This is a genomic window from Collinsella sp. HCP28S3_E12 (assembly GCF_052065595.1).
GTDB lineage: Bacteria > Actinomycetota > Coriobacteriia > Coriobacteriales > Coriobacteriaceae > Collinsella.
Window position 1 is genome coordinate 1 of sequence record NZ_JBQHTS010000003.1, and the last position, 115,343, is coordinate 115,343.

Here is a 115,343-nt window from a genome sequence, read left to right on the forward strand (position 1 = left end):
TCTCGAGCAAACCCTCGGCAACGCGCTCCCCGCGTGGTACTCCTACTACGTGCGAGGTGAGTGCTCCCCGTACATCCACGACAGCCTCGACTACTCGGCCGTGTTCGACGCTCAGTACTACCTGAAGAGGAATCCCGACGTCGCCGCAGCCTACGGCAACGACCCCGCAAAGGCATTCGAACATTTCGTAAGCTTCGGAATGTCGGAAGGACGGCGCGGTTCGGCGGCATTCGATGCGTTCGCCTACCGCTCCTCTCACCCCGATCTCGAGCAAACCCTCGGCAACGCGCTCCCCGCGTGGTACTCCTACTACGTGCGAGGTGAGTGCTCCCCGTACATCCACGACAGCCTCGACTACTCGGCCGTGTTCGACGCATCCTATTACCTAGGCACGTACTCCGACGTCGCGACCACATACGGCAATGAACCCGCCCGTGCGTTTGAACACTTCATAATCTTCGGCATGGCCGAGGGCAGAATCGGATCCCCCAGTTTTAACGCCCACATCTACCGAACCGCTCACCCAGACTTCGAGAGCAAGCTCGGCGGAGACCTGTCTGCATGGTACAAAAGCTATGTAGAGGACGCGCAATGTTGATATACTGCGTCTTCTTCACTTAAAGCGCTTCAGCTTACCGGCCAAGATATTACTAATGAGTGATTTCTCATATTCGTTCATAACGAACGTCCTAAGAACCAGAAGGTATCCGATCACAAATGCTGCGCCGGCAATAATAAAAGTCGTCCAAGACCCATGCGCGATAGGAAGCAACCAATACACTACGCCAAATAGAACAAAATAAATGAATTCAGGCGCCATGACGCTCGCCATCGATTTCCAGAAGCGAGTAATATCAAGACCTATCTTCGCTTTGTAATACCAATTCATGATCAATCCGTTCCCGACAAACATCGCAATGGCCGTCGAAAATGCGGCACCGATAAGGCCAAAAACTTGCAGGAGAACGATTGTCAAGACCACATTAAAAAGAGCAAGGCACAAGTACACGACCCCCCTAAACTGGTAGCGGTTCATCACCTGCAGGATGGTGAGACCGAGGTTCTGAATGAGGTCGATGGTAAACGGAACCATGATCACAAGCGCAACAACATAGGCCTCGAAGAAGCCCTGGCCTGCCCAAAGCGCCATGAAATCAACACCGAGAATCGCAAACCCACCAAGGATAACAAGACAAAGCATGAGAGACATTCGCCCGACCTTGATGAAAAGTACCGAAATCGCTCCCATGTCGTGATCATGATGAAACAGTTCGGAGACATGCGGGAAGAAAACTGATGAAATTGACGTTCCCACAGCCATGTAAGCGGTATAAATCTGTGAGCCAATAGCGTAGACGGCAACAGGCCCTGCGCCGAAGAAATAACCAATTAGCAGCTGATCGGTCTTCCAGAATATCTGATCAGCAAGCGTCACCAAAACGATTATCGCGCTGAATCCGAGCAAACCGTGCGCAAGAGCCTTATTCCAACCATGATAAGTGTAGCTCGCCTTCAAAATATTTGCGGCGTAGAAACGCTGCACCAACGCGCAAAGCGCGTTCATTGCGAGCACGACGCAAGTGACTGCGAGCGCAGAGGGAAACAAGCTCGTAAGCAATAGAACAAGCAAAGGCTGCAAAATCAGTGTAGCAATCTGCGACCCCCTAAGGAAAAGGAATCGCTCGTTAGCGGTGATGACGGAAACGTTGATGGCGTTGTTCATAGTCACGACGCAGTTGACACCCAGGACCACGAGCATTAGGGAGCATTCATCAATCTGCGAAGGCGAGAAGGAGGCCTGGTACACGAACCTGAACGCCACGGCAATGCCGCACATAACGACCATGGTAACTGCAGACATGACCCAGTACAGGCGCTTTGCGATGGCAAGAGTGTTTTCCATGTTTATCCGGTCGTTATTAGCCTTGTACATACAGTAGAACCTGCCGACCCCAGCAGCAAGGATGCCATTAATGGATACGATATATGAAACGACCGACCCGATAAGTTGGTACAGTCCATATTCCTCTTGCCCAATCGAAGAGAGAAGCAAAGGGACGTAGATGAGCTGCACGAGTATATTGCATATCGTATATACGAAAGTGACGACAGCCCCGCTGCGCCTGTTTGATGAACTGCTCATTAATACTTTTCCAATCTTAGAGATCAAGGTTTAGGGATTAAAAACAAAAAAGTCGCATAGGTGAATCATCCCCGCTAATCACGTGTTAACATGAGACCATGAATCCAAAAGCTCACTTCTTGACAATCGATGGAGCAACGGGTTCAAGATGCCCTCAATCCACATAATAAAAGTAGAAGTTGTTCCACAATTAACGCAAAAGTCTAAAATCTTCCACTCGCTGCATCATGATGCAGAAGCAAGATGTCTGTCCTCATAACCTAGAAGACAGATTGAATAATCACCCAAGCGCATCAAGTAGTTTGCATACACAAGCAGCCAAGAAATAGTAATCTCTTTCAAGCAGTTTGATTCGCAGGCGAATATCGACCCTAATCCCTTCAAGGCAAGGCCGAGAAAGGCAAGCCTCAAACCAGGGAAGAGAAGACAATCTTTCCATTTCTTTAGCCAAACAGCGAATGGTTCGCCCCGCAGCAAGCCTTCTCATGTCGTGAGAGATAACCAACAGACTGTTTCGGTTGAGCGTTTTCAACAAGTCTTGTCGCTTTTCCATGCTATCCAGAAAAACCGAAACAACGTTTTCTACAAGCGCTTGTTGCCTACAATATTCAAAAGAAAAAAAGCCATGTGTCGTCGAAATGCAGTTGGGTCGATAATAATATAAAGCTTTGTCATAAAGATAAAACTTCTCAGCAGACCCAAGGACGCCAACCATCTCAAGCCTGTCTTCGCACATGCGTAAACCTTTAGAAAACTGACAGTTGCCAATGCCAAGACATTGACGACGTATAGCCTTTGAAGCAAGATTGTTTAGCTGATAACCCGACGAAAAAGCCGCAATGACTTTCTCTTTCGAAACGGGGCCTGCACCATTCGCATCTAAACATGAGTAATCAACTAGAAAATGTTCTTCATTTTTTTGATCCGTCATATTAAACAATAAAACGTCACAGGAACTTCGACAAATCGCTTCATGAATTTCATAAAGCGACACTTTGCTATTGAGCTCGTCATCAGAATCAAGACATATTACATACCTGCCTTGTGCCTGAGCAAACGCGCGTCTTCTAGCCAAAAAAGGACCTGAATTTTCATCCATCCTTATAAGCGTAAACCGTCCCGCAAGCGCGGGCTCACTCTCCACAAAGCGTTTTACGACATCCAGAGTCGAATCCGTAGAGCAATCATCGCAGACAATTAACTCCCAATCCTCGAACGTCTGCGACACAACACTTGCCAAGCAATCCAAAACGTATCCGCACGCATTGAAAGTTGGGATGCATATTGAAAAAAAAGGGCCAGAGCTCATAATCCTCCCATAACTAAAAAACTGACTAATCCATCGAAAATAGAACAAAAAATTCAACGAAATGTTTTGGTATCGACAAAATTTACTCGTATCTAGAAGAGTTGATTTGCGAAAACATAAGGGACCACTTCATTATTCAAACAGACAAAATAATAGTCATAAGAAAACGCGGCACAGACAATAACGATGGCAATGACATTGGCCCAACGTTCCGCCTTTCCGTAGATACAGCTCACAATTTTTGGAAGAAGCAGGATTGAAAAATAGATGAAGTACAATCCAAACCTATAGAGCCAAAGAGATATTATGGAAAGCGCAAAAGCAAGCACGCCAAACAATACGAGAAGGGCAAGTTGCATCAGCTCAATCGAGTCAGATTCTCCCCCACCACGAGACATAAACACTGAGGCGGCAAACCCAAGCGTTACATAAATGGCAATAAATTCAATAATGGTTCTCAGGCTTGATCCTTCTACCAGCTTTGATCCAGAGAGATAATCTGAATAAAACCCAAAAGAAGCTAGAAGGTTCATCATAGGCTGAGCAAGCAAAAGCAAGACAACCATAGCTATCACCAGAAAACATAACTTTATTCCAAGAGAAAAACTCCTGCCATTTGCCAATTCGCAGATCGGATAAATTAAAAAGGCAAAAACCGAAGAACTATGAAATAAACACGCAATGATACCCATTAAGAAAAACCAAAATATCGTTTTTTTTCGAGACATTAGAGCCCAGCCAAGCAAAAGAAACCCCATTGCCATCATCTGTCGCATGGCATTAAAGGTCATCGGGTAGAACACAAGCGCAAAAACAACCATAGCAATCGGCATGTTCTCTTTGCAAGAAATGTAGACAGAAAGAATGACCGGAATAACCGTTATCAATTCAATTGTAAAAAAATACCAAAATGGCGTTGAGCCGATTTGTGATGCGGGCCACATTATGGCCTTGGCCAAAGGCGCCCACGGTGCAAATTGACCAAAGAAGAAAAAATGATTAAATGAGCTAGTTCTAGCAACATTATAAGCCTCGATACCATAACCCCCGGTATCGGTACCTACGGTATAGCCGCGAGCACCTGCAAAAAAGGAGAAAATAAACGCGACCCCCATAAGAAGCAACAGGCGGGGTATACCCTTGCCTCGATTAAAATTTACGGCGATCATCGACAAAACAGAAGTTACAGCGGCGATAAAATAATATGTGCTCATTGTGTCAAATGCCCCCGTTCGTTTTCTTTCTTCTGCTTAGCGCTCTTCGCAACAACTATAAGCTGACCTAGTTTACGCGCACCCTTTTTCCAACAGCCACTCCTGAATAGATAGATAAGCGCGCACAAAAGGGATCTCGTGTTTCCGGCTGAAATATAGAAATCCAAGCTGCGTTTGTCTTCGGGGCTGATTTCATCCCCAAAAATCTCTCGAAAAGCCACAGCTTGATCAATGGTTGACCTAAAACGCTCGAGCATAAAGGTCGTATCTTTAGCTCTTTTAATCGGAGCGTATTCGCCGGCGCCCAGCTCATTGTTGTCGTGTTGTCGATAAAGTGATAGCGCTGTATCAACGTACCCGATTGACCCGAAAGCGGACACAATAAGAATCATCCACCAATCATGCATCTCGATTGATGAGCAGTCATCAATAACCAGATTAGTGACGATTGCTGCTCTATTAAGCAATATGGAACAACCAGCCGCAACGTTCTGAGCAAGCAGATATTTAAAAGCAACTCTGCGCGTATCATAATTACAGTTGTCCTCAAAAGAAGCGTGGATTATGTTGAGATTGCTGTCGACAACTTTCATGTCACAAAACACTAGCAAAGGAACGTCTCCAGCATGTCTCATTTCCAAGCAGCTCATAGCTTCCAGGCAATCCTTAATTTTATCCGGTAACCAAACATCATCCTGGTCACAAAACATGCAGTAAGGAGCATCTGAAAAGGTCATGAGTGAGAAAAAATTCTCCTTAGCCCCTCCGTGCTTAACACCCTCGGAGACTATTCGAATGCGCCCATCCTCAGCCGCATAACGGCGCACAACATCAAGAGTGCCGTCGGTAGAGCAGTCATCTGAGACTAACAGGCACCAGTTCTTGTAAGTCTGTCGCTGGATGGATTCTATCTGTTCCGCAATGAAGCGCTCACCATTGTAGGTGGCCATAAGTATGTCGATAAGGGGTTCAGTCAAATTAAACCTCCGAGGTTTGCTCAATAAACTCCTGAAGATATTCGCCCAGCTCTTCCTCCCAGTCGGGCATGTGGAACCCGACCGACTCGAGCCTGGACAGGTCGAGCGCGGAGTGGACCGGGCGCGGGGCTACGGGACCCTCGGCGCCGGCGTAGTAGTCGTCGGTCGATACCGGCACGACCCTGTAGCCGTTGCCGTTGGCGGCCTCGAAGACGGCGCGGGCGATGTCCGCCCAGCTCCTCACGGCGCCGGAGCCGGTGCAGTCGTAGGTTCCGTAGGGGGCGTTCGTCCCCAGCACGTGGAAGATGGCCTCGGCCATGTCGCGCGTGAAGGTCAGGCGGCCCAGCTGGTCGTCCACGACGGTGACCTGCGCGAGCCCGTCCTCGGGGTCGGCGACGCGGTCGGAGAGCGCCTTCATGGTCTTGACGAAGTTGTGGCCCTCGCCGATGACCCAGCTGGAGCGCATGATGTAGTGGCGCGGGCACCCGGCCACGGCGATGTCGCCGGCGGCCTTGGTCTGGCCGTAGACGGACAGCGGACTGAACGGCTCGTCCTCGGTATGGACCTCGGCCGTACCGTCGAAGACGTAGTCGGAGGAAACGTGGACGAGGGTGATCCCGTGCTCGGCGCAGGTGCGGGCGAGGAGCGCCGGCCCGGTGGCGTTGGCCTTCCAGGCGGCGACGCGGCCCTCGGGGGTCTCGGCCCTGTCGACCGCCGTGTAGGCGCCGCAGTTGATCACGGTGCCGTAGAGCGACCAGTCGTATTGTGAATAGGCGTCCGAGTCGGACATGTCGAAGGTGTCGATGTCGCAGAAGTCGAAGTCCTTGGCGACGCCGCGCTCCTCGGCCAGCGCGCGGACCGCACGGCCCAGCTGGCCGTTGCAGCCGGTGACGAGGGTGCGCTTCGGCGCCATGGGGACGACGTCCTTGAGGTACGGGTGGTTCAGGTCCGCCTCGGATACGGTGGCCTCATCGAGCGGGATCGGCCACCCGATGGCGAGCTCCGGGTCGGCGAGGTTCACGAACGTGTAGGTCCTCTTCAGCTCCAGCGACCAGTGGGCGTCCACCAGGTAGGTGTAGGCGGTGCCGTCCTCGAGCGCCTGGAAGGAGTTTCCCACGCCGCGCGGGACGTAGATGGCCTTGGAGGGGTCCAGCACGGTCGTGTAGACCTTGCCGAAGGTGGCGCTGCCCTCACGAAGGTCCACCCAGGCGCCGAAGACCGAGCCGCGGGCCACGGAGATGAACTTGTCCCAGGGCTCGGCGTGGATGCCGCGGGTGACGCCGCGGCTGTCGTTGTAGGAGATGTTGTTCTGGACGACGCGGAGGTCGGGGATGCCCAGGGCGGTCATCTTGGCGCGCTGCCAGTTCTCCTTGAACCAGCCGCGCGAGTCGCCGTGGACGGCCAGGTCGACGACCTTGAGGCCCTCGATGCCGGTCTCGGTGACGGAGAGGTCCTTCTCGAAAGCGATGTCTACCATGTGGGAAAAGCTCCTGTCGACGATACGGTGGTTGCGGGCGCCCCGGGCGAGCCGCAGGATCATCCCCATGCCCTGCGGTCCGCCCGGGGCGCCCCGTAAGGGCACTCGGGCGGCCTACTGCCCCTGGGCGCGGTAGCGGGCCTCGGTGGCCTCCTTGGCCGGTCGCCACCAAGACTCATTCTCGACGTACCAGTCGATGGTGGCCTTCAGCCCCTCGGCGAAGTCGGTGTGGGCCGGCCTCCAGCCGAGCTCGCGCTGGAGCTTCGTGGAGTCGATGGCGTAGCGGCGGTCGTGGCCGGGGCGGTCGGCGACCCAGTCGAAGTCCTCGGGGTCCTTTCCCATCGCCTCCAGGATCATGCGCAGGACGGTGATGTTGTCCTTCTCGCCATTTGCGCCGATGAGGTAGGTCTCCCCCGTGCGGCCCTTGGTCAGGATGTCCCAGACGGCCGAGGAGTGGTCCTCGGTGTGGATCCAGTCGCGGACGTTCTCGCCCTTACCGTAGAGCTTGGGGCGCACGCCGTCGACGATGTTCGTGATCTGCCTGGGGATGAACTTCTCCACGTGCTGGTAGGGGCCGTAGTTGTTGGAGCAGTTGGAGATCGTGGCGCGAAGGCCGTAGGTGCGCGTCCAGGCGCGGACCAGCATGTCGGAGGACGCCTTGGTCGAGCTATAGGGAGAGGACGGCCTGTAGGGCGTCTCCTCGGTGAACTTGGCCGGGTCGTCGAGCGCAAGGTCGCCGTAGACCTCGTCGGTGGAGACGTGGTGGTAGCGGACGCCATATTTGCGGACGGCCTCCAGCAGGCGGAAGGTGCCCTCGACGTTGGTGCGCAGGAACGGCTCCGGGTCCGCGATGGAGTTGTCGTTGTGGCTCTCTGCGGCGTAGTGCACGATGGCGTCGTGGCCCGGCACCAGCCTGTCCAGTAGCTCCGCGTCGCAGATGTCGCCCACGACGAGCTCCACGCGGCCCGCGGGCAGCCCTGCGATGTTCTCGGGGTTGCCGGCGTAGGTCAGCTTGTCCAGGACGGTGACGTGCACCTCGGGGTGGTTGTTCACGACGTAGTGCACGAAGTTGCTGCCGATGAAGCCGCAGCCGCCCGTGACGATGATATTCTTGGGTTCGAAGATCTCAGACATGAGGGTTATCTCCTAGTACTCGCGCGGGCTGTTGACGATCTCGCCGGCGGCGACCTTCTTCAGGTGCTGCCCGTAGACCGACTTGCCGTAGGCCTTCGCGGCCTCCTCCAGTTCGGCGGTGGTGATCCAGCCGTTCTCCCAGGCGATCTCCTCGGGCACGGACACGGGAAGGTCCTGGGAGTGCTCGACGGCGCGGACGAACTCCGCGGCCTCGTGCAGGCTCTCCATGGTGCCGGTGTCCAGCCACGCGTATCCGCGGCCCAGGGTGACGACGGACAGCGTCCCCTCCTCCAGGTACATCTGGTTGAGCGTGGTGATCTCCAGCTCCCCGCGGGCGGAGGGCCTCACCTCGTGGGCCTTGGCTGCCACGTCGCCCGGGTAGAAGTACAGGCCGGTGACGGCGTAGGAGCTCTTGGGGCACTCGGGCTTCTCCTCGATGGAGACGGCACGGCCCTGCGCATCGAATTCCACGACGCCGAAGCGCTCGGGGTCGTCCACGTGGTAGCCGAAGACCGTGGCGCGGCCCGACTCGGCGTTCTGGACGGCGCGCGTCAGGTGGCGCGACAGGCCGTTGCCGTAGAAGATGTTGTCGCCGAGCACGAGGGCGCACGGCTCGCCGGCGATGAAGTCCTCGCCGATGGTGAATGCCTGCGCCAGGCCGTCGGGGCTCGGCTGCTCGGCGTAGGAGAGGTTCACGCCGTAGCGCGAGCCGTCCCCGAGCAGGCGCTCGAAGTTGGGGAGGTCCGTCGGCGTGGAGATGACCAGGATGTCCCGGATGCCCGCCAGCATGAGGGTGGACAGCGGGTAGTAGATCATGGGCTTGTCGTAGACCGGCAGCAGCTGCTTGGAGGTCACGAGCGTGAGCGGGTACAGGCGCGTGCCGGACCCGCCGGCGAGGATGATGCCTTTCGTCATTTAAAATCTCCTTCATTTTTAAAAAGAATTGTTGATGAGAGGTAAATTAATGTTCAGAAAACAACTCCTCAACCCTCTTGCGCCTTCCCAGTAATTCCCATGCGATAATCATGCAACGCCTTCTTGACGGAGTTACTCTTGTATTTGCCGATCAAAAGACCAGCTGCGATTTCGCAATAGGCAAGAAATTTCGATAGAGGCTTATTCGTCGAATACCGATCAATAAAGTATTGACGGTTTCTAATCTTGTAATAATTCATAAGGGCAGATGCATCTCCAGTAGATGCACTAACACAATGATAAATAACCGAGTCAGAGTTATATCTAAGCCTATAACCTGCATCCATAGCCCGAAAACAGTAGTCAGTGTCTTCCAGGTAAAGAAAGTAGCTCTCGTCTAGAAAGCCAACATCAATAAGCGCTTTAGACGGAATGAGCATGCAGCATCCGCTAATAAATCCGACCTCTCGAGACCCTTTGTCGTTATAATTTTCTTCTAACTTTCTAAACCCATTGTGCCAAGATCTACAGATAGTTCTGGACGAACCACCACCCGCATACCAGATCAGATTTTTGTCTGACCAGTAATAAATCTTAGAACCGACCAAAGCTCTATCATCGGCACTTTCAAGTAGTTTAGACAAGAAATCGGGAGTCACGACAGTATCGTTATTCAATAACAGAACGAAGTCGTAATCAGCGTCTAGCTTTTTCAGAGCAAAATTGTTTCCGCCAGAAAACCCAAGGTTTTCATTCGATCGTAGATAGTGGACGCGAGCATAAGTAGATGCAACTGCTTGCAACTTGGTGCTACAATTTCCGCCGTTATCTACGAGATAGACATCATAATTGCCATAATCGATAGCATTAACGCTTTCCAAGCAGCAGGTTGTCTCCGCGACCCCGTTATAATCGACTATGACAATGGCTACAGAAGGCGAGCATTTCGCATCGGATGCCAAAGAATAGATACTTGTTATATTCGAGCAGCTAGATACATTCGTTTTGGTTGAACAAGTCACGCTAACTCCTAGCTTTACCATTTAGTGCAAATTCGAGACATCTTCCCAAATTCTCAATACTGGTATTCCAATCATGGCAGCGACGCACATACGCCTTGCCGGCGAGACCGACAGCGCGGCATTGCTCGGGATTGCCAAGAAGGTTTGCGCATATGCTACTTAACTCCTTGGCGGTCTCAGCGATCTCGACCTCTATACCCGGTTCACACGTCATACCTTCAATACCAATAGAATTAGTGACGACGGGTACACCCATGCCCATAGCCTCCAATACCTTAGTTTTGATACCCGTGCCATAAGCAAAAGGAGCCAACAAGATCTTGCATTTCATCAACTCGGAAACAATCGAATCAACTTTCCCGGAAAAGCTAACCTTCGGATTCGACTTATAACGCTCACTAACATCATCCGGACATACGCCAATGACCCGCAAAGTTGAGACAGGAAGCAACGGCAGCACCTCATTACAAATGTAATCAAGAGATGCTTGATTAGCAGCAGTATGCATATTGCCAACAAAACCAAGGTCGTAAATAACATCAGGCAACGATTCCCCAAGGTCCACGATTTCAGCACCGAGAGTTGCGTCGAAGCACTTCTTAAACCCAAGTCTCTCGTTTAGCTCAGATGCTTCGATTGGAGAAACGAAAAGTACAGCATCCGCTCGGCGTGCATAACTGTCCTCAGCACGCTCAACCCTCTTCGACTCTAAATGCAGCACAAGGTTCTTCAGCCAAGGATTGGAGACGGCTGTACGCATAAGGCCACACGCCTGAGTCCCGTACTTTCCGAGAACGTTTCCTCCAGATTTGCCAATCTGCCTTTCATAACGCTTGGAGAGCAAATCATCATAATCCAATACGACAGGCAGCTTGAGCCCATCAAGCGAATCCATATAGGGAGCCAACCTCACCATATCGATGATGACGACATCAGGATTAATCTCTTCACAATACTCGCGTATGGCGCCACTATTCTCCTTGCTCCAATAAAGTGCGCACTGAAGGGGCATAGACGGCTTTAAAAGCGCCGTTGCGAGATTCTTTAATTTGCGACCTACAACCACGGGTTTCGATACGCGCACATCAGTGATGAAACTCGGATGCTCAGAAGCATCCTCACGCGTCTGATCACCCTCAAGAAATGAATAGATGTACACATCGTAGCCCAGCCGCTCATGAAGGCCCTTACAGTAGTGGTACAAAGATACCTTTCGCCCGCTATCAGCGGGCCAGAAGAGTCTTGTGGTTATGAAAACGAGCTTCTTGCTCATAGAATACCTCTCAGATGAAAGTCTATCCAACGGAAGCGCCTTCACGGCATCTGACTATCTTCGCAGGCACACCTGCCACGGTGCAGCCAGCGGGAACAGACCTGGTCACAACAGCATTGGCGCCAATCACCGCGCCGTCACCTATCTCGATATCGCCCAACAGCACACACCCACAACCCAACAGCACATCATTTCCAATCCTCGGGACGCACTCACCGGGAGCATCCCCCCCCCCGCCATGCTGAGCCAATGGTCACGTGCTGGAAAAATCTGCAATTCCTGCCCACAATGGCGTCAGAGTGAATGACGCATCCCAAGCCCGAATGATGGAAGATGCACGACGGATCTATTTGTGCACCGATACCAATGTCGCAGCAGAAAAGCACCCGGTTAACCTGTCTCAAGAAGTAAGCCGCAGCATACCCAACCTTGCCAAAGCGGCTAAGCCTATTGGCAAGCAGAGAAATCTTTAAGTTAGCTTTATTCGCCATGATTGAACCCTTCACAGGTGAACTTGAACTTAACCCCCGCCGCCTTTGCCGCCGCCTGGTCACTAGGCATGTCTCCGTACATGACGCACGACGCAGAGGCAGCATCAAAATCACGAATCGCAGCCAACAACATCCCCGGAGCCGGCTTACGACATTCGCAGGGACCCGTGAAATCGGGATGATGCGGGCAGAAGTACCATGCGTCCACATGAACGCCAAGCTTCTCCAGTTCGTTTTCCATATAGCGATGGAGGCGACGCATGTCGGCCTCGGTGTAGAGACCCTTGGCGATTCCGGCCTGGTTGGTCACGACGACGACCTTGAAGTCGGGGTCGTCGGAGTATCCGCGCATGATATCGACCGTGGAGGGAATCAGCTCCAGCTTCTCCGGCTCGTGCAGGTGCCCCGTGTCCACGTTGATCGTTCCGTCGCGGTCGAACATGGCGAGCTTCCACGACCTGGCGAGCGGCGCGAGCATAGTCTGCGCGAGCTCGTAGTCCTCGGGAACGCCGATGTCGATGAAGCCACCGGAGCACTCCACCGCACGCAGCCCCCCGTCGCCGACGACGCGCTCGAAGTAGTCGCTCTCCAGGGAGAACTTCTCGGGCATCCCATCGAGGGCGTCCCTGCGCAGCAGGTAGACGCCGGCGTTGATGAGGCCCTCCTCGCACGGGCGCTTCTCGTGGAAGGCCGTCAGGGCGCCGCCGGCGTCGACATCGACCGTGCCGTAGCGCTCGAAGCCGCGCATGCGCTTGACGGCGATGACGGCCGAGACGCTATCTGAGGCATCGGCCGCGGCCGCCTCCATAGCGGCGAAGTCCACGTCGAGCCAGGTATCACCGTTCAGGACGAAGACCCAGTCCAACTGGCACCTGCCGAGTGCCCTCTTCACGGCACCGCCGGTGAACAACGGCGTGTCTTCGGGGCTGTACTCGACCGCCATGCCGCGGTAGGAGCCGCCGAAGAAGCCCTCGATCTGCTCTCGGCGGTAGCCGTCGGCGACGACCGCGCGGTCGAAGCCGGCTGCCGCCAGCTGGTCCATTATGAAGCGCAGGAACGGCCTGCCGGCGACGGGCGCCATGGGCTTGCAGACGTCGGGCACGACGTGGGCGAGCCTGGTGCCGAAACCGCCCGCCAGCACGATGGCCTCGCGAAAGGGGCGCATCTACTCGGTACCCCCGAACATGTCGGCCTCGACGGCTGCGCAGAGGACATGGTAGGTGGGAAGGTGCAGCTCCTGGACGCGGAAGACCTCGTCGCGCGGCACGCGTACGCACACGTCGGAGATGCCGGTGAGCTTGGATTCTCTGGCGCCGGTGAGCGAGACCACGCGCACGCCCTTGGCGCGGGCGACCTTCGCGGCCTCGACTACGTTGGCGGAGTTGCCCGAGGTGGAGATGGCGAGCAGGACGTCGCCGGGCTCTCCGTAGCCGTAGACCTGCTGGGCGAAGACGCCGACGGCCGCCTCGTCGTTGCCGAACGCTGTGGAGAGCGCCGTCTGGGAGACGAGCGAGATGGCGGGCAGCGACCCCTCGAGCCACGCGGGGGCCTCGGCGCCGTTGGCCTCGCGGTACGCCTCGGAGAACGCGCCGTCGACGGGGCGCTTGAAGCGGAAGCTCTTCATGAGCTCGCCGACCGTGTGCTCGGAGTCGGCCGCGGAGCCGCCGTTGCCGCAGACGAGCAGCTTATTTCCCGAGCGGAAGGACCCGGCGATCAGGTCGCGCGCGGCGCGGACCTCGGCCTCGCATGCCAGCATCTCGGGGTAGTTCTCGAAGAAAGTGGACAGGCACTCGTCGCCCGTCTGGGGGCACTCGGTATCCATTAGCGGGATCCCTCCAGGTCGTAGTCCTCGGGCCCGTAGTAGGCGACGGAGGTACCGCCGTCCTCGAACTCGAACGGAATGTAGAGCAGGTCGGACATGGCGTTTCGCACGGACTCCTGCGCGTCGGGCTCCACGTAGAAGACGAGGAACCCTCCCCCGCCGGCGCCCAGCAGCTTGCCGCCGAGGGCTCCCGCGTTCACACCGCGCTCGTAGAGAGAGTCGATGGAGCCGGTGGAGACCTGCGAGCCGGTACCGCGCTTGAGGCGCCAGGTGGTATCGAGCAGGCGGCCGAACTCTGAGAGGTCCGCCGACTTGTCGGTGAGCACACCCTCGGCCACGTCGACCAGCGCCAGCATCTCCTTGAGCTGGGCGGTCTTGTCGACCACGCGGTTGGCCTTCTGCATGTCCGAGGAGAAGCGGGTGAAGCCGGTGAAGAACATCATCAGGTTGGAGTTGAGCTCGCGCTTGCGCTCGGGCGAGATGACGATGGGGCGCACCGAGAAGTCGCCGTCGGCGAAGTCGATGCGGTTGAGGCCGCCGAACGCCGCGGCGATCTGGTCCTGCCAGCCGCCGGCCTCGGCGCACAGATCGCGCTCGAGCCTGATGGCCTCCCTGGCCAGGCGGTCCTTGGAGGCATAGGTGCCCTTCATGCAGTGGAAGGCGTTGAGCATGCCCACGGCGAAGGACGACGAGGTGCCCAGGCCCGACCGGGCGGGCAGGTCGGCCTCGTAGGCGATGCGCACCTCGCGCATGTCGAGCATCTGCATGGCGTTGCGGACCGCGGGGTGCTCAAGCTCTGAGGGGTCGGAGACCCGCTCGATCCTGGAGTAGACGAGCTCCGTGGAGTAGTCGAAGAAGCGCGGCAGGTGGCGCGCCGTGACGTAGCAGTACTTGTCGAACGTGGTCGAGATGACCGAGCCGCCGTGCTCGTTGAAGAACTCGGGCATGTCTGTGCCGCCGCCGAAGAACGACATACGGAAGGGTGTGCGAGTGATAATCATTTCTCAAGAACCTATCTTCAATAACTAAAGGGAATTAACTAGCGCCGCCACCGGTAATGACCTCGACCACCGTGAGCAGCACAATCTTGATATCGGTCAGAACGCCCCTCTTAGCGATGTACTCCAAATCGCGGCGAACCATGCCGTCGAAGTCGGTATCGTTGCGGTCAGTCACCTGCCACCAGCCGGTAATACCTGGCTTCACCGCCAGGCGCTGCAGGTCGTACTCGGTGTACTGGGCCACCTCATTCGGCAGCGGCGGGCGCGGGCCCACCACGGACATCTGGCCCAGGAACACGTTCAGGAACTGCGGGAACTCGTCGATGGAGTGCTTGCGGATGAACCTGCCGATCTTGGTGACGCGCGGGTCATCCTTCATCTTGAACATTGCACCGGCGATCTCGTTTTGCTCCTTGAGCTCATCGAGGCGTTCGTCGGCGTCCTTGTACATGGAGCGGAACTTCCACATGCGAAAGGTGGTCAGGCTGCCGTCGGGACGGGTCTGACCAACGCGGATCTGGCTGTAGAAGGGGCTGCCCTCGCTCTCCAGGCGGATGGCGGCGGCCAAAATCAAGCTCGGAATAGCGATGACAGCCAGCGCGCAGGCGCTGAACACGATGTCGAACGTGCGCTTCACAGCCCTATAGACAAGGCGCGAGCGATCCCAGTCCATGATGGATTGCATGGCCTTGTAGCGACCGGCACCCTCACGCCGGTCCATGGCCTGAGCAATCAGCGCCGCCCCCACGGGCGCATTGCTCTCTGTTACTTCTTTAGCAGTCACGGTCAAACTTACGTCCCTGTCCCCCAGGGATCCCCCAATCGGTAAATTCAAAAATTACGAACGAATAGCTGGTGCAACGTCTCCCTTACGTTTTGATGGGAACGTCGAGCGGAAGCACTTCCCTAAAGCTGGAATCGCCTTCGCCTACGTCCACTAGGCACCAGCGCTTGCGACGGTCGATCTTGTGCACGCGGGCCTCTTGCCCCACCAAGGGCCCCTGCTCTATGTGCAGCACGCCGTCTTCTATGCGCGCTACGCTGTTGCGTACCACGCCGTCGTCGTCGAGCACGCTGCGGTACCAGTCCTGCGCATCGTCCGGCATGGGCGCATACGCCCGATCCCTGCTGCCGACAATGCGACAGCCAAAGCTCAACTGGGCCAAAGTCTTGTCGAGCGCGGCGGCATCGCGCGTGGCGACGAAGAAGTATTCCTTGTACATAGGTTTGGTTTGGAGCGACCAGGCGCCGTCCCGCTTAAACCAGAACTCCTTTTGCATCACAAAAGCGTCCTGCATAAGGTTGTGCGGGATAATGCGGCGAACCTTTTCGCAGGTCTCGCGCTCTTTTCCATTGGGGGTGTGGACCAGATACCAGCGGACGCGGCCGTGCTGGCTGTTGGTGGTGGCGCCGTTAAATGCGCCGGGCAGCTGCTCTTGGCGCCTTGCTGTCTGCTCCATGTTCTCGCCCCCTCTTTTGGCTTTGCGATGCACGCAAATGCAGGGGCGTTTAGAACAGGCTTCTCGCTCGCAGCTAGGCGCAGTCGCAAAAGTACAGGTTTTTGTAGAGGGGTATGGAGATGTGTCTGCTTGCGCAGCAATTTGCGTAATCTGGGAAAACGGCCTGAATTAACTCGTATAATGACCTGTGTCGAAAGATACGAAAACCTGTACCTTTTTGTGCAAAAAACCGCTCATCCAGCGGCTTTTTTGTTTGGGCATTAAAAAAGGCGACCGCCCTTTGTGGACGGTCGCCTTATACGTATTGTTGTTTTGTTCGCCTTAGGCGCGAGTCTTGATCTCCTCGGTCACCTTGGCCACAAACTCATCGACACTCATCTGAACGGTCTCGTTGGAGCGATCGCGGACGGAGATGTTGCCGGCCTCGACCTCCTTCTCGCCCAGGATGAGCATATAGGGCACGCGGTCGATGCTGCGGGCCTCGCGGATCTTGTAGCCGATCTTCTCGTCGCGGTCGTCGCAGACCACGCGAATGCCGGCCTCTTCCAGCTTGGCGCACACCTCGTGGGCATAGTCGCGGCTCTTCTCGGAGACCGGAAGCGCCTTGACCTGCACGGGAGCCAGCCAGGTGGGGAACTTGCCCGCAAAGTGCTCAATCAGAATGCCAATAAAGCGCTCGATGGAGCCAAAGCACACGCGGTGCAGCATAATGGGGCGCTTCTTGGTACCGTCGGCGTCCACGTACTCCAGGTCAAAGTTGAGCGGCATCTGGAAGTCGAGCTGCACGGTACCGCACTGCCAGGTACGGCCGAGCGAGTCCTCCAGATGGAAGTCGATCTTGGGGCCGTAGAAGGCGCCGTCGCCCTCGTTGACCTCGTAGTCCATGCCCAGCTTCTCCAGAGCGGTTCGCAGGCCCTCCTCGGCGCGAGCCCAGTCCTCGTCAGAACCCATGGAGTCCTCGGGGCGGGTGGAAAGCTCAACGTGGTACTTAAAGCCAAACTTCTGGTATACGGAGTCGATAAGGTTGACCACGCCCACAATCTCGTCGGTCAGCTGGTCGGGGCGCACAAACAGGTGGGCGTCGTCCTGGTTAAAGCAGCGCACGCGGAACAGGCCGTGCAGAGCTCCGCGCAGCTCGTGGCGGTGCACCAAGCCAATCTCGCCGGCGCGGATGGGCAGCTCGCGGTAGGAGTGCGGCTTGGAGGCGTACACCAGCACGCCGCCCGGGCAGTTCATGGGCTTAATGCAGTACTCTTCGTCGTCGATGACGGTGGAGTACATGTTGTCCTTGTAGTGGTCCCAATGGCCCGAGGTCTTCCACAGCTGCTTGTTCATGATGAGCGGCGTGGAGATCTCCACGTAGCCGGCCTTGTGGTGAATCTCGCGCCAGTAGTCCAGCAGCGTGTTCTTAAGGATCATGCCGTTGGGCAGGAAGAACGGGAAGCCAGGGGCCTCGTCGCGCATCATAAAGAGGTCCATCTCGCGGCCGATCTTGCGGTGGTCGCGCTTCTTGGCCTCCTCCAGCATGCGCATGTGCTCGTCGAGCTCTTCCTTGGTGGCAAAGGCGACGCCGTTGATGCGGGTGAGCATCTTGTTGTCCTTGTCGCCCTTCCAGTAGGCGCCCGAGACACCGGTGAGCTTAAAGGCCTTGAGGGCCTTGGTGTAGCAGATATGGGGGCCGACGCACATGTCGATGTAGTCGCCCTGCTGGTAGAAGGTGATGCGGGCGTCGTCGTCCAGATCGCCGATGTGCTCGACCTTGTACTTCTCGCCGCGCTCCTCCATAAGGGCGATGGCCTCGGCGCGGGGCTTCTCGTACACGGTGAACTTGAGGTTCTCCTTGCAAATCTTCTTCATCTCGGCCTCGATCGCGGGGAAGTCGTCCTCGCTGATCTTGACGCCCTCGGGCAGGTCGACGTCGTAGTAAAAACCGTTGTCGGTCGCGGGACCGTAGGCAAAGTCGGCCTGGGGGTACAGGCGCTTGATGGCCTGCGCCATGATGTGCGCGGCGGAGTGGCGGATGACGTGCGTGACCTCGTCCTGCGGGAGCTCGGCCACCGAACCGTCATTGTAGAGTGCCTTCATGGGTATGTTTTCTCCTCTCGGATGCCTGGTGCAAGTGCTGCTTGGCGCCGTGCGGTGTGCATTGCGCTTGCCGGCGCGTGCGTTTTGACTTGCATCATTATAGGCAGGTTACCTAGGTATACAAGCGCCCGCCGCACCTGAATGGCACGGCGGGCGATTTTCTACGCATGCTTCATCGTGTGGGGGCGGGGCTGCGTGCGGCTTGCGCGCGGCGCGCGGGGCCCGTGGCTTGCGGCCGGCCCGGCGATGGATGCGCTACTGGATGCGAGTTCGGCAGTAGGGGCAGACCTTCCAGTGCGCGTCGAGCGGGCGATGGCAGCTGGGGCACACGTTGCGAACCTGGGTATCGCACACCGGGCAGACCACAAAGTCCTTCTCGATGGGCGCACCGCACTGCGGGCAGGTGCCGTACTGGGCAAGCTGGCGCTCGCGCAAGGCCATGTCCAGCTCCTGCTCCTCGCGGTCGGCCGCATAGGAGTGCGGGCGCAGGACCAGGTAGGCGATGAGGCCTACAAACGGGATGAGGGCAATGATGCCCCATGCCACGTAAGCGCTAGCGCCGCGGCGGCGGGCGTCAATAAACACATAGACGACCGACAGCACGTACAGGGCGATGATAAAGCCAACAAAGGCATAGATGACGCCCATAAGCTGCGGCGACATGAGCTCAGAGATGTACTTGGACATAAGGTGGGCCTTTCGGGATAGTTACAACTCGAGTTAGTGTAACACGGGGGTTAACGATTTGGCAGGTCGCAGGCATGGGCGGATAGAAACATCTCAATCTGTAACAGGTGAGAGCGGAATCCTGGTCCAGATGTTACAGAATTAGACAAACCGTTCTCTCCCAGACTTAAATCTCAATCTGTAACATCTTGGCTCCAGGATCAGTCCCTACTGTTACAGATCAAGATGAACGGTGAGCCCTCCGTTAAATATCTCAATCTGCAACAACTAGGGGCCAGAAACCCTTCTATCTGTTACAGATCAAGACAAAGGAAAATGTCCAATCTCAATATCCCAATCTGTAACAACAACTCGGCAAAAACAGGTCTAACTGTTACAGATTTAGACATTCGAAACCGACTGATGGGTTCATCTAAATCTGTAACATCTAGACCCCAAATCGATCCCAAGATGTTACAGATCGAGACAGATGACCTCTCCCTGACTTTAAATCTCAATCTGTAACACATAGGACCGATTTTCTACTCTTACTGTTACAAATTAAGACAAACAGAGGGCCCGCCTGGCAAACGTCTCGATCTGTAACATCTGGAACCCAACTCTTCTGCTTACCGTTACAGAACGAGACAAACCTTTGACAACAGGGGTGCCAGACGAGGTCACCGATTGACCTGAGTCTCCCCTCGCCTGCCGTTGGCGGATGCAGCGGGGCTGTTCGCCGCATTGCCGCTGCGCGGGGGATGCGCACACCGTAGGATAGCCTTATTGACAGCCTGTCAACTCGTCTTGGAGGCACTGTGGCAGAAACGTTTGATATCGCGATTGTGGGCGCGGGCATCACCGGATGCGCCATCGCGCGGCAGCTCGCACGCTATGACCTGTCCATCTGCGTGGTCGAGGCGGCCAACGACATTGCCCTGGGCGCGTCGAAGGCCAACGGTGGCCTGGTGCACGCCGGCTACGATCCGGCGCCGGGCACGGTTAAGGCCCAGGTCAACGCCCGCGGCTGCGAGCTATATGGCACGTGGGCCCAGGAGCTGGGCTTTTTGTTTTGTCGCACCGGGTCCATGGTACTGGGATTTAGCGACCAAGACCGCGCGCAGCTGGAGCAGCTGCAAAGCAACGGGCTGGCAAACGGCGTACCCGAGTTGGCGATCATCGGGGCCGAGCGCATCCACGAGCTGGAGCCGCGCGCCAGCGCCCAGGCCACGTGCGCGCTGTGGTGTCCCTCGACCGGCTATGCCGATCCGTTTGAGGTCGCCATCGCCGCGATGGAGAACGCCGTAGCCAACGGCGTGACGTTTGTGCGCTCCGCACCGGTGGAGACGATCGAGGTAGCTCCCGGCGCTGGCGACAGGAGCGGTGACGGGACCGCTCGTTTTACGCTGGTGACACCGGCCGGTGATGTGCGCTGCCGCTATTTGATTAACGCGGCGGGCAACGGCGCCGCAGACATCTCGCATATGGCGGGCGCCGAGGAGTTCCAGATGGTCTGGCGCCAGGGCAACATTGTGGTGCTGGACAAGGAGCCGCGTGCACTCATGCCGCTCTACCCCGTTCCCACGCCGGTTTCCAAGGGCGTCATCGTTACGGGCACCGTCCACGGCAACACGGTGATCACCGCGACGGCCGCTGTGCGCGAGGCGGGCGACACGCAGACCTATGCGAGCGATGTCGACGCGCTGCTGAGCGGCGCGCGCAAGCTGGTGCCCGATCTGGACACGCGCCGCGTGGTGCGAGCGTTTGCCGGCGGGCGTCCGGTCATTCAGGGAACGAACGACTTTTTTATTGGACAGTCTGCCGTGGTGCCGGGGCTGTTCCAGGCGGCGGGCATTCAGTCGCCAGGCGTGGCGAGCGCTCCGGCCATTGCCGAGCGCATGGAGCAGGTGCTGCGCGAGGCGGGCGTTGCTTTGCGCGAGCGGGCCGATTGGGATCCGATTCGCCGTGCGCCGGACGACTTTGACCGCGCGCCGCTTGCGCGCAAGGAAGAGCTCATTGAGTCCGACCCTGCATGGGGGCAGATCGCCTGCCGCTGCGAGACGGTGCCCGAGGCCGAGATCGTGGCCGCGATTCGACGCCGCCCGGGTGCGGTCTCGGTCGAGGGCGTCAAACGCCGCTGCCGTGCCGGCATGGGTCGGTGCCAGAGCGGCTTTTGCCAGAGCCGCGTGGTGCGGATTCTGGCCCGCGAGCTGGGCTGCGATCCCAGCGAGGTGCTGCTGGAGGACACTGGCTCGTGGCTCGTTGAGGGACCTTTGAAGGGGGTGCGCTAGGATGGCGACGAGTATCGATATGGGTGCGGTATCGGGCGTCGAGTGCACTTGCGCAGATGCCGACAGGGCATCAATTGCTGCCGGCGCCGTGCAGACGCAGGCGTTCGACGTAGTCGTTATCGGCGGCGGACCTGCCGGCATGGCGGCCTCACTTGCCGCACACAAGGCCGGAGCGCGCGTGGCCATCGTGGAGCGCGAGCAGCACCTGGGCGGCATCCTGCGCCAGTGCATCCACCCGGGCTTTGGCCTCTCACACTTTAAGCAGGAACTGACCGGTCCCGAGTACGCACAGCGCTTTATCGACCAGGTGCGCGAAACCGATATCGCACTGTTCCTGGACAGTATGGTGATTGGGATCGACTCAAGCGAGGACAAAGTCGCAGGCGCGGGCGCAAGTGGCGCGGCGAGCGAAGCCTCGGCACACACCGTCACGCTCATGAGCCCCGCCGGCATGTTGCAGCTCACCGGGCGCGCCGTCGTCCTTGCCATGGGGTGTCGCGAGCGCACGCGCAGCGAGATCAAGATTCCCGGCAGCCGCCCCGCCGGCGTGTTTACCGCCGGCCTGGCGCAGCGATACATCAACATCGACAACCTCAAGCCCGGCTCGCGCGCCGTCATTTTAGGCTCGGGCGACATTGGGCTCATCATGGCGCGTCGCTGCACGCTCGAGGGGATTTCGGTCGAGGGCGTGTACGAGCTTATGCCATACGCCAACGGCCTGCGCCGCAATGTAAAGAATTGCCTGGACGATTTTGGCATTCCGCTGCACCTGTCCACCACCGTCACACGCGTGATTGGGCACGACCGCGTGGAGGCCGTCGAGGTGAGCCAGGTCGACGAAAATCTGGCGCCCATTCCGGGGACCGAGCGCATCGTTCCGTGCGACACACTGCTGCTTTCGGTAGGTTTGATTCCCGAGAACGAGCTTTCGGTAGGCGCGGGTGTTGAGCTTGACCCGCGCACGCGCGGCGCCGTGGTGGACCAGAGCCTGCAGACGGGCGTGCCGGGCATCTTTGCCTGCGGCAACGTGCTGCACGTGCACGACCTGGCCGACAACGTGACGACCGAGTCCGAGCGTGCCGGCGCAGCCGCGGCGACGTACGCGCTGGGGACCGGCGCGGATGTCGAGACGGGCGCTGGCTGCCAGCTCACGGTCTCCCCTGCCGACATTGCCGGCTACGCGCTGCCGGGACGCATTACGGCCGTGGCACTCACCAGGCTCAACTTCCGCGTGCGCCGGCCGGTCGATGCCGCCCGCGTGCGCATTCTGGCGGGCGACGAGGAACTGCTTACGGGCAAGGTCCGCGCGTTTAAACCGAGCGTTATGGAAAGCTTCCCGCTGCCGGCAAAGGTGATACAGCGAGCGCTCGACCTGGGTGCCAGCGAGATTATCCTTTCCGTCGAGCCCGTCGAGGAGGCATAGCCATGAGCACAAATGCGATCGAGACGCTACAGTTCAACTGCACCACCTGCCCATCCGAGTGCCTCCTTACGGTGGAAGTGGAGCGCGGGGCCGACGACCGCGTGGCGACGGTGCGCGCCGTGACCGGCAACAGCTGCCCGCGCGGCGATAAGTTCGCGCATCAGGAGCTCACCTGCCCCATGCGCGTCCTCACTACCACCGTGGCGGTATCAGGCGGCGACGAGGCGCTGCTGCCCGTCCGCACGGCCGAAGCCATCCCGCTCGAGCTCCATGCCCAGACCATGGACCTCATCCGCGGCCTAGTGGTCAAAGTCCCCATCCGCATGGGCGATGTAGTCCTCCCCAACCTCCTAGACACCGGTACCGACCTCATCGCCAGCATGGACATCGACCCGGCCTAAGCAGCCCGTTTGGGACGGTGCTCTTTTAGCTACCCCGCATCCGCCCCGCCCCCTAAATTGCGGCGAAATAGTTCCCAATTTCCGCCAAAACCCCGGCATCAAGGAGCTATTCCACCGCAACTTGCCTTGGGATCGGTATTTAGCTTGTGCCTACTTTAGTGCCATTTCAAAACTATGCCGGATTACGGGGCTGATTCGGAGACCCCCACCCATACTGGCAATTTTCGATTTTTGATAAGCCTTCTACCTGCGGTTTTAATTTCGCTATTTTTCCCATGGTCAAGTAATACAGGTCCAGCCCCGTAATCCGCCATAGTTTTGAAACCAGCCCATTTGGGACGGGACCATATTGACTACTTTTACCTATCAGCTCGCATATTTGACGCAGCTAAAATAGCCCCGTCCCAAATTGACTGCCCTGGCATTGGGGATACCATGGTGGCAACCTAACGAAAGGACGATGTATGGCACATGTCGATGACCAGCGCGTGGCACGCGTGCTCGATGCGCTCGAGGCTCAGCACCCCGGCGCGCAGCTGCTCGTAAACGACCCGTGGTCGATTTATTACCTGACCGACTTTTATGCCGATATGTTCGAGCGTTTTTGCGGCGTACTACTCGCACGCGGTAGCGAGCCCGTGATCTTGGTCAACGCGCTGCATCAGCTGCCCGAGTATGACAATGCCCGCGTCGCGTACCACACCGATACCGACGTCGTGGCCGACGCCATCGCTCGCGAGGTTGATCCGACCAAACCGCTCGGCATCGACACCGTCATGCGCTCCGGCTTCTTGATGCCCCTCATGGAGCGCCATGCCGCGAGCGAATTCTTCCTAGGCGATTTTGCCGTGACCGCCGCGCGAACCTACAAAGACGCCGGCGAGCAGGAGCTTATGCGCGTGTCCTCGGCCGCTAACGACGCCGTGATGGCCGACGCGATCGAGCTCGTCCACGAAGACGTGACAGAGCGCGAGATCGCCGACCAGATGCTTGGCCTGTATCGCAAGCACGATTGCGAGGGCTTTAGCTTTCCGCCCATCGTGAGCTTTGGCGCCAACGCCGGCGACCCGCACCACGAGCCAGACGATACGGTACTCAAGCGTGGCGACGTGGTGCTGTTCGACATTGGCGGGCGTCGCCGCAACTATTGCTCGGACATGACGCGCACGTTCTTTTGGGGCGAGCCGGACGAGGAGACGGCACGCATCTACGACATCGTGCGCCGCGCCAACGAGGCCGCTGAGGCGCTCATCGCACCGGGCGTGCGTATGTGCGATCTGGACCGTGCCGCGCGCGACGTGATTGAGGACGCGGGTTATGGCAAGTACTTTACGCACCGTCTGGGACACTCGATCGGCCTGCAAGACCACGAGCCGGGCGACGTCTCGCTCGTCAATGAGCAGGTCGTGGAGCCGGGCATGACGTTTTCCATCGAGCCGGGCATCTACCTCCCCGGCCGCACCGGCGTCCGCATCGAGGACCTTGCCCTGGTCACCGAGAGCGGCGTCGAGATCCTCAACGCCTACCCCCACGATCCGGTCCGCCTAGACTAGGCAATGCGGCAAAGGGACAGCCCCTTTGCCGCATCACATGAATGCCGCCACGAAATGGGCCTATCTACTACGTTTAACCCGCATGGGGCGACCATGCGGGTATTTTTTGAAAATTTACAAGCCTTCTACCTGCGGTTTTGATTTTGCGATTCTCGGCATGGTTGAGGGTAGCCGGTCAAACGTAGTAGATAGGCCCATTTCGTGGCGAGCAGGCAAACTAGCTACCCTGCGGAAGGGATCTAGCGGAGCAGACCGGCAACTTCGCCGGCCAGGGTGATGGTGCCTGCTGCTATGAAGGGCTCGCCTGCGGCCTCAAAGGCTGCGAGGGCCTCGGACACGCTGGGGTACACGCCTGCGAGCTTATCGGAGTCCACCAGGGCAGCAAGCTCCTCCGCCGGCAGGGCGCGATCGGAATCGGTCTGTGTGACGACCACGCGCGGGAAGGCCGGGATCAGCACGTCGACGATACCCGCCACGTCCTTGTCTGCCAGCGCGGCGCACAGCAACGTGGGGCGATTCTCTACGCACGGATCGATCTCGTCCAAGGCGCTCACAAAGTTCTCGCAGCTCTGGGGGTTATGGCAGGCGTCGATCAGCTTGAGCGGGTCGGTTCCCAACACATCAAAACGGCCCGGCGTGGGGCAGCCCATAAGCGAAGCATCAAGCGCCTCGTGGTCGAGCTCGCGACCCAGATACCCCTCGCAGAGCATAATCGCGCACGCGGCATTCTGCGGCTGATACGCCGGCTTAACCATGCTCGACACATAAATCGCACGCGGCGTGGTACAGCTAAACTCAACCGTATCGCCCACATGCGCCGGCACCTTGGTCGTGGTGTGGCTCACCACCAGCGGCACCACACCACACTCGCGACAACGGGCATCCATAACGCGCTGAACGCTCGGCTCATGCGTGCCCTCGCCCAGCACAACCAGGCGTCCGGGCTTAATGACGGCGGCCTTCTCCCCCGCAATGGCCTCGAGCGTATCGCCCAGAATGCGCGTGTGATCGAGTCCGATGCCCGTGATGGCAACGGCGACAGGATCGGTCGCGCTCGTGGCGTCCCAGCGACCGCCCATGCCGACCTCGAGCACGGCGACATCCACGCGAGCCTCGGCAAACACCACAAGCGCGGCGGCCGTCAGCAGGTCAAACGGCGTGATGGTATAGGCACGCTCCCCCGCCACCACGCGGCGCGCATTCACTCGATGCCCCGCCTCAGCAGCAGCAGAAACGCCACGGGCAAACGCCTCATCGCTCACGACGTGCCCATCGACCTCCATGCGCTCGGGATAGCGAACAAGCTGCGGCGACGTATAAAGCGCAGCCTTGAGCCCCTCGCCGCGAAGGATAGCAGCCGAAAAACGCGTGGTCGAAGTCTTGCCATTGGTACCGGCAACCTGAACGCAATCAAAGTACTCGTCCGGCCGCCCCAGCTCATCGAGCATATCGACAACCGTCTCGAGCAGAGGACCAGCATCCCCAGAAATCCGCCCCGTATCGGCAGCAAGCCCCACAGCCTCACCAAACGAAAGCAAATCAAACGAGAAAGGAACGACATACGACCCAGAACGCTTAGCCATAACCCAAAGTCCCCTCAACATAAAAAGAGGCCCGAATCAACAACGAGCCCCTCCCATTCGAAATATCAGCCAAACACCGCTTTGCAGCAGAATCAAGGCCACAGCCAAGTGGCCTAACCCACCAGTTGCAAACAACCACGTAAACGACCTGGGAGCGGTTTGGGGCTTTGCTCGATACAAGTTCCGCACGAGCCGAAGGCCACTTAATGTGGCCTTCGTGCGAGCAGGACTGTCCGCAGTAGCGAGCAATGCCCCAAACCGCGTCCCCCAGTAACGCTTACGAGAAGTCAGCAACCTGAGCAGTCAGCGCCTCCAGGATCTCCTTGAGCTCAGCTGCACGGTCCCTCTTCTTCTGGACCACCGCGGGCGCGGCCTTGGCCACAAAGCCCTCGTTGGCGAGCGTCTTCTCGCAGCCGGCGAGCTCCTTCTGGGCCGCGGCAATCTCCTTCTCCAGACGTGCCTTCTCGGCCGAAAGGTCAACCTTGCCCTCGAGCACCACAAAGACCTCGACGCCGCTGTCGACCACGGCGATGCTCGCGGCCGGCTTCTCAACATCGGTACCCATGACCAGCGAGGCGGTATTGGCCAGCGGCTCGATGGTCGAGCGCAGGCTCTCGAGCTTCTCGATGTCCTCGGCACCGGCACGCACGACCACGTCGAGCTCGGCCTTGGGGCTCAAGCGATAACGCGAACGCGTGGCACGGGCGGCAGAAACGACGGTGCGACACAGCTCAAACGCGCGCTCGGCGTCCTCGTCGACATACTTGACATAGTCGGCAGGCTCGGGCCACTTGGCGATCATGAGCGCCTCGGCGCGGTCCACGTTGCCCTCGGCGTCCAGGTCGAGCACGCTCGCCGGCATGTTGTCCCAGATCTCCTCGGTGACAAACGGCATGAGCGGGTGCATCAGGCGAATAGAGGTATCGAGCACAAAGATCAGGTTTCGCTGCGCCTGCAGACGGCCCTCGCCCTTCAGGCGCGCCTTGGTGACTTCGACGTACCAGTCGCAGACCTCGTTCCAGAAGAACTGCTGAACGCCGCGGGCCATGTCGCCAAAGGTGTAGTTCTCGATGCCCTCGGTAACCATCTTGACGGCCTTGGCCAGACGGCTGAACATCCAGGCGTCGGCCGGCGTCTCTACGACGGGCTCGCCGGGCGTGTAGCCCTCCATGTTCATAAGCAGGAAGCGGCTGGCGTTCCAAATCTTGGTCACAAACGACTTGGCCTGCTCGGTACGCGGGCTGTCGATAAGCTTCTTGGTCTTCTTATCGATGTTCGCGTCAAATTTGACGTCCTGGTTGTTGGTGCAGAGCGTCAGCAGGTTGTAACGCATGGCGTCGGCGCCGTACATGCCAATGAGGTCCATGGGGTCAACGCCGTTGCCCTTGGACTTGGACATGCGGCTGCCGTCCTTGGCAAGAATCGTCGGGTAGATGACGACGTCCTTAAACGGCACCTCGTCCAGGAAGTACAGCGAGCTCATGACCATGCGGGCGACCCACAGCGCGATGATGTCGCGCGCGGTGACGAGTGCCGTCGTGGGGTGATGTCCCTCGAGCAGCTCCGGCTTTTGGGGCCAGCCCTGCGTGGCGAAAGTCCACAGCTGCGAGCTGAACCAGGTATCCAGCACGTTCTCGTCCTGATGCACGTGATGACCGCCGCACTTAGGGCACACGTCGGTGTCCTCGGTAAGGGCATCCTCCCAGCCGCAGTCCTCGCAGTAGAACACGGGAATACGGTGGCCCCACCACAGCTGGCGGCTGATGCACCAGTCCTTGAGGTTCTCCATCCAGGTGGTATAGGTCTGCGTCCAACGCGCGGGGTGGAAGGTCACCTTGCCGGAGTTGACGGCATCGAGCGCCGGCCCCTTGAGCTTGTCGACGGCCACAAACCACTGCTCGGACAGCCACGGCTCCAGTGCGGAGTCGCAACGGTAGCAGTGCATGACGGAGTGATCGTGATCCTCGACGTGATCGAGCAGGTCGTGCTCCTCAAACCACTTGATGACGGCCTCGCGGCACTCCTCGCGGGTCATGCCGGTAAACTCGCCGTAGCCCTCGACGACCACCGCATGCTCGTCAAAGATGTTGATCTGCGGCAGGTCGTGGGCCTGACCCATGGCGTAGTCGTTGGGGTCGTGGGCCGGGGTGACCTTGACAAAGCCGGAGCCAAAGTTGGCGTCGACATGCCAATCCTCAAAGATGGGGATCTCACGGTCGACGATGGGGAGCTTGACGGTCTTACCCACAAAGGCGGCCTTCTCGGGGTCCTTCGGGGAGACAGCCACGCCCGTGTCGCCGAGCATGGTCTCGGGGCGCGTAGTGGCGACGACGATGTAGTCCTGGCCGTTGACCGGCTCGGTCAGCGGGTAGCGCAGGTGCCACAGGTGACCCTTCTCGTCCTTGTACTCGGCCTCGTCGTCCGAGATGGCGGTGGTGCAGTTGGGGCACCAGTTGACGATGCGCTTGCCGCGGTAGATCAGGCCGTCGTGGTACCAGTCGCAGAACACCTTGCGCACGGCCTGGGCGTAGTCCTCGTCCATGGTAAAGCGCTCGTTATCAAAGTCGACGGAGCAGCCCATACGCTTGATCTGCTCGACGATGATGCCGCCGTACTCGTGGGTCCAATCCCAGCAGGCGTCGACAAACTTATCGCGGCCGATCTCCAGGCGGCTGATGCCCTCGCTCTTGAGCTTCTTGTCGACCTTGGTCTGCGTGGCGATACCGGCGTGGTCGGTACCGAGCACCCAGCGGGTGGACCTGCCGCGCATGCGGGCCATGCGGATGATGGCATCCTGGATGGAGTCGTCGGTGGCGTGACCCATGTGGAGCTTGCCGGTCACGTTGGGAGGCGGAATGGTGACAGTGCAGTCGCCCACGCCCTCACGGCGCTTGTAGTAGCCGCCGTCGAGCCACTTTTGCAGGATCGCCGGCTCGTTGGTCGACGGATCGTAGTTTTTGGGCATTTCTTCCATATATCTCTCCCGTCCCACCGGGGAGGAATGGAGGCCCACCAGGGTCTGTATTCCTCCCCTTAGGTATCGATTACTTCAGTCTGATACGACTTCGCTGAGGCTTAAACAAACACACAGAATAACACAGGTAGTTGGGGTTATTGCGTATATATAAAATAGCCTCCGACCGCGGGTGGTCGGAGGCTATTCAAATTCACATTTGCGAAACCTACCATTTAGGGACAGGTTTATTTTGGTCGGTTTTATATGGGAAAACGTCATTCTCCCTGATAAAACCTGCCAAAATAAACCTGTCCCTTTTTGGCAGGTTAGCCGTAGATGCGCTGGGGCTGTTCGGTGCCCTTTACGGAGGCTTCGGTCACGATGACCTTGGCGACTCCTTCCTCGCTCGGCAGGTCGAACATCGTCTGCTGCAGCACGTCCTCGCAGATGGAGCGCAGGCCGCGGGCGCCGGTCTTGCGGGCAAGCGCCATGCGGGCAATCTCGTGCAGGGCGGCGTCCTCAAACTCAAGTTCAACGTCCTCGAGCTGGAACATCTTGCGGTACTGACGCACAACGGCGTTCTTTGGCTCGGTCAGGATCGACACCAGGTCGTCCTCGTCGAGCGCCTGTGTCTGGGTGACGACGGGCGTACGTCCCACAAACTCGGGAATCATACCAAAGGCGTTGAGGTCCTGCGGGAGCACCTGACGCAGCAGGTCGTTCTCGTCGACCGAGATGGGGCCGGCGATCTCGGAGTTAAAGCCCACGCCCTTGTTGCCCACGCGATCGGCGATAATCTTGTCCAGACCCACAAAGGCACCGCCGCAGATAAACAAGATATTGGTCGTGTCGATCTGCAGCAGCTCCTGCTGGGGGTGCTTGCGGCCGCCGGTGGGCGGAACGCTTGCCACCGTGCCCTCAAGGATCTTAAGCAGCGCCTGCTGAACGCCCTCGCCCGAAACGTCGCGGGTGATGGAGAGGTTCTCGGCCTTGCGGGCGATCTTGTCGATCTCGTCCACGTAGATGATGCCGACCTGCGCACGCTCGATATCGCCATCGGCAGCATTGATGAGCTTGAGCAGGATGTTCTCCACGTCCTCGCCCACGTAACCGGCCTCGGTGAGTGCGGTGGCGTCGGCGATGGCAAACGGCACCTCGAGGATGCGCGCGAGCGTCTGGGCGAGCAAGGTCTTACCGGTACCGGTGGGACCGAGCAGCAAGATGTTGGACTTGGCGAGCTCCACCTCGTCCATATCGTCGTCGAGCCGCGAACCCGCACCCGAGGCCTCGTCAAAGGCCGAAAGCGCGGCGCCGCCCTCGATCACGCGACGGTAGTGGTTGTACACGGCAACCGACATGGCGCGCTTGGCGTCTTCCTGACCCATGACATAGGCCGAAAGCTCGTCATAGATCTCGTGCGGGGTCGGCACGTGCGTGATGACCTGACGTACGTCGTCCTCGAGCTCAAAGCCCTCGGGCTCGGGATCCATGGCAGGCTGCCCGGCAGCCTGACCGTGGTCGTTGAGGAAGCCCGGCAGCTTGCCGTTGCAGGCGGCATCCATAAAGTCCGAAGCCAGCGACTCCTCCAAGATCTCGGAGCAGGCGGCAACGCACTCGTCGCAGATAAAGATGTTGGTAGGGCCCTTTACAAGGCGGCGCACCTGACCCTGCTCTTTTCCGCAGAAGGAGCAGCGGATGGGGTTGCCGTTCTCGTCAAAGTTGTCCTGCATGTTACCGGCCATTCTAGGCGTCCTTCGCGGCAAGATCGCGCGAGGTAACGATACGGTCGATCAGGCCGTAGTCAAGGGCCTCGGCAGCGGTCAGGTAGTTGTCGCGCTCGGTATCGGCCTGGACCTTCTCGATCGGCTGGCCCGAGGCGTCGGACAGGATCTGGTTGAGCTCGCGACGGGTCTTCTTGATCTCCTCGGCCACGATCTCGATCTCGGTCTGCTGACCCTGGGCACCGCCACTGGGCTGGTGAATCATGACCTTGGAGTGCGGCAGGCAGAAGCGCTTGCCCTTGGCGCCGGCCGAAAGCAGCACGGCGGCCATAGACGCAGCCATACCGACGCAAATGGTGGAGACCTGCGGCTTGATAAAGTTCATGGTGTCCAGAATCGCCAGGCCGGAGTAGACCTCGCCACCGGGCGAATTGATGTAGAGCGAGATATCCTTCTCGGCATCCTGGCTCTCAAGATGCAGCAGCTGGGCAACGACCAGGTTGGCGCTGACGGAGTTGATCTCCTCGCCCAAGAAGATGATGCGGTCGTTGAGCAGGCGCGAATAGATATCGTAGCTGCGCTCGCCGCGCGGCGTCTGCTCGATAACGTATGGCACGAGGGCGGAATCGAACTTAGCGATCATACGCATCTCCATTTCTCTCTTGCGGACCAAATTGGTTCTAGATAAACGTACGGTGCCCGCATGCTATGCATTGGCTGGCACCGTACGAAGCAACCGAATGACCGGTTTATAACTTTACCCCATCACGGGCGCCTGCATGCGCTCGCGGGAAAGGTGGCGAGAATTACTCGGCGTCCTTGGCGGTCTCGTCGACCTCGGTCACCTTGGCGTTCTCGACCAGGTGGTCGACGGCCTTGGAGCGACGGATGGACTCGCGGACGGCAGGCATGCGTCCATCGGCGATGAACTCGGCCTTGGAAGCCTCGACGTCCTTGACGCCGGCCTTCTCGAACTCGGCGTTGACGTCGTCCTCGGTGACCTCGATCTTGAGCTCACGGGCGAGGGCGTCGAGCGCCAGGGACTCGCGGGCAACGTCGTTGGCCTGCTTGTGCAGGTCGCCGATGAACTGCTCCATGGTCAGGCCGGAAGCGGGCAGCCAGGTGTCCAGCGTCATGCCGCGGGCAGCGAGGTTGGACAGGAAGTTCTGGCCAAGCTCCTCAAAGACAGACTGCTCGTAGTCGGCGTCCATCTCCTCGAGCTGCAGACGCTCGGCGAGAGCGGCGACGCAACGGTTCTCCTTCTCGGCCGGAAGGCGGGAAGCCTTGTCCTGCTCGATCTCGAGCTTGATGGCGTCGCGCATAGCGTCGATGCTGTCGAAGCCAAAGTCGGACTTGACGAGCTCGTCGGTGAGCTCGGGGGTGTTGCGGACCTTGATGCCCTTGACGGTGACCTCGACGGTGTGGGTCTCGGCCTCCTCGCCCTCCTCGACCTCGTCGGTCCAGGTGACGGTCTTGACGTCGTCGACGTTAGCACCGATCAGAGCCTCGTTGAACTCCTTGGGGTTGCTGTCGCTACCGGCGATGAGCATGCGGCCCTCGGCAGCGAAGTTGTCGGCGTTCTCGACGGCCTTGAGGTCGACGGTAACGTAGTCCTCGGCCTCGACGCCGCGACCCTCGACGTCCTCGAAGGTGGCACGGTAGTTGAGGAGCATCTCGACCTGGTTGTTGATCTCGGACTCGGTGACCTCCGCGGGAGGCATCTCGATCTCGACAGCGTCGTAGGAGGAGAGCTCGGCGGCAGGACGCAGAGAGAACTCGACGGTGTAGGTGTAGTCCTCGTGATCCTTGGCGAGGTCGAGCTCCTTGTAGTCACCGTTCTTGGTGGGGACGATGTCCAGCTCGTTGAGGACGGCGGGCTCGTTGGCGGCGATCAGATCGTTGGTGGCCTGAGCGAGGGTGGCCTCGGCGCCAAGAGCAGCGTCGATGACCGGACGGGGAGCCTTGCCGGCACGGAAGCCCGGGAAGCGGTACTTCTTGGCGGTGTCCTTGTAGGCCTTCTTGATCGCGGCGTCGACGTCGGCGGCCGGGATGGTGACCGTAGCGGTGAGCTTGGCGTCCTTGACGTCAGAAGCGGTGATGTTCAACACGTTCCTCCTCATACTGCCCAGCTTATCTGAGGTGCTGGTACCTTTATGCAACAAAGTGTCGCGACGGCCGAGGCCGACGCAGGTGCGTTGGTGCGGGCGAAAGGACTCGAACCTTCACGGGAATCCCACCAGAACCTAAATCTGGCGCGTCTACCAATTCCGCCACGCCCGCATGAGCGCACAGACTAGGAATGATAGCAGATACGAACGGCAAGCGCACGCACACCTTTTTAGGCCCACGACCTCACCACGAGTTACAGCGGAACAGGGCAGCTAATTTGGGACGGGGCTTTTTTAGCTACCCCGCTTGTGGGGGTAGCTAAAAAAGCCCCGTCCCAAATTAGCTACCCCCATCGGCTATCTCCCGCAGCCCACAATTCGGTTGAAAAGTGGGCTGCAGTTTCCTCGGGCTTGCCAAAGAGCGGCGGCTGCCGCGCCTCGCCTACTCCCCCAGCAGGGCCTTCTCGGGCGTGATCGGCAGCGAGCGAACCTGGTGGCCGGTGGCGTGCGCCACGGCCGAGGCAACGGCGGCGAGCGGTGTGTTGATGACGACCTCGCCGATCGACTTGGCGCCAAACGGGCCCGTCGGCTCGTAGCTCGGCTCAAAGGCCACGCGAATGCTGCCGATATCCAGGCGCGTGGGCAGCTTGTAGCTCATAAAGTTACCGGTGCGCAGGCGGCCGCGGTCGTCGTGCTCGACAATCTCGTAGAGCGCGTGACCGATGCCCTGGGCAATGCCGCCCTCGGCCTGGACGCGCGCGAGCGCCTCGTTGATCACGGTGCCGCAGTCCACAGCCGCCGCATAGTCCACCACAGTCACCTTGCCGGTGGCCTTGTCGACCTCGACCTCGGCAATGCCGGCCATAAACGGCGGAGGCGAAACTGGCAGGCAGGCAGAAGCATGCGAGGTGAGCGCGTCGCCGCCCGCGATGTTCTTGACGCACAGGTTGGCAAAGTCACGCAGCGTGAGGTAGCGGCCGCACTCGCGAGCGGCGCGCTCGTCAGACAGACGCACGTACTGGCCGTCGAAGACCACGTCGGCGGCGTCCACGTCCCACATCTGGGCGGCCTTGGCGCAGATCTTCTCGCGCAGCTCGGTCGCGGCATTCTTGGCTGCCAGGCCCGTCACGTACGTGCCCGAGCTCGCGTACGAGCCGGCATCGAACGGCGAGACGTCGGTATCCACGCCGCGCACCACGATAAGCGAGCTCTCCACGCCCAGCTCCTCGGCGGCAATCTGCGCCAGGATCGTGTCGACACCCATGCCGTTATCGGTGGCGCCGGTGCCGATGGTAATGAAGCCGTCCTCCTCCAGGCGCATGTCGATGCCGCCGATATCCACGTTGGAGATGCCCGAGCCCTGCATGGTGAGCGCGCAGCCCAGAGCACGCACGCGGTCGCCCAGGTCCACGGCCAGCGGCTTGTCGCGCCAGCCGATCATGTCCATCGCACGCAGCAGGCAGCGGTCGAGCGCGCAGGCGTTGAGCTTCTCGTTGTAGTACTGCGGCATAATCTCGCCCTCGCGCACGATGTTCTTAAGACGCAGGTCGGCGGGATCCATGTGCAGCATGTCGGCGAGCTCGTTGACGGCGCTCTCCACGGCAAACTGGCCCTGGGTGGCGCCGTAGCCGCGATACGCACCGCCGCGGTTGGTGTTGGTGTAGACGGCGTCCCACCTAAAGCGGCTCGCCTTCACGTGGTTGTAGATGGGCAGGCTCTTGTGGCCCGAGAGGCCGATCGTCGTGGTGGCATGTTCGCCATACGCGCCGGCGTTGGACAACGTGTGCAGGTCGATGGCCGTGATGGTGCCGTCGTTCATGGCGCCCAGCTTGACGGTCATCTGCATCTGGTGACGCGAGTTGCCCGCAGTGATGGTCTCCTCGCGGGTGTAGCAGCAATAGCTCGGACGGCCAGTCTGCTGCGTCACGAACGCCACGAAGATCTCGCAGCAGCCCGTCTGCTTGGAGCCAAAGCCGCCGCCGATGCGCGGCTTAATAACCTGCACCTGCGACTGCGGAATGTCGAGCGACTGCGCGACCATGCGGCGCACATGAAAGGGCACCTGCGTGGAGGTGGTCACCGAGATGCGGCCGAACGCGTCGGTCGTCGCGAAGGCACGGAAGGTCTCCATGGGCGCGGTCTGCGTGGCCTGGCTGGTGTAAGTGCGCTCAAAGACGATGTCGCTCTGGGCGAAGGCCTCGTCCAGGTCGCCAAAATCGCTGGTACCGCTACACACCAGGTTGCGAGCAACGTCGCCGCCCTGCGGGAACATAAAGGTCACGTCGCCCTCGGGGTGGACCACGATGTCGTTATCGAGCGCCTGGGTAAAGTCGAGCAGGGGCTCGAGCACCTCGTAGTCGACCTTGATGAGCTTGAGCGCCTTGTCGGCGGCCTCCTCGGTCTCGGCGGCGACGATCGCCACCTCCTCGTTTTGGTAGCGCACCAGGTTCTCGAGGATCAGGCGGTCGTAGGGGCTCGGCTGCGGATAGCTCTGGCCGGCGATAGTAAAGCGGCGCTTGGGCACGTCCTCGTAGGTGTAGACGCCCACGACGCCGGGCACCTTCAGGGCGCGCGACGTATCGATGGAGCGGATCTTGGCACGGGCATACGGGCTGCGCTTGAGCTTGACGATAAGGGCGCCGGCGGGCACCAGGTCTCCTGTGTAGACGGGACGCCCCTCGAGCAGGGCCTTCGAGTCCTTCTTGGGCTGCTTATGGGTGATCTGCTTGTACGAGACGCCATCGCAGCTGGTGTCGTTGACCGGAAGCTCGGGCATCTCAAAGCCCACCTGCACGCCGGACTCGTTAAGGAAGCGGACGATGGCGCGCAGCTGGCTCTCGTAGCCGCTGCAGCGGCAGAGGTTGCCGGCGAGCTGGCGCGAGAGCTCTTCGCGCGTGGCGACGAGGCTCGGGTCCTCCTTGGCGGCGCGGGCAAGCGCCAGCACGTTCATGATGAGGCCGGGGGCGCAAAAACCGCACTGCTCGGCACCTTCGGCAGCCATTGCGTGGGCGAGCGCCTCGGACTCGGCCTTGAGGCCCTCGAGCGTGGTGACGGAGCGGCCCTCGACGCGCGCAGCGGGAACCGAGCAGCTCAGCACCGGGTCGCCGTCGAGCCACACCGTGCACAGGCCGCAGTTAGTAGTCTCGCAGGCGCAGCGCACCGACGCGCAGCCCTGCTCGCGCAGCAGCGCAAAGAGCATGGTGTCGGGGGCAATCTGAACCTTGACCTTGCGGCCGTTGAGCGTAAAGGAAAGATCGATGAGTTTGGCAGCCATTAGCGCACCTCGCTAGAATCGACGCCGGGCACGCGGCGGCAGGAATACTCGTCCGTGGCAAACTTAGGCACTTGCACGCCCTCGAGCTCGCGGGCAAGCGAGGCCGAAAGCTCGATGCCGGCGGCGCGGCACACGGCCTGCACGGCAAGCGGCGCCGAGATGCAACGGCGATAGTCGGCCGAGCCCCACAGGTTGGTGCCGTAGCTCAGTGCGCGTACGGACGCGGCCAGGGCGCGCAGCTCGTCCTCGGAAGGCTGCTCGCTCACCAGGCCGCACGCCTCGCCCTGCAGCAGGGTCGCGCGCAGCGGGCGGGCGCCCACGGTGACATGCCAGCTGTTGTCCCACCAGGCAGCGGTGACGTTTAAGGAGGGGAAGTCGGTCGCGGCCTTGCGCACGGCCTCGTAGCTTGCGCGGTAATCGTGCTTAACGACCACCACGTGCTCGATCACGTCGCGCACGTAGCCCATATCCACGAACTCGGCGAGCGGCACGCGGCCGGCACCCGTCAGCTCAACGTACGAATCGAGCGCCAAAAAGGCCGAGAGCACGTCCGAGAAACCAAAGCGACCGTAGATGCTGCCGCCCACCGTGGCGGTGTTGCGCAGCTGCACGCCCACGATATCGTGGACGGCGAACTCAAAGACATGGTTGACGAGCGCGTTGAGCTCGGCATGGCGCTCGAGCTGGCGCAGGGTGCACATGGCACCGATGCGAAACTCGGTCTCGGTCTCCTCGATCTGATCGAGTCCGCAGGCCGAAAGGTCAATCGCCGTCGCCACGCGACGCGAACCCAGGCGCATCCAGATGCCGCCGCCCACAATCTTGTTGTTGCGGTTCTTCTGTAAGAGCTCATAGGCTTCGGCCGCGTTTCCAACGCGAACGTAGGTACCGAACTTGAGCACGTTCTCCCCCATCTCTTCACTTGTCCAGTACCTCTAAGTGTACCAAACGAGGGCGCACAGCCCTCGCCACCATAGAAAAAGGCTCCCAGCCGGATGGCTGGGAGCCTCATCACATGCTATGTCAAGCGAAGATTTAGCAGACGCCCTGGGCGAGCATGGCGTCGGCGACCTTCAGGAAGCCGGCGATGTTAGCGCCCATGACAAAGTTGCCCTCCTGGCCGTACTCCTTGGCGGTGTCGTCCACGTTGTGGAACATGCCGCGCATGAGCTGCTCGAGCTTGCCGTCGACCTCCTCGAAGGTCCAGGACAGGTGCTCGGCGTTCTGGCTCATCTCCAGGCCGGACACGAGCACGCCGCCGGCGTTGGCAGCCTTACCGGGCATAAAGGCGACGCCGTTCTCCTGGAAGTAAGTCGTGGCCTCGATGGTCGTGGGCATGTTCGCGCCCTCGCCGACCACCTTGCAGCCGTTGGCGACGAGCGCCTGGGCGTCCTCGAGCAGCAGCGTGTTCTCGCGAGCGCAGGGCAGCGCGATGTCGCAGGGCAGCTGCCACACGCCGCGGCCGTCGCCCTCGTGCCACACGGCGTTGGGCTTCTCGTCAACATACATGGCGAGCGTGACGCCCTTGTCGTGGCCGGAGCGCTTCTTGTTGTAGACGTGCTCGAGCACGGTGTAGTCGATGCCGTCGGGATCCTCGACCCAGCCGTGGGTATCGGAGCAGGCGAGCACCTTGCCGCCGAGCTGGGCGACCTTCTGGACCGCGTAGATAGCGACGTTACCGGAGCCGTGAACGACAACGTTCTTGCCCTCGAAGGAGTCGCCGCGGCTCTTGAGGTACTCGTCCACAAAGTAGACCAGACCGTAACCGGTGGCCTCGGTACGGGCGAGCGAGCCGCCAAAGGAGAGGCCCTTGCCGGTAAGGACGCCGGTCCACTCGTTGGTCAGGCGCTTGTACTGACCGAACATGTAGGCAACCTCGCGGCCGCCAACGCCCAGGTCGCCGGCGGGAACGTCGGTGTTGGGGCCAATGTGGCGATAGAGCTCGGTCATGAAGGACTGGCAGAAGTGCATGATCTCGTTGTTGGACTTGCCCTTGGGGTCAAAGTCGGAGCCGCCCTTGCCGCCGCCCATGGGAAGGGTGGTCAGGCTGTTCTTGAGGATCTGCTCCAGACCCAGGAACTTGAGCATACCCAGGGTGACCGTCGGGTTAAAGCGCAGGCCGCCCTTGTAGGGTCCAATGGCAGAGTTGAACTCGACGCGGTAACCGCGGTTGACCTGAACCTTGCCCTGATCGTCGACCCAGGGAACACGGAACATGACGATGCGCTCGGGCTCGACGAGGCGCTCCAGCAGGGCGGCCTCCTCGTACTCGGGGTGGGCGTCGAGCGCCGGCTGGATGGTGCCGAGGATCTCGGTCGCGGCCTGGATGAACTCAGGCTGCTCGGGATAGCGGGCCTTGAGCTCTTCGAGAACTTTCTGCGTGTAGCTCATGCTTCCTCCAATGATGGGAAACGAAAATGTCGGTCACGGCACCCTATGCGCCGCGAACTTTATCGTGTATGGATAATATCGCACTGTTGCAGCAAAGTTTCGCATAAGCCGACGAGCAGATGTTTCGTTTTGATTACGATGCAGGTAGAAGCGTTTTTGAGCACCCGACGTAGAAATCGCGTGTTTCGAAGCTGTTTCGTCCACATGTTCCAAACCACCACATTGGGGACACATGATGCGCCCGGGCACACCGGCGGCAAGACAGACGACACGGCCGACCCGCACAAAAACAAAACAGCGCCTTTGCGGCACGCAGCAAGACCGCGAGCACAAAAGCGCTGGTAGCGTGTGGCGGGAACGTATGTGAATCGAACACATCCAAGACGTTTTGCACGCCTCGCAACGGTTTTGAGGACCGCGGAGCCCACCGGAGCCCATCCGTTCCCAAGTGCGGCGGTATTTTACCAAACCGAGCAGCCAGTCTAGCGCAGGGACCTCAGGCCACCGGCTTCCTTGTCGAGCACCGTAAAGCGCACGGCATCCAGGTGCTCCAAGATGCTGATGGCACGTTTGCGCGACACGCCCAGCGCCTCGCGCAGCACGCTCGTGGTGGCAGCGCCGCCGGTTGCCTCAATGGCAGCGGCGACAAGCTCGCGCGCATGGGCTTCCGAGATGGCAGACAGGGCAACGTCGCGCTCGACCTTAACGATCGAGCGGTTGAGCGAAAGCTCGCGCAGGGCGCGCGTCATGGTGTCGCGGTCGAGCTGCAGTCGCTCACCCACCTCGGGCAGCGTCGGCGCATCGAGGCCGGCCCCGTCGAGCAGCGCCACAATGCGCTCACACGCCTCGCGCACCACACGCGCCGCGGCAGCAGCGGAGTGCGGGTCGAACACCTCGGTGCCCTCGGCGGCGCACACGCCACGCGAGCAGCCCTCGGCAATCAGAGCCGCGGCAACGCCTTCATCGGCGGCAGGCCACGCAGCATGGGCAACGGCGCCGGGCGTAAAACCCGTCTCCTTGGGAGCCGCCGCGTGCATGGCAGACAGGGTCGCCGCCAGCACGTCCATGGCGGCATCGAGCACGACGCCATTCGCATACAACGTGCCGCCCGAGCCGGCAAGCTCGCAAACAACACCTCGCGCCACCAACTCGCCCAGCGCTGCCTCAGCCTCACCGGCAACAAGATCGAGCGCCTCGGCAACATCAGCCGCCGCAACCGGCAGCGCTTGCAGCGCCAGCCACGCGTCTACGCCAGCAACGGCATCGCCGGCTTCAAGCGCCGCAAACAGCGCACGCCCGCCGCCGATGAGCATAACGGGCGAATACGACAGCACCACGGCATGGTCTCCGGCGCGCAGCGGCAATGGCTCCTCCAGGCGCACCTGCACGGTACGGGTCTCGCCCACCGCCATGGGGGCCTCGCCTTCCAAAAGCATAACGCGGCCGATGACCTCGGCCGTGCCGGCCATCACGTGCACGCGCGCGCCCGACTCGAGCACGCGCGGCTTGGCGCCCTCGCGGCCCAGGTAGGTAAACGTCATCATAAAGCGCAACGTCTGACCAAAGCGACCCGCCACGCCCAGCATCTCACCACGGTCAAGCGCCGCGACACCGTCACCGACCAGGTTGAGCGCCACGCGTTGTCCAGGCAGCGCGCGCGGCGTATCGCCATGCACCTGAATCCCGCGCACACGACAGACCGTACGCGACGGCAGAGCCATCAGCTCGTCGCCCACCGCAACCGGCGCATCGTGCAGCGTTCCCGTAACGACGGTGCCGACACCCTTGATCGTAAAGCAGCGGTCAATCGGCAGGCGAGACGAGGCATCGCTCCGATCGGAACGGTTGCGGCAAGCATCCCAGCAGGCACTTACCTGCTCGTCGACCACCGCAAGCAGCCCGTCGATCCCCTCGCCCGTCTTGGACGACACGGGCACAATCGGCGCGCCCGCAAACACGGTACCCGACAAAAAGTCATCGACATCGAGCTCGGCAAGCTCGGTCATCTCGGCATCGGCCAGGTCGCACATCGTCAGCGCGACCACCATATGCGTAACGCCCAGCAGCTCCAGCACATGCACGTGCTCGCGGGTCTGCGGCATCACGCCCTCGACGGCCGAAACCACCAGCACGGCCACGTCGATACCCGTGGCGCCCTGCACCATGGCGCGCAGGTAGTGGGCATGGCCAGGCACGTCGACCAGGCCGACAATCTTGCCACTCGGCAGCGCCAGCTCGCCAAAGCCAAGCTCAACGGTCATACCTCGACGACGCTCAACCTCCAGACGGTCGGGATTCTTGCCGGTCAGTGCCTCGATCAATGCCGACTTACCGTGGTCGACGTGGCCCGCCGTGCCAACGATAACGGGACACTCCACCAGCGCCTGGACCTCACTCATCGAGCAAGCGCCTTCTCAACGCATGCGGCAAGCATCGACGCCGCCGTCTCGATATCGCGGTCGCCCACGAGCGTACGGACGTCAAACAAAATGCGATCATGCGAGGTTCGCGTGACGACCGGCGTGTCGAAGTCCTGGACAAGCGAGCGCTTGAGCGCATCGACCGTCAGGCGCGCGTCAACAAGACGCACGGCAACGCACATCGTGGGCAGCTCCATGGTAGGCAGCGAGCCGCCACCGGGGGTCGACGATTCCTCGACGATCTCCACCTGAACGGCGCACGGGCAACCGGCCTTATCGAGCCCGGCGACCATACGATCGCGCAGCTTGCGGGCACGTCGCTCCAAATGGGCCTGCGGCAGCGTAAGCATGTTGAGCACCGGAATATCGCGATGGGCAACATCGGCGCCGTCCATGTAGATACGCAGCGTGGCCTCGAGCGCCGTAAGCGCCAACTTGCCCGGACGCAGAGCGCGCATGAGTGGATGTGCGCCGCAGGCCTGGACCAGATCGCGACGGCCCATGATGATGCCCGCCTGCGCCGCGCCCAGCAGCTTATCGCCCGAGCACGACACGATATCGAGCCCCGCCGCGACCGAAGCCGGCGTGGGTTCCTCGCCACCGCGCACCAGGATGTCATCGGGCAGGAGCGCGCCCGACCCCTGGTCCTCATAGAACAGCAGGCCATGCTTGTGAGCAAGCACCGCAAGCTCCCGAGAGCTCACCTCCTCGTGAAAGCCCTCGATGCGATAGTTGGAAGGATGGACCTTGAGAATCATGGCCGTATCGGGCGTGATGGCTTGCTCATAATCTGCTAGGTGCGTGCGGTTGGTGGCGCCGACCTCGACGAGCTTGGCGCCCGAAGACGCCATGACATCGGGGATGCGAAAGCTGCCGCCGATCTCGACAAGCTCGCCGCGGCTAACGATGACCTCCTTGCCTGCGGCATGGGTAGCCAGCACCAGCAGCACCGCGGCGGCGTTGTTGTTGACCACAAGCGCGTCCTCGGCACCGGTGAGCGAGCGGATCAGCTGCGCGGCGTGTTCCTTGCGCGACCCGCGCGAGCAGGTGTCCACGCTGTACTCGAGCGTACTGTACCCGCGCGCAACCTCGGCCACGGCCTTTGCCGCCGACTCCGCGAGCGGGGCGCGGCCCAAGTTGGTATGGATGACCACGCCCGTGGCGTTGACGGCAGGGCGCAGGCTCGGCAGCGCGGAGCGGTGCGCACGCCACTCGATCGCCGAGGCCAGGTCGCGCTTAGAGCGCGGGGCGGCACCGGCGCGAATGGCGGCGCGTTCCTCGTCGAGCTCGGCCGTGACGGCGGCATGCACCACTGCGTCGCAGGTCTCCCCCGCCGCCTTCACTACCGGCCATTCGGCGAGCAGCTCGTTGACGGAGGGAATGGCTCGCAGGCGGGCGCGAACCTCATCGGACATGTTCTGGCTATCGCTCATGTGCGGCCTTTCAAAACCAAAGGTGAATCAATCGTTCGAACGTCAAACTATCAGCCGATTCGATCGGCTGAGTCAATCAATCGCTATTATCCTCGCACGGCGACGCCCCGCGGGAGGTCCAACGTCAAACAGACGGTACCCTACGCCTCAGACTTCTTGGCGTAGATAAACCAGTAGCCGAGCGCGACCAGAACCGCACCGCCCACGATGTTGCCCAACGTGGCGGCGGACAGGTTAAACGCAATGCCCGCGGCGTTGAGTGCATCGGCGCCGGCGACGTCGACACCATAGCCGCACGCGTGCATCACGGCACCCATGGGCAAAAAGTACATATTGGCAACGCAGTGCTCAAAACCGCAGGCCACAAAGGCGGCGATGGGCAGCAGAATGCCCACGACCTTATCGACCACGGTCTTGCCGGCGGTACCGATCCACACGGCCAGGCACACAAAGATGTTACACAGGATGCCGCGGAAGAAGATCGTCAGCCAGTCGATCGTCACCTTGCCGGCGGCGACACTCACCATGGAATTGGCGACCGCCTCGCCGTTGAGCTTGTAAATGCCGGCCATGTACACCAAAAAGACGATGAACAGGGCACCGGCAAAGTTGCCAAGCCACACGACGACCCAAGCCTTGAGCATCTGGACCAGGGTGATCTTTTTGCTCTTGAGCGCGCAGACCATAAGCGAATTACCGGTGAACAACTCGGCGCCACACACCAGCACCAGCACCAGGCCCAGGCAAAAGCACAGGCCGCCCACGACGCGCTGGGCACCCCAGCCCAGCGTGCTGTCGCTCAAAAACACCGTAAAGAACAGACCGCCGAAGGCGATAAACGCACCGGCGAACATTGCCAACAGAAAGGCCTTATCGACCGGCAGGTTAGCCTTGGTCACGCCGGCGGCCTCGGTCTTGACCTCGATCGCGGCGGGCGCCAGGCAATCGGGAGCAGGGTACTCCACCTTGGAATCTGCCATGTCAATCACTTCTTTCCTAATCACCAGGGACAAGCGCTGCTACAGCTCCTGTCCCAAGCGGACAAAGTGGGAAAAGTCGTTGGCGGCCACGGCGTCGTACACGGCGTCAACGGCGTCAAAGACTTCCGGGGACATGGGGTTGTAGAACTCCGTGTCGCCCGGCTGAATCCCTATGAAGAAGATATCATCGCACGATTGCTCGATTTCTTCGATCAGAATCGACAAAGGGAGCGAATGCGTGGTGAACATCGACTTACGGGCTACGTCGCGTTTGTCGAGCAGGCGGATGGTGCCACCTGCTGGGCATGCAGGCCAAAGTCGTCGTCAAACACCGAGATGCCGGCCTTGGCCGACCCGCGAAAACCGCGCTCGTCGAGCAGCGCATCGCAGGCCTCGAGTAGCGACGGCACGTGCCAACCATAATCTGCCAGATAATAGCCGGCGTTTCCTGGCCGAGCAATCTCAACCTGAAGCTCAGGTGCAAGTTGCGGTGAAATACGGACTACATGGGCCATAAAAGCCGGAAAACAGTCCGTATTTCACCGCAACTTAGGAGGGGATGTGGGGTTCCCAGCATGTATATGGAAATGGCTCTGCTTCCAAAAGGAAGCAGAGCCATTCATCCATCTTGTGGAGCGGGCGACGGGAAGTCCAAGGGTTTGCTTCGCAAACCCTTGTTTCGCTGCGGGCCATTGGCCCTTGCGTGCTGCGCTGGAAAATGCTCACGCATTTTCTCAGCTTCGCACCCTGCCGAGTTCGATTCCCGTCGCCCGGCACGCTTATGAAAACGGCTCTGGCACCAAATAGAGCCAAAGCCGTTAAAACTATCCTATGGAGCGGGCGACGGGAATCGAACCCGCGTCATCAGCTTGGAAGGCTGGGGTTCTACCATTGAACTACGCCCGCAAGATATGGTCGGGACGACAGGATTTGAACCTGCGACATCCTGCTCCCAAAGCAGGCGCGCTACCAAACTGCGCCACGTCCCGAAGGTGTTGAGCAGCTAAGGTCTAAACCTTGCGTGTCCCAAAGCGAAGGAAATTATAGGGGAGACTTCCCGCTTGTGCAAGCGACGATACCCTAGCTCCTCGAATGTGTGACAAACTGGCTATGGAGCAGGCCAATCACAAACGCCACAACGGCGGCCGGCGCCCACGCGGCTCCAATATCCGCCAGCGGCAGCGCATCGAACGGCAGCCACGCGCCCGCAAAGAACGCGTCGCGGACCGAAGTGATTACGCTCTGCACCGCGACGACGCCGCCGACCCAGACCCACACCTGCGGATGAGCGTCGCAAAAGCCGTGCACCAGGCCCATAAGCACCAGCACGATGGCAACGGGATACAAGGCGTTGAGCATGGGCACCGAGAACATGAGGATCGCGTCGAGACCCACGTTGGAGAGCACGCAAGAAAACGCCGCGAACACAAAGGCGAGAACCGCAAAGGGACGGCGCATGGCCTCCTCGGAAGCCTCCGCTCCCCCTTCGACCACATACGTCTCGCAGAAGTAGCGCGAGCAGCAGCTGATGAGGCCGATGCACACGTTCATGCAGGCGAGGAAAAAGATCGCAAAGACCACGATCGTGCCGGCAAGACCAAAGTGTATGGAGGCAGAGCGGGCAAGGATGGCGGCGCCGTTGGTAGCGTCGGGTATAACCGTGCCGAGCTGCATGCCGGCAAGCGCCAGGCCGCAGTAGATGATGGCCATGAGCACGCCGGCGATCACACCGGAACGCGAAATCTCGAAGGCCACGCGCTTATCGTCGGTCACGCCCAGCTCGTGGATGGTCTCGGCGATGATAATGCCAAAGGCGAGCGACGCAAGCAGGTCCATGGTTTGATAGCCGGTCAAAAAGCCCTGCACGGCAGCGCCTGCATCGTAGGGAGCCTGCGGCGCGCCAGCGGGACCCAACGGCGAGACCACGGCGGCACCCACGACCAGCACGATGAGCGCAATGAGTGCGGGTCCCGTAATGCGACCGAGCACGCGCGTGATAACGCCCGGACGCAGCGTGAGCGCAAACGCGACGACAAAGAAGCCAACGGCAAAAACCAAACGTGCCGTGCCGAGCGAGACGCCCTCCGGCAGCAGCGGCACCAGCATCTCGAAGGCCGTGGAGCTCGTGCGCGGAATAGCCAGGCACGGGCCGATGGCTAGATACACCGCCGCAACGAAGAATTCGCCAAACTTAGGATGCACACGCCCGGCCAGCTCGCGCGCCGTTCCGGCAAGCGCCACGGCGATAAAGCCCATGACGGGCAGGCCGATGGCGGCAATCAGAAAGCCGAGCATGGCGAGCGGCGTGGCAGAGCCAGCCTGCAGCGCCAACAGCGGCGGAATAATGAGGTTGCCGGCGCCAAAGAGCATCGAGAACAGGGCGATGCCGACGGTAACGACATGGTCGGAGCGCAGGCCGCGCGGGGCGGATGAGGCCATGGGACCACCTTTCGGGTCGAAACAAAACGGGACGGGCAAAAGACCCGTCCCGCAAGTATAAACGTTTGAGCAGGTCAGATGATGCAAAGCATCAATCTGGTTGCCTCTTTAGATCCGCTACGCGTCAGAGCGACGGCGACGCAGCAGCTCGAGCCCCAGTGCGACAAGCGCAACAGCACCCGCGGCCACAGCGACAGCCAACGGCGTGCGATCGCCCGTATCGGCGAGCTGCTGAGCACTCGACTTGGAAGACTCCTTCTTACCGGAGTTTTCCGCGCCCGATGCCTTTGCCTTATCGACTGCGGAGTCATCCGAGCTACCGGGTTTTGTCGGATCCTTTGAATCCGGCTGGTCGGAATCGGGCGTTCCGGGCTTTTCCGGCTCCGGCTTACTCGGGTTGTCAGGCTCGGGCTTGTCCGGCTGGTCCGGGTCGGGCTTGTCCGGCTGATCAGGCTCCGGTTTATCGGGCTCAGGCTTGCCCGGGTCCGGCTGGTCAGGCTGGTCAGGCTCGGGCTTGTCCGGCTGGTCCGGGTCGGGCTTGCCCGGATCGGGAACCACCGGGTCCGGGTCGACAGGCTCCTGCTTCTTCTTCACCGTCAGCGTACCGGGCTCAACCATGACATCGAAGTTCGGGTCGGTGACCGTCGCCTCGATCTGGTACTCGCCCGCCGGGGAACTCTCATCGGCGACGCAGGAGTACTCGACCTTCACGCCCGAGGTATTGGCCGAGCTCTTTAGGCTCGAGGTAAACGCGGGGTTCGTCTCTCCCTCGAAGCGTTCAGCATCGTCGACCTTTACCTTAAGCTTCGCCGGCGCAATCTTGAAGTTGCGCGAGGCGGCGCCGATATACCCGTTGCTTCGCAGCGTGGCAACGGCGCGATACGTGCCCGCATCGGTCGGGGCCTCACTCGACGAATAGTGTGTGCCGCCCGTCCCGTAATACCTGATCCTCAAGTCACCTTCGCAGGCCTTGGGAACCCCCGTGACCTCGGGCGCCTGGGCGTCACCACTATAGACGAAGTCGCCGCCTGCAAATGCGAGCTCGACCCGCTTCGCCTGAACGACCAGAACGAAGTGCGCGGTCGCGGTCTTGCCATGAGCATCCTTGCACGTGACGTCAAAGGTAGACACTCCGGCCTTGAACGAGGTGCCCGAGAGCGTCAGACCGCCCGCCGTGCGGATGAGCTTAAATCCGTCTGGGAGCTTAGCGTCGTCCCACGTGTACTCATACGGAGCTTCGCCACCCGCGGCACCCAAAATCGTCGCGCGATACGTGTTATGCGCACGTGCAACCGGCAGCAGACCGCCGTTGAACACGAGGGCATCCCGGGGCACAACGGAAACGACGGCGCGATCGCTGTCCACCTGTGTCTCGGTACGAAGATATCGCTGAGTGACGCGGCAGGAATACTCGCCGGCGCAATCCTCATCGAGGCCCTCGATGAGAAGCGTCTCCTCCGTCTCGCCCTCAAGCGCCACAGCCTCGCCGCCCACCATGTGGAACCACTGATAGGAAAGCTCAATCTCGGCAGCAGAACCCGTGGACGAGGACGCGTGGTCGAGGACGCCCTTCCCCGCCTCGGCAGCAACCGAGAGCACAACAGCATCGTCCTCGTGGGCACTCGCATCCTGTGGCTGCGCAATCACCTTCGGAGCGTCCGCTTTCGCGAACTCGAACGTAATCTCGTGCGACGCGGTGACGCCACTCAGCGTGACCTCGTACGCTCCGCCCTCATAGTCGGAGATATCAAGATCGATGGCCTTGTCCGAGTCGGCTTCCGTGACCGTCACCCGCTCGAGGTAGTAGCCCTCGTCAGGCGTCGCCGAGAGCGTCACGTCGCCGCCGGCATCAACGGTGACGGAAGCGTTGTTGACCGAACCGTTGACCGCCTTCGCCGTCACCTCAAAGCGCTCGGGCTTGTCCGGGTTATCGGGCTCGGGGTTATCAGGGTCGGGATTATCGGGATCAGGCTTGGGGCCCGGATCAGGCTGATCGGGATCCGGATTATCCGGGTCGGGGTTGGGACCAGGACCAGGCTGATCGGGATCTGGGTTGTCCGGGTCAGGGTTATCTGGATTGTCCGGCTCAGGGCTATCCGGGTCCGGATTGTCCGGGTCCGGAACCACCGGGCCGGGATCGACGGGCTCCTGCTTCTTTTTCACCGTCAGCGTTCCGGGCACGACCTCGACATCGAAGTTCGGGTCGGCAACCGTCGCGCCGATTTGGTACCCGCCAGCAGGAGAGCTCTCGTCGGCATCGCAGGAGTACTCGACCTTCACACCCGAAGTATCAACCGCACTCTCCAGGCTCGAGGAAAACGCTGGGTTCGTCTCTCCCTCGAAGCGCTCGGCATCGTCAACCTTCACCTTGAGCCTTGCCGGAGCGATCTCGAACTGGCAGGCAGCGGCACCGATGTAGCCGTGGCTGCGCAGCGTGGCGACAGCGCGGTATGTGCCGGCATCGGTCGGGGCCTCCGTCGAGGAATACTGCGTACTTCCGCACCCGTAGTACCTGACGTTAAGGTCGCCCTTGCAGACCTTGGGAGTACCGGAAACTTCGGGCGCCTGCGACGCGCCATTAAAGGTAAAGTTGCCATCCGTGAACGATAGCTTTACGCGCTTTGCCTGAACAACGATCGCAAAGTGGGCAGTCACGGCCTCGCCACGTGCATCCGTGCACGTGATGTCGAAGGTGGAAACGCCCGTCTTGGACGGAACGCCAGAGAGCGTCAGGCCGCTCGAAGTACGGGAGAGCTTAAGCCCGTCGGGGAGCTTCGCCTCATCCCATGCGTACTCGTACGGAGCCATGCCGCCCGCGGCCCCGGCAATCGTTGCGAGGTACGTGCTGTGGGCGCTCGCTGCCGGCAGCAGGTCGCCGTTAAATACAAGGGTGTCCCACGGCACGATAGAGACGGAGGCACAATCACTGTCCGTCTGCTTCTCAGTACCAAGGTAGCGCTGAGTGACGCGGCAGAAATACTCGCCGGCCTGCTCGTCATCGAGGTCCGCGAGTGAGAGCGTCTCCCCCGTCTCGCCCTCGAGCGCCACGGCCCTGCCATTCACCATGCGGAACCACTGGTAGGAAAGCTCGACCTCGGCAGCGCAACCCGTTGACGAGGCAGCGTGGTCAGCGACGTTTTTGCCTGCCTCGGCCGCAACCGAGAGCACAGCCGAATCGCCCTCATGGACGCTCACGTCCTGCGGCCGCGCGATCACACGCGGAGCGTCCGCCTTCGCGAACTCGAACGTGACCTCCTGCGATGCGGTGACATCGCTCAACGTGACCTCGTACGCCCCGCCCTTGTAATCAGAAATGTCGAGGTCAACGGTCGCATCCGAGCCTGCCTGCGCGACCGTCACGCACTCGAGGTAGCAGCCCTCGTCGGGCGTTGCCGAGAGGATCGCTTCCCCGCCCTCAACAACCGAAACCGAAGCATTGTCAACCGAACCGTTGACTGCCTTCGCCGTCACCTTGTAGTGCTCGGGCTTCTTCTTGACCGTCAGCGTGCCGGGGTCGACCGCGACATCGAAGTTCGGATCGGCGACCGCCGCGTCGATCTGGTATTCACCCGCCGGCGATTTCTCATTCGCCGAGCAGAAGTACGTAACCTTTACGTCCGACGTGTCGCAACGACTCACCAAGCTGGAGGTAAACTCGGGGTTCTTCTGACCCTCAAAGCGCTCAGCATCGTCGACCTTCACCAGCAGCTGAGCCGGCGCAACAGTAACCGTCAGTTCAACGTCTTCGGCGGCAAGATAGTTACGCGAGGCAGCGGCACGGGCGACAACACGCGCCGTACCGGCGGCCTTCACCGTCGCACAACGCCCCTTAATCGAAACCGAGCTCGCATCGTCATCGGAATCAACCAGCTCAAAGCTCACGGGAGTCTGGGCAACGTTGTTAAACACAATGGGGTCTCCACCGTAAACACCCGAATAGATCGTCGTTCCCGTAATGACCTGGCTTGCCTTTGCAATCGAGAACTCGGCGGACTTTTTACCCTGATAGTTGGTGTCAGTCACCGTAACCGTGACGCGGTAGTTGCCACTGTCGCACGGCTCCAGCGCCGTCGGACCATAGGACGTTCCATCTATACCGCGATAGGCAACGGAATAGGCAGACGCATCAAGGCCGGCAACCGCAACCGCCGCACCGTGTCGTGCGCCATCGTATGTCACATCAGACGTCTCGATCGAAATATCGACCGGGGCCTTCTCGATCGTAAAGTCACAGGAGGCATTACCGACATATCCGTTGGCTTCGAGCGTCGCCACCGCACGATACGTGCCGGCATCCACCGGCGCCTGATACGACGAGTAATGTGTGTCGTCCGTGCCAACATACGTTAGTTCGACATCGTCCTCGCAACCCTCGGGCACGCCCGAAAGCTCCGGGGCCTGCGCCGTCGCATTGTAGGTAAAGGTCTGGCCCTCAAATGCAAGTGGGGCTTTCTTCGCCTTCACGAGCAGCACAAAATGCGCTACGCGCTTATTACCCAGGTCATCGGTACACCTAATCTTGAAGCTATGCACACCCGTAGCCGCAGGCACGCCCGAGAGCACCAAGGCGCCCGATCCGTCATCTGCCAGCGTCAGCTGCATGCCCTCAGGAACCGCAACATCACCCAAGTTATACGCATACGGCGCCTTGCCGCCCGTAGCGCCGGCAATCTGGGCACGGTATTCATCGTGAGCGGTCGCCACCGGCAGCACACGCCCGTTAAACACAAGCGTTTCTCGGGGCACGATGGATACCTTCGCATGTTCGGTATCCGTCTTTGTCACCGTGCCCAGGTAGCTCTGCGTAATGCGACAGAAGAACTCGCCCTCGCCGTCGCTGTCGAGCTGAGCGATCGAAAGCGTCTCCCCCGTCTGGCCCTTTAGCGGCTCTACCTTGCCACCATCGTCAGACATGCGATACCACTGGTAGCTCAGCTTGACGTCTGCAGCGGATCCAGAAGACACGGCCGCATGGACGCGAACATTGCGCCCCGCCTCGGCGGCGAACGAAAGCTCAACCGGATCGCCCTCGTAAGCACTCGCATCCTGCGGCTGAGCGAGCACCTCCGGAGCCGCAGCCTTCGCGAATTCAAATGTGACCTGCTGCGGAGCACTCACGCCACTCAGTGTGACTTCGTACGCCCCACCCTTATAGTCAGAAATATCAAGGTCATAGGCATTGCCAGCCGAACCGTCATCGCCTGCCTCTTCGGCAACGGTCACGCGCGTCAGGTAGCAGCCCTCATCGGGCGTCGCCGAAAGCGTCACCTTGCCATCCGTAGCGACCAAAGCAGACTCCGGATCAACCGATCCGTTGACCGCTCGGGCCGTCACCTTGTACTTAGGCGCCTCCGCAAAGCGCGCCTCGACGGTCATGTTGTCCTCGGGGACAAACGTCCAGGTAGCATCCGTGCTCAGCGGCTCATCGCCCAACGACCCGTCGTCATTGCGCGTATACCACCCATCAAACACATAGCCCGCATCGGGAACAGCAGTCAGGGTCGTGGACTCACCGTTCTCGACTTCGTTGGTCACGGCATAGCCCAGAGATTCGTCCTCGGAGGAACCCTCGACGTGTCCGCCCTGACGCGAATCCACCGCCGTAACCGTCATCGACGCCCGCTCATAAACGGCCGTAAAAGTACGGTTGCCAAACACTACGCGGTTGATCACCGGCGTAAATCCCACAGGCATGCCGTTCTCGTCGACCCAGTATTTAAACTTCCAACCCTCGTGCGGCACGGTAAACATAATCGCCGCGGAGTGGTAGGAGCCGCCGGTACCAAGCGCAACCATGCTAAAGCCCGCGCCCTTGGGATACGTGGCGACCTGAACATCGCAGCCCGTCTCATAGAACACGGCCGTAAGCTGCCTGTTCTCCTTTGCGGTACCGATATAGAACGCGCTGTAGCTCACCGTGACACCCGCATCATCGACCCAATGTGAGAAGTGGTACTTCTTCCACGGGATCGCGATCGCCATAAACATGTCGCCCCTGTCGTACGACCTGCTGCCGGCAGGAATACCGTCGACCAGAAGGGCCGTACCGCGGAAGATGGACGAGCCGGTGACGGTAATAGTCACCTGTCCATCGGATTCGAACTGCGCGTAGTACGTTATGTCTTGTGTGGCGGTCACATCGAGGGTCGTCGCGGTCTCGACAATCGAGGTACCCGCCTTATCGGTGCTCCAGCCCACAAAGCGATAGCCCATACCGGCAACAGCGGTCAGTTCCACCTGATCGCCCGCGGCAAAGCTACCGCTACCCGTAACACGGCAGCCCCTGTTCGAAGCCTTGTCCTTCACCACGACCTCACCCGTAACGGTCACCTCGTACGGATCGGCAAACACGGCCTGAAGCTCCAACGTATCGTCCTCGAGCCCCTCGACCATATCCTTGTCGAGCTTAACCCAACAATGGGCGTCGCAGCTCAGCAGCGACTTGCTGCCCTCGGCATCCAGGACATACCAGCCGACAAAACGTTTGATTCCCATAGGCGTAGCGTTGAGTTCGACCGTATCACCGAATTGATAGGAGCCCTCGCCGCTCAGGGTACCAACGCTATCGTCACTCGCGCTCAAAACGACCTGATAGGACTTAGGAGCAAAGGTCGCCGTGTAGGCGGCGTCGCCCGTGACCTTAACGGTATAGTCGGCGTTCTCGCTGACCGTCTCGCCCCTGTCGTCCGTCCAACCAGCAAACGAATACCCGGTGTTTGCAGTCGCGCGAAGCGTTGCGCGGTCGCCGGACTCATAGCCACCAAAGCCGCTCACGGCTCCGCCCTCGCCAGGCGAAGCAACGGTATGCACGACATACGAACCCGACGCAAAGAGGGCATAGAGCGACGTATCCTCACGCACGGTAAATCGATAGGTTTTCTTGGAGCTCACGCACGTGCCGTTACGGAGCCAGCCCACAAAAGCCGTATCCTCGGCGGCGACCGCACGCACGGTTGCGACCTGTCCGGCGGCATACGTCCCCGCGCCCTCGACCGTGCCCATACTCTCCTCGCACGAGACGTCCACCGTACATTGCTTTGCCGAGAACACGGCCTGGAGCGTCGTGTCAGACGTCGGCACCACGTGATAGGTTCTGTCACGGCTTACCACGGCTCCCGAGGCATCGGCCCAATACTCAAACGCATAGCCCGAAAGCGCATGCGCGGTCAGCGTGGCGGCATGCCCCGCCTCAACGGTACCTGTGCCCTCGACCCAGCCGGCGACGCTCGATTCGACCAGCGAACCGGTGCCGGAATCGACTACCGCCGTGGCGTCGACTCCATAGCTTTTTGCCATAAAGCGAGCGACGTGCACATGGCTGCGCTCCTGGTGGCAGGTGAACTCCGCATCGGCAGACTCAAACGTGCCGTCGGCCGTATACCAACCAGTAAAGACGTAACCGGGGTTGGGCGTCGCCTTCAGGGCAACCTCAGCGCCGCGGTCGGCAAGGACGCGGCTCGCCTTGACGGTGCCACCTTCCGCAGGATCGGCGAGGGGTACGCAAACGGTATCGATAGGCACAAAGGCCGCGGTAATAACGCAGTGCCCGGTTTTACCGCGAGCCTTCGCAACCAACGAGGTCTCATGCTTAAGGCTCTTCAGGCGGCCATTGACGTACCAACCCCAGAACAAAAAGCCAGGATGGGCCTTGGCCGTCAGATGAAGGGTCTCACCTAATTTGAACTTATCAGTCGTGGGCTTCACCACAGTCCCGTTGCACGTCACGGTACCGCCGAGCCACGAATCAGCCGTGACCATGACCTCGGGTTTTGAGTCGGTAAAGATCGCGGTATAGGTGTCGCTCTTGGTAACCTTAACGACCAGCTCGGCGGTGTCGTACTCCTTACCGGAGTCATCCTTCCAATGGTCAAAGCGGTAGCCGTCATTGGCCTTTGCCTTGAGCATCACCGTGTCGCCATATCCGCAGGTAACCGAAGATGCCCCCGGGTGCCCCTCAATCTCAACCGCACCGCGCTCCATAAAGGTCTTCTTGGCCTTCGCCGTCACGGTATAGGTATTTTCCTCAAACACCGCGCGCACGGTGCATTCCACGTCCTCGGGATAGAACTCGAGGTAGCTGGGGTCGGTGCCCAAAAGCAGGTCCGTCTTGGCGTCGTACCAGCCCTTAAAGGTAAATTGTTTGCTCGCCTCGGCCGTGAGCTCTATGCTCAGCATGGCAGGCTCGCCCTTCATGCAGTAGCCCTCGCCGTGCACTAAATATTTGCCCGCCATGGCCGCGGCCGGCTCAACGACCACGTCTACCTTGCAGGCACGCGTAAACTTCGCCTGGACCACGCAGTCGGTAATGGGCTCAAAGGTATAGGAACGCTCGCTCGACACCAGCGTCGACGTAGTATCCGAGCCACCATTGCTCAGATACCAACCGTCAAAGATATAACCCTCGGATGGGGTGGCCTCCGCGGTCACGCGCTGCCCTTCGGGAACCTCGAGCACCATGCCGGCAGTCTCGCCGCGCTTCAGTGTAACGGTGCCGCCCTCGAGCGGGTCGGCCTCGGCACGCACGATATGCGCATCCCTGCCGTCCATTACAGCCTCGATCCGGGCATTCCCGTTAACGCGGTATTCGCAAACTTCCTGCTTGTTGGCAATCGTGATGCCCTGCGCATCGGTTTCGCGCCACTCCACAAACCGATACGTTTTTTCCGGATTGTCGGGGCGCACCTTGGGCCGCATCGTAAACGTGAGAATGTCCCCATCCTTCGCGCGAACCTTGCCATCCACGACCGGCACGCCATCGCACAGCACCTCGGCGCTATCGAAGGGGTCGGTATTCACCAGGATTGTCTTATCCGCCTTGCGGAAGCGTGCAACCAGATGGCGGTCGACCTCGGCCTTGAAGATATACGTACGCTCGGGCGAGACCTCGATGCCGTCCTCAAACCATCCCACAAAGGCATAGTCGGGACCCTCGCTCGCGGTGACCATAGCCTGATCGCCACGCGTAATGCTCTGCTTTACGGGGCTTGCGGTGCAGCCTGTCGAAAAATCGGCCTGAATGCCATCGGCTTCGGCAACCGCCGTAATCTCAACTTTTTTCTCGAAAACGGCCGTCATTTTTACGACCTCGGGCGTCAGGTCCGTGATCGTCATCGTCTTGAGAGGTGATGTCGAGACCTCGACACCGTTCTCTTTCCAACACACGAAGCGATAGCCGGGATTGGCGACAGCCTCCAGCGTGGCGACCGTCCCCTCATAGTGGATACCGCCTCCGGTAACGACGCCGCCCACCTCGGGCTGCGCGGTGGCAATTATTTCGATCTTATGGTCGCCATGAGGCTTGGGCTTCTTGTGGTCGTCGATGATGTCCTTAATCTCCTTGAGCACCTTCGTGCCGACGGCGGCAACATCCTCAATGTTGTCGGCCATACCGATCTCGATCACCGCATCGGCCGCGATGGGGTCGACGATCTCGCCCAGCCCATACATGGTAGCGAGGACGGCCGCAGCCGTAATCGCGGCGATGAGTGCAGCCTTAAGCGCTGCGAGTGACTCGTCGGGGTCAGTCGCAGCGCGGAAATGCGCGGTGTACTGCACATCTCCCTCGAGCACAAACGTGTAGGACGGACCATCGTCGCCGGTAAAGACAACGTTGCCGAGGGCATCGGTCGCGTAGTCAAACACATAGCCAGGCATTGGCACCGCCACGACCGTTACGCGCGACCCGATACCGTACAGACCGGTAGAGAGGAACTGTCCGAGCGGCTGCCCGTTCTCATCGACCCCGTCCACACCCAGCACAACGCTCGCCTGCGGAGCGCAGTAGCGCGGAGTGATCTCGATCCTAGCGTCAGTCTTGTCCTCGGACACAATCGCGTCCGCCTTGTCCACCGTATAGGTAAAGTCAAGCTGATCGCTCACGGCGTACGCATCATCGCCCTCGCCCAGATACCAGCCCAGGAACAGCGCGTTATCCGTGACAGCGGAAACCTCAACCGTCTCGCCGGCATTGCGATAGCAGTTTTGAGCGGTAACACTCAGGTGCGCAAAGTCCTGCGACGAGTCGGTCGCCTGCGCATCGTTGACGTACACCGCATAGTCCTTGAGCTTAAAGCGAGCCTCCAGGGACAGGTCCTTATCTGGCGTAAACGTGTAGACCGGCTCCTTGGAGATGTACTTGCCGGACTCGGTGTCATACCAGCCCTTAAACGTGATGTTGTCGTTGAGCATCCCCAAAGTACCGGCATCGAGCGCGACCTCGGCACCTGCATCGATCGTCATCGTGCCGGAAACATCGGGAAGCTCAACGCCGTCCATCAGCTTGCGTTCGCCCTTATCAATCGTTTGGGCATAGGAGATCTGGAACGATGTCGGCGTGGGTTTCTTAAGCTGTAGCGTGCCCTTGGTCTGGGTTTCAAAATGCGAATAGCCGTCGTCATACACGAGCTTTACGGGTTGTCCGTCCATCGACCCATCGAAGACGTCGCCGTCGCGGGGGGTGGCCGTAAGGTACTCGCCGAGCTCTTTCTGTATGAGGGCCTCGTAGTCCCAAATCGATACCGAATGCGGGTAATCGAGCTCGACGTTCATGCCCTCGAGCGAAATGGTCTCCCCCGTCTCATAGGTCATGTTGTTGGGGTCGCATGAAATCTCAACGTTCTCGAGCACCTTGCCCACCGGGACGGGCAGGCAGCCGTTGCACATCTCCCAAACAGCTTTGGGATGCCCGTTAGCATACTTCGGAATCATCTTGGCGGGGACCATGACGGTCATGTTGTATTTGGGGAACGTGTCGGTGTTAATGAGCACCGCATTGTTGCACCCAAAGAACACGGTCTCGAGATTGGTACTGCCAAACGCCTTTTTCGGCAACTCCTCGATCTTGGAGTTATATGGCAGTGTCAGCCCGCCGCTCAAGTCGGTGCCGTAGAAGCAGGTGTGACCAAGCGTTTCGACCGTTGTGTTGCTCTCGAGCCCCGTGGTAGCAAGGTTCGAGCAGAACCTAAACGCGCAAACGCCAATCGATGTAATGGAGGTATTCTTGTCCAGGCCGGTATCGGTCAGAGCTCTGCAGCCTTCGTAGGCTCTGTCGGGAATCGATGTGAGGCCGACAACCTTGTCGAGCCCCGTGGACACCAGCCCACTCTCGGCAAACGCGGCGTCGCCCATAGAGCCAATGGCGGCAACCTCGTTGATGTTCAAACTCGTAAGCGACTTGCAGCCATAGAATGCCTCTTTCCCGATGGTACCGATGGTCATGCCGGAAAGGCTGATATCGGTGAGATTCGGGCAGTTATAGAAGGCGTGCAGTCCGATTTTGGAAATGGAACTGTTCTCAAAGCGCACTGAGCACAGATTGGTAGAGTCGGCGCAGAGCTGTGCGTCGACTTCATCAACCCCGTAATCGACAATCAAATTCGTTACCATTCGACCGTCGACGGAGTTCTCGCGCGGGTTGTTTTCATCGATTTCTACCGTAAGATTTCCGTTTGCGTCGCACGGATACAGGTAGTAGTTCGGCATAAACTTGGCATACTCGTAGGCCGCCTGCTGCAGATTGCCCTTGCTGTACGCGACAAGGCGCGTGTAGCCATCGTCGTACACGAGCTGTATAGGTTCTCCGTCCATCGACTCGTCGAAGACATCACCATCACAGGGGGTCGCCGTAAGGTATTCGCCGAGTTCGTCCTTTATGAGCGCTTCGTAGTCGCTATCCATCGTCGAATGAGGATATTGAAACGTGACGATCATGCCCTCGAGCGAAATGGTGTCACCCTGGTGATAGGCCATCTTGTCGGGATCACGCGAGACCTTAATCTTTTGAAGCATCTTGCCCACGGGGACGGGCAGGCTGCCATTGCAACTCTCCCAGACCTCGTTGGGGCGACCGCTTGCGTATTGCGAAACCATCTTGGCAGGAACCATGACGGTCATGTTTTGCTTGGGGAACGTGGTGGAATTAATGAGCACCACATGGTCGCATCCAAAGTACACAGTTTCAAGCTTAGAGCCATAGAACGCACGGCTCGGCAGTTCCTCGATCTTGGAATAAAGGGGCAGCGTCAGCCCGCCGCTCATATTGGTCCCGGAGAAACAGCCTTCGCGAAGCGTCTTGATCGTCGTATTGTTCTCGAGCCCCGTCGTCGCAAGGCGAGAGCAGTTTTTGAACGCATTAACGCCGATTGATGTGATAGATGTGTTCCCTCCCAGACCGGTATCGGTCAGAGCGCTGCAGCCATTATAAGCGTTCTCAGGAATCGAACTGAGACCAACGACCTTGTCGAGCCCCGTAGACCGCAGCCCGCTCCAGGCAAACGCGGCATCGTCCATAGAGCCGATGGTAGCAACGTCATTAATGTTCAGACTCGTAAGCGATCCGCACCCAGAAAACGCTTCTGTTCCGATGCCCCCAATGGTCATACCGGAAAAGCTGATATCGGCGAGATTCGAGCAGCCAGAAAAGGCGTGTAATCCAATTGAAGAAATAGAGCTGTTCTCAAAACGTACCGAGCGCAGATTGGAGGAGTACTCACAAATATATCCGGGGACCCCATCCACTCCGTAATCAACGATCAGGTTGGTCACCAATTTACCATCGACAGAGTTCTCATTCGGGTCGTTTTCATCAATCTCTACCGTAACGCTTCCGCCAGCATCACACGGATACACATAGCCGTTCGGCATAAGCTTGGCATACTCATAGACCGTTGGGTCCTCATACACGAGGGGATCGACTTCGCTGTCATCGGACGAGGGTTCCGCCGTTGCAGGCGAGGTCTTTGCTGCATCGGAGTTGGTCGCGGAGCTCGAAAGATCTTGGGCCAGGCTCGACGTGGAAGTGCTGGTATCCGAGCTGGACGATTCGTCCAGAGCGTTATTCGTTTGGTCGGAAGTTGTGGATGAGCCGCCCTCGCCCAAAGACGACGCGTTATCGACCGCATCGGCATCAGCGTCAGAGCCCGAGTCGGTCTCTTGGGCCTCGTTTTCGACGGCGACCGCCCCAGCATCATCGGCATAGGCTGTGCTGGGCGCAAGGGGTATCGAGGTCACGACCATCGCGACCGAAAGATAGACGACCAAAAACCTATAGAGGGCAGCAGTGATCCTGTTCATAGGAACCTTCCCGCAATTCGCAAAGATACCGAGGACCCAGTGCGGGCCATCATCTCACAATACCCTGTATAAGCGACAATGCGGGAAGGTTACGCAAACGGTTTATCTAAGGGCGCAGAAGGTTGGTCTAATCGCAGCTCAAATCACGCAAAGCGTCAATCGCGGTGTCGACTTCCTCGTCCGTGTTGAAATACCCAAACGAGAAACGAACGACACCCTGACGCTCAGTCCCGAGCGCGCGGTGCATGAGCGGGGCACAATGGGCGCCGGGGCGCGTCGCAATCCCCCACCCCTGCATGAGCGCGTCCGAAATCTGGGCAGAGTCGATATCACCCACGTTGAGTGAGACGATCGCCGAGCGCACGGGCTGGTCAAAGGCACCGTAGAGCTTAATCCCCGGAATCTCGCGCACGCCGGCAAGGAAGCGCTCTGCAAGCGAGCGCTCGTGCGCCGCAATCGCCTCGACCCCACCCTGGGCCTCGATAAAGTCGAGACCGGCAGAAAGGCCCGCGATACCGTGACCGTTGAGCGTGCCCGCCTCAAGGCGCGTGGGCCACTCAAGCGGCTGCAGCGCATCGAAGCTGTGCACGCCCGTGCCGCCCATGGCCCAGGGCGCCACGTCAATGCCTTCCGCCACGGCCAGGCCGCCGGTGCCTTGAGGTCCCATGAGCCCTTTGTGGCCGGTAAAGCACACGACATCGAGCCCCATGGCGTGCATATCGATATGCGCCGTACCGCCAGACTGCGAGGCATCGACGATCACCAGCGCACCTGCCGCATGGGCCATGGCCGCCACGCGCGCAATGTCGACCGCGTTGCCGGTCACATTGGAGGCGTGCGTCACCACCACAGCGCGCGTACCGGGCGTGACCAACCGCTCGAGCTCGTCGTAGTCGAGCACGCCGTTCGCGTCGCAGCCCGCATGCTCAACCGCCACACCCCGCTCCGCCGCCAGGCGATTGAGCGGGCGTAACACCGAGTTGTGCTCGAGCACCGTCGTGACCACACGGTCGCCGGGGCGCACCACGCCACAGATGGCGGTGTTGAGTGCAGCCGTGGAGTTGGGCGTAAAGCACACATGGTCCGCTCTCGGGCAACCCAAAAGGCGCGCGAGCTTGGCACGGCAACCGTGAATCGTACGAGCCGCATCGAGAGCACCCGACGTGGCGCCGCGCCCGGCATTGCCGAGCGAGCACATCGCCTGCGTCACGGCATCGATGACCGCCTGCGGCTTGAGCATGGTCGTCGCCGCGTTATCCAGATAGATCATCGCACGACCTCCCACATGTCAATCACCGTAAAGCCCTCGGTGGGAACACCAGCTGCGGCAAGCTCGGTGCGCAGCAGTTCCTCATCGGCAGGCAACGCCTTCCACGCCAAGCCGCAGCCGGCAGCGACCTCCCCGGGCACGGGAATCGTGCGCCCGGGAAGGCCGCGCTCGATGCATAGGGTCTCGCAGCCCATGGCGGCCGCCGTGGTGGGAAACGTGATGACAAGCGCCGGGCGCTTCTCCCTCATGGCAACTCCAACCAATACGCTACGGGCGCACGACGCGCACGGCCTGCTCCATCTTCTCCACGATCACGTACATGTTGGTGACCTCGCCCACCGCAAGCTGGTCTTTAATGCCAAAGTGGTCCAGGCAGGTACCGCAAGTGAGAATCTCGACGCCCTGCTCGGCCAGGCCCTTCAGGTCATCGAGCACCGGCGAGCCCTCGACGGTGAGCTTGGCGCCGCCGTTGTAGAACAGCATGGTCGCGGGCAGCTCCTCCTGCTGCGTCACGGCAAAGATAAACGCCTTCATGAGCTTGTGGCCCAGCTCGTCGTCGCCGCGGCCCATGCAGTCGGTGTAGACGGAAATGACGAGCTTGCCCTTGCCGGCGCTGGCATCACAGAAGGCAGCACCGTCCTGCTCGGGGTCCGCAACGGCCACGGCACCGGCGGTCGCCACGGTCACGTGCCACTCGGCGTCAGAAACCTTCTCGACCGAGGCCGTGCAGCCCTTCTCCTGCGCCATCTTGGAGATGTTCTTGACGGCGGTCTCGTTATCGACCGAGGTCACGACAACGCCCTCGCCATCGAGCTGCTTGAGCGCCTTAAGCGTCTTGACGACGGGCAGCGGGCAGGCATCGCCCGTGGCATTGACTTCAATCTTGGTAGACATAGCATTTCCTTTCGAAAGAACCGTTCTAGAGAACGGTAAACAGTTACATAAACGTGCGGGCTAGCGGACAACGTGGACGGCAGGACCGCCTGGCACCGGCTCGCACACGCGACCGACGACGGAGGCGATACGTCCTTCGGCATGCAGACGGCGCGCAAGCTCATCCACATCGGCAGCGGGTGCCGCGATAAGCAGGCCGCCCGAGGTCTGCGGATCGTACAGCGCATCCAGCATCCCCGGCTCCAGACCATCGTCGACTGCCACGCGCGGGCCAAAAAAGTCCTGGTTACGGTAGGCGCCGGCAGGGATAATGCCAAGGCGTGCCATGTCGAGCACCTGGTCAAAGAGCGGCACCGCCCCCGACACAAGCTCAATCTGCACGCCCGAGCCCTCGGCCATCTCGCACGCATGTCCGATCAGGCCAAAGCCCGTGATGTCGGTGCAGCCATGAAGCTCGAGGTCCTCGGCCAGACGAATCGGAGCCTCGTTGAGGGTCCGCATCGAGTCAAACATGGCTGCGGCCTCGTCCTGTTCGATGAGCTCGCCCTTAATGGCCGTAGTGATGATGCCCGAGCCGATCGCCTTGGTCAGCAGCAGAACATCGCCCACGCGTGCGCCGCTGTTGGCGAGCATACGGTCAAGCGCGACAAAGCCACTCACGGACAGGCCGTACTTGGGCTCGTCGTCGTTGATGGTGTGGCCGCCCGCGATGGCACAGCAGGCCTCGACGCACTTGTCGGCGCCACCCGCCAGAATCTGGCCGGCAACCTCAACGCCCAGGCAACTGGGTATGCAAAGCAGGTTCATGGCATGGCTCGGCCGTCCACCCATGGCGTAGATGTCCGACAGCGAGTTTGCCGCGGCGATCTGGCCAAACAGGAACGGGTCATCGACCATCGGTGGGAAGAAGTCGATGGACTGCACGAGGCCCAAGTTATCGCCAACGCGGAAGACGCTCGCATCGTCGGAAGTATCGAACCCCACGAGCAGGTTGTCGTTATGCACATTGGGTAAGTCGCCCAGGACCTGGGCGAGGGCTCCAGGAGCCAACTTAGCGGCTCAACCGCTCGCGGCAGTCATCTGCGTGAGCTTCATGAGATCGTCAGCCATCGATACCTCCTCTCATCGGTCAATCAGTTCCTCCCAGTATACGCATGACGGCGCCGAGAGCGGGCAATTTATCGCACCGGCCCCCTACGCGAGCGCCTGGGCTCGAATGGCCGCGCCGATGGCACCGGCAAAGCGGGCCTGGGGCGAGGTGGTGACTGGCGAGCCCACCAATGCGCCAAGACGCTCGACGACATAGGCGTTTTCGCACAGACCACCGGTCAGATAGTACGGGGCGCCCGCGGCTTGCGAGGCCATGGTCGCCACACGTGACACGACGCTGTCGATCACACCGCGGGCAATGTTCTCGCGCGGCTCGCCGCGGCCGATCAGGCTAATGACCTCGCTTTCGGCAAACACCGTGCACATGCTGCTGATCTTGGTGGGCTCGCCGGAACGCGCCAGGTCGGCAGCCACGTCATAGCCAGCCGCTGCCAGTGCCTCGCGCAGCCGCTCGGAAGCATCGACCGAGGAGAACCCGGTTGGCTGCACGCAGGTCCACGTCACCGAATCCACCCCATCGACCACAGCGGCCTTAGCCGCCGTAGAAGCCCTCGAGCTCCTCCTTGAGCAGGCGGCACTCCTCGTACCAGCCTTCACGCTCGTAGGCGCGGTCGCGACCCTGAGGAAGATGCAGAATGTGCGTGCGCTTAAGCTCCCCCAGCAGCTCGTACATCTTCTTCTTGCCGTCGCAGGTGGTCTCGCCGATGATCATGTCGCTAAAGTACGTAAACGGGCACTTTTGCGAGTAGGCAAAGCCGTACGTCGACTTGATGAACGGGCAGAGGTTTGACGGCAGCACCTTCTCGGCCTCGGGAATCACCTCGTCGGACGTACCGCACAGAGCCACGCTTGCAGCCCCCGCGGCATCGTCGTACGACAGCATCGTGTGCCGTCGTTTAATAAATTATTATCTTGATTGATAAGAGTTTGTCATCCCTCATTCGGCGAACGGCAAGACAAAGCCGCCGAGGCTTATATCCCCGACGGCATTACCCGGCGCTATCGACAAACCAAATGAATCCTGCTCGCATCAAAATGCATGCGCAGCGTCTCGCCTGCTTGCGGTAGCTCGTCGACAGGTACGCTCACCTTGTTGACCTTCCACTGCAGACGCGTTGGTGCATCGGCCCGCGGCGCATCCAACAGCACCAGGCGCTCAAAGCGCGAATCGCTCACACGGGCCACGTGCAAATCATAGCTATTGCGGCCCCGCTCGGCACGGTTGTCAACATGGAAGTAACTTGCGCGAATGCCCAGGTACACCACATTATCGGGAACCTCGCGACCCACGTTAAAGGTCATGCCCCAATCGAGCGCCTCAACTTCTTCATCGCCGATCTTGCGCGCCCGGCTAGTGTTCTTGCAGCCCGTCAAGCGCAGCGCCGCCAGTGTCTGCGGACGGCGAACCACGTCCTCGACAGAACCGATCTCCTCGACGCGCCCGTTATGCATCACGCAGATGCGCTGGCAGAGGCGGCACGCTTCGTCGATATCGTGGCTCACGTAGAGCACGGTGCGGTTACAGACGTCGAACAGGTCGAGCATGTTCTGCTCGAGTGCGCTCTTAAGATAGGAATCGAGCGCGCTCATAGGCTCGTCGAACATAAAGATGCCCGGATGCGCCGCCACCATGCGGGCGAGCGCCACGCGTTGCTGCTGGCCGCCCGAGAGTCGCGCGGGATAGCGGTCGGCAAAATCGGCCAGACCGAAAATGCCCAGATAGCGCTCGGCGAGCTTTTTGCGCGCGGCGGCGTCGCCCGCATCCTTTACGCCGGCGCATACGTTATCGGCCACCGTCATGTTGGGAAACAGCTGATAGTTTTGGAACAGCAGGGCGCATTTTCGCTCCTGGGGCGACAGGTTGATGCCCGCCGCCGAGTCAAAGAAGGTTACACCGTTGACGACGATCTTGCCCTCGTCGGGCGTCTCCACGCCGGCAATGCAGCGCAGCGTGCAGCTCTTGCCGCAGCCCGAGGCGCCCAGCAGCGCCACACGCTCCTCGCCGGCCTCAAGCTGCATGTCGAGCGTAAACCCGGGATAGCGCTTTTTGATATCCAGAACGAGCGACATGGCCTATCGACCTCCCTGCAAAGCGGCGTCATCGCGCATGAGCTCGGCCAGCGCCTCGCGATCGATACGCAAGGCATCGCCGCCCGCCGGGTCGAGCGAATCGCCCCGTCCGGCGAGATCTTTGGCCTGCTTGCGCTCCGCACGGGAAAGGCCGCGCTCGCGGTACTTTTGCGAATGCGCAGTGTACATGTTGATGAACAGGATGACTAGGAAACTAAACACGATTACGACCACGACCCAAAAGAGGGCCACCGACGTATTGCCGCCCATCCACTCAAAGTAGATGGCGATGGGAATGGTCTGCGTGATGCCGGCATAGTTGCCCGCAAAGAACAGCGTGCAGCCAAACTCACCCATTGCGCGGGCAAAGGCGAGCACCGTGCCGGCGGCGATGGAGGGCCAGCCGAGCGGCATCATGAGCTTGGTAAAGATGCGACGCTCGGACCATCCCAGCGTGCGCGCCGCATCGAGCATCTGCGTGTCGAGGCTCTCGAAGGCACCAAGTGCCGTACGATAGACGAGCGGAAACGACACCACCACGGCAGATATCACCGCCGCCGACCACGTAAAGACAATCGAGATGCCGTGCGCGATGAGCCACTGGCCCACCCCGGTCGAGCGGCCAAACAGCATGAGGAGCAGAAAGCCGCAGACCGTGGGCGGCAGCACCATAGGAATCGTAAAAACCGAATCGAGCAGGCCCTTGATGCGACTCGAGGTACCCATAGTCTTCCACGCGGCGAACAGCCCCAGCGCAAAGGAGATCAGCAGGGCAAGGCCGCTCGTTTTTATGGACACCCAAAACGGGCGATAGTCGATGTCGCCAAAGAAGGCTGCGGCGCGCTCCGCCAGCGACGGCGGCACCGTCGTCGACACGTCCGCATACCGCACGAGGGCGGCGTTATCGCTCCACAGGACGCCGTCACCCAAATCTAGCTCGGCATTCGCGGCGTCGGCGGCATTCACTACCGTGTAGTAATCGCCGTTGCCGCCCTTCACCTTAAACTGATAGCGGTAATCGCTCTGCACCAGCGCGTTATCCGAGGTAAAGACCCATTCGAGATTAGAGTCCTCCAGCAACGCACCACCCATGGAGTGCGACTTGTCGAGCCCCACGAGCATCTTCTTGAGCGCCTTTTGGTCATCTGCCTTTGAGATATCGAGCCCCGCGTCTTTGGCGGCATGGGCGTCGAGCCAGACCACGATGCTCTCAGGCGTCGTCACCGTCACGAGGGTCGTCTTCTTGTAGATAGGAAAACGGTAGCCCTCGGGCTGACCCGCAAACGAACGGGCCGTGCCCTTGGCATTGCGCTCAAACGCGTTGAGGCCAAACCCGACGCCATCGATAAGCGCGGAATCTTCGGTCGCCTGGCAGCCATCGGCGGTGGTGAAGAGTGCCTCGGCCCGAGCAACCCCGGGCGGTGCGGTCAGCACGCACAGAACCGCAGCCAGCACGGCGAGCAGGCGAATCGTTTTCCTTGGCACGGGCGACTCCTCAAACACAGGGCAACGGCACGCGGACACGCCGGTTCAATCAAAAGGGCGGGCGATCGCGAGAACGCCCGCCCTCAAGCATATCGTTATGCGGCGATGTTGCGAACTACGCGGAAAGCTCAAAGCCGTACTTAGCCCAAATCTTCTGGGCTTTCTTGTTGGTCAGGCAGAAGTCGATGAACGCCTTGGCCTCGTCGGCGTGCTCGGAGCTATCGGCGACAGCGCCGGGATACACGATGGGCTTGTGCGAGTCCTCGGGGCACACGAAGGTCTCCTCGATGCCGTCGTAGCGGAAGATATCGGAGCTGTAGACAAAACCGGCCACGCAATCGCCCGTAGAGACGTAAGACGCAGCGGTGCCGACCTTGTCGGCCAGAGCCACCTTGTCGGCGAGATCGGGCGCATACTCGCCGTCGTCGCCCTCGGTGCCGGTGTAGAGGCCCACGGAGGCCAGGACCTGGTTGGCGTACTTGCCAGCGGGAACGGTCTTGGCGTCGCCGATGGCGATCTTGCCGTCCAGGTTCGCGACGTCGGCGATGGCCTCGACCCTGGTGTCGGAGCCCTCGGCGCGAATGATCACGAGGTCGTTGACGAACATGTCCTCACGCGTGTCGGCGTCGACGAGCTCGGCGGCCTCGGCGTCATCCATGGTGCCCTTGGAGGCCGTGATGAGTACGTCGACGGCGGCACCGGCGCGCATCTGCTCGACAAGGTCGCCGGAAGCCTTAAACTGCGTGTCGGCAAACGTGGTGCCGGTCTGGTCGGTATAGAGCTTCTGAACCTCGGGCAGGGCCTTCTCGAGCGAGTTGGCAGCAAAGACCTGCAGCTCAACAGCCTTCTTGGACGAAATCTTGGCGGAGCCGGCATCGGAACCAGTCGGCCCAGACGTCTTGCTGCCGGAACAGCCGGCAAGGCCAAGGCCGGCAGCGGCGACAGCGGAAAGTGAAACGAACCCGCGGCGAGAAACCGTATCGAACATGTTCAACCCTTTCGAACGCTACGCCCGGGCACCCCGCCGCAAGCTTTATGCTGTTACTAGATTATACTTTTGCACGAATAGTGTTTGTGATAAATATTTCTCGTCTAATAATTTTCCTTTACCGATAACCACGAGACGGCCCGCACTGTCGCTGCATAAAAAAGGCGGAGCAGCCCGTAAGGTCACTCCGCCGCAGGTAATGCGCTTATTTGGCGTGCCCGCCCCCCGCCGTCATTTGAGCTGCGTGCTCCAGCTGGTCGCTCACGGCCTCCCAGCTTTCGCGGGCCGCTTTCGTTGATCCCGGAAAGTTGATGACAAGCGTATGCCCACGCTGCATGCACACGGCGCGCGAAAGCATAGCGCGGCGCGTCTTGGTCATGGAGTACGCACGGATTGCCTCTGCAATACCCGGTACATCGCGGTCGCAGACGGCACGCGTCGCCTCGGGCGTCACGTCGCGCATCGAAAGGCCCGTGCCGCCGCAGGTGAGCACGACATTGGCGTGGCACTCATCGGCCGCTTCCTCAATGGCATCACCGATCTCGCTGACGTCGTCGCGCACGACCACATGTGAGGCGACCGTCCAGCCCTGCGCCGCGATGAGTTCCTCGAGCGCAGCACCCGCTTCGTCCTGGGCAAGATCGCGCGTATCCGAGCACGTCACAATCGATATCTTCAGCTCCATAGCATTCCTCCTATAGCACCGCGCCCTCAGGCAAGTCGACACGCACGACATCCACGACGTCGCCCGCCCTGAGGTCACACGGGCCTTCGTCAATACGCAGCAGGCAGTTGGCCCGCTGCATCGTGCCGAGCAGCGCCGAATTCTGCGTCTTGGCCTCGGTCACCAACAGCTCACCGGTCTCGGGGTCGCGCAAAACCGTGGCACGATCGAAGAAGCGGCGATGCTGTCGCTTCTTCACGCCGTGTGTGAGCTTCGCCTGCTGCACGGGACGCACGCCCTCGGCAAAGCCGCGCATCTTGCGGATCGCCGGGCGGGCAAGCATCTCAAAGCCCACATACGCCGCCGCGGGATTGCCCGAAAGTCCCAAATATGGCTTGCCCCCAAGCAGGCCAAACGTGATGGCCTTGCCGGGACGCATCGAGATGCGGTCGAACAGCACCTCGCCCTCGCGCCGAACGAGCGCCGTCACATAGTCGTAATCACCCGCAGAGGCGCCACCACTCGTAATGACAAAATCGCAGTCCTGCGCGGCGCGATGCACCAACTCGGCAATCGCCTGCTCATCATCGGGCGCAATGCCGTAGAACACGGGCTCGGCTCCTGCATCGAGCGCCTCGGCCATCAACGCCGACGAGTTGGAGTCGCGAATCTGCCCGCGCGCCGGCACGTTACTCGGTGCGACCAGTTCCGTCCCCAGCGAGATAATGCCCACGCGCGGAGCGGCATGCACCTTCACGCTCGCATACCCGGCACTCGCCAGCAAGCCGGCGCCCGCCGGAGCCACAACCTCTCCAGCGTACATCACGACGTCGCCAGCATGCGCTTCCTCAGCAGCCGATCGAACGTTCTCCCCCACCTTGGCAGGCGCCGAGAATCTCACACGCGAACCCTCGTTGCCGTCACCGTCGAGCACATCGACGATCTCGTACTTCACCACGGCATCGGCACCTTCGGGTACCGGCGCGCCCGTCATGATACGAACCGTGTCGCCCGCGCCGATTGCGCCCTCAAAGACATGGCCCGCCGCCTCGTGCCCCACGACAGAAAGCGTCACGGGCGCATCGGTGGACGCTTTGGCGAGGTCGACGGCGCGCACGGCATATCCGTCCATAGCGCTGTTGGCAAACGGTGAAATGTCGATATCGGCCACCGCGTCCTCGGCCAAGGGAAGGCCGGCGGCCTGCCACACGGGAATCTCGACGAGACCGGTCGGAGCAACGTGCGACAGAACAATCGACTGCGCGTCCTCCAGCGGAATGAGTTTCTCTGCCATATGCACCTCTTAATGCCACAGCGCACAACGGGGGCGCCAATTCTTTATGCTTGTCTCAGTATAATCCCCTGCCGCACGGCGGCGAAACGACCCACGTTCTCGAATACATCTGTCGGCCGCAAGCCGCGAAACAGAACCGAAACCAACCTGCCGGTTTGTCACGTTTGGCACGTTCTATAATGCTCGTGTTGCAACCTAAAAGAGGACCGTATGGCTTTTACCGACAAACCCGAAAGCGCAAACGAGGCGCAGGATCATTCCCAGCCGCTCGACGACGACGGCTTTTTCTCCCTGAACGACGTCATCATGGCAGGCAGGCAACAGCTCACCCGCTCCGAGCATCTCTTGGCTGCCGACACGCGCCGCAATGCCCACAACCTACTCGCGAGCGCTAAGTTGCTCGTACTCGTCGTCATCGTCTCGCTCGCCATGGGCGTTGCCGCTTGGGCGTTTTTGGCCTCGTTGAATATCGCGACCGACTATCGCGAGCACCATACGTGGATTTACGCGCTGCTTCCCGTTGTGGGCGTTGCCACCGCATGGGCGTACAAAAACCACGGTCTTGCCGCCAAACGCGGTAACAACCTGGTCATCGACTCCGCTCTGGGCACACGCCTCATCCATAAGCGCATGGCCGTCCTCACCTTCGTCTGCTCCACGCTCACGCACCTAACGGGCGGATCGGCCGGTCGCGAGGGAGCCGCGGTGCAGATTGGCGGCACCATCGCCAGCAACATCTCAAGCCTCGCCCACCTCAAAAAGCATGACCACCACGACCTCATGCTCGCCGGCATCTCGTCGGCCTTTGGCGCCGTATTCGGCTCTCCCCTTGCCGGAGCTTTCTTTGGCATGGAGATGTGCTTTATCGGCAAGATCGACTACACCGCAGGGATCTACTGCCTGGTCGCCTCGTTTACCGGCTACTTTACATCACTCGCCCTGGGTACCGAGTACGAAGCGAATGCCATCGCCAGCGTTCCCGCCATGACGCCCAAAACGGTCGTTATCGTTGTTATCAGCGCCATTATCTTCGGTCTGACGGCACGCCTCTTTGCCTGGGCGGTTCGAACCGTCAAGAGCCTGTACGGTCGCTTTATCACCAATTACCTCGTTCGCGCACTTATAGGCGCACTCGTGGTTTTGGCTGTCTATGCTCTCCTCGACGCCTGGGACTACGCCGGCCTTTCCACGTGGCTTTCGGGCGCCGGGTTTGCCGGCAACACCACCCTCGCCGACGCCGCCATCAAGCTCGTCGTAACGGCACTCACCCTGGGTGCCGGTTTCCAAGGCGGCGAGGTCACGCCCCTGTTTGGCATCGGTGCGGCACTCGGTGGCTGGATCGGTTGCCTTACCGGGCTCGACCCCAGTTTTCTGGCGGCTCTCGGCATGCTCGGCGTGTTCTGTGCCGGCCTTAACGTGCCCATCACCACCTGCATGATGGCCATCGACCTGTTCCACGGCACGGCCGCCGGGTTCTTTGTCATCGTGGCCTTTATCAGCTACCTCGCCGGCGGACACCGCGGCGTGTACCCTGCCCAGCGCATCATCTCACCCAAGCGCCGTTCGCTTATAGTGGACGAGGGCGGTACGGTAGCGGATGCTATCGAGCGCCACAACGACCTGATAGAGTAGACGTAAGTATTCGCCGTGCAGCCACAATCGGGGGACAATTCGACCCGAGCGCGACCGCACCGTCACGCCATACGCCGGGAGTCGCCCATGCACGCAACTGATTTTGGTCGAACGCTCATCATCGCCAACCCCGCCGCCCAATCGGGTGCGGCGCGCGAAGTTGCCGAGCGCCTGCAACGCTTTTTGGACATGACTGCACGCGCATCCCAGTTTGACCTGGTATTGACCGAGTGTATGGGACACGCCAAGGAGCTGGCCGCACAGGCTCAGGGCTATCGCACCGTTATCGCCCTTGGCGGCGACGGCGTGATCCACGAGGTCGTCAACGGGCTTATGGCACAAAAGGAGGACCCCCGCCCCGCTCTTGCCATCCTACCCGTGGGTTCCGGCAACGATTTTGCCCAAACGCTCGGTATAGAAGATTTCTCCGGCAAGGATTTTGGCGCGCTGCTCACCTGCGAGCTGCAGCGTCAGGACATCGGTCGCATTCGCTCATGGAACCCCGCAAGCGGTAGCGGCGAGGCTTCCGTTGAGTACTACGACCAGACGCTCTCCGTCGGTATTGACGCCGCCATCGGCCTTGGCACCACCGAGCTGCGCAAAAAGACGGGCCTCACCGGCGCTCCGCTCTACACCCTCTCGGGACTTGAACAGTTTGGCCTGCGCTATCGCAACTACCCCATGACAGTCAGCTTTGACGGCGCGCCCGCCGAGCGCGTGAGGGCGATCATCATGGCGATTCAGCTGGGCCCCACCTATGGCTCGGGCTATCGCATCTGTCCCGACGCCGACCCGTGCGACGGCATGCTCGACGTTTGCTACGCCTGCGGCCCCGTTCCGCGTGCGGTCGCGCTTCCCATGTTTCTTTCGGCCAAGGACGGCCACCATACCAAGTTGCCACCGGTTTGCATGCGCCGCTGCCGCCATGCCGAGCTTACCTTTGAGGAGCCCGACTACCCCATCCAGGCCGACGGCGAACCTGTTATCGCCTCGCGCATCGAAGTCGACATCCTACCCGGCGCCCTCCAAGTCTGGCGTCCAACCCGCTAACCACCCCTATTTCACCGCAACTTATCGAGAAGATCACTCCTCCCCGCCCGGCTTGCGGCGGTTGGCCTTTTTAATGGCGTTGAAGTGCTTGTCATTAAGTCTGCGCTGGCGAGAGCGCTGAGGCACCTTGGTCTTTACGCGTCGACGCGGTGGACGCCCGCGACGCTCAAGCTCAGCGTGTAGCTTACGTAAACAGCAGCTACGATTTTGGAACTGACTGCGACTCTCGCGCGCCGTCACGGTAATCCCCGTAGGGATATGTTTCATGCGCACCGCCGAGTCCGTCGTGTTCACGCCTTGCCCGCCCGGACCCGTCGCGCGAAACACCTGCACCTCGCAATCGCGCGCCAGCTCCTCGACCGACATCTCGGCATAGCGCGCATACTCACGCCATCCCATCGTGTTCTCATCCATATCAACACCTCCCCTCATACAAAAAATGTGACAAAGGGACAGTCCCTTTGTCACATCGCATACCAATCGCTTGTGTTACGAGCCTAGGCGAAGGTGATCTCGCCGTTCTCGCAGTCCATATCGGCGATACGGGCCAGGCTCTCAACACGGAAGCCGCGCTCGCGGAGCTTATCGCCACCGCCCTGGAAACCCTTCTCCACCGCAATGCCAATGCCGGACACCTCGGCACCCGCAGCCTCGCAGATCTTGATAAGACCCTCGAGCGCGCATCCGTTGGCCAGGAAGTCGTCGATAATCAGGACCTTGTCACCCTCGGACAGGAAGCGCTTGCCAACGATGACCGGGTACTCCTTCTGCTTGGTAAAGGAATAGATGGTCGTGGCATACTGCTCGCCGTCGAGGTTGATGGACTGCGCCTTCTTGGCAAAGACCACCGGCACGCCGCCAAAATGCTGGGATGCGATGCAGGCCATGCCAATGCCCGAAGCCTCGATCGTAAGGATCTTGTTAATCTCGACATCCTCGAACAGACGGGCCCACTCGGCGCCCATGTGGTCAAACAGATCAACGTCGCACTGGTGGTTGAGGAAAGCATCAACCTTAAGGACATTACCGGCCTTTACGATGCCGTCATGGCGAATACGGTCCTCAAGCTCCTGCATGGCGCAACCCCTTCTCGCGGCAACGATACCGCGCGATTAATAAACGTTGCTCGATAGTCTACCACGGACCGACCCCCGCCCGCCCCACAAGCCGCATCGCACCACAAAGCCGCATCGCCGCACAAGCCGCAAGCAGATACACCGAGCTTACCAGCTGAATGCGATCGAGGCCCACGCCCAGCTCCTTTTGCATCACGGGCAGCGCCACGGTCACGACGGTCGAATCCAGACACACCATAAACGTCATGATGAGCACCGTAAACAGAATCGCCCATTTGTTCTTGCCATGGGTGTCTCCCTCAAGAGCGATGTGTTCGCGGTGCAGTTGCTCTGCGGTTTTCTCCATATCCATCCTTTCGAGTGGCGCAACACAAAAACGGGGCCCCAATCGCCTGCAAACAGTCGCGATTGGGGCCCCGCCTAAGGTATCGGAGCTAAAGGTCGCCGAAGCTTTCTGCCGGCATCGGCGCCTTGCACGAACGCTAGCCTAGCACTGCTCGAGCGCCTGCTCAAGGTCGGCAATCAGATCGGCCGTGTCCTCGAGGCCGCACGACAGGCGCACCATGTCGGCGGAGATGCCACAGGCGATAAGCTCCTCATCGTTCATCTGGCGGTGCGTGGCGTTAGCGGGATGCAGGCAGCAAGTGCGGGCGTCGGCCACATGCGTGGCGATCTGAGCGAGCTTGAGGCTCTTCATAAAGGTCTCGGCCGCCGCGCGACCACCGTTAAAGCCAAAGCTCACAACGCCGCAGGTACCGTTGGGCATGTACTTTTGAGCTAGGTCATAGTACTTGTCGCCCTCCAGACCCGGATAGCTCACGAAGCGCACCTTGGGATGGCTCTGCAGGAACTTGGCAACAGCCAGGCCGTTCTCGCAATGACGCGGCATGCGCACATGCAGGCTCTCGAGCGAGCTGTTCAGGAAAAACGCCGCCTGCGGGTTCTGCATGGGGCCGAGGTCGCGCATGAGCTGAGCGGTTGCCTTGGTAATGAAGGCGCCCTCGCGACCAAACTTCTCGGCATAGGTCACGCCGTGGTAGCTCTCATCGGGCGTGGTGAGACCCGGGAACTTGTCCGCATGGGCCATCCAATCAAACTGGCCGTGGTCGACGATCACGCCGCCCAGGCAGGCCCCATGTCCATCCATGTACTTGGTGGTGGAGTGCGTAACGATATCGGCGCCCCACTCAAAGGGACGGCACATCACGGGCGTCGGGAAGGTGTTGTCGACCATCAGCGGCACGCCGTGGTCATGCGCGGCCTTGGCAAAGCGCTCAATATCGAGCACGGCAAGGGCGGGGTTGGCGATCGTCTCGCCAAAGACGAGCTTGGTATTGGGCTCAAAGGCTGCCTCGAGCTCCTCATCGGTGCAATCGGGGGCAACGAACGTGCAGGTAACGCCCATACGACCCATGGTATGGGCAAGCAGGTTGTAGGTACCGCCGTAGATGGCCGAGCTTGCGACCACATGATCGCCGGCGCCGGCCACGTTAAAGATCGCGAGGAAGTTCGCGGCCATACCCGAGCTCGTGAGCATCGCAGCGGTGCCGCCCTCCATCTCGCAGATCTTGGCGGCAACCAGATCGCACGTAGGGTTCTGCAGACGGCTGTAGAAATAGCCAGACTCCTCCAGGTCAAACAGCTTGCCCATGTGCTCGGACGTGTCATACTTCCACGTGGTGGACTGGTAGATGGGCACCTGGCGCGGCTCCGCATCTCCCGGGTGATAGCCGCCCTGAACACATGTCGTACCGATGGTCTGCTCGCTCATATCTAGCTCCCTTGCCTGGGTTACATTTTTATCCGGTTCACGATACCGCTACCCCGCACCCCTCTCAACCCATCCCCAAGGTAGGTTATGAGACAAATCAACCGGGGGCATTTATCGCAGATTTTGGCATTTATTCGATAGATAAAAATGAGGCATACATGAGGCTTTCGATGAACAAATGCATCGGCAAGGGTACCATAGGCGAGTAACCGTTACCGAGGAGACAACGATGAAGCAAATCGATACTGCCCAGCTCGACATCACCGCCTGTCAGGCTCAGGCTGCCGAATACCACGCCTGCGGCTTTAACTGCGCACAGGCCGTCGCCTGCACGCTCGCACCCGCCGTCGGGCTCGACCCCCAGACTGCCTTTATCCTCACCGAGGGCTTTGGCGCCGGCATGGGCGGCATGACCGAGACCTGCGGCGCTATCTCGGGCGCCGTGGCCATCATGGGCGCTGTAATGAGCGACGGCATGGAAAACCCCAAGACCAAGGGCCAGACTTACAAGCTGTCGCGCGAAATCGCCAAGCGTTTTAAAACGAAAAACACGACGACCGTCTGCGGCACGCTCAAGGGCATCGGATCGGACAATGGTCCGCTCCGCAGCTGCCCCGGCTGCATCGACGACGCCGTCGAGATCGCCTGCGATGTGCTAAAGCAGCTCGCCGAGTAAACGGCGGCAACAGAAAACGACGGCCGGCGTGCTTGGGATTCATCCAAAAGCACGCCGGCCGTCGCCGTTAGAACTCGGCAAATTTGGGAGCGCCGACCTCAATCTCCTCGCGCCCCGCCATAAGCTCGCGCATCTTAGCGCAAAACGGCTCCTGCTCCCCCGCCTTAAACACCAAATGAATCGTCACGGTATCCGCGTAATCGGTATCCGAAACCTTGGCACCCGAATCCTGCGCCAAACGAAGCACCTGCTCATACTGCGGATAGGCCACGTGCACGTCAACAGGCACGACGCTCGTCATCTCAACGACCTGCCCTGCCTCCTGAGCAGCTGCCACCGCCGCCTGCGTCGCCGCGGTATAGGCGCGCACCAAGCCACCGGGCCCCAACAGCGTGCCGCCAAAATAGCGCGTCACCACGCAGCAAACATTTTTGAGCCCAGCGCCGCGCAACACCTCGAGCGTCGGCATGCCGCTCGTGCGGCTCGGCTCACCGTCATCACTCTGACGCTCGCGTCCATCGACCAAAATCCACGCGGGAACATTGTGTCGAGCGTCGTAATGACGCTTGCGAACCATCTCGATGAAGGCATTCGCCTCATCCTCGGATTCAATATGGACCAGCTGGGCAATAAACCGGCTCTTGCGATCCACAAACTCGCCAGAAGCCTCAATATTCGATCGCAGAGTAAAGTAGCTGTCCAACAAAGCCCCTCAACAAAACTAAGCGCGGCAACAAACAGCCTCAATAATACGGCAAAGACAGCACCGTTGTCCTCGCCAACAAGAGCGAAAACGCCAATGATGTCGTCACCAACAGCGAGAACCCGTCAGCGCGAGCAAGGTGCCTTGAAAGACGAGATTGCAACAGAAATGAGGCTGCCGATGACCAGGCAAAAACAGCGAGATGCCAAGAACGGAACCGCCGATGATTCCGTCAACGAAAGCGAGAACCCGTCAGCGCGAGCAAGGTGCCTTGAAAGACGAGGGCATTGACCTTATGGTCATGCCCGAAGGCTTGAAAGGCAGATTGTCGCGCTGACGGGTTCGCAGCGTCAACAAAGTGCCGAGTGGGCCTATAAGCCGGGTTCTGTCGTGAACGGTCATTTATCTTGTCTGCACGTTACCGTGCAGCTCCACGCACGCTACCCGAACGCGGACCGGGCCGGCCCATAGCGTTCCTATTCGCGCTTGCTCCGGATGGGGCTTGCCAAGCCGCCGTGTTGCCACGACGCTGGTGGTCTCTTACACCACCGTTTCAGCTTTTCCCTTTACGCCTTGCGGCGCAGGTGGGAGTCTTCTTTTCTGCGGCGCTTTCCGTCGGATCACTCCGCCCGGCCGTTAGCCGGCATCCCGCCCTCTGGAGCCCGGACTTTCCTCACGCGTGCCGCAAGCAGCACATCGCGCGACCGTCTGGCCCACTCAGCAGTGCAAGAGTGTAACACACCGTTGCCGCAGGCAAAGGCACAACACAAGCGTTCGACACGATATACCAAGAACCATGCCATGCAGTACAATAGGGTTGTCGATGGGCAACGTCGCCAGTCGAGACGCGACCGCGCTCCGCACCCCTCCGTCTACTCGGTGCGTTCCCGCCTCCTCCCCGAGGCGGGATGTCGGCATTTTCATGCACCGACAACCCAATAGCCTGTGAACAGCCCGGACAGCATTGCGCACGAGTAGCATTGCGCACCTCACCGGCAAACGCAAAAAGGGACCCGTCCATTGCGGACGGATCCCTTAAAGCAAGTGATCGTCAAACCGATTTACTCGGCGTCGGTCTCCTCGTCCTTCTTCTCGGAAGGCAGCGGGGTAACCTCGATCTCGACGCCCAGAGTCTCAGCAGCGGACTTCATCGACAGGGAGATACGACGACGGTCGAGGTCGATCTCCATGACCTTGACCTGAACCTTGTCGCCCACGTGGGTGACCTGAGAAGGCTGGTCGACGTGCTTGTTGGCCATCTCGGAGATGTGCACCAGGCCCTCGATGCCCTCGCCCAGATCGACGAAAGCGCCAAACGGGACAAGCTTGGTCACCGTGCCCTCGACGATAGCGCCGACGGGGTACTTCTTGACCAGTGCGCGCCACGGATCCTCGGTGGTCTGCTTGAGACCCAGGGAGATGCGCTCGCGGTTGAGATCGACGTCGAGAACCTCGACCTCGACCTCCTGGCCGACCTTGACAACCTCGGAAGGATGGTTGACGTGGTTCCAGGAGAGCTCGGAGATGTGGATGAGACCGTCGATACCGCCGAGGTCGACGAAGGCGCCGAAGTCGACGATGGAGGAAACGGTGCCCTGGAGACGCATGCCAGACTTGAGCTTGGACAGGATCTCGGAACGCTCGGCCTTACGGGACTCCTCAAGCACGACGCGACGGGAGAGAACGACGTTGTTGCGGTTGCGGTCCATCTCGATGACGCGGGCCTCGATGCGGGTGCCCATGTAGGAGGTGAGGTCCTTGACGCGACGGAGGTCGACGAGGGAAGCGGGCAGGAAGCCACGCAGGCCGATGTCGAGGATCAGGCCGCCCTTGACAACCTCGATAACCTCGCCCTCGACGTTCTCGCCGGAGTTGAACTTCTCCTCGATGCGGTTCCAAGCACGCTCGTACTCGGCACGCTTCTTGGAAAGGACCAGACGACCGTCCTTGTCCTCCTTCTGGAGAACCAGGGCCTCGATGGAATCACCGAGTGCAACGATGTCTGCAGGGTTAGCGTCCTTGCGGATGGACAGCTCGCGGACCGGGATAACGCCCTCGGACTTGAATCCGATGTCAACGAGCACCTCGTCATGCTCGATCTTAACGACAGTACCGTTAACGAGATCGCCCTCATCAAAGTCGGTAATCGTACCGTCGATGAGGTTGTTCATCTCCTCCTCGTTGACATCGTCAAGAGAGAAAATGGACGAGTTCTGAATCTCACTCAAAGGTGGACCCCTTTCGAACTACGGGGCCCCGATTGCTAGGACCTACAGAAGGGTGCGACAAGCACACAACGTTTAGGAACACTCGGGAGCCGACAGATACTAATGTGACGCTTATGCAATCACGTTCGTATAGGTTACGTGGAAATCACTTCGATTTCAAGCGTGAACTGCGATTTTTTACTCGTATGGAGACTTTTTCGCAATCTTGTGAACGACCGTCTCCATAAGTTGACGATAAGCAGTTGAGTATACGGCTTTGGGGTAAAGTATCCGGAGCCCACGTTCTAAACGATTTTTCGAGAAAGGTGCCCGCGTGCTCAAAGCAGTCGTTTTCGATATGGACGAGACGCTTCTCAGCATCAATCTCAACGCGTTTATCCTTCGCTATTTTAAGGATGTCTCGTCAATGCTCGCGGATATCGGACGATGCAGCCGCGGTGGTACGATGGCACGCCTCGGCACCATCCTGGTCGACCTCAACGCCAATCGCCGAAGCGGCACGGACAATCGCACCAATCTTGAGTTTTACCGCACCGAGGTCGAGCGCAGGTGCGGCATCTGCCTCTCGGACCCACTCATCTATGAGGCTTTTACCTACTATGAACGCGAAGTTCTCCCGTACAAGAATGACGATGCCATCAATGCCCACGCCATGCCGGGTGCGCACGCCGCGCTTCAAGCCGTACAGGACGCGGGGCTGCGCTGCGCGCTCTTCACCAACCCCAGCTTTCCCCAAGGGGCCATCGAGTGCCGCATGGGCTGGGGCGAGCTGACAGACGCGCCCTTCGAGCTCGTAACGCACATGGGCAACGCCACGCGCTGCAAGCCCGATGCCACATATTATCTAGGGCAGCTGCAGGTCATGGGGCTCGAGCCACATGAGGTTCTCATGGTGGGCAACGACCCCAAGCGCGATTTCCCCAGCCCCGCCTGCGGCATTCAAACCGCCTATGTGGGCCAAGGAAAGCCCGGCCGAGCCACCTGGCGTGGAACCATGGAAGACTTCGCCCGCGACTTTAACGCCGTAGTAGAAGCCTTCTACGAGCACCAAATAGCCGACGAACTAAGCTAGTCCCCAAATCAGGAATGGGGCGCACGTTTGCCCCACGCTTCGTTACGTGGGCAACGGCTTGAGGGCAAGATGCGATGCCCCAGTGTCCTAGGCCGTGATCATTTTGACGCGTTCGCCGATTTTGGAGTCGCGCCTGTCGGAAATAACAGTAAAGCCCTCCAGGTCGCACACCTTTACATTTGAAAACACGTGGTACTTGGAGCTATCGGCGAGTACGCAACTCGCTTGGGAATTCTGCATCACGATACGTTTTTTGATAGCCTCGGGATAACCTGGCGTCATGATGCCGCGGTCCTCGTCCACCGCATTGACACCTATAAACGCCCGGTCAAAGTACAGCTCGCGCAGCGCGCTCTCAACCATAGGACCGGTGAGCGAGCAGGTAACGGGGTTGAAGTCGCCGCCAATTACCACCACCTTAGCAGCAAGCTCGCCCGTAAACCGACATGCATAGCCGTTGGTGGTGTAGATAGTCACCGGCTTGTCGACGAGCAGGCTCAGGAGCGCCGTCGCGGTGGTACCGGAGTCGACAGCGAGATGAGACCGTCACGCCCGAAGACCCCGCTTTCGCCGCCGAGGAGCGCGCGGCGCACGCGGCCCATGAGGAGCGGCTCGAGCATATCGAGGGGCTCCTTCCCAAGAAGGGAAACGACCCTGCGGGACGACACGGCGAAAACCATCGTTGATTCCGGCAAGAGACGCCGTTTCTCTGGTAGCTTCATCTTCAACCAAGACCGACAATGCCGGCCAGGCACTCAACCCAAAAGGAGACAGCATGCCCAACGAGCTCAGCTATGAGGTCAGCCTCGAGCGCAGCAACCAGATCCGCGCCGACCTGCCGCAGCACCCCGAGAAGTACACCATGCTCACCGGCGACCGCCCCACCGGCCGCCTGCACCTCGGCCACTACTTCGGCACGCTCAAGAGCCGTGTCGAGCTGCAGGACATGGGCGTCCACACCAACGTGCTCATCGCCGACTACCAGGTCATCACCGACCGCGACAGCACCGACAACATCTAGGACAACGTCTACAACATGGTCATCGACTACCTGGCCTGCGGCCTGGACCCCGACAAGACGATGATCTACACGCACTCCGCCGTGCCCGCGGCAAACCAGCTCATGCTGCCGTTCTTGTCGCTCGTCTCCGAGGCCCTGCTGCAGCGCAACCCCATCGTCAAGGCCGAGATGGAGGCCAGCGGCCATGAGCTCACCGGCCTTTTGCTCACCTACCCCGTGCACCAGGCGTGCGACATCTTGTTCTGCAAGGGCAACGTCGTGCCGGTCGGGCGCGACCAGCTGCTGCACATCGAGCTCACCCGCACCATCGCACGCAAGTTCAACAACCGCTACGGCAAGGTGTTCCCCGAGGTCGACGCGCTGCTGTCCGATACGCCGCTGCTGCCCGGCCTTGACGGGCGCAAGATGAGCAAGTCCTACGGCAACGCCATCAACATCTCCATGACCGCCGAGGAGACGGCCAAGCGCATCAAGAAGAGCCAGACCGACGGCGAGCGCATGATCACGTTCGACCCCGAAGCCCGTCACGGTGTGTCCGGCCTGCTCTCCACCGCCGCCATCTGCACCGGCCGCTCCGAGGTCGAGATCGCCGAGGAGATCGGCATGGGCGGCGCAGGCGCGCTCAAGAAGTACGTCACCGAGAGCGTGAACGAGCACTTTGCCCCCATCCGCGCCCGCCGCGAGGAACTGGTCCAGGATATGGACTACGTCAAGGACGTCCTACGCGAGGGCAATCGCCGTGCCAACGAGGTCGCCGAGGCGACGCTCGCCGAGGTACGCGAAGCCATGGGAATGGTGTACTAAGCCATCCGGCTCGCGGAAACGCGCCGCGACACGCGAATGGGCCATCTTCACGTGTCCACGCCTTCGACATAGCCAAGGTCTTACGAGGTGGGCGATAATAAGCCCGCCTCGTTTTTTACGTTGTATGGGGGATTGCATGTACCGACTTGTTGCCAGCGATATGGATGAGACGTTTCTCGACGCCGACCACGCCATCCCGGCGTCCAATCTCCGAGCACTCAAACGCATGAGGGAGCTCGGTGTGCTGTTCGTCCCTTCGAGCGGGCGATGGTATTCCTCTATCATGGACAACTTCTCGGGGGAGGCCCGCGAGCTGATCGAAGACGGCTATGTGCTCTCCTATAACGGCGGCTTCATCAACCGCGTGGGAGACCCCACCCCGCTCACCACCTGCGGCCTTTCCAACGAATGCGCGAACGCGATCTATGCAAAGGGGCTCGAACTCGGACTCTGCATGCACGTCAACGTCGCCGACGGCCACGTGTTCGTGAATGACGCACCCACACGGGAGCGCGACTATCTGGAATCGATCACCGGGGTCACTCATTTTCGCGGATCTGACCATCCCGACCTCTCATTCCTTGAAGGCCGTGGCATCGTGAAGATCCTGTACGTCGACTGGGACTTCGATGAGCTGCAGGAATTGGGCCGCAAGCTCGCGCCGATGGCCGAGCGACTCGGCGTTGACATCACCTTCTCCTCCAAGCGCTACCTCGAACTCATGCCCGCAGGCGTTGACAAAGGGACGGGGCTCACGCGCCTTGCCGATATGCTGGGAATTCCGATGTCCGAGGTCATCGCCGTTGGTGATTCCGCAAACGACCTCTCCATGATCAAGGCGGCGGGACTGGGCGTCGGCGTGGCGAATGTCACCGACGACGTGCGGCCGTATTGCGATGTCGTCCTTGAAACGGCTGGGACTGAGGGTGCGTTCTCCGAACTCATCGAGCGATTCCTTGAACCCCAACGACCACATGTCACTGTGTCTTTCTATTTGTAACCCTTGATTAACTTATGGAGAGGCTGTGTGCTCGTCGGTCTACGACTTGGGTCTCAGAGAATTAGCTATAGGTAACTTAATGAAGGCACAGGCGAATTAAAGACCTTCGACACGAACGTTGCGCCTTCCCTCCCCTCGCGCAACACCTCTTTGGAAAGGCGCCCCGCGCATGTGGGGCGCCTTTCTTGACTACAATGGCGATATCGATTGAAAGTGAGGGCGGCATGGCAGACCGGGACACCGACGGATTCTTCAACCGCGTATACGACATGGTACGCCAGGTGCCCTGCGGCATGGTTGCCACATATGGTCAGATCGCCAAGCTCGTTGGTGAGCCCCGTCGAGCCCGATACGTGGGATACGCCCTGCACGTCAATCCGGAACCCGGCACCATCCCCTGTCATCGCATCGTATTCGCCGACGGACGCCTCGCGGAGGGGTTCGCCTTCGGTGGGCCCGAGGCGCAGCGCACACTGCTCGAGGACGAAGGCGTTGCCTTCCTCGCCAACGGACATGTCGACCTGCAGGCCTCTCGCTGGCCAGCGGGCCTGGTATGACAAGGGGCGCCGACAGCGCCCCTTCCCGTTTTGGATCCTTGGCAGGCAACCCAATCAAACGGTCGCCTCGAGTGCGTCCCCCGCGCGGTCGAGTGTGCTTCTGACCTTGGCACCCTGTTTGAACCACGTGCGCAGGTCCTCGAGCGTGCTGCCCGCTTGCATACACCTTGATTTTGCGACCACCCCTCGTGGTCACCGTGCAGCGGTCGCCGCTCTCGCTGTTCTCGTGCGCCGTGATCTTCTTGAGGTAATCGCGGCGAAACGCCACGACGCGGGCGTTGCTGATCTCGATGAACCAATCGTCATCGACAAGCGAAGTACCCGTGGCACCTCGGCTTGCCATCTCCTCGGAGAAGGAGAAACCGAGCGCGCGCTCCTGCCTGCCGATCTCGAGGATGCCGCGGGCCGGCATGCCGAGCATGAGCAGGGGCAGGAACCCCCCCCTATGAACAGGAACAGGAACGGGATGAGCACGAGCAGGCGCGCACCCTCGTCGGTGAAGACCGCCATGAAGGCGAGGACGAGCGAGAAGACGAGGGCCATGCCGTTGAAAACAATCGTCAACGGCTTGATGGCAGACCAACACAGGCCCGCCTTGGTCATGGGACCGTCGACGGCGTCCGAGACTTCGATGCCCTCTTCCTCCAGACGGGCGAGGAGGTTGAGCGAGCACACCCCCTCGAGGCTTATCGAGCAGAACTTCCGGTCGCCCTCGAACAGGTCGATCCTCATCATCTGCGCGTGAAGCGTTGCACGGGTGATGTTGCCAAACGTCGTCTCCTTGCGGATGCCGAAGGCGTTACGCGAGAGAATGCGCCCACCGTCCACGTCGATACGCGGGATGCTCAGCAAGGCCCAGATAGCCATACCCGCGAGCGCCATGGCATGACCGAACCACACAAGTTCGTGGTCCCACTCGCCCAGCGAGACGCCCTGCCAGACGTAGACACCCAGCATGAGCAGTTCGAACGCGACGGCGCAGCAGGCGATGATCGTGCGGATGGCTGCGGGCATGCGCACCGTGAAGCAATCGAGGCTGTCCGTTGCCTCGCTGCGCTCGCGCGCGCCGCGGCGGGCGACCCATGCAGTGAGCGGGCCGACGATGAACACGGTCATACCGACGCGCAGAATGGATTCGAGCAGATTACTCATAGGGGCCACCGCCTCGAGCTCTGGAGATTAACTGCAGGAAACGCTGCCAGAACGATGGGATGCGCACAACGTAAGGAGCCGCGTATCGGCAAGCGGCGGCATCGCAATCGCCCGACGAACAGATGATGATCGGCGCCGGGCCAGACGAATTAAACAAAAGGGTGGTCGACGGCGCCCTCGCAGGCGCACCGTCGACCACCCTTCACGTCGCAGCGACCCTACGAGCCGTCCGAAACGAAACGCACTCCGCCAGAGCGCTACCCAATCTTGCGGATGCTCGGGATCGCCCAGGTGATGCCTGCTAGGATCACCATTGCAGCACCGATGAGCACGAAGCACGCGCTTACGCCGATGGCGTCCGCGAACAAGGTCGATGCGACGAGCCCCACGGGCATAGCCCAGCTGCAGACCGCTCCGTACAGACCGAAGACGCGGCCCATGCACTCGGGATCGACGCGCTCCTGCATGAGCGCCATCTGCGGCGCGCTGTACAGCGGACTCGAGACCCCCATCGCGAACGTAAGCCCCAGAAACACAACGAGCGCGGAAGGGGGCACGAGGCCGCCCGCGAGCGTGCCCGCTCCGAAGAGGCCGATGGCCAGCGTGCACGAAAGAGCGCGGTTCTTAAGGCCACCCGTCGCCCCGATCCAGCCGCTCGCCGCGATCATGCCGACCGAGAACGCGATCTCCGCGATAGCCGACTGCGTAGTGGTGCCCCCAAAATGGTCGAACACCATGAGCGGGAACAGCGCGGATATGGGCGAGAACAGGACCGAGAAGGCGAAGCCGATCCAGAGCATGGCGAACAGACCGTGATGGCGTTTGAGCTCGCGGTACCCGTTGGCCGTCTCCAATAGGAAGGCCCGCACCGCGCGGTGCGACGCCTCGGCGTTCTCCTCGGGCGTATGGCGCTCGGGCGCCGGCGTCTTGATGCCGGAGGTCGCCACCGCGATGCTCGCGAGCACCGCCCCGGCGACATCGAGCGCGATCATGAAAGTCAGACCAAACGCCGGGTAGACCGCAGCGGCGATGGCGTTGCCGATGATATAGCTACCCGACTGCATGAACTGCAGCATGCCCGCCAGCTTGCCGAGCACCTCGGGCGGGGCGATGAGCGGTGTGAGCGCGTTGAAGGCGGGCGTATGGAGCGTGCTGCCCAGCGCACGGACGAACAGCACCGCCGCCACAACGGCGACAGAAAGGTCGCCCCGAAGCGAGCCGAAGACAAGCGTGAGGCTCACGGCCGCGATGAAGAGATCGGCGCCGATCATGAGACGCTTGATGGACGTGCGGTCCACGATGGTGCCCGCGAAGGCGCCGAGGAGCGCCATGGGCAAGAAGGCCGCCAGGCTCACGAACGACAGGGCGCTCGCGGAGCCGGTGGTGAGGGTGACGTGCCAGATGAGACCCATCTGCAGAATGGAGCTCGTGAGCACGGAGAAGAACTCGCCGATCCAGACGATGGCGAGCGAGCGCTTCCAAGAAGCGCAGGGATTCGGTTGTGTCATGGAATAATCCTTTGATGCGATCGGTGGTATGCAGCGAAGTACCGGTCGCTCACGCGACCGTGGCTAGAGCCAAATCCTCATGGAAGCAAGCATGGTGCAGCTCCCCTTTCCAAATCTAGAGGTAAACCTTCAGCCGTGAGTGAATCTATTATAGGGACTTGCGAGCCAAGATGCAACAGGAAGACCTCTACGGAGCGTAGATGCCGGGCGCCCCGAACCACTTATGCCATGAGAGACGGCATCCGATTCTCCTTGACTTGGTCTCAATGTGATATCACAATGCAATCAGCAGTCGCACGGACTGCTCGGGGACTCGCCTCCTCCCCATCGCAATCTGGAGCGCGGCGCCGGGGACGTCATGCAAACGCCGGCGCAGTCATGAAAGGAACTCACAATGAGCGTGGAAAAGCAACTCAAGGCCAAGTCGGGCTACGGCATGCTCGTCGCCGTGGCGGTGGCGCTCATCGTCATCATCGGCCTCTTTATCTGGAGCACCATCGGGCTCGCGAGCACGCCCGACGGCGTCGACGCGCCCGCAGTCTACGGATGGGGGCTCGGCCTCAGCATCCTCGCGTTTTGCCTGTGGTTCATCCCACTCAACGGATTCTTCTCGCTGCAGCCCGGCCAGGCGCGCGTGTGCATCCTGTTCGGCAAGTACGTGGGCACCGTCCGCGACGAGGGCTTCTTCTGGGCCAACCCGTTCTTTAGCAAGAGCATGGGCGGATCGGCCGGGATCGGCGAGATGATCGAGCTCGAGATGAGCGATTCCAAGGCCGCCAAGGCCGCGGCGCAGAAGGCCGCCAAGGGCAACCCCACCACTATCTCCACCCGCGTGCGCACCCTGAATGGCGAGCGCCTGAAGGTCAACGACAAAATGGGCAACCCCATCGAGATCGCAACCGTCGTGGTGTGGCACGTCGCCGATACCGCCAAGGCGCTCTTCGACGTCGACGACTACCAGAGCTATGTCGCCATGCAGGCCGAGACGGCGCTGCGCCACGTGGCGAGCGTGTACGCCTACGACCACCTGGAGGACGAGTCCGATGCCGCCGGCGCCATCACGCTGCGCGCCAATGTGGAAGAGGTCTCCGAAGCCCTGCGCCGCGAGCTCGCGATGCGCCTGGCGCCCGCCGGCGTCGAGGTCGACGATGCACGTCTCACGCACCTCGCCTACTCCCCCGAGATCGCCCAGGCGATGCTGCGCCGCCAGCAGGCCGAGGCCGTCATCGCCGCACGCAAGAAGATCGTCGAGGGCGCGGTCTCCATGGTCGACATGGCCGTGAAGGAGATGGCTGCCGGCGGCACCATCGAGCTCGACGACGAGCGCAAGGCGCAGATGGCCAGCAACCTCATGGTGGTGCTCTGCGGTGAATCCGAGGCGCACCCGGTGCTCAACGCAGGCTCGCTGTACTAACCCCAACACCAATGAGTAATATGGGGACGGGTGCAAAATTGCACATTCGACAAGAAGGCACGTCATGGCACGCAAGCAGTATCCACTCCGTATAGACCCCGCTATCTGGGAGGCCGTCCAACGCTGGGCGGACGATGAGATGCGCAGCGCCAACGGTCAGGTGGAATGGATCTTGCGAGACGCCCTCAAACGCGCGGGAAGGCTGCCGAAGAAAGAGCCCTCGTTCAAGGGCACGCCCAAAGGCGAAGAGGGCTAAGCCGGGAAGACAGGGCTCGGCCGCTGCCGACGTCGGGACAAAGCCGCGCCCCGCGCCGCGGTCGAGGCAGAGCTGAGCCCCGCCGCTCCAAAGTCGAGCCGAACGGCGGGGCCAACACCAACCCAAAGCAAGCTCGCCCCCTCTATACGCACCAACCGGTCCCCGGAGGCATCCGCCTTTGGGGACCGTTCTTTTCCCAGCTAGATGTCGTATATAAAGCCTTTTGACAGCTCGATTTTGCCCCGTGGGGGTCAAATATAAAGACCTTTGATGGTACGATGCTCGCGTCAATGACATGGTGGCTCTCGACAGGGGTCACCCCGACCCTCTAGGGAGCAAACGCATGGAGCTGGGCTCGCACATCAAGGAGCATCGCACGGAGCTCGGACTGTCCCAAGACGATCTGGCGGAGCGCATCTACGTGTCGCGCCAGACCATCAGCAACTGGGAGTGCGGCCGTACGTATCCGGATGTCCAGAGCCTGCTGCTGCTTTCCAACGTGTTCGGGGTGACCGTGGACTCCCTCATCAAAGGAGATGTGGAAACCATGGCACAGGTAATGAACGAAGCGGTCAAGAAGTACAACGCCCTATCCACAATCACGGTCGTGAGTGCGGTCGTGTTTTTGGTGCTGAGCGCGTGGGCGGCGTTCCAGTTCGAATGGGGCTGGGGCATGCACATCGCGCCCACCGCGGCGTTTGCCGCCGTGGCGCTCGTCGTGATGCTCGTGGCGTTCGTGTATATGGAACGCATGAAGAAGCAGCACGACCTCGTCACGTACCGCGAGGTGTTGGCGTTTAGCCGCGGCGAGCAGGTCGATCGCGACACGCTCGAGGGGCGCCGTGAGCGCGAGATGAACCCTTGGGTCAAGGGCACGCGCAACGCGGTGCAGATCATCATCGGCGCCATCGCCGGCGGACTGGTGGGCGTCGGCATCGGCATGCTCGCCAAGATGCTGAGTTAAAAGCGCGGGTACGCACCCGTTCCCCGAAATGGTATCCCCCTTAGCCCCCATTCTGAAGATGTATGCCAGAATGGGGGCGATTCCCGTTAGGAGGTGCCCCATGAACGTCACCGTACGCGCGTCCCTCATCGCATTGATCGCAATCGTTGGCGCCTGCTGGGCAATCCCCGTCCTCCTGGTGAGGGTCGTCCCACCCGATGCCGGCATGATCGCCATGATGGCGCTGATCTACCCCGTGCTCCCCGCAACTGCAATCACCCTCGGCCTGCTCGCCGCGAACTCCGCGAGGACGCTCTTCTGGGTACCCGCGGCGCTCGGAATCGGACCCGCGGTCCTGTTTCCCCTCAAGGTCGAGGGCAGCCAGGACCTTGCGTTCCATGGGGTTGCCTATACCGCAATCGGCTACGCCGCCATGGGCCTGTACACTTGGACGATTGCTCGACAGCATCGCTAAGCCATCGCCCCGCAAGCCTCCACAAGCCAAATCTCCCCGCGGCGATGGCACGCATCGCAGCAACAATCATGCAGGTAAACCCCGTGCAAAACAGTTTTTGCAGCGCCCGGCAAGCCTTGCCGCATATGATGTACAACAGATTCGATAGCGCACCCTACGTGTTCGCGGGACGCTCCTTCACGACCGGGAGGTGACGATGGACATCAGCAACCAGATCAAGACGCGGCGCGAGGCGATGGGGCTCTCCCAAGAACAGCTCGCCGAGAAACTCTACGTGTCGCGTCAGACGATCTCGAACTGGGAGCGGGACAAGACGTATCCGGACGTCCAGAGCCTGCTCATGCTGAGCATCCTATTCGACACCTCCATAGACACGCTCGTGAAGGGAGACGTAACCGTTATGGAAGAGGCAGTCGAAAGAGATCGCAAGCGCATGGGAACGCGGATGCTGCGGCTGGCGGTGGCGTTCGCACTGATACTGTCGCCGGCGTTTAACTGGATGGAGGGCACCTGGGGCGCCGGCTTCGCCGCGGCTGCGGCGTTCCTGCCGGCGATAGCGGCGCTTGTTGTCGCAACCGTCCTCGAGCGCATCAAGCGCGAGAACGACCTGGTGACCTACCGCGAGATCCTCGCTGTCCGCAATGCAGACAGGTGCTTTACAGCCACAAGCGCGATAGTTTCAACAACAAGATGCAGTGCCCCAGAGCCCCTAGCAGTCGACGATGGTCTTGCCGATCATGATGTTGAGGATCTCGACGTCGGTATCCTTCATGCCAACGCGGCCCACATAGCCCATGCTGGCGATCGTCTCTTCCACCGTATCCTGAATCAGGCCCTCGCCGGCACGGAAGCCGCGGCCCTGCATGGCCATATCGTGGCCCAGAATCGCCGCATCAACGGCAGCGGAAATCTTAGCGGCGCAGCTTGCCTTGGCGCCATCGCACACGATGCCGCCCACGTTACCGAGCGTATTGGAGACCGTCGCGCCGATCTGCTCGCGCGTGCCACCGCACAACCAGGTAATCGCCGCGCCGGCACCACACGCAGCGCAAATAGCACCGCAAAACGCCGAGAGCGCACCAATATAGCTCTTGATATGCACGGCAATAAGATCAGACAGCATCACGGCGCGCACCAGGCGCTCGTGGTCGCAGCGCAGGTAGTCGGCATATTCCATAACGGGCAACGCACAGGTAATACCCTGGTTGCCCGAGCCGCACACAATGGCGACCGGCAGCGCACAGCCGTTCATGCGGGCATCGGACCCGGCGGCCGCACGGGCACGGGCACGGCAGGCGACGTCGTCGGCACGAGCGCCCAGCAGCGTACGGCCTACCTCAGCGCCCCAAGCGTGCGCCAGGCCCTCGGCGCTTATTGCGCCGTTCAGCTCAATCTGACGCTCAACGGCAGCGCGGGCGCCCTCGATGTCGCCGTCCTCGATAAAGTCAATGATAGACTCAATCGACATGGGCGTATCGGCGTTATCGGCGGCACGCTCGGCCACGACGCGCTCGGCGCAGGCGGCACACTCCCCCACCGACTTGCCACACATCGGAATGCCATCGAGTGTATGGCACGTAACATTGGTGTGATGGTCGGTGATCTCGACGACCGCAGTATGACCTCCGGCCGTGGCAGTCACCTTAATGTAGAGGTTGGGCACACCCTCGACAAGCGACACATCGCAGTAGTCGGCATCGGAGAGCAGCTCGGTCACGCGAGCACGGTCTGCATCGCCAACACTCTCGAGCACCTCGAGCGCGCTCTTGGCGTCACCGCCCACGGCACCCAGCACGGCCGCGGCCTCAATACCGTGCATACCGCCCGAGTTGGGCACGGTCACGCTCTTTACGTTCTTGATGATGTTGCCCGAGCAGGCAACATCCATATGATCGGGTTCGCAACCGAGCGTCTGGCTCGCCAGCGCCGCTGCATAGGCAACGGCAATGGGCTCGGTGCAGCCGAGCGCACAGACAAGCTCGCGGTTCAAAACATCGCAAAACGCGGTATCACGAAGGGAATCGGCAGGCATAGGTATCTCCTACTTGTATAACGGGTTGCTCTCGCAAGTATCAACTTCTCCATTTGATAACAAGGCACCAAAAACCGCAAGTCGAGTTCCGGCAGACGGCCGCCAGAAGCAAATTGGCGGCATTTTTCGTGATGGGCTAATGTTCGCGTCCGCTAAAGCGTTTGACCAAAAAACGCCCGAGTGTTTAGGCAAAAGACGCGCTATCATGCAGTCGAACGCGGTAAAACCTTTAGCAATTCCGCCGCACGGACCAGAGAGGAACCACTCATGAAGATCGGTATCGGCAACGACCACGCCGCCGTCGAGCTCAAGAACATCATTTCCGAGCACCTGAAGGAGCGCGGCTGCGAGGTCGTGAACTTTGGCACCGACACCTCCGAGAGCTTTGATTACCCCATCGCCGGCTACAAGGTGGGTAAGGCCGTGGCCAACGGTGACGTCGACCTGGGTATCCTAATCTGCGGTACCGGCGTCGGCATCAGCCTGGCCGCCAACAAGGTCGAAGGTGTTCGCGCCGTCGTATGCTCCGAGCCCTTCAGCGCCAAGCTCTCCCGCATGCACAACAACACCAACGTGCTCGCCTTTGGCGCCCGCGTCGTGGGCTCCGAGCTCGCCAAGATGATTGTCGACGAGTGGCTCGACGCCGAGTTTGAGGGCGGTCGTCACGAGCGTCGCGTTAACCTCCTCAACGAGATCGACCACACGCGCGGCCTCAAGGTCGTCGACGAGGCTTAAAGACCTACAAAGCCATACGCTAACGCCAGCCCCCGCCCGGAAGAAACATCCGGACGGGGGCTGTTTAGTAGATTTTTGGGATATACCTAGAAATCTACTGGAATAAAAAGGGCGCCGCGGATGGAATTCCGCGGCGCCAAAGCCACACGCTAACAGCTTTGAGGAGTCAAAGCTGGTTTAGCCAAAGAAGCGCTTGATCTCGATCTCGGCGTTCTCCAGGCAGTCGGAGCCGTGGATCACGTTGGCGTTGACATCGACAGCGAAGTCGCCGCGAATGGTGCCGGGGGCAGCGTCAAGCGGGTTGGTAGCGCCCATAAGGGTGCGCATCTTGGAGACAGCGGAGAGACCGGAAACGACCATCTTGACGACCGGACCGCTCGTCATAAAGTCGCAGAGACCGCCAAAGAAAGGCTTGTCGGCCAGATGAGCGTAGTGCTCCTCGACGGTAGCGCGCTCGAGCGTGGTCATCTCCATGCGCTCGATGACAAGGCCGCTGCGCTCAATGCGAGCAACGATCTCGCCGATCTTGCGATCGCGCACAGCGTCGGGCTTAATCATAATGAAGGTCTTCTCGATAGCCATAAGGTAGCCTTTCAAGTAGGTTCGCGCGTGCCCAAGTCCCATTCCGGCACCCGCCTGGACTGCATCGTAACAGAGTTTTAGCTGCAGTTAAACAAAAAACTGTTTATTGAAACACTACAATTTATTAAAACGTTCCATATGTGTCACTTCTGTTTCGAAGCCCGATTAGAGTACCATCCGACCGCGCATCAACCGCACCGAACCGAGCGGACGGTCGGTTGCCGCCCGTGAACGTAGCCCCTTCACAACCTGCCCAAAGGTCCTACAGAAGTTATCGACAAGCCCCTTTCCCATTGCAACAAAATACGGGCGTCCACTGCAGCAGACGCCCGTAAAGGCAAAAACGATTTATCAATAAATGGCCAAAGCCGCTTCAACTAAACCCTTACTTTGCCCCATGGCCCATCTCGACGACCTTGGTCAGCGATCCAAGCACACCTTCGTCGGCAACGAGTTGTGCCTGGGCACGCTGCAGCTGCACGGCAACGGCGGCAGGGGCGGTACCGCCCTCGGTCGTGCGTGCAGCGACAATCGACGGGATGTCGAGCGCCTCGGTAATGTCGTGCTCAAAGAGCGGGCTTGCCTCTTGGAACACCTCAAACGGCAGGTCCTCAAGATTGCAGCCGCGCTTCTCGCACATCAGGACCAAATGGCCCACCACGGCGTGGGCCTCGCGGAACGGCAGGCCACGCTTGGCCAGGTAGTCGGCAACGTCGGTGGCGGCAAGGTGCCCCACGCCGCACTCGCGCGCCATGGCATCCTCGTTGACGGTCCAGGTCGAGATCATACCGGCCATAACGGACAGGCACTGCATGAGCGTATGGGCGGTATCGAGCGCGCCCTCCTTGTCCTCCTGCAAGTCCTTGTTATAGGCGAGCGGCAGGCCCTTCATGGTCACGAGCAGCTGCACCAGGTTGCCATAGACTCGGCCGCTCTTGCCGCGGATAAGCTCGGCAAAATCGGGGTTCTTCTTCTGCGGCATGATGGACGAGCCAGTGGAATACGAGTCGGAAAGCGTGATAAAGCCAAATTCGGAGCTCGACCACAGCACGATCTCCTCGGAAAGACGCGACAGGTGCATCGCCATGACGGAGCCGGCGTAATGCAGATCGAGGAGGAAATCACGGTCGGAAACCGCATCGAGCGAGTTGGGAATCACGCCCGCAAAGCCAAGTTCGGCGGCCGTCATCTGACGATCGAGCGGATAGCTCGTACCGGCAAGCGCGGCAGCGCCCAGCGGGCAGTTGTCGGCAGCATCAAAGGCGGCCTTCAGGCGTGTAAAGTCGCGCGCGAACATCCAAGAATACGCCAGCAGATGATGCGACAGCAGCACGGGCTGAGCATGCTGCATGTGCGTGTAACCCGGCAGAATCACCTTGTCGTACTGTTTGGCCGCATCCACCAGCACGTGGCGCAGCTCAAGATTGGCCTCCATGAGCTCCTTGGCCAGCGCCTTGACGCCCAGGCGTGTATCGGTCGCCACCTGGTCGTTGCGCGAACGCCCGGTATGCAGGCGCTTGCCCGCCTCGCCGATGCGACGGGTCAGCTCGCTCTCGATGGACATATGAATGTCCTCGTCGTTGATATCGAAGGTGAAGTTGCCGGCATCGATATCCTGTTCGATTGCGGTCAGACCCTCGGCAATCGCCTGCTCGTCCTTTGCACTGATAATGCCCTGGGCCGCCAGCATCTTGGCATGTGCCTTAGAGCCAGCGATATCCTGCTTATAGAGATGTTTGTCGACCGGCAGCGACGCGCCAAACTCCTGCGTGACCTCGGCCACGCCTGTCTCAAAACGACCGCCCCAAAGAGCCATGGAACCGTCCCCTTTCTCCAAATACCAAAACAAGCGCCCAAAGCAAAGCGCCATGTCGCTAAAGCGATTTATCAACCGCTAGTTTTGCACATTCCCCACCGAGCGCGAGACCATGTGGCTAATTTGCAAAGAAGTGACGCACCAGGCACTTGGCGCCCATCGACTCCCGCCAGCCGTTGCTCGCCGAGCCGTCAATCCATGTCTTCAGGCTCATAGGGACATCCTCGACCTTTGCAGCATCGAACTCGGGCGCGAGGGCAAGTAAAGCATGCGCGATAGCATTGAACATAATGGATACTCCTCAGATATATATAGGCGCAGAGCCGTCAAATTGATAGAAGGAGCCCCGCCGGACAACCCCGGCGGGGCTCGGACTCAGCCGCAGGCGCGGCATCATATATGCGGGCGGAATGTAGGGGCCACCGATGTTAAGAAGTGTCAGCAAGCATAACGAAAGGTAGGGACCCCATGCGCCCGTTATGTATCACGCGGATGGGCCGCGCGGATACCAAGGGAGAAAGACTTAAGCCTAGGCGGCAGCAGAGCTGGGACCCTGGACCTTGGCCCACGTCTTGAGCGACAGCGTGTCGATCTCGATAAAGCCGGCGCTGGCCTTCTCGTCAAACGTGGTGTCGCGGTCGTAGGTGGCCAGACCGTAGTCATAGAGGCTGAAGGGGCTCTTGCGGCCGACAACATGGCAGTTGCCCTTAAAGAACTTCAGGCGGACGGTGCCGGTCACGAACTTCTGGGTATCGGCCATAAAGGCGTCGAGTGCGTTTTTGAGCGGGCTGTACCACTGGCCGTTGTACACGGCGGTGGCCCAATCCTGCTCGAGCTTAATCTTGGTCTTGAGCAGATCGCCCTCGACGCAAATATCCTCGAGCGCCTTGTGGGCGGTGATAAGCGTCAGGGCGCCGGGAACCTCATAGCACTCGCGGCTCTTGAGGCCCACCAGGCGATCCTCGACCAGGTCGAGACGACCAAAGCCGTTATCGCCCGAAATCTTGTTGAGGGCGATGACGATCTCGGAGAGCTTCATCTTCTTGCCGTCGACGGCGACGGGCTTGCCGGCCTCAAACTCAATCTCGGTGTAGGTCGGGGTGTCGGGCGTGTCCTCGGGATTCTTGGTCATAACCCAGGCGTCGTCGAGCGGCTCGTTCCAGGGATCCTCCAGGTGGCCGCACTCAATGGCACGACCCCACAGGTTGTCGTCGATGGAATAGGGGTTGTCGTTGGCACCCTCGGGAACCGGCACGTTGTGGGCGTGAGCATAGGCGACCTCGTCGGGACGGCACTTCAGATCCCACTCGCGAACCGGGGCGATAACCTTAAGCTCGGGGTCGAGGGCCTTGACGGCAGCCTCAAAACGAACCTGGTCGTTACCCTTGCCGGTGCAGCCGTGGGCGACGTAGGTCGCGCCAAACTCGTGGGCGACCTCGACAAGCTTCTTGGCGAGCAGCGGGCGAGACAGAGCGGAAAGCAGCGGGTACTTGTTCTCGTACATGGAATTTGCGGCGATGGCCTTGGTCAGGAACTCATCGGAGAACTCATCGCGCAGGTCGAGCACCTGGCAATCAAGAACGCCCAGGTCGAGCGCTTTCTGTTTCTTGGCATCCAGGCCGGTCTCCTCCTGGCCCACGTTGCCGCAGACGCAAACGACATCGAGATTCTTCTCGTCCTGGAGCCACTTGACACATACGGATGTATCAAGACCACCGGAATATGCGAGAACGACTTTTTCCTTGCTCATGGCTGTTTCCTTTCGCCCTTGGTAGCTAGTTAGAACATCGGTCAGTTGCAAGTCATTTCAAGGTCACGTACCGTGCAATATCAGGTTAAATAGCAAAAATCAGCACATACATGCCCTAGAAACATACAGCAATGTCGTGCTAAAACCCAACGACCTTAAAATGACTCTGTTGAGGCAATTCGCCCCATGCGGACAGAGACGATTGTTATCGTCGTCGGGAAATTGCGCGCTGGCGTCGGATGGCATTGTCTGCAGTGGTTATGATCTTTACGAACTGCATCTGCCTCTCCTTTCACCTATCGCCGGGCGCAATTCTAATATCGCAAACGGTACCTTTTCCTCGGTAAGCGGCTCTTTTGCCGTCTCCGTTTTCGATGGTCGCTATATTACGCTAAAGTGCCCGCTGCACAAGCGACAAATTCAAATTTCTGAAAAGTTTTTTCATTAGTTTGTGAAATGCAGTGCAAATACGCTCCGTTCCTGCGAAAATACGCCTGATTACGAGTTGATGGTTATAACGTCTGAAACAATTTCGAAACGAAAGGCTCGATTTTATGCAAACTTACGAATCGGACGCCAATATCGGAAACATTAAGCTCATCGCCGTCGACATGGACAAGACGCTGCTGACCGACGAGCGCGTGCTGCCGCAAGGACTTGACGAGCGCCTGGACAAGCTCGCCGAGGCTGGCATCGTATTCTGCCCCGCCAGCGGACGTCCCGCACCCAAGCTCGAGGAGATGTTCGAGGACATCAAGAGCCGCATCGCTTTTTGCCCCGATAACGGCGCGTGCGTGATATATCGCGGCAACTATATCTATAAGAGCAATATCGATGTGGCGCTGTATCAACAGGTGCTCGCTCGTGCCTCGGAGGATTCTCGCGCCGTTCCCGTCCTGTGCTGCTTCGACGAGTTCTACGTGCTTGCCCGCGACCATCAATACCACGACGAGATCAGCGTCTACTACAACACAATCAACTACGTCGACAGCTTTGAGGGCATTGATTTCGAGTCCAACAAGATTTCGATCTTCTTCCCCGCCTACGACGCCGAGCCTGCGTTCCGCGAGACCTATAACCCCGCGTTCTCGGATCAGCTCTACGTCACCAATGCGGGCCGCGAGTGGATCGACTTTATGAACCTGGGCGTCGACAAGGGCGCCGGCGTCGCGCACCTGTGCGAGCACTTGGGCATCGATATCGCCGATGCCGCCGCCGTGGGCGACACCTACAACGATATCCCTATGCTCGAGCGCGTCGGGCATAGCTTTATCGTGGACAATGCCGAAGAGCATATGAATGCGCATGCCAAGTGGCGCATTCCGAGCAACAACGACGGGGGCGTACTGACGCTCATCGACGCCATCTTGGCGGCTCGGTAATCTATCTCGTCGCCATGCCCGGGGCCGGCCGTTTGATTTTTGCTCGGTCAGGTCCTGGGCTCGCTCGAAGGCCACATTAAGTGGCCTTCGGCTCGTGCGGAATCTACAAAAATCAAACGGCCGGCCCCGGGCATGGCTATGTTGACTTGCTTGCCGCCTAGATGGCGTCTTGGGTGTCTAGATACTTGGCTGATTTTTTGGAATGAAGGGGGCTCCTTGTTGGCAAGGAGCCCCCTTCTGCCTTTAGTTACTTTGGAATTGTGGGCGCTTTCCTATTTCGCGTCGGCCCAGGTTATGCCGGTGCTGGCTTCGGCGATGAGGGGTACGCGGAGGTCTACTACGTGCTCCATGACGTCGCGGACCATGGCGGTCAGGCGCTCGACTTCGTCGACGGGGCACTCAAAGTCCAGTTCGTCGTGCACTTGCAAGATCATGTGGGCGGCAAAGCCCTCTTCTTCCAGGCGGCGGCTTACGCGGGCCATGGCGATCTTGATGATGTCGGCGGCGGTGCCCTGCATGGGGTGGTTCATGGCCGTACGCTCACCAAAGCCACGGAGTTGCGGGTTTTTGGCCTTGAGCTCCGGAATATGACGCCGGCGACCGTACATGGTCTCGGCGTAGCCCGTCTGCTTGGCGCGCGCCACCACGTTGTCGAGGAACGTGCGCACGCCCGGGTAGGCCTCGTAGTAGCGATCGATCATGCCACGCGCCTCGGCCATCGAGATGTGCAGCGACTGCGACAGACCGTACGCCTGCTGACCATACACAATGCCAAAATTCACGGCCTTGGCGCGACTGCGCAAGTCGGGCGTTACCTCGGACACCGAAACGCCAAACACGCGCGCGGCCGTCTCGGCATGAAAGTCCTCGCCCTCGTTAAAGGCGCGCACCAGGTGCTCGTCACCCGAGAGATGCGCGAGTAGACGCAGCTCGATCTGCGAGTAGTCCACCGCCAAAAAGACACTGCCCTCGCCTGCCGAAAACGCCGTCTTAACGGTACGGCCCAGCTCAGAGCGCGTCGGGATGTTCTGCAGGTTCGGGTCGCTCGAGGACAGGCGACCCGTTGCCGTGATGGTCTGGTTGTACGTGGTGTGCACGCGACCGTCACCACGGCGCAGCGGACCTAGCGTGTCCAGATAGGTCGACTTAATCTTGGACTTCTCACGCCAGTCCAAAATCAGGCGCACGATTTCGTGGTCACGGGCAAGGTCGCTCAGCACCTTGGCGTTGGTCGAATAGTACCCGCGCTTGGTCTTTTTGAGGCCCTTGGTCGGAAGCCCCATAACGTCAAAGAGCACGTGCGAGAGCTGCATGGGACTGCCGATATTAAACGTCTCATCACCTGCCAGGTCGCGAATGCTGCGCTCGACCTCGGTGATCTGGGTCGCCAGGCCCTCGGACAGGCTGTGCAGCCGGTCGGGATCTACGAGCATGCCCGCGCGCTCCATCTTGGCAAGCACCGGCACGAGCGGCATCTCAATGCCATCGAACACGTTGGCGGCGTTCTCGCGGGCCATGCGGTCGCGAAGCGGCGCCACGAGTGCCAGCGTCAACGCCGCGGTACGGGCAGCAGGAGCAGGAGCGTCCTCGCCAGCACCATCCGCACCGCGCGCCGCAGGCAGCGCCATCTGCAGATAGGTATCGGCCAGATATGCCTCGTCAAACTCGGAGCGGTCGGAATCCAACAGATAGGCGGCGACCACAGTATCGAAGATGCGCGTGGAATCGACGGCCAGCGGATCCATGAGCTCAGGCTCAGAGGAATCGATGGGCGAAAGCTCGTGCAGCAGCGCCTTCATGTCCGGGCTCGCCACGCGGCCCTCCATAAACAGGCGCGCGAGCACGCCGGCGATCACGCCGTGGGCAACGTTGAAGCCATCGACCACGGCAGACGCACCGCCGTCGCCCTCCTCGAGCGCAAGCAACCCCTTGGACGTCGCCAGCCACAGCGTGCGCGTCAGGCCAAAAAGTGCGCCTTCCTCCTTGTCATCGTCCACCACAGCGGCAATCCACTCGCCCGCATCAATCGCGCGAGCGACCTCGGCGGCGGCGGCAGCAAGCGCCTCGGCATCGCCGGCGGCGGCACGCAAAACAGCAGGCATCTCGAACGTGCTGGCAGCGGCCGCAGCCCCGCCCTCGCCGCCAATCAGCGCCAAAAAACGGTTCTGCATGGCCGTAATGCCGAGCGTGCCCAGCGCAGCGGACACCTCGTCGGCAGAAAACGCCGGGAAGGACGTCGCATCAAAGTCGAGCTCGACAGGCGCATCGGTACGAATGGTTGCGACCTTGCGGCTCAGCAGCGCGTCGTCGATATGCGCGCGCAGGTTCTCGCCCATCTTGCCCTTGACCTCGTCGGCATGTGCGATGACCTCGTCCAAGCTGCCGTACTGCGCGATGAGCGCGCTCGCCTTTTTGGGGCCGATGCCCGGCACGCCGGGAATGTTGTCGGAAGTATCGCCCTTCAGGCCGTAAAAATCGGGCACGAGCGCCGGTGTAATGCCGTGATACAGGTCGTCCACGCTCTCGGGCGTCATAATCGCCACGTCGGACAGGCCTTTGCGGGTCGAGACCACGTTGACGTGCTCGGTCACGAGCTGATACATGTCGCGGTCGCCGGTCACCAGCAGCATGTCGCAGCCGGCTTCCTCGCCCAGGCGCGCCATGGTGCCCAGGATATCGTCACCTTCCCAGCCCTCGGACTGCAAAATCGGCACGTTGAGCGCAGCGAGCAGCTCCTTAATCATGGGGAACTGCGCGTGCAGGTCGGGGTCCATGGGCGGGCGCTGCGCCTTATACTGCGGCAGCATCTCCATGCGCACGCGCGGCTTGCCCTTATCAAACGCCACGACCACACCGTCGGGGTTAAAGGCGTCGATCATCTTGAGAAACATGTTTAAAAAGCCAAAGATCGCGTTGGTGGGGCGACCGTCCGGCGCGTTCATGGTGGGCGGCACGGCGTGGAAGGCGCGGTGCATGAGCGAGTTACCGTCGATAACGGCAAAGGTGCGGTGCTTGTCAGACATATTGAATACCTCGCTTTGGGCTGGGCACGATTTGCTCCCACCAGTTTACACGCTCCCCGCCTCGCGGCCACCGCACATCAAGCTCCCCCGCCACCGCGCGCCCGCGCGTGATACGATGGCTCGCGGTACATTAATCAGCACGATCGATCCGAAAGGAGCCTGCGTCATGGAGCGTCCCTGCGCATGGAAAAAGTACACGCCACAGCAAATCGAGGAGCTCGAGGAGCTTTGCCGCGGCTATAAGATGTTTTTGAGTGAGAACAAGACCGAGCGCCTGTGTGTCAAGGCCGGCATCAAGATGGCCGAGGAGGCGGGCTACGTCGACCTGGAGACCGCGATCGCCGAGGGCCGCGAGCTCAAGGCAGGCGACAAGGTGTACGCCGCCAACCACGGCAAGGACCTTATGCTCGTCAACCTTGGCACCGCCCCGCTCGAGCAGGGCTTTAACATCCTGGGCGCCCACGTGGACTCGCCGCGCCTGGACCTCAAGCAGAATCCCGCCTTCGAGGCCGGCGACATGGCCTACCTCGACACGCACTACTACGGCGGCGTCAAGAGCTACCACTGGGTGGCCTCCCCGCTCGCGCTTGTGGGCGTCATCTGCAAAAAGGACGGCACCACCGTCGACATCAACATCGGCGACAAGGCAGACGACCCGGTCTTTACCATCTCCGACCTGCTGATCCACCTCTCGAGCGAGCAGATGTCCAAGCCGGCCAAGGACGCCGTCGACGCCGAGATCCTCGACGTGATCGTGGGCGGCCGCCCCGTCAAGTTTGACGAGGACGACAAGGACGCCCCCAAGGAGCCCGTCAAGCAGATGTTCCTGGATATCCTCAAGGAACAGTACGACGTCGAGGAGGAGGACTTCCTCTCCGCCGAGATCGAGGTCGTGCCCGCCGGCCCCGCCCGCGACATGGGCCTCGACCGCTCCATGATTTTGGGCTATGGCCACGACGACCGCGTCTGCGCCTACCCCTCCATGCTCGCCCAGATCAACGTGGCAGACGTCGAGCGCACGAGCATCACGCTCATCGTCGACAAGGAGGAGATCGGCTCCGTGGGCGCCACCGGCATGACGAGCCGCTTCTTCGAGAACACCGTCGCCGAGATCATGACGCTCGCCGGCGAGAGCAGCCCGCTGGCCCTGCGCCGCGCACTCGCCCGCAGCCGCATGCTCTCCTCTGACGTGTCCGCCGGCTTTGACCCGGGCTATGCCGGTAAGTTCGAGACTAAGAATGCAGCTTTTATGGGTCGCGGCCTGTGCTTTAACAAGTACACGGGCAGCCGCGGCAAGGGAGGCTCCAACGATGCCGACGCCGAGTATGTGGCCCTCGTCCGCGACATCATGGACGAGGCGGGCGTGGACTTCCAGACCTGCGAGCTCGGTCGCGTCAACGCGGGCGGCGGCGGCACCATCGCCTACATCATGGCCAAGTACGGCATGAACGTCATCGACTCCGGCGTTGCCGTCCTGTCCATGCACGCCCTGTGGGAGGTCGCCAACAAGGCCGATATCTACGAGGCCTATCGCGGCTACAAGGCCTTCATCGAGCGCGCCTAACCAACCCTTCATCAGTTGCGGTGAGATACGGGCTAAACTGGCCCATAAACGGCCAAAACAGACCGTATTACACCGCAACTTCCTTTTTGGCAGAGGAGAGTCCATGCTGCAGGTCATCATTTCGCCCGCCAAGCAGATGCGCGCGGCCCAAGATGCTTTTGAAGTCCTGGGCATTCCACCTTTTGCGCGCGAGACGGCTCGCCTCCACCGCGCACTGCTAGATATCGAGCGGAATGAAGGCAGCGGCAGCCTGCAGGCGCTGTGGAACGTGAGTGACAAACTGCTGGGGCCCTGCCTCAACACCCTGCATGAGTTCGAGCCCATCTTGCAAAGCGGCGATCTCGACAATCCCGCACTCGCCCGTCACCTCTCCCCTGCCGTCATGTCCTATCACGGCATTCAATACCAAAGCATGGCGCCCGAGGTGATGGATTCCGCACAGCTCGCATGGCTGCAAGACCATCTGTGGATCCTCTCGGGCCTTTACGGATGCGTACGCCCCTTTCATGCCGTTGAACCGTATCGGCTGGAGATGGGCGCGAAGCTTGCCGTCGACGACGCCCGAGACCTCTACGCGTTTTGGGGCGACAAGCTCGCACGGGTCATCGCTCCGGCAGGCTCCAACGCCACGATCGTCAACCTCGCCAGCGCGGAATACGCCAAAGCCGTTCTGACCCGCCTCACCACCGACGCCACGGTCGTCACATGTCTCTTTGGCGAAGGCATCCGCAACGGCAAGCCTATCCAACGCTCGACCGCCAGCAAAAAAGCGCGCGGCTCCATGGTGCGCTGGATGGCAGAAAACAAGTTCGAGGATGTAAGCGGGCTCACCGCGTTCGACGTTGGTTATCGTTACTTTCCCGAGCTTTCAAATAAAAACACTTTGGTCTTCCTGAACGAACAGGCCTTGTAGGACTACCGCTACTTTTGAATGTGCTGCCTAGGCACGGCCTCTATTCCGCCAGGCCGTCGGCTTTTGCAATCTCGCTCGTCGAGCCATCTTGGTAGGTAACCTTAACGTGCTCCACCTCGGACGCCTCAACACCCGACGGAGGCTCCAGGCGCCATTCCGTCAGGGCTATATCCATGGTCGTGGGTACATCCCCCTGATCTTTGAGCTCGACCGACAGCGTCCTAAGCGACGCATCGAAGGTCACACGCTCGATCTCTTCACCAGGAATGGAACCACCGCTCAGCTGCAGTTGCACAAACTTGTCGCGCGGATACCAATAGTCGCCCGGCGCGGCAACAGTATTGCCACCCGCGACCTTCGCCGTCATAATCGGCAGGCTATCGTCCGCCTCAAACGTCCAGGAAACTCCCCCACGCCCGCCAAACGTCCAGATACAACAGGCAATCACCATCACGACAAGAATCGCGAAACCAATTGCGACCAGCCCATGATGGGCGCGGCTCTCCTCGGCCGACACATCCCACTGCGTCTCTCGATACAGATGCTTGTCTTCCATGTTCGCCTCCCCGCGGGCATGCTCGTCGCGTCAATCGTACCCATTCGAGCTATACTTGAGCCCGCCACATAAACGGGGAGCTTGCAGGACAAGACGGCAGGCTGAGACTGGGCGCGCCCGCCCTGACCCGCAAACCTGATATGGGTAATGCCAACGAAGGGAGCCGTGCCAATGAGCACACAGACCGAGCCCAAGCTCGTCACGCAAATCGACTTCGCCCGCGCCGGGCAAATCACACCGCAGATGAAGGAGGTTGCCGAGCGCGAGCATCGCGACCCCGAGTACATCCGCGAGCGCGTGGCCGACGGCCGCATCGCCATTCCCGCCAACATCGTGCATATCAAAAAGGGCATGCGCGCCTTTGGCGTCGGCGAGGGCCTGTCTACCAAGGTCAACGTCAACCTGGGCATCTCGGGCGACAAGGCCGATGCCGCCGAGGAATGGAAGAAGGTCAAGATCGCCGAGGACTTTGGCGCCGACGCCATCATGGACCTCTCCAACTCGGGCAAGACGCGCCAATTCCGCCAGCAGCTCATCGACGAGACGCCGCTCATGGTAGGCACCGTCCCCATGTACGACGCCATCGGCTACATGGAAAAGCCGCTTGTCAAGCTTACCAAGGACGACCTGTTCGAGGTCGTGCGCGCGCACGCCGAGGACGGCGTGGACTTTATGACCATCCACTGCGGCATCAATAAGTCGGTCACCAAAACCTTTAAGGAGACCGGCCGTCTCATGAACATCGTCAGCCGCGGCGGCTCACTGCTGTTTGGCTGGATGGAGGTCACCGGCAACGAGAACCCCTTCTACGAGTACTTTGACGAGCTGCTCGAGATCTGCCACGAGTACGACGTGACGATTTCGCTCGGCGACTCCTGCCGCCCGGGCTGCCTCTACGACTCCAACGACGCCACCGAGACCGCCGAGATGATCGAGCTCGGCAAGCTGTGCAAGCGCGCTTGGGCCGCCGGCGTCCAGGTCATGGTCGAGGGCCCGGGGCACATGGCGCTCGACGAGATCGCCGCCAACATGAAACTGCAGAAGCGCCTGTGCCACAACGCCCCGTTCTACGTGCTCGGGCCGCTGGTGACCGATATCGGCGTGGGCTACGACCACATCACCGCAGCCATCGGTGGCGCCATCTCCGCCAGTTCCGGCGCCGACTTCCTGTGCTACGTGACGCCCGCCGAACACCTGTGCCTGCCCAACGCCCAGGACGTGCTCGACGGCCTCATGGCCACCAAGATTGCCGCACACGCCGCCGACATCGCCAAAAAGGTGCCCCACGCCCGCGACATGGACGACAAGATGGGCCAGGCACGCCGCAAGCTCGACTGGGACGCCATGTGGAAGTGCGCGCTCGACCCGGTCACCGGCAAGAAGCGCTACGAGGAATCCCCTGCTGCCACCGAGGGCACCTGCACCATGTGCGGCAAGATGTGCGCCGTCCGCACCGTCAACAAGGTGTTCGAGGGCACGACGATCGACCTCGGCATGGAGGACTAACTCGTCACCGGAGCCATAATCGGCCACAAGTCGTTCGTCAATTGTTGACGTGTGAACAATTTCTTTCATTTACGTAAAGATTGCACCACCCGCCCGGGATCGGCATACAGCCGGCCCGGGCAACTTTATAATGCGGGCAGGAGACCCATTTGAATCCGACCGAACAAGGGAGCGAACATGGATCGCAGTAAGGTACCAGCCGTCCTGTCCATCGCAGGATCCGATTCCAGCGGTGGCGCCGGCATTCAGGCCGACATCAAGACCATCACGGCGCACCGCCTGTATGCCGAGACGGTCATCACGGCCATCACCGCACAGAACACCCTAGGCGTCACCGCCGTGCAGAACATCTCCCCGGATATTGTCGCGGCGCAGATCGATGCCGTTTTTGACGATATCCGCCCCAGTGCCGTCAAGATCGGCATGGTTTCTTCTGCCGAGATTATCGAAGTCATAGCCGACCGCCTGAGCGCCTGGGACGCACAAAATATCGTCGTCGATCCCGTCATGGTCGCCACTTCGGGCGCTCGTCTCATCGCCGAGGACGCCGCCGAAGCGCTTACACGCCGCCTGTTCCCACTGGCGACCGTCATCACGCCCAATATTCCCGAGGCCATGGCGCTGCTCGACTACGAGGTCGATTCCGAGCGCACGCAGCAAAACGCTGCCATGCTCCTCACCCGCCGCTTTGGCTGCGCGTCCCTCGTTAAGGGCGGGCATTTTGTCAACGAGGCCAACGATGTGCTAGCAGAGCCCGCGCCGCTCGATGACGAGGGCAACCACCTGGGCGATCCGCTCACCACGTGGTTCCGCCACAAGCGCATCGAGACCGACAACACGCATGGTACCGGCTGTACGCTTTCGTCCGCCATCGCCTGCGCGCTGGCCCAGGGCATGGATCTTGCCGATGCCGTCAACGCCGGCAAGGCCTACCTAACCGGCGCTCTCGCCGCCGGCCTGAACATGGGCAAGGGCTCCGGCCCCGTCAACCACATGTGGCAGTACTAAAAAGCCAGCAACCAAAACCACCGCACAAACCACCACAAAGGCGCCCGTCCCTTTGTGGTGGTTTGGGGCTGCGCTACTCACCGAGCATCTCTTGGAGCTTGGCTGCCACGGCGTGGCCCAGGCTCTCGTGGCTTTCGGGCATCATGTGCAGATAATCGATATCGCCCAGGTCGCGCTGGGCCACGCCGCACCAGCGCACATCGTGCGCATAGCGCACCGCGGTGCCATCGCGCATGCCCGCCGGATCGTAGCCATAGGTATTGCTGTCACCAAAGCACAGGACGTTTTTCATCGCAAACCCCTCCTTCAGCAAAAAGCCGACGGGAGCAGCCCCTCCCGCCGGCTCGACCTATCTGTCAGCGCGCACCGATTACAGATACTTGCGCCAGTCGTCATCATCCTCGTCGTCCTCGGCAGCGGCATGAGCCTGCTCGGCGGCACGGGCGGCCGCGGCACGGGCGGCAACCTGGGCATAGGACTCCTCGTTGCGCTCGGGGAAGCTTGCCAGCACGTGCTCGAACTTGGCAAAATCCTCGTCCCAGCGCGTAGAGGGCACGGCAAAGAAGACCTGCTTGACCTTAAAGTCGCCCGATGCGAGCTCCTTGCGGAAGAGCTCGGCCACGGCCTCGGCGTCAAAGCCGTTGTTGTCACAGCCCCAGGCGCCCAGCACGAGCTTCTCGCGACCAAGCTCGTCGCAGATAGCCAGCACAAAGCGGATACGATCGCGCAGGGCGTCCAGCAGGGCATCGTCACCCACGCGATACTCCTGGCGAGCGCGCTTGGCGTTGGGCGCAGCGGCAACGATCACGTCGGCGTACGCATGCACGTGGTTGCGGTCGAAGCGCACCGCAGGCACCACCAGCGCGCGGTTGCGGTACAGCTCACAGTTGATGTTGCGGCGACGGTTCTCGCCGTACCATTTGCGCTGCTTATCGAGCACATTGTACAGATACGAATCGGCACAGAGCGTGGCCTCCTGACCCAGATAGCCCTGGATGTAGCCACCGCCCGGGTTGGTGAACGAGGCAAAGGCGAGCACGGCCATGTCGCAGAACTGCGCGTAGCCTCGGCCGTTATCCAGAATGGCCTGCGTGGCAGAGGCGTCGAGCACGGTGACCTCGGGCAGGACCGGAGCGGGCTCCTCGGCAGCAGGCGCGGGCTCGGTCTCCGTGGCTTCCTCTGCGGGCACAGGCTCGGCCACGACCTCGGTCTCGGCAGGCGCAACCTCGGTGGCCTCAGACTCATCGGTAACCTGCTCTTCGGCAGCAGCCACCTGGGCCTTAGCATTCATCGCCGCGACAAATCCGGCAGGCATGCCCTCGAACTCGCGCACGCCGGCAAGCGAGCGCTCGATATCCTTTGCGCACGCTTCGGACACAGTCGCCACGTGACGCTCGGCGGCCTTGGCACGGGCCTCGCGCTTGGGATTGGGCTGTCCCGCGCGGTTGGGCCTACGGTTACGGTTCCTGTTGTCGACGTCTGCCATAAGTGGTCACCTTTCTCGGTCGCTGCCGCTATCGGCTTTTCCCATCCATGATACCCCGCCGCGTACAAAAAAGGCGGCCCCGAAGGACCGCCTTTCGCATCGATTTGCGCGCGGCAAGCACCGCTGCAATCTGGCACTAGTCGCGACGACCAAGGATGTTCAGAATGCGCAGGAACACGTTGATAATGTCCACGAACAGGTTGGACGCCATGAGCACGGCGTTGGGCAGCGTGGGCGGCACCGTCGTGGCCACATAGGTGTCGTAGCCAATAAAGCCGGCGAACACCACAATCACGATCAGGTCGGTGATGGTCTGCGAGACGCCCATGAACATCAGCACGATCTCGACCAGAATCGTGGCAAGCAGAATGCCAAAACCAATGCCGTACACACGCTGGAAGAATTTGGGGAAGGTCACGCCCAGTGCGCCAAAGACAAAGGTGATGGCGGCAGTGGCGATAAAGGCGGTGTTGATGGTGGGCAGGTCGTAGTTGGCAAGGCCAAACGACGCGGTCAGACCAAAGGTGCTCGCAAAGATCGCGTAACCCGCGAGCGACAGGCCCACGGACTGCTTGCTGGCGGCGGCCGACATCATGACGATGCCGACAATGGTCAGGATAAACGAGCCAAAGACCAGCGGCAGGGCGGCGCCACTCATCATCATGCGCGCAAACGACATGGTGCCCGTAAAGTAGGCACCAGCGCCCATAGCGCAAAAACCCAAAAAGATCAGGGCAGACATGGCAAGGTTGTACGCGCGCGGCGACATCTCCTTGGCACGGCTTGCGCCGGTCTCGATGGGGCCGTTCTGATAGCCCTGGATATCGTTCATAATTTCGTCCTTTCAAAAAGCGCCGCGACAGCGCCGTAGGTGACAAGATTCCTGCCATTGTACCCGAATGGCGCGCGCTCTTACCCGCGGCGCTCACTCTCGAGTGTGCGGTCGAACGCCCACACCCACCACCGCATCAGATGAGCCTGCGAGCCATCCGGTCGCTCACGCGCCTGGTCTTCCAGATACAGCTCGGTCGTATGTCCGCCAAAACGAACCTTATAGGTTGCCGTACGAATGCCGTGAACCGTCAGGCCAAAACCGGTAGACGAGACAATCTCGTCAATCGTAAAGCAGCGACCGTCGACCCAGCAGACGGTAACCGGCACAACTTGTCCGCCCGCGAGGATGCGGGCCACGACGTCCACATACTGCTTGTGCACGCGCCGAGTTTTGCCATCTGTCTGTCGATATTCCATGCCCCTATTATCGAACGCATGTTTGCATATTGTAAAGCGAACAGACTGTGGTTTTGGGGTGTCGGAGCGAGCGCACGTGTCCTCACGGCGTGTTAGCAAAAAGAACACCCGCGGTCAACAGGGCCAATATTCAATTTTAGTGCCAAAAAATTCACTTCTCCCGTCAGAACTCGGTAAAGAAACCCGCAGGAGGTGATACGATTTATCATGTTTTTGTAACGTTTCTGCAAACTTCGAGAAAGCCCATATATGGACGTAACGTTCTCAGCCTTCCTCGGCCAACTTGTTTCGAACCCAGTCCTTGCCGTCACCGTGTTCCTCGCGCTCGGCGCCATCTTCGTCAACGGATGGACCGACGCGCCCAACGCCATCGCGACCTGTGTCACCACGCGTTGCATGCCCGCCCGCGCCGCCATTCTCATGAGTGCCGCGTTCAACTTTTTGGGCGTGCTCATCATGACGCACTTTAATGCCAGCGTTGCCAACACCATCTCCCATATCGTCGACTTTGGCGGAAACAGCACCATGGCGCTCGCGTGCCTCTGCGCGGCCCTGTTCTCCATCGTCGTCTACGGCGCCACGGCATCGCGTTTTGGCATCCCCACCTCGCAGAGCCACAGCCTCATCGCCGGCCTGACCGGCGCTGCCATCGCCCTCGGCGGCGCCAGCAGCGTCAATGTCCACGAGTGGATGAAGGTCATCTACGGCCTGGCGCTCTCCATCGGTCTGGGCTTTGTCATGGGCTGGGCCCTGTGCAAGCTCGTCTCGATTCTTTTCGCTGCCGCCAACAGGCGACGTGCCAACGTCTTCTTTAAATATGCTCAGATCGCGAGCGCCGCGGCCATGAGCTTTATGCACGGCGCGCAGGATGGACAAAAGTTCATCGGCGTGCTCTTTTTAGGTGTCGCCTTTGCCAACGGACAGACCGGCGTCGGCGACGCCGGCATCCCCATCTGGATCATGCTGCTGTGCTCGGCCACCATGGGCATCGGCACCAGCGTGGGCGGTGAGCGTATCATCAAGTCCGTCGGCCAGAGCATGGTTAAACTCGAGAAGTATCAGGGCTTCTCTGCCGACCTGGCAGGAGCCGCAAACCTGCTGCTTGCCACGCTCACCGGTATCCCCGTGTCCTCCACGCACATCAAGACCTGCGCCATCATGGGCGTTGGCGCCGTCAAGCGCCTCTCGGCCATCAACTTCGGCGTGGTCAAGGACATGATGTTCACGTGGTTCTTCACCTTCCCCGCCTGTGGACTCATCAGCTTTGTCATGGCCAGGCTGTTCATGATGTTCCTCTAGTCAAACCGAACGTCCATCCGGACCGCATTACCTCGCCCACCCGTCTTCGCCCCGAAAGGATCACTCATGGCAAAGAAACCCGATTCGTTCTACTTTGACAACTACGTCGCCTGCGCCGACTTCGCCGTTCAGGCAGCCGAGCTGCTCACCAAGATTTTTGAGAACTTTGACCCCGCGCAGATCCACGACATGCTCGAGAAGATGCATGCGATTGAGCATGCAGCAGACAAGAAGCACCATGAGCTCGAAGACGCCCTGCTCACGGCCTTTATCACCCCGCTTGAGCGCGAGGACCTTAACCTAATGAGCTGCTCGCTCGATACCGTGCTCGACCGTATTGAGGGCGTCGTACAGCGCCTCTACTTCACCAACATCCAGAGCATCCACCCCGATGCCATCGTGATCGCCCACAAGGTGACCGACGCCTGCCGCGCCATGAAGGACCTGATGGTCGAGTTGCCCAACTACCGCAAGTCCAAAACGCTGCGCGAGCTCGTCATCCAGATCAACACCATCGAGTCCGAGGCCGACGAACTCTACATCAACGCCATGCGTAACCTGCACGTCAACGGCAAGGACCCGCTCGAGGTCATCGCCTGGCGTGACGTGTACGCCTTCTTGGAGTACTGCGCCGACTGCTGCGAGAATGTGGCCGATGTCGTGGATTCGATTGTCATGAAGAACAGTTAATTGGGGGTACGCGTCCCACCGGTCGCGGGCCCGACCACTGATAACCTTTTTTCACTCCGGCTGCAAGCAGAGTCGTTCAAAAGGTTATCAGTGGTCGGGCCCGCTCCCTTGTGTACCACCGTTGGAACTTTGGCTGATAGTTTTAGCGCAATGGGGGTTTGGCTGAAGGGACCTTTGGTACCCGCTCGGACACTTTGGCCCTTGGTGAGCGTTTGACTGATTGCTGCTTTGGGTACTCTTTGGGTTACTTTGGGTTTGTTTGAATTTTAATTGTTGGAGGGCTTGTATGTCGTATATGGATCTGGCTCGGTCTCGGTATTCTTGTCGTGAGTTTGAGGATCGTTCTGTTGAGCAGGCTATGGTGGATACCATTGTTGAGGCTGGGCGCATTGCTCCTTCTGCTTGCAATAATCATCCAACCCGCGTGATGGTGTTGGATACGCCTGAGCTTCTGGAAAAGGCAGCTGCTTGTCAGCCTCGGTTTGCTCGTGATGGGTCCATCTTTGGCGCTCCGCTCATCTTCCTCGTTTGCAGCGTTACCAACGATGCTTGGGTGCGTCCCTATGATCAGATGAACTCCAGCGCTATCGACACCTCGATTGTTTGCGATCAAATGATGATGGAGGCCGAGGAACAGGGCCTGGGAACGTGCTGGGTATGCCATTTTAAGCCCGAGCTAGCCCGCGAGCAGTTCAACCTGCCCGAGGGCGTTTATCCCTACCACATGCTCGTCTGCGGCTATCCCGCCGACCATATTGCCGACCCCGAGCATCGCGAGGCCCGCACCATTCCCCTATCCAATTTCCTCCTCAAGTAGTTTTTGGCCCATGCCCTAAAATCTACCTTTTACCGCTCAAACGTTCGCCGAGTTCTGCCCTATCGCACGCAGAGCTCGGCGTTTTGTTTCCCAACCCGTATACAGCTACAAAAAAGGAGCTCGCAAGCGCGAGCTCCTTTTAAGAGCTAGATTGTAGTTTTGGCGCTAGTCCAGGTCGTCCGCGGCAAAGTTGTCAATCGGGGCGAAGGGGTCGGCCACGGGGACAACCGGATCAGCGACAGGCAGCGGCTCGGCGGCAGGCATGGACACGGCAGGAGAAGCCGCGGAACCGACCGGCGTAGAAGCCAGCAGATCGGCCGGGAAGGAATTCTGAGCATCGTCCATAAAGTGCTGAATGAGCTTGAGATACTCGGCCTTGAACTCCTCGCGGGAAGCCTTCAGACGGTCAATCTCCTCGAGCTCGGCCTGCTTCTCGGTCAGGGCCTGACGGATGACCTCGCGGGCCTTGGCGTCGGCCTCGTTGCGGATGCGGTCAGCATTCTCGTTAGCGTCGTTGACAATCGCCTCGGCGGTCTGCTGAGCCGCAATGAGAGCGGCGGAAATCTGACGCTCCTGAGCGGAGAAATCGGGAGCGGGAGTGGCGACAGGGGCAGCCTGAGCGGCAGAATCCTGGGCCTGCGCAAGCTGAGCCTGCGTATCGGCAAGCTGCTGCTCGGTGGCGGTCAGGCGACCCTTAAGATCAACGATCTTGGCAAGCATAGCGTCGACCTCGGAGGACAGGGTCTCCAGGAAGACGTCGACCTCGGCGGGATCGTAGCCGCGCTTGGCCTCAGAGAAGGTCTGAGCCTGGATGTCAGCAGGGGTAATAGCCATAACAAGTTCTCCTTTATCATCGCCTTGGCGCTAAGCGCCCGACATAGGTTACTGAGCCAGTCCTATACGAGTATACCTATAAGTAGCTGCAGAATGAGCTTCTGCACCAACTGCAACGCAATAATCGCAACGACCGGCGAAAAATCGATACCGCCCATCGGCGGCATAAACCGGCGAAACAGGTTGAGCCAAGGGCCGCAAACGCTGTCGAGCACCGCCGCGATATCCTGTAGCAAACCACCCTGCTTCATGGGAATCCACGTCATAAAGCAGTAGACCACAATCAACGTGGAATAAAAATTAAACAGCGTGTTGACAAGCTGAACGATGGTGTAGATGTTGATGGGAATCTCCTCGCCTTGTCTTTACTTGAGATAGCCGTCGGCGCGAAGCTTCTTAAGATCCGAATCCTTGACCTCGCAGCCGGCGGGCAGCACCATAAACACGCGATCGCCCACTTCTTTGACCGAAGCGCCCAGGCCGCAGGCAAAGCCATAGCTAAAGTCCAGGACGCGTTTGGCGACCTCGGTGCGAACGCCCACAAAGATCAGCGCGACAGGCTGCTTGGTACGCACGCGGCGCACAACCGTCTCCACGTCGTCATAACTCTCCGGACGAAGAACGTAGGCCGGCAACTGAGGCGTGGCGTTGATGATATTGCTCGCATAGGCAGAGGCATCGCTCGGCGTTGAAGCAGGAGCGGGCACAGCGGCCGCGCGGACCCGAGCGTTCTCGGCGTAGCTTGACGGCGTGTCATAGGCGCCGGGACGATAACCGCCCGCAGCGGCATCCTGAGAGCGCGAAGGCGGATTGTACGTCGTAGCGTGACGGGAGTCGTCGCCGATCAGTTGACCGGAACGCGTGTACACAGCAACCGACTCAGCCTCTCCGCGGCGTGTCTGCCCCAGCAGTCCATTGCTCGGTTCATCTTGCGTGTAGAAGCCCTCGCCCGAAGCACCGCTGTAGCCGTTGTTCTGATAGCCGTCGTCATAGCCGTCATCGTAACCGTAGTCATCATCCTGGCCATAACCCTGGTCATAACCCTGCTGGCCGCCTAGGTGCATTTTATTTTTAATTTCGTCAAGGAAACCCATGGTTGTGTCCTCTCACGGTCTAATGCAGGCGCTCTGATAATCAGCGCGCACTTCAGGCTCTTATTTTACTTCAAACTCCGGGCTGAATACTACCCTGCCCAGGCGAACAAGCGTCGAGCCTTCCTCAAGGGCAGGCTCAAAGTCCTCGCTCATGCCACAAGATAGCTCAGGCAGACACAGATCGGGGTGTGCCGTCTCCAGCTCATCCCTCAACTCACGCAGCCCGGCAAAGGTGCGGCGCGCCACATCCTTATTCCCCCGGGGTGCCATGGTCATAAGCCCCTGCACACAAATTCCCTCAAGTTCCGCAAGCTCGCCAGCCGCGGCACGAACCTCATCGGGCGAAAAGCCGCCCTTGGACTCCTCCCCGCTTACATTGACCTCTATCAGCACCCGCTGGGGAGCAGAAAGCTCGCCCGCCTCAATCTTGCGGACGGCACGGCTCGAGATAGCCTGCGCCAAATGAAGCGACCCCACCGAATGAATCAGCTCGGCCGCACCCAGCACCGCATTGATCTTGTTGGTCTGAAGATTACCGATCATATCGAAGCGCACCTCGGGCAGCTCCGGATGCTCCGCCAACCCCGCAAGCTTGCGAACAAGCTCCTGCGGACGGTTCTCGGCAAAATGACGATACCCTGCCTGGATGGCGGCAACGGTCTCATCGACGCCAACGGTCTTGGAGACGGCAATCAGACGTGCGGCATCGTGAGAACGGCCCGCGTGATCGAGTGCGGCATAAAAGCGTTCGAGAATCTGCTCGCGGCGAGCGCGCATCACGTTCAAATAATTATCCATTGCCAATCGCCTCCGCAGACAGACGTACAAGTAGTCCCATGCTAACGCAAGAGCGCGGCCCTGCATGTGCAAGGCCGCGCTCACTTAGGTATTTACAATCTTTCGACGAACGGAGCTACCCTACTCCTCGTCATCCTCGGTATCGTCCTCGTCCTCGAGGTGCTCGAGCAGGTAGCGAAGACCCTCGCTCACCTCGTTAGCGGGCACCTTGGCAACAAAGCGCGCATCGACAGCGGGCCTCATGATGACGCCCTCGCCCGAAGGTACGCGCATGCTCTCGAGCTCATCCTCGTCCGTACGGGCGATATCGCCGGCGTTCATGCGCTGGCCGGTCAAAAGGAAGGTCAGACGGCAGGCGGCATCGATGGAAATCGAGGCGATGCGATCGAGGTAGCGCGAAACCATGATAGCGCGGCGCAGATCGTCATAATTGCTGTCGTCGTCCATAAACTCGCCCGCGTCCATGCGGTTGAAGGTACGGAAGAACTTCTCATAGGCCGCATGCACCGGCTCGTCCTCGACGGCCAAGTTGCAGATGATGGACATGTCGTTGGTGACGAGCGCGGAAAGCGACGAGCCCAGCACCTGGTATACGGCTTCGGCCTCGGCCTCAACCGTACCGACGAGCTCCTGGGGCAGCGAGATATCGGCCTTGACCATATGACGCGTGGCGCGGCAGATCTGGCGAACCTTATCGGTCATGCGCTGCAGGTTAAAGTCGACGTAGATGATTGTCTGCAGCAAGCGGAAGTCGGAGGCGACCGGCGACTGCGTAGCGATCAGGTTGTAGCACACGGCCTCCAGGTTGGCGCAGCGCGCGTCAATCGAAAGCGTGCGCTTCTTGGTCTTGGTGGCGAGCTTGCGGTCGTCGGTCACATAGGCCTTCACGGCGTCGTGAAGAGCCAGGTCTACAGCCTCGTAGATGCTCAACATCTCGTGACGAGCCTCGACGAGCTGACGGGAAAACAGTTTGCGCATGGTTCACTCCAATCAGTTGGGTGCGGTCATGCCGCCCGCACAGTGAATACGCACCGGACCAGGTCCGATCGGCTCGGGACTAGTCGCACCGATCAGCCAAAGCGGCCGGTGATATAGTCTTCCGTCCGCGAATCCACCGGGCTGGTGAAGATCGCGTCGGTTTGACCATACTCGATGAGCGTGGCGGGCTCGCCGGCAACCTCCTGCAAGAAGAAGGCGGTGTAGTCGCTAATGCGGGCTGCCTGCTGCATTGAATGTGTGACGATGATGATCGTCATCTCGGGCGCCAGCTCGGCCATCAGATCCTCGACCTTGGAGACGGACGTGGGGTCGATGGCGGAGCAGGGCTCGTCCATCAGAAGGACATCGGGCTGCACCGCGAGCACACGCGCGATGCACAGACGCTGCTGCTGACCACCCGAGAGCGCCAAACCATCCTTGTTGAGCTGATTGGATACCTCTTTCCAGAGGTTGGCGCGCTTGAGCGATTCTTCCACGATGTCATCGAGGTCGCTTTTGCTAGTCACGCCCTGCAGACGAGGGCCAAAAGCAACATTCTCGTAGATGGATTTAGGGAACGGGTTGGGCTGCTGAAAAATCATGCCCACGCGGCGGCGAAGGTCGACCGGGTCGACGCCCTCGGCATAGATATCGTTGCCGTCGAGCGTCATGGTGCCCTCGACGCGCGTGCCCTCGATAAGGTCGTTCATACGGTTGATACAGCGCAAAAACGTCGATTTGCCGCAGCCCGAAGGGCCGATAAACGAGGTAATGGCGTTTTTGGCGATGTTGAGGTCGAGCCCCGTCAGCGCATGAAAGTCACCGTACCAAAAGTTGAAATCCTTGGCCGTGATGGCCGCTTGCTCCAGCGTGGGAGCGGACTGATAGACGGACATGGGACTCCTTAACTAGCGGCGCTTGCGCGACAGATAACGCGCAAACAGGTTGAAGGCCAGAATAATCGCCATCAGCAAAAGCGCGGTGCCGTAGGCTGCGTTCATGTTGATGCCGTCATTGGCAAGCAGATAAAGGTGAACGGTCATGGGGCGACCGGAATCGAGCGGCGAAATAGGCAGGTTGATG

94 protein-coding genes, 4 tRNA genes, 1 other RNA gene and 2 pseudogenes (1 of these 101 running past the window's edge) are annotated in these 115,343 nt (G+C 60.3%); 26 read left to right on the top strand and 75 right to left on the bottom strand.

Annotated features, from left to right (window positions below; all coding sequences use genetic code 11):
• Nucleotides 1-598, top strand: a 598-nt coding sequence (locus tag ACTNBY_RS01635) for a hypothetical protein (protein WP_441063119.1), incomplete at its 5' end; no start/stop codon positions are given.
• A gap of 15 nt (nucleotides 599-613) precedes the next feature.
• On the opposite strand, the gene ACTNBY_RS01640 is transcribed toward ACTNBY_RS01635, so the two are convergent.
• The 17 genes from ACTNBY_RS01640 to ACTNBY_RS01720 form a co-directional block, all read right to left on the bottom strand.
• Entirely contained in the window at nucleotides 614-2,143 is a 1,530-nt protein-coding gene (locus ACTNBY_RS01640) for an oligosaccharide flippase family protein (RefSeq protein ID WP_441063120.1), read from the bottom strand.
• Between the two features lie 280 nt (nucleotides 2,144-2,423).
• Nucleotides 2,424-3,452 (bottom strand): glycosyltransferase family 2 protein, encoded by a 1,029-nt coding sequence (locus ACTNBY_RS01645; protein ID WP_441063121.1) that lies wholly within the window; start codon nucleotides 3,450-3,452, stop codon nucleotides 2,424-2,426.
• Between the two features lie 92 nt (nucleotides 3,453-3,544).
• Nucleotides 3,545-4,666 (bottom strand): EpsG family protein, encoded by a 1,122-nt coding sequence (locus tag ACTNBY_RS01650; protein ID WP_441063122.1) that lies wholly within the window; start codon nucleotides 4,664-4,666, stop codon nucleotides 3,545-3,547.
• On the bottom strand, nucleotides 4,663-5,616 hold the full coding sequence (locus tag ACTNBY_RS01655; RefSeq protein WP_441063123.1) for a glycosyltransferase family 2 protein: 954 nt from the start codon (nucleotides 5,614-5,616) through the stop codon (nucleotides 4,663-4,665). Before ACTNBY_RS01655 ends, ACTNBY_RS01650 begins: the two co-directional genes overlap by 4 nt.
• A 28-nt stretch (nucleotides 5,617-5,644) precedes the next feature.
• Nucleotides 5,645-7,120: a sugar nucleotide-binding protein gene (locus ACTNBY_RS01660; protein WP_441063124.1), complete on the bottom strand. Its 1,476-nt coding sequence runs from the start codon at nucleotides 7,118-7,120 to the stop codon at nucleotides 5,645-5,647.
• 114 nt (nucleotides 7,121-7,234) lie between these two features.
• Nucleotides 7,235-8,254, bottom strand: a complete 1,020-nt coding sequence (gene rfbB / locus ACTNBY_RS01665; RefSeq protein WP_441063125.1) for a dTDP-glucose 4,6-dehydratase — start codon at nucleotides 8,252-8,254, stop codon at nucleotides 7,235-7,237.
• A 12-nt stretch (nucleotides 8,255-8,266) separates the two neighbouring features.
• Nucleotides 8,267-9,169 (bottom strand): glucose-1-phosphate thymidylyltransferase RfbA, encoded by a 903-nt coding sequence (rfbA, locus tag ACTNBY_RS01670; protein ID WP_441063126.1) that lies wholly within the window; start codon nucleotides 9,167-9,169, stop codon nucleotides 8,267-8,269.
• A 68-nt stretch (nucleotides 9,170-9,237) separates the two neighbouring features.
• Nucleotides 9,238-10,212, bottom strand: coding sequence for a glycosyltransferase family 2 protein (locus ACTNBY_RS01675; RefSeq protein ID WP_441063127.1), 975 nt, complete (start codon nucleotides 10,210-10,212; stop codon nucleotides 9,238-9,240).
• Nucleotides 10,193-11,464, bottom strand: a complete 1,272-nt coding sequence (locus ACTNBY_RS01680) for a glycosyltransferase family 4 protein (RefSeq protein ID WP_441063128.1) — start codon at nucleotides 11,462-11,464, stop codon at nucleotides 10,193-10,195. The genes ACTNBY_RS01675 and ACTNBY_RS01680 overlap by 20 nt, the downstream gene beginning before the upstream one ends.
• 22 nt (nucleotides 11,465-11,486) lie before the next feature.
• A complete protein-coding gene (locus ACTNBY_RS01685) occupies nucleotides 11,487-11,714 on the bottom strand; it encodes a serine O-acetyltransferase (RefSeq protein WP_441063129.1) in 228 nt (75 codons plus the stop codon).
• A 230-nt stretch (nucleotides 11,715-11,944) separates the two neighbouring features.
• A complete protein-coding gene (locus tag ACTNBY_RS01690) occupies nucleotides 11,945-13,120 on the bottom strand; it encodes an HAD-IIIA family hydrolase (RefSeq protein WP_441063130.1) in 1,176 nt (391 codons plus the stop codon).
• Nucleotides 13,121-13,777: a D-sedoheptulose-7-phosphate isomerase gene (locus ACTNBY_RS01695; protein WP_441063131.1), complete on the bottom strand. Its 657-nt coding sequence runs from the start codon at nucleotides 13,775-13,777 to the stop codon at nucleotides 13,121-13,123.
• Complete coding sequence (locus tag ACTNBY_RS01700; protein ID WP_441063132.1) at nucleotides 13,777-14,778, bottom strand: GHMP family kinase ATP-binding protein; 1,002 nt, start codon at nucleotides 14,776-14,778, stop codon at nucleotides 13,777-13,779. The genes ACTNBY_RS01695 and ACTNBY_RS01700 overlap by 1 nt, the downstream gene beginning before the upstream one ends.
• A gap of 34 nt (nucleotides 14,779-14,812) precedes the next feature.
• Nucleotides 14,813-15,562, bottom strand: coding sequence for a sugar transferase (locus ACTNBY_RS01705; RefSeq protein WP_441063133.1), 750 nt, complete (start codon nucleotides 15,560-15,562; stop codon nucleotides 14,813-14,815).
• An 85-nt stretch (nucleotides 15,563-15,647) separates the two neighbouring features.
• Nucleotides 15,648-16,238, bottom strand: a complete 591-nt coding sequence (locus tag ACTNBY_RS01710) for a hypothetical protein (protein ID WP_441063134.1) — start codon at nucleotides 16,236-16,238, stop codon at nucleotides 15,648-15,650.
• A 321-nt stretch (nucleotides 16,239-16,559) separates the two neighbouring features.
• Nucleotides 16,560-18,323: a threonine--tRNA ligase gene (gene thrS, locus ACTNBY_RS01715; protein WP_441063135.1), complete on the bottom strand. Its 1,764-nt coding sequence runs from the start codon at nucleotides 18,321-18,323 to the stop codon at nucleotides 16,560-16,562.
• A gap of 255 nt (nucleotides 18,324-18,578) precedes the next feature.
• Nucleotides 18,579-19,010 (bottom strand): double zinc ribbon domain-containing protein, encoded by a 432-nt coding sequence (locus tag ACTNBY_RS01720; protein ID WP_006234085.1) that lies wholly within the window; start codon nucleotides 19,008-19,010, stop codon nucleotides 18,579-18,581.
• 797 nt (nucleotides 19,011-19,807) lie between these two features.
• On the opposite strand from ACTNBY_RS01720, the gene ACTNBY_RS01725 reads away from it, so the two are divergent.
• The 4 genes from ACTNBY_RS01725 (at nucleotide 19,808) to ACTNBY_RS01740 (ending at nucleotide 24,657) form a co-directional block, all read left to right on the top strand.
• Nucleotides 19,808-21,280, top strand: coding sequence for an NAD(P)/FAD-dependent oxidoreductase (locus ACTNBY_RS01725; RefSeq protein ID WP_441063136.1), 1,473 nt, complete (start codon nucleotides 19,808-19,810; stop codon nucleotides 21,278-21,280).
• A gap of 1 nt (nucleotide 21,281) precedes the next feature.
• Nucleotides 21,282-22,703: an NAD(P)/FAD-dependent oxidoreductase gene (locus tag ACTNBY_RS01730; RefSeq protein ID WP_441063137.1), complete on the top strand. Its 1,422-nt coding sequence runs from the start codon at nucleotides 21,282-21,284 to the stop codon at nucleotides 22,701-22,703.
• A gap of 2 nt (nucleotides 22,704-22,705) precedes the next feature.
• A complete protein-coding gene (locus ACTNBY_RS01735; protein ID WP_427793828.1) occupies nucleotides 22,706-23,104 on the top strand; it encodes a DUF1667 domain-containing protein in 399 nt (132 codons plus the stop codon).
• Nucleotides 23,105-23,568: 464 nt separating this feature from the next.
• Nucleotides 23,569-24,657 (top strand): M24 family metallopeptidase, encoded by a 1,089-nt coding sequence (locus ACTNBY_RS01740; protein ID WP_441063139.1) that lies wholly within the window; start codon nucleotides 23,569-23,571, stop codon nucleotides 24,655-24,657.
• A gap of 239 nt (nucleotides 24,658-24,896) precedes the next feature.
• Here ACTNBY_RS01740 and ACTNBY_RS01745 read toward each other — a convergent pair whose 3' ends face one another.
• The 30 genes from ACTNBY_RS01745 to ACTNBY_RS01890 all read right to left on the bottom strand — a co-directional run bounded on the left by ACTNBY_RS01745 (nucleotide 24,897) and on the right by ACTNBY_RS01890 (nucleotide 68,808).
• Nucleotides 24,897-26,240, bottom strand: coding sequence for a bifunctional folylpolyglutamate synthase/dihydrofolate synthase (locus ACTNBY_RS01745; protein WP_441063140.1), 1,344 nt, complete (start codon nucleotides 26,238-26,240; stop codon nucleotides 24,897-24,899).
• A gap of 277 nt (nucleotides 26,241-26,517) precedes the next feature.
• A complete protein-coding gene (locus ACTNBY_RS01750) occupies nucleotides 26,518-29,214 on the bottom strand; it encodes a valine--tRNA ligase (RefSeq protein WP_441053877.1) in 2,697 nt (898 codons plus the stop codon).
• Between the two features lie 308 nt (nucleotides 29,215-29,522).
• Nucleotides 29,523-30,938 (bottom strand): ATP-dependent Clp protease ATP-binding subunit ClpX, encoded by a 1,416-nt coding sequence (clpX, locus tag ACTNBY_RS01755; protein WP_441063141.1) that lies wholly within the window; start codon nucleotides 30,936-30,938, stop codon nucleotides 29,523-29,525.
• 1 nt (nucleotide 30,939) lies between these two features.
• The gene (locus ACTNBY_RS01760; RefSeq protein ID WP_022095182.1) at nucleotides 30,940-31,560 is read right to left on the bottom strand and encodes an ATP-dependent Clp protease proteolytic subunit; all 621 of its coding nucleotides are present in this window, start codon (nucleotides 31,558-31,560) and stop codon (nucleotides 30,940-30,942) included.
• 163 nt (nucleotides 31,561-31,723) lie between these two features.
• Nucleotides 31,724-33,025, bottom strand: a complete 1,302-nt coding sequence (tig, locus tag ACTNBY_RS01765; protein ID WP_441063146.1) for a trigger factor — start codon at nucleotides 33,023-33,025, stop codon at nucleotides 31,724-31,726.
• Between the two features lie 88 nt (nucleotides 33,026-33,113).
• A tRNA-Leu gene (locus ACTNBY_RS01770) sits at nucleotides 33,114-33,197 on the bottom strand.
• Nucleotides 33,198-33,467: 270 nt separating this feature from the next.
• Nucleotides 33,468-36,299, bottom strand: a complete 2,832-nt coding sequence (locus tag ACTNBY_RS01775; RefSeq protein ID WP_441056156.1) for a molybdopterin-dependent oxidoreductase — start codon at nucleotides 36,297-36,299, stop codon at nucleotides 33,468-33,470.
• Complete coding sequence (locus ACTNBY_RS01780) at nucleotides 36,299-37,201, bottom strand: FAD binding domain-containing protein (protein WP_441056158.1); 903 nt, start codon at nucleotides 37,199-37,201, stop codon at nucleotides 36,299-36,301. The genes ACTNBY_RS01775 and ACTNBY_RS01780 overlap by 1 nt, the downstream gene beginning before the upstream one ends.
• Before the next feature lie 133 nt (nucleotides 37,202-37,334).
• Nucleotides 37,335-38,690 carry an NADP-specific glutamate dehydrogenase gene (gene gdhA / locus ACTNBY_RS01785; RefSeq protein ID WP_154515369.1) on the bottom strand — a complete coding sequence of 452 codons (1,356 nt, stop codon included), beginning with the start codon at nucleotides 38,688-38,690 and terminating at the stop codon, nucleotides 37,335-37,337.
• A 349-nt stretch (nucleotides 38,691-39,039) separates the two neighbouring features.
• Nucleotides 39,040-39,136, bottom strand: a tRNA-Sec gene (locus ACTNBY_RS01790).
• A gap of 36 nt (nucleotides 39,137-39,172) precedes the next feature.
• Nucleotides 39,173-41,089 carry a selenocysteine-specific translation elongation factor gene (gene selB / locus ACTNBY_RS01795; RefSeq protein ID WP_441063148.1) on the bottom strand — a complete coding sequence of 639 codons (1,917 nt, stop codon included), beginning with the start codon at nucleotides 41,087-41,089 and terminating at the stop codon, nucleotides 39,173-39,175.
• The gene (selA, locus tag ACTNBY_RS01800) at nucleotides 41,086-42,543 is read right to left on the bottom strand and encodes an L-seryl-tRNA(Sec) selenium transferase (protein WP_441063149.1); all 1,458 of its coding nucleotides are present in this window, start codon (nucleotides 42,541-42,543) and stop codon (nucleotides 41,086-41,088) included. Before selA ends, selB begins: the two co-directional genes overlap by 4 nt.
• A 140-nt stretch (nucleotides 42,544-42,683) precedes the next feature.
• Nucleotides 42,684-43,523, bottom strand: a complete 840-nt coding sequence (locus ACTNBY_RS01805; protein ID WP_441063150.1) for a formate/nitrite transporter family protein — start codon at nucleotides 43,521-43,523, stop codon at nucleotides 42,684-42,686.
• A gap of 39 nt (nucleotides 43,524-43,562) precedes the next feature.
• Nucleotides 43,563-43,772 carry a hypothetical protein gene (locus ACTNBY_RS01810; RefSeq protein WP_427727526.1) on the bottom strand — a complete coding sequence of 70 codons (210 nt, stop codon included), beginning with the start codon at nucleotides 43,770-43,772 and terminating at the stop codon, nucleotides 43,563-43,565.
• Nucleotides 43,773-43,783: 11 nt separating this feature from the next.
• A complete protein-coding gene (locus tag ACTNBY_RS01815; RefSeq protein WP_427747744.1) occupies nucleotides 43,784-43,933 on the bottom strand; it encodes a hypothetical protein in 150 nt (49 codons plus the stop codon).
• Nucleotides 43,934-44,355: 422 nt separating this feature from the next.
• A tRNA-Gly gene (locus ACTNBY_RS01820) sits at nucleotides 44,356-44,429 on the bottom strand.
• A gap of 6 nt (nucleotides 44,430-44,435) precedes the next feature.
• Nucleotides 44,436-44,512, bottom strand: a tRNA-Pro gene (locus ACTNBY_RS01825).
• Between the two features lie 91 nt (nucleotides 44,513-44,603).
• On the bottom strand, nucleotides 44,604-45,962 hold the full coding sequence (gene brnQ, locus ACTNBY_RS01830) for a branched-chain amino acid transport system II carrier protein (protein ID WP_427795780.1): 1,359 nt from the start codon (nucleotides 45,960-45,962) through the stop codon (nucleotides 44,604-44,606).
• A gap of 117 nt (nucleotides 45,963-46,079) precedes the next feature.
• Nucleotides 46,080-59,033: an InlB B-repeat-containing protein gene (locus ACTNBY_RS01835; RefSeq protein ID WP_441063151.1), complete on the bottom strand. Its 12,954-nt coding sequence runs from the start codon at nucleotides 59,031-59,033 to the stop codon at nucleotides 46,080-46,082.
• A 127-nt stretch (nucleotides 59,034-59,160) separates the two neighbouring features.
• Nucleotides 59,161-60,303: an aminotransferase class V-fold PLP-dependent enzyme gene (locus tag ACTNBY_RS01840; RefSeq protein WP_441063152.1), complete on the bottom strand. Its 1,143-nt coding sequence runs from the start codon at nucleotides 60,301-60,303 to the stop codon at nucleotides 59,161-59,163.
• Nucleotides 60,300-60,551 (bottom strand): DUF3343 domain-containing protein, encoded by a 252-nt coding sequence (locus ACTNBY_RS01845; protein ID WP_154515347.1) that lies wholly within the window; start codon nucleotides 60,549-60,551, stop codon nucleotides 60,300-60,302. Before ACTNBY_RS01845 ends, ACTNBY_RS01840 begins: the two co-directional genes overlap by 4 nt.
• A gap of 19 nt (nucleotides 60,552-60,570) precedes the next feature.
• Nucleotides 60,571-61,197, bottom strand: a complete 627-nt coding sequence (gene yedF, locus ACTNBY_RS01850; RefSeq protein WP_441063153.1) for a sulfurtransferase-like selenium metabolism protein YedF — start codon at nucleotides 61,195-61,197, stop codon at nucleotides 60,571-60,573.
• 60 nt (nucleotides 61,198-61,257) lie between these two features.
• Entirely contained in the window at nucleotides 61,258-62,307 is a 1,050-nt protein-coding gene (gene selD, locus ACTNBY_RS01855) for a selenide, water dikinase SelD (protein ID WP_441063154.1), read from the bottom strand.
• 84 nt (nucleotides 62,308-62,391) lie between these two features.
• Nucleotides 62,392-62,832 carry a BadF/BadG/BcrA/BcrD ATPase family protein gene (locus ACTNBY_RS01860; RefSeq protein WP_441063155.1) on the bottom strand — a complete coding sequence of 147 codons (441 nt, stop codon included), beginning with the start codon at nucleotides 62,830-62,832 and terminating at the stop codon, nucleotides 62,392-62,394.
• A 7-nt stretch (nucleotides 62,833-62,839) separates the two neighbouring features.
• Nucleotides 62,840-63,190: a 2-hydroxyacyl-CoA dehydratase gene (locus tag ACTNBY_RS01865; protein WP_427794463.1), complete on the bottom strand. Its 351-nt coding sequence runs from the start codon at nucleotides 63,188-63,190 to the stop codon at nucleotides 62,840-62,842.
• A gap of 116 nt (nucleotides 63,191-63,306) precedes the next feature.
• Nucleotides 63,307-64,377: a sulfate/molybdate ABC transporter ATP-binding protein gene (locus tag ACTNBY_RS01870; protein WP_441063157.1), complete on the bottom strand. Its 1,071-nt coding sequence runs from the start codon at nucleotides 64,375-64,377 to the stop codon at nucleotides 63,307-63,309.
• Between the two features lie 3 nt (nucleotides 64,378-64,380).
• Entirely contained in the window at nucleotides 64,381-65,862 is a 1,482-nt protein-coding gene (gene modB, locus ACTNBY_RS01875) for a molybdate ABC transporter permease subunit (RefSeq protein ID WP_441063158.1), read from the bottom strand.
• Nucleotides 65,863-65,977: 115 nt separating this feature from the next.
• Nucleotides 65,978-66,850: a molybdate ABC transporter substrate-binding protein gene (gene modA, locus ACTNBY_RS01880; RefSeq protein ID WP_441063159.1), complete on the bottom strand. Its 873-nt coding sequence runs from the start codon at nucleotides 66,848-66,850 to the stop codon at nucleotides 65,978-65,980.
• Between the two features lie 205 nt (nucleotides 66,851-67,055).
• On the bottom strand, nucleotides 67,056-67,535 hold the full coding sequence (locus ACTNBY_RS01885) for a MogA/MoaB family molybdenum cofactor biosynthesis protein (protein ID WP_441063161.1): 480 nt from the start codon (nucleotides 67,533-67,535) through the stop codon (nucleotides 67,056-67,058).
• Nucleotides 67,536-67,545: 10 nt separating this feature from the next.
• Nucleotides 67,546-68,808 (bottom strand): molybdopterin molybdotransferase MoeA, encoded by a 1,263-nt coding sequence (locus tag ACTNBY_RS01890; RefSeq protein WP_441063163.1) that lies wholly within the window; start codon nucleotides 68,806-68,808, stop codon nucleotides 67,546-67,548.
• A gap of 210 nt (nucleotides 68,809-69,018) precedes the next feature.
• On the opposite strand from ACTNBY_RS01890, the gene ACTNBY_RS01895 reads away from it, so the two are divergent.
• Both ACTNBY_RS01895 and ACTNBY_RS01900 read left to right on the top strand, forming a co-directional pair.
• The gene (locus ACTNBY_RS01895) at nucleotides 69,019-70,440 is read left to right on the top strand and encodes a chloride channel protein (protein ID WP_441063164.1); all 1,422 of its coding nucleotides are present in this window, start codon (nucleotides 69,019-69,021) and stop codon (nucleotides 70,438-70,440) included.
• Nucleotides 70,441-70,527: 87 nt separating this feature from the next.
• A complete protein-coding gene (locus tag ACTNBY_RS01900; RefSeq protein WP_441063165.1) occupies nucleotides 70,528-71,490 on the top strand; it encodes a diacylglycerol/lipid kinase family protein in 963 nt (320 codons plus the stop codon).
• 33 nt (nucleotides 71,491-71,523) lie between these two features.
• On the opposite strand, the gene ACTNBY_RS01905 is transcribed toward ACTNBY_RS01900, so the two are convergent.
• From ACTNBY_RS01905 to ACTNBY_RS01920, 4 genes are all read right to left on the bottom strand, one after another.
• The gene (locus ACTNBY_RS01905) at nucleotides 71,524-71,904 is read right to left on the bottom strand and encodes a peptide chain release factor family protein (protein ID WP_441063167.1); all 381 of its coding nucleotides are present in this window, start codon (nucleotides 71,902-71,904) and stop codon (nucleotides 71,524-71,526) included.
• 83 nt (nucleotides 71,905-71,987) lie between these two features.
• Complete coding sequence (locus tag ACTNBY_RS01910; RefSeq protein WP_441063168.1) at nucleotides 71,988-72,566, bottom strand: xanthine phosphoribosyltransferase; 579 nt, start codon at nucleotides 72,564-72,566, stop codon at nucleotides 71,988-71,990.
• Nucleotides 72,567-72,624: 58 nt separating this feature from the next.
• Entirely contained in the window at nucleotides 72,625-72,912 is a 288-nt protein-coding gene (locus tag ACTNBY_RS01915) for a hypothetical protein (RefSeq protein WP_427719684.1), read from the bottom strand.
• Between the two features lie 141 nt (nucleotides 72,913-73,053).
• Nucleotides 73,054-74,337 (bottom strand): O-acetylhomoserine aminocarboxypropyltransferase/cysteine synthase family protein, encoded by a 1,284-nt coding sequence (locus ACTNBY_RS01920; protein ID WP_427719685.1) that lies wholly within the window; start codon nucleotides 74,335-74,337, stop codon nucleotides 73,054-73,056.
• 229 nt (nucleotides 74,338-74,566) lie between these two features.
• Between ACTNBY_RS01920 and ACTNBY_RS01925 the strand changes: the two genes are divergently transcribed.
• Nucleotides 74,567-75,013, top strand: coding sequence for a C-GCAxxG-C-C family protein (locus ACTNBY_RS01925; protein WP_441063170.1), 447 nt, complete (start codon nucleotides 74,567-74,569; stop codon nucleotides 75,011-75,013).
• A gap of 67 nt (nucleotides 75,014-75,080) precedes the next feature.
• Here the strand turns inward: ACTNBY_RS01925 and ACTNBY_RS01930 are convergent, their stop codons facing one another.
• The 3 genes from ACTNBY_RS01930 to rpsA all read right to left on the bottom strand — a co-directional run bounded on the left by ACTNBY_RS01930 (nucleotide 75,081) and on the right by rpsA (nucleotide 77,944).
• Nucleotides 75,081-75,719: a YigZ family protein gene (locus ACTNBY_RS01930; protein ID WP_441063172.1), complete on the bottom strand. Its 639-nt coding sequence runs from the start codon at nucleotides 75,717-75,719 to the stop codon at nucleotides 75,081-75,083.
• Between the two features lie 355 nt (nucleotides 75,720-76,074).
• Nucleotides 76,075-76,436, bottom strand: an RNA gene (gene rnpB / locus ACTNBY_RS01935) — RNase P RNA component class A.
• A 341-nt stretch (nucleotides 76,437-76,777) separates the two neighbouring features.
• Nucleotides 76,778-77,944: a 30S ribosomal protein S1 gene (gene rpsA, locus ACTNBY_RS01940; protein ID WP_154515317.1), complete on the bottom strand. Its 1,167-nt coding sequence runs from the start codon at nucleotides 77,942-77,944 to the stop codon at nucleotides 76,778-76,780.
• 313 nt (nucleotides 77,945-78,257) lie between these two features.
• Between rpsA and ACTNBY_RS01945 the strand changes: the two genes are divergently transcribed.
• Nucleotides 78,258-79,016, top strand: a complete 759-nt coding sequence (locus ACTNBY_RS01945) for an HAD family hydrolase (protein WP_441056167.1) — start codon at nucleotides 78,258-78,260, stop codon at nucleotides 79,014-79,016.
• An 87-nt stretch (nucleotides 79,017-79,103) separates the two neighbouring features.
• On the opposite strand, the gene ACTNBY_RS01950 is transcribed toward ACTNBY_RS01945, so the two are convergent.
• Nucleotides 79,104-79,493, bottom strand: a complete 390-nt coding sequence (locus tag ACTNBY_RS01950; protein ID WP_441063173.1) for a hypothetical protein — start codon at nucleotides 79,491-79,493, stop codon at nucleotides 79,104-79,106.
• Nucleotides 79,494-79,791: 298 nt separating this feature from the next.
• Here ACTNBY_RS01950 and trpS point away from each other — a divergent pair.
• From trpS to ACTNBY_RS01965, 3 genes and pseudogenes are all read left to right on the top strand, one after another.
• Nucleotides 79,792-80,841: pseudogene (gene trpS / locus ACTNBY_RS01955) on the top strand (tryptophan--tRNA ligase).
• Between the two features lie 136 nt (nucleotides 80,842-80,977).
• Nucleotides 80,978-81,841, top strand: coding sequence for an HAD-IIB family hydrolase (locus ACTNBY_RS01960; RefSeq protein ID WP_233540280.1), 864 nt, complete (start codon nucleotides 80,978-80,980; stop codon nucleotides 81,839-81,841).
• A gap of 224 nt (nucleotides 81,842-82,065) precedes the next feature.
• Nucleotides 82,066-82,398, top strand: a complete 333-nt coding sequence (locus ACTNBY_RS01965; protein WP_117743637.1) for an MGMT family protein — start codon at nucleotides 82,066-82,068, stop codon at nucleotides 82,396-82,398.
• 192 nt (nucleotides 82,399-82,590) lie between these two features.
• On the opposite strand, the gene ACTNBY_RS01970 is transcribed toward ACTNBY_RS01965, so the two are convergent.
• Together ACTNBY_RS01970 and ACTNBY_RS01975 are read right to left on the bottom strand one after the other, a co-directional pair.
• The gene (locus ACTNBY_RS01970) at nucleotides 82,591-83,550 is read right to left on the bottom strand and encodes a hypothetical protein (protein ID WP_441063174.1); all 960 of its coding nucleotides are present in this window, start codon (nucleotides 83,548-83,550) and stop codon (nucleotides 82,591-82,593) included.
• 257 nt (nucleotides 83,551-83,807) lie between these two features.
• The gene (locus tag ACTNBY_RS01975; RefSeq protein WP_117799207.1) at nucleotides 83,808-85,058 is read right to left on the bottom strand and encodes an MFS transporter; all 1,251 of its coding nucleotides are present in this window, start codon (nucleotides 85,056-85,058) and stop codon (nucleotides 83,808-83,810) included.
• Nucleotides 85,059-85,452: 394 nt separating this feature from the next.
• Between ACTNBY_RS01975 and ACTNBY_RS01980 the strand changes: the two genes are divergently transcribed.
• The 5 genes and pseudogenes from ACTNBY_RS01980 to ACTNBY_RS02000 form a co-directional block, all read left to right on the top strand.
• Nucleotides 85,453-86,472: an SPFH domain-containing protein gene (locus ACTNBY_RS01980; RefSeq protein ID WP_118345662.1), complete on the top strand. Its 1,020-nt coding sequence runs from the start codon at nucleotides 85,453-85,455 to the stop codon at nucleotides 86,470-86,472.
• A gap of 64 nt (nucleotides 86,473-86,536) precedes the next feature.
• Complete coding sequence (locus ACTNBY_RS01985) at nucleotides 86,537-86,728, top strand: Arc family DNA binding domain-containing protein (protein WP_117734980.1); 192 nt, start codon at nucleotides 86,537-86,539, stop codon at nucleotides 86,726-86,728.
• Between the two features lie 343 nt (nucleotides 86,729-87,071).
• Entirely contained in the window at nucleotides 87,072-87,692 is a 621-nt protein-coding gene (locus tag ACTNBY_RS01990) for a helix-turn-helix domain-containing protein (protein ID WP_117762863.1), read from the top strand.
• 100 nt (nucleotides 87,693-87,792) lie between these two features.
• Entirely contained in the window at nucleotides 87,793-88,146 is a 354-nt protein-coding gene (locus tag ACTNBY_RS01995) for a hypothetical protein (protein ID WP_441063176.1), read from the top strand.
• Between the two features lie 196 nt (nucleotides 88,147-88,342).
• A pseudogene (locus ACTNBY_RS02000) lies at nucleotides 88,343-88,513 on the top strand (helix-turn-helix transcriptional regulator); the annotation flags it as partial.
• 342 nt (nucleotides 88,514-88,855) lie between these two features.
• Here ACTNBY_RS02000 and ACTNBY_RS02005 read toward each other — a convergent pair.
• A complete protein-coding gene (locus tag ACTNBY_RS02005) occupies nucleotides 88,856-90,178 on the bottom strand; it encodes an L-cysteine desulfidase family protein (protein WP_441063177.1) in 1,323 nt (440 codons plus the stop codon).
• Nucleotides 90,179-90,445: 267 nt separating this feature from the next.
• Here ACTNBY_RS02005 and rpiB point away from each other — a divergent pair, with 267 nt between their 5' ends.
• Entirely contained in the window at nucleotides 90,446-90,913 is a 468-nt protein-coding gene (gene rpiB, locus ACTNBY_RS02010) for a ribose 5-phosphate isomerase B (protein ID WP_006234151.1), read from the top strand.
• Between the two features lie 177 nt (nucleotides 90,914-91,090).
• On the opposite strand, the gene ndk is transcribed toward rpiB, so the two are convergent.
• The 4 genes from ndk to ACTNBY_RS02030 form a co-directional block, all read right to left on the bottom strand.
• Entirely contained in the window at nucleotides 91,091-91,495 is a 405-nt protein-coding gene (ndk, locus tag ACTNBY_RS02015; protein WP_055251725.1) for a nucleoside-diphosphate kinase, read from the bottom strand.
• A gap of 385 nt (nucleotides 91,496-91,880) precedes the next feature.
• Nucleotides 91,881-93,311, bottom strand: a complete 1,431-nt coding sequence (argH, locus tag ACTNBY_RS02020; protein WP_427747767.1) for an argininosuccinate lyase — start codon at nucleotides 93,309-93,311, stop codon at nucleotides 91,881-91,883.
• Between the two features lie 118 nt (nucleotides 93,312-93,429).
• Nucleotides 93,430-93,600 carry a hypothetical protein gene (locus ACTNBY_RS02025; protein WP_441056172.1) on the bottom strand — a complete coding sequence of 57 codons (171 nt, stop codon included), beginning with the start codon at nucleotides 93,598-93,600 and terminating at the stop codon, nucleotides 93,430-93,432.
• Between the two features lie 240 nt (nucleotides 93,601-93,840).
• Nucleotides 93,841-95,061, bottom strand: coding sequence for an argininosuccinate synthase (locus ACTNBY_RS02030; RefSeq protein ID WP_441056173.1), 1,221 nt, complete (start codon nucleotides 95,059-95,061; stop codon nucleotides 93,841-93,843).
• Between the two features lie 554 nt (nucleotides 95,062-95,615).
• Here ACTNBY_RS02030 and ACTNBY_RS02035 point away from each other — a divergent pair.
• Nucleotides 95,616-96,443 (top strand): Cof-type HAD-IIB family hydrolase, encoded by an 828-nt coding sequence (locus ACTNBY_RS02035; RefSeq protein ID WP_441063179.1) that lies wholly within the window; start codon nucleotides 95,616-95,618, stop codon nucleotides 96,441-96,443.
• Nucleotides 96,444-96,715: 272 nt separating this feature from the next.
• Here ACTNBY_RS02035 and polA read toward each other — a convergent pair whose 3' ends face one another.
• A complete protein-coding gene (gene polA / locus ACTNBY_RS02040; RefSeq protein WP_441063180.1) occupies nucleotides 96,716-99,466 on the bottom strand; it encodes a DNA polymerase I in 2,751 nt (916 codons plus the stop codon).
• A 166-nt stretch (nucleotides 99,467-99,632) separates the two neighbouring features.
• Between polA and ACTNBY_RS02045 the strand changes: the two genes are divergently transcribed.
• Both ACTNBY_RS02045 and ACTNBY_RS02050 read left to right on the top strand, forming a co-directional pair.
• The gene (locus ACTNBY_RS02045) at nucleotides 99,633-101,030 is read left to right on the top strand and encodes an aminopeptidase (RefSeq protein WP_441063181.1); all 1,398 of its coding nucleotides are present in this window, start codon (nucleotides 99,633-99,635) and stop codon (nucleotides 101,028-101,030) included.
• 103 nt (nucleotides 101,031-101,133) lie between these two features.
• Nucleotides 101,134-101,943, top strand: coding sequence for a YaaA family protein (locus tag ACTNBY_RS02050; protein WP_441063182.1), 810 nt, complete (start codon nucleotides 101,134-101,136; stop codon nucleotides 101,941-101,943).
• A 40-nt stretch (nucleotides 101,944-101,983) separates the two neighbouring features.
• Here ACTNBY_RS02050 and ACTNBY_RS02055 read toward each other — a convergent pair whose 3' ends face one another.
• The gene (locus ACTNBY_RS02055; RefSeq protein ID WP_154515290.1) at nucleotides 101,984-102,499 is read right to left on the bottom strand and encodes a hypothetical protein; all 516 of its coding nucleotides are present in this window, start codon (nucleotides 102,497-102,499) and stop codon (nucleotides 101,984-101,986) included.
• A gap of 171 nt (nucleotides 102,500-102,670) precedes the next feature.
• On the opposite strand from ACTNBY_RS02055, the gene thiC reads away from it, so the two are divergent.
• Together thiC and thiD are read left to right on the top strand one after the other, a co-directional pair.
• Complete coding sequence (thiC, locus tag ACTNBY_RS02060) at nucleotides 102,671-104,005, top strand: phosphomethylpyrimidine synthase ThiC (protein WP_099431544.1); 1,335 nt, start codon at nucleotides 102,671-102,673, stop codon at nucleotides 104,003-104,005.
• A 177-nt stretch (nucleotides 104,006-104,182) separates the two neighbouring features.
• Nucleotides 104,183-105,013 (top strand): bifunctional hydroxymethylpyrimidine kinase/phosphomethylpyrimidine kinase, encoded by an 831-nt coding sequence (thiD, locus tag ACTNBY_RS02065; RefSeq protein WP_427719233.1) that lies wholly within the window; start codon nucleotides 104,183-104,185, stop codon nucleotides 105,011-105,013.
• 73 nt (nucleotides 105,014-105,086) lie between these two features.
• Here the strand turns inward: thiD and ACTNBY_RS02070 are convergent, their stop codons facing one another.
• The 4 genes from ACTNBY_RS02070 to ACTNBY_RS02085 form a co-directional block, all read right to left on the bottom strand.
• Nucleotides 105,087-105,305, bottom strand: coding sequence for a hypothetical protein (locus ACTNBY_RS02070; protein ID WP_441063184.1), 219 nt, complete (start codon nucleotides 105,303-105,305; stop codon nucleotides 105,087-105,089).
• A 78-nt stretch (nucleotides 105,306-105,383) separates the two neighbouring features.
• Nucleotides 105,384-106,499 carry a TIGR02452 family protein gene (locus ACTNBY_RS02075; protein WP_441063185.1) on the bottom strand — a complete coding sequence of 372 codons (1,116 nt, stop codon included), beginning with the start codon at nucleotides 106,497-106,499 and terminating at the stop codon, nucleotides 105,384-105,386.
• A gap of 136 nt (nucleotides 106,500-106,635) precedes the next feature.
• Nucleotides 106,636-107,331 carry a Bax inhibitor-1 family protein gene (locus ACTNBY_RS02080; protein WP_154515280.1) on the bottom strand — a complete coding sequence of 232 codons (696 nt, stop codon included), beginning with the start codon at nucleotides 107,329-107,331 and terminating at the stop codon, nucleotides 106,636-106,638.
• A gap of 80 nt (nucleotides 107,332-107,411) precedes the next feature.
• A complete protein-coding gene (locus ACTNBY_RS02085; protein WP_154515278.1) occupies nucleotides 107,412-107,750 on the bottom strand; it encodes a hypothetical protein in 339 nt (112 codons plus the stop codon).
• A 249-nt stretch (nucleotides 107,751-107,999) separates the two neighbouring features.
• Between ACTNBY_RS02085 and ACTNBY_RS02090 the strand changes: the two genes are divergently transcribed.
• From ACTNBY_RS02090 to ACTNBY_RS02100, 3 genes are all read left to right on the top strand, one after another.
• Nucleotides 108,000-109,049 carry an anion permease gene (locus tag ACTNBY_RS02090; protein ID WP_441063186.1) on the top strand — a complete coding sequence of 350 codons (1,050 nt, stop codon included), beginning with the start codon at nucleotides 108,000-108,002 and terminating at the stop codon, nucleotides 109,047-109,049.
• A gap of 66 nt (nucleotides 109,050-109,115) precedes the next feature.
• Nucleotides 109,116-109,739: a DUF47 domain-containing protein gene (locus ACTNBY_RS02095; protein WP_427719219.1), complete on the top strand. Its 624-nt coding sequence runs from the start codon at nucleotides 109,116-109,118 to the stop codon at nucleotides 109,737-109,739.
• Between the two features lie 286 nt (nucleotides 109,740-110,025).
• Nucleotides 110,026-110,556 (top strand): nitroreductase family protein, encoded by a 531-nt coding sequence (locus ACTNBY_RS02100; RefSeq protein ID WP_441063187.1) that lies wholly within the window; start codon nucleotides 110,026-110,028, stop codon nucleotides 110,554-110,556.
• 165 nt (nucleotides 110,557-110,721) lie between these two features.
• Here the strand turns inward: ACTNBY_RS02100 and ACTNBY_RS02105 are convergent, their stop codons facing one another.
• From ACTNBY_RS02105 to pstA, 7 genes are all read right to left on the bottom strand, one after another.
• On the bottom strand, nucleotides 110,722-111,390 hold the full coding sequence (locus ACTNBY_RS02105; protein ID WP_441063189.1) for a DivIVA domain-containing protein: 669 nt from the start codon (nucleotides 111,388-111,390) through the stop codon (nucleotides 110,722-110,724).
• Between the two features lie 62 nt (nucleotides 111,391-111,452).
• Nucleotides 111,453-111,740 (bottom strand): YggT family protein, encoded by a 288-nt coding sequence (locus ACTNBY_RS02110; RefSeq protein WP_427727642.1) that lies wholly within the window; start codon nucleotides 111,738-111,740, stop codon nucleotides 111,453-111,455.
• A gap of 15 nt (nucleotides 111,741-111,755) precedes the next feature.
• Nucleotides 111,756-112,484, bottom strand: a complete 729-nt coding sequence (gene sepF / locus ACTNBY_RS02115; protein ID WP_154515266.1) for a cell division protein SepF — start codon at nucleotides 112,482-112,484, stop codon at nucleotides 111,756-111,758.
• A gap of 60 nt (nucleotides 112,485-112,544) precedes the next feature.
• Complete coding sequence (locus tag ACTNBY_RS02120; RefSeq protein WP_441063190.1) at nucleotides 112,545-113,282, bottom strand: YggS family pyridoxal phosphate-dependent enzyme; 738 nt, start codon at nucleotides 113,280-113,282, stop codon at nucleotides 112,545-112,547.
• Between the two features lie 120 nt (nucleotides 113,283-113,402).
• Complete coding sequence (locus ACTNBY_RS02125; RefSeq protein ID WP_427719211.1) at nucleotides 113,403-114,260, bottom strand: phosphate signaling complex PhoU family protein; 858 nt, start codon at nucleotides 114,258-114,260, stop codon at nucleotides 113,403-113,405.
• A gap of 92 nt (nucleotides 114,261-114,352) precedes the next feature.
• Nucleotides 114,353-115,156 carry a phosphate ABC transporter ATP-binding protein PstB gene (pstB, locus tag ACTNBY_RS02130; RefSeq protein WP_089571588.1) on the bottom strand — a complete coding sequence of 268 codons (804 nt, stop codon included), beginning with the start codon at nucleotides 115,154-115,156 and terminating at the stop codon, nucleotides 114,353-114,355.
• Between the two features lie 12 nt (nucleotides 115,157-115,168).
• On the bottom strand, nucleotides 115,169-115,343 hold the 3' portion of the coding sequence (gene pstA, locus ACTNBY_RS02135) for a phosphate ABC transporter permease PstA (RefSeq protein WP_427727613.1). Its footprint extends 731 nt past the window's final position; only the last 175 of its 906 coding nucleotides appear in the window; its start codon lies off the right edge, out of view; its stop codon occupies nucleotides 115,169-115,171.

What these genes read in the sequence shown, in the direction of transcription:
- ACTNBY_RS01640 (WP_441063120.1), bottom strand. Translation starts at nt 2,143, where the DNA reads ATGAGCAGTTCATCAAACAGGCGCAGCGGGGCTGTCGTCACTTTCGTA.
- ACTNBY_RS01645 (WP_441063121.1), bottom strand. Translation starts at nt 3,452, where the DNA reads ATGAGCTCTGGCCCTTTTTTTTCAATATGCATCCCAACTTTCAATGCG.
- ACTNBY_RS01650 (WP_441063122.1), bottom strand. Translation starts at nt 4,666, where the DNA reads ATGAGCACATATTATTTTATCGCCGCTGTAACTTCTGTTTTGTCGATG.
- ACTNBY_RS01655 (WP_441063123.1), bottom strand. Translation starts at nt 5,616, where the DNA reads ATGGCCACCTACAATGGTGAGCGCTTCATTGCGGAACAGATAGAATCC.
- ACTNBY_RS01660 (WP_441063124.1), bottom strand. Translation starts at nt 7,120, where the DNA reads ATGGTAGACATCGCTTTCGAGAAGGACCTCTCCGTCACCGAGACCGGC.
- rfbB (WP_441063125.1), bottom strand. Translation starts at nt 8,254, where the DNA reads ATGTCTGAGATCTTCGAACCCAAGAATATCATCGTCACGGGCGGCTGC.
- rfbA (WP_441063126.1), bottom strand. Translation starts at nt 9,169, where the DNA reads ATGACGAAAGGCATCATCCTCGCCGGCGGGTCCGGCACGCGCCTGTAC.
- ACTNBY_RS01675 (WP_441063127.1), bottom strand. Translation starts at nt 10,212, where the DNA reads ATGGTAAAGCTAGGAGTTAGCGTGACTTGTTCAACCAAAACGAATGTA.
- ACTNBY_RS01680 (WP_441063128.1), bottom strand. Translation starts at nt 11,464, where the DNA reads ATGAGCAAGAAGCTCGTTTTCATAACCACAAGACTCTTCTGGCCCGCT.
- ACTNBY_RS01690 (WP_441063130.1), bottom strand. Translation starts at nt 13,120, where the DNA reads ATGCGCCCCTTTCGCGAGGCCATCGTGCTGGCGGGCGGTTTCGGCACC.
- ACTNBY_RS01695 (WP_441063131.1), bottom strand. Translation starts at nt 13,777, where the DNA reads ATGGATACCGAGTGCCCCCAGACGGGCGACGAGTGCCTGTCCACTTTC.
- ACTNBY_RS01700 (WP_441063132.1), bottom strand. Translation starts at nt 14,778, where the DNA reads ATGATTATCACTCGCACACCCTTCCGTATGTCGTTCTTCGGCGGCGGC.
- ACTNBY_RS01710 (WP_441063134.1), bottom strand. Translation starts at nt 16,238, where the DNA reads ATGGAGCAGACAGCAAGGCGCCAAGAGCAGCTGCCCGGCGCATTTAAC.
- thrS (WP_441063135.1), bottom strand. Translation starts at nt 18,323, where the DNA reads ATGAAGGCACTCTACAATGACGGTTCGGTGGCCGAGCTCCCGCAGGAC.
- ACTNBY_RS01720 (WP_006234085.1), bottom strand. Translation starts at nt 19,010, where the DNA reads ATGTCCAAGTACATCTCTGAGCTCATGTCGCCGCAGCTTATGGGCGTC.
- ACTNBY_RS01730 (WP_441063137.1), top strand. Translation starts at nt 21,282, where the DNA reads ATGGCGACGAGTATCGATATGGGTGCGGTATCGGGCGTCGAGTGCACT.
- ACTNBY_RS01735 (WP_427793828.1), top strand. Translation starts at nt 22,706, where the DNA reads ATGAGCACAAATGCGATCGAGACGCTACAGTTCAACTGCACCACCTGC.
- ACTNBY_RS01740 (WP_441063139.1), top strand. Translation starts at nt 23,569, where the DNA reads ATGGCACATGTCGATGACCAGCGCGTGGCACGCGTGCTCGATGCGCTC.
- ACTNBY_RS01745 (WP_441063140.1), bottom strand. Translation starts at nt 26,240, where the DNA reads ATGGCTAAGCGTTCTGGGTCGTATGTCGTTCCTTTCTCGTTTGATTTG.
- ACTNBY_RS01750 (WP_441053877.1), bottom strand. Translation starts at nt 29,214, where the DNA reads ATGGAAGAAATGCCCAAAAACTACGATCCGTCGACCAACGAGCCGGCG.
- clpX (WP_441063141.1), bottom strand. Translation starts at nt 30,938, where the DNA reads ATGGCCGGTAACATGCAGGACAACTTTGACGAGAACGGCAACCCCATC.
- ACTNBY_RS01760 (WP_022095182.1), bottom strand. Translation starts at nt 31,560, where the DNA reads ATGATCGCTAAGTTCGATTCCGCCCTCGTGCCATACGTTATCGAGCAG.
- ACTNBY_RS01775 (WP_441056156.1), bottom strand. Translation starts at nt 36,299, where the DNA reads ATGGCTGCCAAACTCATCGATCTTTCCTTTACGCTCAACGGCCGCAAG.
- gdhA (WP_154515369.1), bottom strand. Translation starts at nt 38,690, where the DNA reads ATGAGCTACACGCAGAAAGTTCTCGAAGAGCTCAAGGCCCGCTATCCC.
- selB (WP_441063148.1), bottom strand. Translation starts at nt 41,089, where the DNA reads ATGAGTGAGGTCCAGGCGCTGGTGGAGTGTCCCGTTATCGTTGGCACG.
- selA (WP_441063149.1), bottom strand. Translation starts at nt 42,543, where the DNA reads ATGAGCGATAGCCAGAACATGTCCGATGAGGTTCGCGCCCGCCTGCGA.
- ACTNBY_RS01805 (WP_441063150.1), bottom strand. Translation starts at nt 43,523, where the DNA reads ATGGCAGATTCCAAGGTGGAGTACCCTGCTCCCGATTGCCTGGCGCCC.
- ACTNBY_RS01810 (WP_427727526.1), bottom strand. Translation starts at nt 43,772, where the DNA reads ATGTTCACCACGCATTCGCTCCCTTTGTCGATTCTGATCGAAGAAATC.
- brnQ (WP_427795780.1), bottom strand. Translation starts at nt 45,962, where the DNA reads ATGGCCTCATCCGCCCCGCGCGGCCTGCGCTCCGACCATGTCGTTACC.
- ACTNBY_RS01835 (WP_441063151.1), bottom strand. Translation starts at nt 59,033, where the DNA reads ATGAACAGGATCACTGCTGCCCTCTATAGGTTTTTGGTCGTCTATCTT.
- ACTNBY_RS01840 (WP_441063152.1), bottom strand. Translation starts at nt 60,303, where the DNA reads ATGATCTATCTGGATAACGCGGCGACGACCATGCTCAAGCCGCAGGCG.
- ACTNBY_RS01845 (WP_154515347.1), bottom strand. Translation starts at nt 60,551, where the DNA reads ATGAGGGAGAAGCGCCCGGCGCTTGTCATCACGTTTCCCACCACGGCG.
- yedF (WP_441063153.1), bottom strand. Translation starts at nt 61,197, where the DNA reads ATGTCTACCAAGATTGAAGTCAATGCCACGGGCGATGCCTGCCCGCTG.
- ACTNBY_RS01865 (WP_427794463.1), bottom strand. Translation starts at nt 63,190, where the DNA reads ATGCTGTCGTACGACGATGCCGCGGGGGCTGCAAGCGTGGCTCTGTGC.
- ACTNBY_RS01870 (WP_441063157.1), bottom strand. Translation starts at nt 64,377, where the DNA reads ATGTCGCTCGTTCTGGATATCAAAAAGCGCTATCCCGGGTTTACGCTC.
- modA (WP_441063159.1), bottom strand. Translation starts at nt 66,850, where the DNA reads ATGTTCGATACGGTTTCTCGCCGCGGGTTCGTTTCACTTTCCGCTGTC.
- ACTNBY_RS01885 (WP_441063161.1), bottom strand. Translation starts at nt 67,535, where the DNA reads ATGGAGCTGAAGATATCGATTGTGACGTGCTCGGATACGCGCGATCTT.
- ACTNBY_RS01890 (WP_441063163.1), bottom strand. Translation starts at nt 68,808, where the DNA reads ATGGCAGAGAAACTCATTCCGCTGGAGGACGCGCAGTCGATTGTTCTG.
- ACTNBY_RS01895 (WP_441063164.1), top strand. Translation starts at nt 69,019, where the DNA reads ATGGCTTTTACCGACAAACCCGAAAGCGCAAACGAGGCGCAGGATCAT.
- ACTNBY_RS01900 (WP_441063165.1), top strand. Translation starts at nt 70,528, where the DNA reads ATGCACGCAACTGATTTTGGTCGAACGCTCATCATCGCCAACCCCGCC.
- ACTNBY_RS01905 (WP_441063167.1), bottom strand. Translation starts at nt 71,904, where the DNA reads ATGGATGAGAACACGATGGGATGGCGTGAGTATGCGCGCTATGCCGAG.
- ACTNBY_RS01910 (WP_441063168.1), bottom strand. Translation starts at nt 72,566, where the DNA reads ATGCAGGAGCTTGAGGACCGTATTCGCCATGACGGCATCGTAAAGGCC.
- ACTNBY_RS01915 (WP_427719684.1), bottom strand. Translation starts at nt 72,912, where the DNA reads ATGGAGAAAACCGCAGAGCAACTGCACCGCGAACACATCGCTCTTGAG.
- ACTNBY_RS01920 (WP_427719685.1), bottom strand. Translation starts at nt 74,337, where the DNA reads ATGAGCGAGCAGACCATCGGTACGACATGTGTTCAGGGCGGCTATCAC.
- ACTNBY_RS01925 (WP_441063170.1), top strand. Translation starts at nt 74,567, where the DNA reads ATGAAGCAAATCGATACTGCCCAGCTCGACATCACCGCCTGTCAGGCT.
- ACTNBY_RS01960 (WP_233540280.1), top strand. Translation starts at nt 80,978, where the DNA reads ATGTACCGACTTGTTGCCAGCGATATGGATGAGACGTTTCTCGACGCC.
- ACTNBY_RS01965 (WP_117743637.1), top strand. Translation starts at nt 82,066, where the DNA reads ATGGCAGACCGGGACACCGACGGATTCTTCAACCGCGTATACGACATG.
- ACTNBY_RS01970 (WP_441063174.1), bottom strand. Translation starts at nt 83,550, where the DNA reads ATGAGTAATCTGCTCGAATCCATTCTGCGCGTCGGTATGACCGTGTTC.
- ACTNBY_RS01975 (WP_117799207.1), bottom strand. Translation starts at nt 85,058, where the DNA reads ATGACACAACCGAATCCCTGCGCTTCTTGGAAGCGCTCGCTCGCCATC.
- ACTNBY_RS01980 (WP_118345662.1), top strand. Translation starts at nt 85,453, where the DNA reads ATGAGCGTGGAAAAGCAACTCAAGGCCAAGTCGGGCTACGGCATGCTC.
- ACTNBY_RS01985 (WP_117734980.1), top strand. Translation starts at nt 86,537, where the DNA reads ATGGCACGCAAGCAGTATCCACTCCGTATAGACCCCGCTATCTGGGAG.
- ACTNBY_RS01990 (WP_117762863.1), top strand. Translation starts at nt 87,072, where the DNA reads ATGGAGCTGGGCTCGCACATCAAGGAGCATCGCACGGAGCTCGGACTG.
- ACTNBY_RS01995 (WP_441063176.1), top strand. Translation starts at nt 87,793, where the DNA reads ATGAACGTCACCGTACGCGCGTCCCTCATCGCATTGATCGCAATCGTT.
- ACTNBY_RS02005 (WP_441063177.1), bottom strand. Translation starts at nt 90,178, where the DNA reads ATGCCTGCCGATTCCCTTCGTGATACCGCGTTTTGCGATGTTTTGAAC.
- rpiB (WP_006234151.1), top strand. Translation starts at nt 90,446, where the DNA reads ATGAAGATCGGTATCGGCAACGACCACGCCGCCGTCGAGCTCAAGAAC.
- ndk (WP_055251725.1), bottom strand. Translation starts at nt 91,495, where the DNA reads ATGGCTATCGAGAAGACCTTCATTATGATTAAGCCCGACGCTGTGCGC.
- argH (WP_427747767.1), bottom strand. Translation starts at nt 93,311, where the DNA reads ATGGCTCTTTGGGGCGGTCGTTTTGAGACAGGCGTGGCCGAGGTCACG.
- ACTNBY_RS02025 (WP_441056172.1), bottom strand. Translation starts at nt 93,600, where the DNA reads ATGTTCAATGCTATCGCGCATGCTTTACTTGCCCTCGCGCCCGAGTTC.
- ACTNBY_RS02030 (WP_441056173.1), bottom strand. Translation starts at nt 95,061, where the DNA reads ATGAGCAAGGAAAAAGTCGTTCTCGCATATTCCGGTGGTCTTGATACA.
- ACTNBY_RS02035 (WP_441063179.1), top strand. Translation starts at nt 95,616, where the DNA reads ATGCAAACTTACGAATCGGACGCCAATATCGGAAACATTAAGCTCATC.
- polA (WP_441063180.1), bottom strand. Translation starts at nt 99,466, where the DNA reads ATGTCTGACAAGCACCGCACCTTTGCCGTTATCGACGGTAACTCGCTC.
- ACTNBY_RS02045 (WP_441063181.1), top strand. Translation starts at nt 99,633, where the DNA reads ATGGAGCGTCCCTGCGCATGGAAAAAGTACACGCCACAGCAAATCGAG.
- ACTNBY_RS02050 (WP_441063182.1), top strand. Translation starts at nt 101,134, where the DNA reads ATGCTGCAGGTCATCATTTCGCCCGCCAAGCAGATGCGCGCGGCCCAA.
- ACTNBY_RS02055 (WP_154515290.1), bottom strand. Translation starts at nt 102,499, where the DNA reads ATGGAAGACAAGCATCTGTATCGAGAGACGCAGTGGGATGTGTCGGCC.
- thiC (WP_099431544.1), top strand. Translation starts at nt 102,671, where the DNA reads ATGAGCACACAGACCGAGCCCAAGCTCGTCACGCAAATCGACTTCGCC.
- thiD (WP_427719233.1), top strand. Translation starts at nt 104,183, where the DNA reads ATGGATCGCAGTAAGGTACCAGCCGTCCTGTCCATCGCAGGATCCGAT.
- ACTNBY_RS02070 (WP_441063184.1), bottom strand. Translation starts at nt 105,305, where the DNA reads ATGAAAAACGTCCTGTGCTTTGGTGACAGCAATACCTATGGCTACGAT.
- ACTNBY_RS02075 (WP_441063185.1), bottom strand. Translation starts at nt 106,499, where the DNA reads ATGGCAGACGTCGACAACAGGAACCGTAACCGTAGGCCCAACCGCGCG.
- ACTNBY_RS02080 (WP_154515280.1), bottom strand. Translation starts at nt 107,331, where the DNA reads ATGAACGATATCCAGGGCTATCAGAACGGCCCCATCGAGACCGGCGCA.
- ACTNBY_RS02085 (WP_154515278.1), bottom strand. Translation starts at nt 107,750, where the DNA reads ATGGAATATCGACAGACAGATGGCAAAACTCGGCGCGTGCACAAGCAG.
- ACTNBY_RS02090 (WP_441063186.1), top strand. Translation starts at nt 108,000, where the DNA reads ATGGACGTAACGTTCTCAGCCTTCCTCGGCCAACTTGTTTCGAACCCA.
- ACTNBY_RS02095 (WP_427719219.1), top strand. Translation starts at nt 109,116, where the DNA reads ATGGCAAAGAAACCCGATTCGTTCTACTTTGACAACTACGTCGCCTGC.
- ACTNBY_RS02100 (WP_441063187.1), top strand. Translation starts at nt 110,026, where the DNA reads ATGTCGTATATGGATCTGGCTCGGTCTCGGTATTCTTGTCGTGAGTTT.
- ACTNBY_RS02105 (WP_441063189.1), bottom strand. Translation starts at nt 111,390, where the DNA reads ATGGCTATTACCCCTGCTGACATCCAGGCTCAGACCTTCTCTGAGGCC.
- sepF (WP_154515266.1), bottom strand. Translation starts at nt 112,484, where the DNA reads ATGGGTTTCCTTGACGAAATTAAAAATAAAATGCACCTAGGCGGCCAG.
- ACTNBY_RS02120 (WP_441063190.1), bottom strand. Translation starts at nt 113,282, where the DNA reads ATGGATAATTATTTGAACGTGATGCGCGCTCGCCGCGAGCAGATTCTC.
- ACTNBY_RS02125 (WP_427719211.1), bottom strand. Translation starts at nt 114,260, where the DNA reads ATGCGCAAACTGTTTTCCCGTCAGCTCGTCGAGGCTCGTCACGAGATG.
- pstB (WP_089571588.1), bottom strand. Translation starts at nt 115,156, where the DNA reads ATGTCCGTCTATCAGTCCGCTCCCACGCTGGAGCAAGCGGCCATCACG.